This is a genomic window from Klebsiella scottii (genome assembly GCF_036561945.1).
GTDB lineage: Bacteria > Pseudomonadota > Gammaproteobacteria > Enterobacterales > Enterobacteriaceae > Klebsiella > Klebsiella scottii.
Genome location: NZ_JARXNI010000019.1, coordinates 684046 through 797101 on the forward strand (window position 1 = coordinate 684046; position 113056 = coordinate 797101).

The window sequence follows — 113056 nt, forward strand, 5'->3', positions numbered from 1 at the left end:
CGGTGGTTTGGTACGCCGTCAGCGCCGTGCTGGCGCTGCTCTTTAGCCTGAGAAAACCGCTAAGCGGCGCGATCGCCGGGATCGGCGGGGCGGTTGCCAGCGCGATGCTGATCGTCGCCGGGATGGCGACGCTGCTGATGCCGGGTAGGGTGAGCACCGGCGTGCTGCAGATGATCTCGCTGCCCGTGCGGGTTAGCGGGGTTAACGCCCTGTGGCTGCTGGCCATCGGCCTCTCGGCATTACCGATTTCGCTATTTAATATCTCCTGGCACCGCCATCCGCAGGTAAAAGCTAACGGCCTGCTGGTCAACCTGCTGCTGGCGGCCGCCACCTGCGCCGTCGTGACGACCAGCTTTGGCAGTCTGGTGGTGATGGCGGAAATTATGGCCCTGTGCGGAGCCTTCCTTACCGGCTACGCCCAGTCCGGCAAGCTGTGGTTTGCGCTGGGCCGCTTCGGCACGCTGCTGCTGGCGTGGAGCTGCTGGCTGGTGTGGTCGTTTTACGGCACGCTCGATCTGACGCAGATTAGCCTGCTGGCCGCCGGAGCCCCGCAGCAGATGCTGCTGTGGCTCCCGGCGCTGGTCGGTTTTGCGCTGCTGGCGGGGATTATTCCGCTGCACGGCTGGGCGCCGCAGGCCCATGCCGGCGCCGGCGCGCCGGCCGCCGCGCTGTTCTCTACGGTGGTGATGAAGGTTGGCCTGTTCGGCGTCCTGACGGTCTCCCTTGCCGGCGGCGTCCCGCCGCTGTGGTGGGGCGTACTGCTGCTGGTGCTGGGGATGATCACCGCGTTTATCGGCGGGCTCTACGCGCTGATGGAGCACAATATCCAGCGCCTGCTGGCGTACCACACTCTGGAAAATATCGGCATCATCCTGCTGGGCCTCGGCGCGTTTGTCACCGGCGTAGCCCTCGATAACGCCAGCCTGATGGTGCTGGGATTTATCGGCGGGATGTATCACCTGATCAACCACAGTCTGTTTAAAACCACGCTGTTCCTTGGCGCCGGGGCGGTGTGGTTCCGCACCGGCCATCGCGATATCGAAAAGCTGGGCGGTATCGGCAAAAGAATGCCGCTGATTTCGCTCTCTATGCTGGTTGGCCTGATGGCTATGGCGGCGCTGCCGCCGCTGAACGGCTTTGCCGGCGAGTGGGTTATCTATCAGTCGTTCTTTAGGCTCAGCACAGGCGAGGCGTTTATCGGCCGCCTGCTCGGGCCGCTGCTGGCGGTAGGCCTGGCGATTACCGGCGCCCTGGCGGTGATGTGCATGGCTAAAGTCTACGGCGTCACCTTCCTCGGCGCGCCGCGGAGCCAGCAGGCGGAAAACGCCACCAGCGCCCCGTGGCTGATGACCTTCAGCGTGGTGTTTTCCGCGTTCTGCTGCGTGATTGGCGGCGTGGCAGCGCCGTGGCTTCTGCCGCTGGTGAGCGGCGTGGTCCCGGCCCAGGCTCAGGTATCGAGCGTGGTGTCGCAGCCGCTGATTGCCATTCTGCTGATCGCCTGTCCGCTGCTGCCGCTGCTGCTGATGATTTTCTACAAAGGCGACCGCCTGCCCGCGCGCTCCCGCGGCGCGGCCTGGGTCTGCGGCTACGACCATGAAAAATCGATGGTAGTGACCGCCCACGGCTTCGCGATGCCGGTCAAAGAGGCCTTTGCTCCGCTGCTCAAGCTGCGCCACTGGCTGAACCCGGTACGCCTGATCCCCGGCTGGCAGAACGGCTCCGCGCCCGCGCTGCTGCGCAGCGTTGCACTGATTGAGCTGGCGGTGCTGGTCGTTATTGTCATTTCACGAGGAGCCTGAGAATGAGCGTATTCGTTGCATTGTTGCAGGCGCTGGCGCTGTTTGCCGCCGCGCCGCTGCTGTCCGGTATCACCCGCGTCGCCCGCGCCCGTCTGCATAACCGCCGCGGGCCGGGCGTGCTGCAGGAGTATCAGGACATTATCAAGCTGCTGGGGCGCCAGAGCATCGGTCCGGATGCCTCCGGCTGGGTATTCCGCCTGATGCCGTACGTGATGGTCGGCGTGATGCTGACCATCGCCACCGCGCTGCCGGTGGTTACCGTTGACTCCCCGATGGCGGGGCTGGGCGACCTGATTACGCTGATCTATCTCTTCGCCATCGCCCGCTTCTTCTTTGCGATCGCCGGTCTGGATACCGGCAGCCCGTTTACCGCCATCGGCGCCAGCCGCGAAGCGATGCTCGGCGTGCTGGTGGAGCCGATTCTGCTGCTGGGACTGTGGGTGGCGGCGCAGGTTGCCGGCTCGACCCATATCAGCAGCATCACCGACACCATCTACCACTGGCCCGCCGCGCGCAGCATTCCGCTGATCCTCGCGCTGGCCGCCTGCGCTTTTGCCACCTTTATCGAAATGGGCAAGCTGCCGTTCGACCTCGCCGAGGCGGAGCAGGAGCTGCAGGAAGGGCCGCTGACCGAATACAGCGGCAGCGGTTTCGCGGTGCTGAAGTGGGGGATTAGCCTCAAGCAGCTGGTGGTCCTGCAGATGTTTGTCGGCGTATTTATGCCGTGGGGGCAGATGACCAGCTTTAGCGTCGGTGGGCTGCTGCTGGCGCTGGTGGTCGCCGTCGTCAAGCTGGTGGCCGGCGTCCTGATTATTGCCCTGTTTGAAAACAGCATGGCGCGCCTGCGCTTTTGTGCCACGTCCCGCGTTACCTGGGCCGGTTTTGGCTTTGCCTTTTTAGCCTTCGTCTCCTTGCTGGCGGCGTGATTTAAGAGAGTTTTATATATGAACGAAGAAAAACCGGGTCAACGCTATCTCGCCGCGCTGCATCAGACCTTCCCGGGCGTGGTGCTGGACGAGGCCTGGCAGACCAACGATCAGCTCACCGTCACGGTGAAGATCAACTATCTCCCGGAAGTGGTGGAGTTTCTCTACTACCAGCAGGGCGGCTGGCTGTCGGTGCTGTTCGGTAACGACGAACGCAAGCTCAACGGCCACTATGCCGTTTACTACGTGCTGTCGATGGAGCAGGGGACGAAGTGCTGGATAACCGTGCGCGTGGAAGTGGACGCCAATAAGCCGGAATATCCGTCGGTGACGCCGCGGGTGCCCGCTGCGGTATGGGGCGAGCGCGAAGTGCGCGATATGTACGGCCTGCTGCCGGTTGGCCTGCCGGATGAGCGCCGTCTGGTGCTGCCGGACGACTGGCCGGACGAACTCTATCCGCTGCGCAAAGACAGCATGGATTACCGTCAGCGTCCGGCGCCGACCACCGATGCGGAAACCTACGAGTTCATTAACGAGCTGGGCAGTAAGAAAAACAACGTGGTGCCGATTGGCCCGCTGCACGTCACCTCCGATGAACCCGGCCATTTCCGCCTGTTCGTTGACGGGGAGAATATTATCGACGCCGACTACCGTCTGTTCTACGTCCATCGCGGGATGGAGAAACTGGCGGAAACCCGGATGGGCTACAACGAAGTGACCTTCCTCTCCGATCGGGTGTGCGGCATCTGCGGCTTTGCCCACAGCACCGCCTATACCACCTCCGTAGAAAACGCGATGGGCATCGTGGTGCCGGAACGCGCGCAGATGATCCGCGCCATTCTGCTGGAGGTGGAGCGTCTGCATTCGCATCTGCTCAACCTCGGCCTCGCCTGCCACTTTACCGGCTTTGACTCCGGCTTCATGCAGTTCTTCCGCGTGCGCGAGACGTCGATGAAGATGGCGGAGATCCTCACCGGGGCGCGTAAAACCTACGGCCTGAACCTGATTGGCGGCATCCGTCGCGACCTGCTGAAAGAGGATATGATCCAGACCCGCCAGCTGGCGCAGCAGATGCGCCGCGACGTGCAGGAGCTGGTGGAGATGCTGCTCAGCACGCCGAACATGGCGCAGCGTACCGTCGGCATTGGCCGTCTCGATCCGCAAATCGCCCGCGACTTCAGCAACGTTGGCCCGATGGTGCGCGCCAGCGGCCACGCGCGCGATACCCGCGCCGACCATCCGTTTGTCGGCTACGGCCTGCTGCCGATGGAAGTGCACAGCGAGCAGGGCTGCGACGTGATTTCGCGCCTGAAGGTGCGCATCAACGAGGTCTACACCGCGCTAAATATGATCGACTTCGGCCTCGACAATCTGCCGGGCGGCCCGCTGATGGTGGATGGCTTCACCTATATTCCTCATCGTTTTGCGCTGGGCTTCTCGGAAGCGCCGCGCGGGGATGATATCCACTGGAGCATGACCGGCGACAATCAGAAGCTCTACCGCTGGCGCTGCCGGGCGGCGACCTACGCCAACTGGCCGACCCTGCGCTATATGCTGCGCGGCAATACCGTTTCCGATGCGCCGCTGATTATCGGCAGCCTCGATCCCTGCTACTCCTGTACCGACCGAATGACCGTGGTCGACGTGCGGAAGAAGAAAAGCAAAGTGGTGCCGTACAAAGAGCTGGAGCGCTACAGCATCGAGCGTAAAAACTCGCCGCTGAAATAAGGAGCCGCCATGTTTACCTTTATTAAAAAAGTTATTAATACCGGCACCGCGACGCACGCCTATCCGCTGGAGCCGATGCCGGTGGATAAAAACTTCCGCGGCAAGCCGGAACACACTCCCCAGCAGTGCATCGGCTGCGCGGCCTGCGTTAACGCCTGCCCGTCGAATGCCCTGACGGTGGAGACCGACCTCGCCGCTAACCAGCTGGCGTGGCAGTTCAACCTCGGGCGCTGCATCTTTTGCGGCCGCTGCGAAGAGGTGTGCCCGACGGCGGCGATTAAGCTCTCGCAGGAGTACGAGCTGGCGGTGTGGAAGAAAGAGGATTTCCTCCAGCAGTCGCGCTTTGATATGTGCCACTGCCGGACGTGCGCGCGTCCCTTCGCCGTGCAGAAAGAGATCGATTACGCCATCGCGCTGCTGGAGCACAACGGCGATACCCGCGCCGGGATGCGCCGCGAAAGCTTCGAAACCTGCCCCGAGTGCAAGCGCCAGAAGTGCCTGGTGCCGTCCGATCGTATTGAACTGACTCGCCATATGAGAGAGGCCAGCTGATGAGTAATTTACTGGGCCCGCGCGATGAAAACGGTATTCCTGTGCCGATGACGGTAGACGAGTCTATCGCCAGCATGAAGGCATCGCTGCTGAAGAATATTAAGCGTTCCGCCTACGTGTATCGCGTGGACTGCGGCGGCTGCAACGGCTGCGAGATTGAGATTTTCGCCACGCTTTCGCCGCTGTTTGACGCCGAACGCTTTGGAATAAAGGTCGTTCCGTCTCCGCGTCATGCCGATATCCTGCTGTTCACCGGGGCGGTGACCCGCGCCATGCGCTCACCGGCGCTGCGCGCCTGGCACTCCGCGCCGGACCCGAAAATCTGTATCTCCTACGGCGCCTGCGGCAACAGCGGCGGTATCTTCCACGATCTGTACTGCGTATGGGGCGGCACCGATAAAATTGTGCCGGTCGATGTCTATATTCCCGGCTGCCCGCCGACGCCGGCGGCGACGCTGTACGGTTTTGCGATGGCGCTGGGCCTGCTGGAGCAGAAAATTCACGCCCGTCTGCCGGGCGAGCAGGATGACAAGGCGGCGGAAATTCTGCATCCGAATATGGTCCAGCCGCTGCGGGTGCGCATCGACCGCGAAGCGCGCCGCCTGGCGGGCTATCGCTACGGTCGGCAGATTGCCGATGACTATATGCGCCTGCTCGGCCAGGGCGACAGCCAGGTCGTGCGCTGGCTGGAGGCGGAAAAAGATCCGCGTCTGACCGAGATCGTTACCCATCTCAATCAGGTGGTTGAGGAGGCGCGCATCCGATGAGTGAAACGGTGGTGTTCAGCCAGCTGAGCCGTAAATTTATTGATGAGAACGACGCCACGCCTGACCAGGCGCAGCAGGTTGTCTATTACAGCCTGGCGATTGGTCACCATCTTGGGGTTATCGACTGTCTGGAAACGGCGCTGAGCTGTCCGTGGGACCAGTACCTGGCGTGGATTGCGACCCTTGAAGCGGGCAGCACCGCCCGGCGTAAAATGGAAGGCGTGCCGAAATATGGCGAAATCGTTATCGACAGCAATCACGTGACGATGCTGGCCAACGCCTTTGATAACGCGCAGGTTGCGCAGACGCCGCAGCAGCAGGCGTGGAGCAGGCTGATGCTCAGCATGCTGCATGATATTCACCAGGAAAGCGCCATCTATCTGATGGTGAGGAGACTCCGTGACTGACGTTTTACTCTGCGTGGGCAACAGCATGATGGGCGACGACGGCGCGGGTCCGCTGCTGGCGGAAACGTGCGCGGCAAACCCGACGGGCCGCTGGGTGGTCATTGACGGCGGCAGCGCCCCGGAAAACGACATCGTCGCGATCCGCGAGCTGCGCCCCGATCGCCTGCTGATCGTCGACGCGACCGACATGGGGCTCAGTCCCGGCGCGATCCGCATCGTCGATCCTGACGATATCGCCGAAATGTTTATGATGACCACCCACAATATGCCGCTCAACTATCTGATCGATCAGCTGAAAGAGGACGTCGGCGAGGTGATTTTCTTAGGCATTCAGCCGGATATCGTCGGCTTCTACTATCCGATGACCCAGCCGATTAAAGACGCGGTGGCCGAGGTTTACCGGCGGCTGAACGGCTGGCAGGGCCTCGGCGGGTTTGCTCCGCTGGAAGCGGTGGCGGAGTGAGGTTTCCCCGGAGAGGCGTCAGCGCCGCTATCCGGGGGATTGCCGCTACGCCAGGTCTTCGCCGTTGCTGGCAATGACCTTTTTATACCACCAGAACGACTTCTTGCGCTTACGGTCGAGAGTGCCGTTGCCGGCGTCATCGCGGTCAACGTAGACGAAGCCGTAGCGTTTGCTCATCTCGCCGGTGGAGGCGGCCACCAGGTCAATGCAGCCCCAGCTGGTATAGCCCATCACCGGAATACCGTCTTCGATAGCGTCGCCCATCGCTTTGATGTGCTCGCGCAGATAGCTGATGCGATAGTCGTCGTTAATCTCGCCGTTGGCGTCGATTTCGTCCCGCGCCCCGAGGCCGTTTTCCACGAGGAACAGCGGCTTCTGGTAGCGGTCATACATCATATTCATGGTGATGCGCAGGCCGAGGGGGTCGATTCCCCAGCCCCATTCGCTGGCCTGAATATGCGGATTTTTTAACGACTTCACAATATTGGCCGCGTTGGTATTGTTGGCGTTCATCTCCGCCGAGGCGCAGCGCGAGGCGTAGTAGCTGAAGGAGACAAAATCGACGGTGTTGCGCAGGATCTCGTCGTCGCCCGGCTGTTTGACAATCGTCACGCCCTTCTCGCGGAGCACCCGCGCCGCCCATACCGGCCAGGCGCCGCGCGCCTGCACGTCGATAAAGAGCAGGTTTTCGCGATCTTTTTCCAGCGCCATCCACACATCTTCCGGCTTGCAGGACCAGGGATAGAAGTTGCCGCCCGCCAGCATACAGCCAACCTGATTTTGCGCGTTCACCTCGTGGGCGATTTTGGTCACCTGGGCGCTGGCAATCAGCTCATGGTGCGCGGCCTGGTACTTCACCTGCTCCTGATTCTCGCCCTCTTCGAACGCCAGGCCGGCGCCGGAGTAGGGACTATGGAGCATGATGTTGATTTCGTTAAAGGTCAGCCAGTATTTCACCAGCCCGTCAAAGGCTTCAAAGCAGGTGCGGGCGTAGTGGGTAAAGAATCCCACCATTTTGCGATTGCGCCAGGAGCCGTATTCGGTCACCAGATGCATCGGCACGTCGAAGTGGCACAGGGTCACCAGCGGCTCGATATTGTGTTTTTTACACTCTTCAAACAGCGAACGGTAGAAGGCGATCCCCTGCGCATTCGGCTCCTGCTCGTCGCCGTTCGGGAACAGGCGGCTCCAGGCGATGGAAGTGCGAAATACGCTAAAGCCCATCTCCGCCATCAGGGCGATGTCTTCTTTATAGCGATGATAAAAGTCTATCGCTTCATGGCTTGGGTAGAACTCATCGTCACGCAGCTGAAAGCGCTTCTCCAGCCCCAGCTTAACCGGCAGGCGCCTGGCCCCGTGGGGAAGGGTATCGACGGTAGTCAGCCCTTTGCCGCCCTCCAGATATGCCCCTTCAGCCTGGTTGGCGGCCAGTGCGCCGCCCCATAAAAATCCGTGTGGAAAAGTCGCCATGCGTTACCTCTGTGTCAAAAATTATGTTCAGGCGTGCGATGCTTCGGCCGTCGCCTGGCGCTGTCGGGCATCGGCGGCGGCATCTTCCACCGGGATATCCTCAAAGCCGAGCAGCAGGGTCAGAACAAACGACAGCACCACCGCCAGCGCCATCACGCCGAAGACCCAGACGAGAGTCATTGGATTCGCCGGATCGAAGAACTGGACGCTGGTAAACAGGCCCGGCGCCGCCATTGAATGGCTGGCAAGCCCGGCGATGCCGGCTACCGCGCCGCAGATAAAGCCGCTGATCAGGCTGGCGATCAGCGGGCGCTTGAGCCGTATCGCAACCCCGTACAGCGCCGGTTCGGAGATCCCGGCGAGAATAGCCGACGCCGCCGCCGCCAGCGCCGTCTGGCGCAGCTCCGGGTTTTTCGTTTTCCACGCCACCGCCAGCGAAGAGCCGCCCAGCGACAGGTTGGCGCCGATTTCCGACGGCATCACCATGCCCTCTTTGCCGGTTTCGGCAATGGTCTGAATGATCGTCGGCGTAAAGACGCGGTGCATCCCGGTCATCACCAGCAGCGGCCACAGGGCGCCCATAATCGCCACCGACAGCCAGCCCAGATAGTGATGAATGGTGTACACCAGCGTCGAGATGGCGCTACCGATCCAGATCCCGAGCGGGCCGATCAGCAGAATGGCCAGCGGCGCGGCGATCAGCACGATCAGCATCGGCTTGAGGAAGTTTTTCGTCACCGCCGGAGTGATTCTGTCGACCCAGCGCTCGATATAAGAGAGGCACCAGGTCATCACCAGCGCCGGGATCACGGTGTAGGTATATTTCACCGCGGTGACCGGAATAAAGGCGAACTCGACGTGCTCGCCCTGAGCGGCTTTTGCCATTAGCTCAATAAAGCTCGGATGCACCAGCACCCCGGCGAGGGCAATCGCCAGCGACATATTGGTTTTGAATTTTACCGCCGCAGAGGCGGCGACCATCAGCGGCAGGAAGAAGAATGCGCCGTCGCCGATCGTTGTCAGAATGGTGAGCGTCGGCGCGCCTTTCGCCAGGACGCCGCTCATCTCGAGGATCATCGCCAGCAGCTTGACCATCGATCCGCCGATAATCGCCGGGATCAGCGGCGACATGGTGCCGATCAGCGCATCGAGGATCCCGGCGCCAACTCGCCTGAAGGTCAGCGGCGGTTTGCCCACTGGCTCCGCCGGGCGCATATCGCCCGGCAGCAGGCCAACGACTTCGCGGTAGGCCTGGGAGACGGTATTGCCGACGATCACCTGGCACTGGTTATCGCTCCGCACGACGCCAAGTACGCCTTTCAGCCCTTTTAGGGTCGCGCTATCCACCTGCTCGTTGTCTTTGACCACGAAACGAAGGCGGGTCATGCAGTGGGTGACGGCGGTGACGTTTTCAACGCCGCCAATCGCCGAGACGATCTGCTGTGCCAGGGCTGCATAATTTTTAGACATCGGATTTTATCCTGTTTATCAATGGGGTACTGGCTTTTCACCGCGCCGTAAAGCTGCGTGGCGTCGTGCATATGTAGGAAACCGGTTCCACAAAATCATGATGAGTTTCATCGATTCATACAAGATCTAAAAAAATCAGTTTTCAAATTTGTGATTTTGATCGCTTTGTCGCGAAGAGGGAAAACAGGCCGTCAACAACGTGAAGGCTGTAAAACGGCAGGGCGTGCAGTACACTGCGAGCATCTTTTGCAACAGGAAGAACAACATGGCAACGATGCTGGAGGTCGCTAAGCGCGCAGGGGTGTCGAAGGCGACGGTTTCGCGGGTGCTATCGGGCAACGGCTACGTCAGCCAGGAGACGAAAGATCGCGTGTTCCAGGCCGTTGCTGAAAGCGGCTACCGGCCGAATCTGCTGGCGCGCAACCTGGCCACCAAAAAGAGCCAGACCCTGGGGCTGGTGGTCACCAATACCCTCTATCACGGGGTTTACTTCAGCGAGCTGCTGTTTCAGGTGGCGCGGATGACCGAAGACAAGGGGCGTCAGCTGATTCTGGCCGACGGCAAGCACAGCGCCGACGAAGAGCGCGAGGCGATTCAGTACCTGCTAGACCTGCGCTGCGACGCGATTATTATTTACCCGCGCTTTCTTAGCGTCGATGAAATGGACGAGATCGTCGAGCAGCACGACCGGCCAATCATGGTGCTTAACCGCCGCCTGCGGCGCAACGCCAGCCACTGCGTCTGGTCCGATCAAAAAGCCTCGGCCTTTGCCGCGGTACAGCAGCTCATCGCCCGCGGCCACCGTGAGATTGCGTTTATCACCGGCTCGCTGGATTCACCTACCGGCATCGAGCGCCTCGCCGGCTACAAAGATGCGCTGGCTCAGCACGACATTCCGCTCAATGAAGGGCTAATCGTGAAGGGAAAATGGACGCCGGAAACCGGTGCGGCCGGGGTTGAGACGTTGCGCCAGCGCAACGCCGGCTACAGCGCGCTGGTGGCGAGCAACGACGATATGGCGATTGGCGCGATGAAGCAGCTGCATCTGCACGGCGTGAAGGTGCCGGAGCAGGTCTCGGTGATTGGCTTCGATGATATCGTGCTGGCGCCCTATATGATCCCGGCGCTTTCCAGCGTCAAAATTCCGGTGACGGAGATGATCAAAGAGAGCATTAACCGGCTGATTTTCATGCTCGACGGCGGTGATTTAAAATTCCAGCAAACGTTCCCTGGCGAGCTGATTGAGCGCGATTCTCTTGGCGCAGGCCCCGGCGCCTGAGATCGTCACCTGTCATCGTCAGATGTGACGATGACAGAAATCACCCGATTAATTACCTTTACTATCAATTAGATAATAATTGGAACGTATTATGCATACTCCGGCGCGTAACCTTCTTACTGCTGGAGAAATGGATGAACCGTTTCATTATTGCCGATGCGAGCAAATGCATCGGCTGTCGTACCTGCGAAGTGGCCTGCGTGGTCTCTCATCAGGCCAATCAGGACTGCGCCGCGCTGACGCCAAAATCCTTTTTACCGCGTATCCATGTCATCAAGGGTGTCAACGTGTCGACGGCCACCGCCTGTCGTCAGTGTGAAGATGCGCCCTGCGCTAACGTCTGCCCGAACGGGGCCATCAGCCGCGATAAGGGCTTTGTCCACGTGATGCAGGAGCGCTGCATCGGCTGCAAAACCTGCGTGGTGGCCTGCCCGTATGGGGCGATGGAGGTGGTGGTGCGTCCGGTGATCCGCCATAGCGGCGCGGGCCTGAACGTGACGGCGGAAAAGGCCGAAGCCAATAAATGCGACCTTTGCCATCATCGCGAAGAGGGGCCCGCCTGTATGGACGCCTGCCCGACGCACGCGCTTATCTGCGTTGACCGCAATAAGCTTGAGCAGATGAACATTGAAAAACGTCGCCGTACGGCGCTGGCCTGGTAGGGCGATAGCGGCATGAACGGGGTGGAAATCCGCATCCGCGGTAAGGTGCAGGGGGTGGGATTTCGCCCCTTTGTCTGGCAGCTGGCGCAGCGCTTAGGGCGCCTCGGCGACGTGTGCAACGACGGCGACGGCGTGCTGGTTCGCCTGCTGGGCGACGAGGCGGAGTTTGTCGCCGCGCTGGGCCGCCGCTGCCCGCCGCTGGCGCGTATCGACAGCGCGCAGGCCTCACCCTTTGCCTGGGAAGCCCTGCCGGAGGCGTTCACCATCTGCCGAAGCGGAGGCGGAACCATGCGCACGCAGATCGTTCCCGATGCCGCCACCTGTCCGGCGTGCCTGGCGGAAATGAACGATCCGCGGGAGCGCCGCTACCGCTATCCGTTTATCAACTGCACCCACTGCGGGCCGCGTTTTACCATTATTCGCGCCATGCCCTACGATCGTCCGTTTACCGCGATGGCGCCGTTCCCGCTGTGCCCGTCCTGCGAAGCCGAATACCGCAATCCGGCCGACAGGCGCTTTCATGCCCAGCCGGTGGCCTGCGAATCGTGCGGGCCGCGGCTTGAGTGGCGCAGCGGGGAGGAGAGCTGCTACGGCGAGGCGGCGCTGCGGGCGGCAACAGACCGGCTTGCTGCCGGACATATTGTGGCGATTAAAGGGCTTGGCGGCTTCCATCTCGCCTGCGACGCCGGGAACCCACGCGCCGTGGCGATCCTGCGCCAGCGTAAGCATCGCCCGGCTAAGCCGCTGGCGGTGATGCTGCCGACGGCGGAGGGATTGCCGGCCGAGGCGCTGGCGCTGCTGTCGTCGCCCGCCGCGCCGGTGGTGCTGGTGGATAAAACCCGGCTCAGCGGCTTATGTGACGATATCGCGCCGGGGCTGGCGGAGGCGGGCGTCATGCTGGCGTCGAACCCGCTGCAGCACCTGGTGCTGCAGGCGCTGGCGCGCCCGGTGGTGATGACTTCGGGCAATCTCAGCGGGCGCCCTCCGGCGCTGACTAACGAGCGGGCGCTGGCGGATTTGGCCGGGATTGCCGACGGATTTTTGCTGCATAACCGCGATATCGTGCAGCGGATGGATGATTCCGTGGTGCGGCAGAGCGGGGAGATGCTACGCCGTTCGCGCGGCTACGTGCCGGATGCGCTGCCGCTGCCGCCGGGGTTTCACGACGTCCCGCCGCTGCTGTGCCTCGGCGCGGATATGAAAAATACCTTCTGCCTGGCGCGCGGCGATGAAGCGGTGCTGAGCCAGCATTTTGGCGACCTCGGCGATGAGGGCGTGGAGGCGCAGTGGCGCGAGGCGCTGCGCCTGATGCAGGAGATTTACGCCTTTACCCCGCAGGGGATCGTGATCGATGCGCATCCGGGCTACCGTTCGGCGAAGTGGGCGGCGTCGATGCCGCTGCCGATCGAGCGGGTGCTGCATCACCACGCCCATGCCGCCGCCTGTCTGGCGGAGCACGGCTGGCCGCTGGACGGCGGGGACGTCATCGCCCTGGTGCTGGACGGCATCGGCATGGGGGAGGGCGGCGCGCTGTGGGGCGGCGAATGCCTGCGGGTCAACTACCGCCAGTGTGAACATCTGGCGGGCCTGCCGGCGGTGGCGCTCCCCGGCGGCGATCTGGCGGCTCGTCAGCCGTGGCGCAACCTGCTGGCCCACTGTCTGGCCTTTGTGCCGGACTGGCAAAACTATCCTGAAACCCAGGTTCTGCTCCGGCAGGCGTGGCCGCTGGTCGCCCGCGCCGTCGAGCGGGAAATTAACGCGCCGAAAGCCTCCTCCTGCGGGCGGCTGTTCGATGCCGTGGCCTGCGCGCTGGGCTGTGCGCCGACCACGCTGAGCTACGAAGGGGAAGCGGCCTGCCGGCTGGAGGCGCTGGCGGCGACCTGCGCCGGTATCGATCATCCGGTTAGCCTGCCGTGGCGCGACGGTCGGCTGGATCTCGCCACCTTCTGGCGCCGGTGGCTAGGCTGGCAGGCGCAGCCGGCGCACAAGGCCTGGGCCTTTCACGACGCGCTGGCCCGCGGGCTGGCGGCAATGGCGCGCGACCACGCCGACAGGCGCGGCATCTCTACGCTGGTCTGTAGCGGCGGGGTACTACACAACCGGCTGCTGGTTTCCCGATTGACGTTTTATCTGGCGGATTTTACTCTGCTGTTTCCGCATCAGCTGCCTGCCGGTGATGGAGCCATCGCGTTTGGTCAGGCGGCAGTCGCCGCCGCCCGCCGGCAGGCTCACAGGACACCATCATGATAGTGACGATTTTACGCCAGCAGCCGCGCGCCGCAGCGCTGGTGCTGGGGCTTATTGTGGCCAACCTGGTCGCCTGGGTCTGGGCGTGGCAGGCCTTTGGCGACAGCGGCGCGCTGATGGCCGCCAGCCTGCTGGCCTGGGGATACGGCCTGCGTCATGCGGTCGATGCCGATCATATTGCGGCGATTGATAGCGTGACGCGCAAGATGATGCAGCAGGGGCGGCGCCCGTTCGGCGTAGGCGCCTGGTTCTCGCTGGGGCATTCCTCGATTGTGGTGCTGGCCTCCGCCGCCATTGCCGCCACCGCGACGGCGTTCGGCCAGCAGATGAGCTGGTTTCACGATACCGGCAGCGCGATCGGCACCGCCGTTTCGGCGCTGTTTCTGCTGCTGATGGCTTTTATCAACCTGGTTATTCTGCGCAGCGTCTGGCGCAGCTTTCAGGCGTGGAAGCGCGGGGAGAAGGTGAGCGATGAGGTGGCGGCGGGCGGCGGGATGATGAGCTGGCTGTTCGGCAAAACCTTCCGCCTGATCAGCCGCAGCTGGCAGATGTACCTGGTCGGCTTTCTGTTTGGCCTCGGGTTTGATACCGCGACCGAGATCGGCGTGCTGGGCATCTCCGCCGCCAGCGCCTCAAGCGGCATGTCTATCTGGTCGATAATGGTCTTCCCGGCGCTGTTTGCCAGCGGCATGGCGCTGGTGGATACCCTCGATAACGTGCTGATGGTGGGCGCCTACGGCTGGGCGTTCAGCAAGCCGCAGCGCAAGCTCTATTACAATATGACCATTACCGGGACTTCGGTGGTGGTGGCGCTGTTTATCGGCGGCATGGAGGCGCTGGGCCTGCTGATGGATAAGTTTGCGCTCAGCGGCGGGCCGTGGCGCTGGGTGGGGGCGCTGAACGATAATCTTGGCAACGCCGGCTTCGTGGTTATCGGGCTGTTTGTCGCCTGCTGGGTGCTGTCGGTGATTAACTATCGCTGGCGCGGATACGATAATCTGGCGCAGTAGGTCGGGCCTTTTAATGGTTCGGGGTCCCGGGTCGCGCATTATTCACCAGAGCCGGGAAACGCAGCTATTTAGATGAGCGCAAAGCCCGTAAACCACCGCCTTCAGATCCTGAATGATCTTCGCATAAATCCCGGCGCCTGAGCCGGGATTTTACCTTAAGGGTCAGTCGCGGCTTCGTTTCAGGCAATCATAGCCGGGCTTCTCCCGCCGGATGACCGGCAGATCACCGGTATCGTTAAGCGCACCGGGGAACGTCTTGATCCACAAGTCCATTTTCTTCTTGCTGAAATGAGCCGCGCTTAACCCTTCGGCACAACCGAACAGCTCCCGGCTGTTCTGGGCGGTGATCACAATGCAATCTGGCATCACTCTGATTTTTACCGGCATACCCGGCGTAAATCCGGCCTGCGAAAGCCAGTCACCCTCGAGCGGGATATAGTCATGCCGCATACGGTCATAAAACTCCGTGCGGCTAAGCGGTTGCGGTGACTCCGCTGTGGATTTATTCTGCAAGTGCTTAACGGATTTTTTACGTAACAGCTCGCAATTTTTACCACTCGTCTCTGATTCATCAGAATCTATTTTGGCAATAGCACTTTCTGGCTTAAAATTCAGCTCAGCCATATTCAACTCCTGTTTAGTTGTCTGTGGTTAGCGGTGTGGAGGTGCTGGTAACACTTTCATACCGCGCTCTTTAAAAATCTTCCTGCTTATTCCATCCTTCCGTTATGACAGGTTAGGATTTTATCTGGCTTTATTTATTGTACTGTACTGAATAAAAACACAGTATATATTTCATGGGCAGTATTGATTATTGCGAAGGGGATTCAGGAAATAATATAAGATCATGTAACGTTGCATTATTAATAGGAGTACACGGTTCTTTTGCCACGGGTAGCGGCATTGAGGGTATCTATCCGCTGCCTTTCGTCAAGAATGGCGGGCTGTGGAATACCTCCTCTCATTCCCTGGATAATGTGGCGAGCCAGATGGCACGGGCAACAAGGTGAACGGTAACGCTAAAGGGCAGCTATGAGAGAAAACAGACCTTGATAGCGCTCACTTGCTCTAAGAATAAAATATGTAGAATGCTGGTTATGAAACTATAGCTGCCTGAGGGCAGTTAAGTTATGAGCACACAATTAACACAGGCTATTGACTGTCATTTGATTTTTTAATAACCTACTTAACAGGTTATGCGCAGACCTGTCAGCCTGTAGACAAATCCGCCAACGCGCTTTTTCCTCTTTCGTTTTCAGAGCATGTCCTTTTAACTTTGCTCTGTGTTTACAGGCCGCAGAGTATTTGTAAAAGGAATATGCAATGCTCCCACGTCTCAATGTTAACGATCGCCGTTATGTCCCATCACTCGATCAGCTTCGCAAACAGGCTCGTTTCCTTAGAGATCACTGCAATGTTCAATTGAACCATGCCTATGAAATGGTAGCGTATTTCTATCGATTTTCTAGCTGGGGAGATCTGCTAAATCACACCACTAGTGATATAGCTATCGAAAATCAGCGAATCGTTGCTCACATGCGAGAGGTACTCCAGACATACAGAAACAGTCTGCCAGCATCTGACCTACAACGATTATCCCAATTAGCAGCGCTGCAAGGAACCTTAACAGAGGCAGTGGTGAATGACCGCATAAAGACGTTAAACGATCTGGATATCGTTCAGATCTATAATTGCCTATATAACGAAGAATATTGGAGTGAACCAGTTCCGGTTTCCTGGTATGAAGTCCTCGATGAAACAGACAGATGCTTAGTGTTGCTTGCCAAGCGGACAGCATTGGAGGGGCGTACCAAAACAGTAAATCCTCATATTAGCTTTCCATGGTTTGGATTCAGAATGTATGGATATTTGCATATTGATGGAAACACATTGAACTACAAATGCAGAGAACTGGACAGCTACCTATGGCCCTCAGAAAAGAAATATAAAAAATTATTCAGTAGGCCGTGGTTTGCTGCGTATATCAGCGGTTTCATCAGTATGCAGCTTCATTCGCTATGTAGTTCAGGCTTCTCAGGAGAAATGTCGATTGAGAGAGTAAATAATGTCGATTTGGTTGCAGGGCAAGTAAGAGAACCATACTTTTATGATGAAATAATAAACTCATCAATGAACAAGGTTGTTGGAAATTTACTCGACATGGGAGGCGCGAGGGATACAAAAAAACAAAATATAACATTCAGTTTTGGCAACGGTGAGGTGTATTGATGGACAGCTCATTTTGGATTTTACTCAGTGAATTGCCATCTTCAACAACTGCGTTTATTTTACTTGCAGGTGTAATTTATACGCTAGCCAAAAAAGGTTGCTTTCCCTCACTTTCGCAACGTCAGTTCTTTTATCTGATAATGACATTTACAATGATAACTGGCTGTAAAATATTTTTTGGGTAGAATTAACTACGCTGATCTACTACTCAACGGCGCCCAACTGGACAGTAAAATGTGTCTGTCCAGCTGTACCTGCCTGTGGCATCTATCTCAGCAATACCTGAATCAGCTGAACGAAGATATACACCGTCGCTGCCGCTTGTACTGCCCGGAACCCCCATCTGAGATAGCGCCATTGATGGCGTTCCCTGGCATCAGCGGCTTCAATCGCGGGGTCAGAATTTTTTATTTTCCTGGCTCTGGTCCGGAATTCATCGATTACCCACAGGATGAGAATAACGATAATGAGGGTTTTCTGAAGAATGGGATTATCCACAAAGAGTGACTCCGGCCTGCTCGCTGATAAGGGCAGAATAGATGAACCTCCTTCACGTCGCCACCACTAAATGTAGGGGTAAAACTAATTCTCGTCCTGAAGGATTTTGCGGTGATTCTGTCCGTGGCAGGTTGCTCCCCTGCTGATGCATACTCTGTCGTGCGAAACATCTGATCGGCAACGATGAGCGGAAGTGCGCTTAGGGCTGTGTCCATATTACATGGGTAGGGTCAGGCCCGGCACTCACTCAAACTGACTGGTATTATTCACCAGCAGAATGGCGCCGACAGCAATGTTTTCCTTCCTGAATATCGGTCGTGACGAAATTATCTGTATGCGGAATAGTCGCATGGCAAAAGTGTAGCGGTACCTGGGCAGCTATTTAATCTTCCTCTCTATATAACTGAGTTTTGCATTGAGAGCATAGTACTCTCCTACGATTATCTACAGGATGAATTAAACCAACGTTTAGTAAATCATCTGAGCCACATTTATAACAAGTTGCTATGTTCATATTGTGTTTTTCCATATACTGCTCTTCAGTAGCGAGTTGCTTCCAATAGTATATTAGTCCACGCATATTCAATCCTTTTAAAAGTTAAGCTCTTCCGGAAATGAAAACCGTCTCATTGCGGCTTACGCTATCTAAATCTTCCCATTCAGTAAACGTACTTTATCTTTTTCAGAAAAATAAAATATGTAGAGAGAAAAACACAGGTTAAAAGTGTTTTGTATAAAAAAGACGTAAGAAAAGATCGTGCTCACATTTAAAAATACATGATTTTACATTTTTGAGATGCACTTCACATATATGGAATGAAGAGGGCGAATATATCAATGCTAACTCTCTTTATTTAATGGTGGTATTAATTTATGTCAAGAATGGGTTTTGGTTAGTAATTTAAAATGTAAATGATTTATATGTGAAAATCTCCATTTTTCCCACATTAACATTTGTATCGAACATTCTAAATAGCTTATCCCATTAGGGCTATTTTACTTGCCATTTTGAACCGGGTCAGTGCTTGAGAAAATACGAAAGCATTTTGAACGCTCTTTAGGCGGTCCGGAGTATGAGCGTAAGCCTGCAGGGCACTCTTCACCTTCCACACACGTCTTTTGGCGTTAGCCCATTCACTTTGCGAAACCGGGGAGCAATGGACGCAATTGGTTGAGCATTGTTACCAGATAAACATTTCTCATAACAGGCTGGCCTGGCTGAAGGCGCTCTGATAAACAAGCCGATAGCCCGAAGGGAAGCAGGGGCGCAGATAGCATGGTGGCCGTATACGATGGTGATGGTGTTGAGAGAGGGGCCGGATATACGAACGCAACTTACCCCCCGTTACACAACTGAAGAGATGGGTTGTATAACGGGGGGCATCCATACACGGGCAAGGCGTTGACGTCGCGATCCGGGAAAGCGCTTAGCTCACCAGCTGCTTGAGCAGCGCGAAGGCCTCTTTCATCCGGTCTTCGCTGACCACAAAGGCGCGCAGTCGGTTTTCCGCATCCACGCCTTTAGCCACCAGGCCATCGTTGGCGGCCACGATATTCCACGTCAGGTCTTCGCGCCGCGTATCTCCGGCCAGATGTAGCGGGAGATCCGGGGTTTTTACCTTCACCAGCATCGGCGGCAGCTTCAGCTCGCCCGGCTGCTCCAGTAGATTTTTGCTCAGGCACATGGCGCTGAGCAAAATAGGCTGCAGGAACGGCAGCACCATGCCGTTAATTTCGGCGCAGTCGCCGAGGGCGAAGATTGCCGGATGGCTGCTGCGCAGGCGGCTATCGACCACCACGCCTCGGTTAATCTCAAGGCCTGCGCGACGCGCCAGGGCGGTTTCCGGGCGCAGGCCGGCGGCGGCAACCACCGCGTCCACGGTCACGCTGCGCTGACGATCGACGCTTACGCGGATGCCGTCAGCGGTTTGCTCCAGCCCTTCGAGCTGGGTTTTCAGCATCAGGTGTACGCCCATGTCGGTTAACCGATGCTGCAGGCGGCTGCTGGCCTCCGGCGGCATCAGCGCCGACAGCACGCTGGCGGAATTGTCGACCACCGTCACCGCTTTGCCGGCGCGGCAGAAATCCATCGCCAGCTCGCAGCCGATCAGCCCGCCGCCGACGATCAGCACGCGCCGCGCGTCGTGGAGCCGGGTTTGGGCGGCGCCGTATTCCCGCTGGCTGTTGAGGGTGAGCATCAGCTCGCGGCCCGGCACCGGCGGAATAAACGGCGCGGCGCCGGTCGCCAGCACCAGCTTGTCGTAGCGCCACTCGCGATCCTGACTTTTGACCACTTTGCCCTCGGCGTCGATATCGCTCACCCGGACGTGGGGGAACAGGCGCAGGTTATACTGTTCGGCAAACTCCCCTGCAGTTTGCAGGGTCAGATCCTCGGCATTCTGACCGCGGCTGATGACGTGGCTGAGATCCGGTTTGTTGTACTCATCCATGCTGTCGGCGGCGATCAGCGTCAGCGGGATCTGCGGGTCCTGCTTACGAATATTTTTTACCAGCTGGCGGGCCGCGAAGCCCGAGCCGATGATGACGATACCATCACTCATTTTGCCTCCGTTGCCAGAACGTCAAAGACATCTTTGCCGAGAGAGCACTCAGGGCACAGGAAGTTATCCGGTACGTCGCTCCACGGGGTGCCAGGCTGGACGTCCTGGTTCGGTTCTCCTTTCGCCGGATCGTAGATCCACTGGCACACGCTGCACTGCATCGACGGGCCGAGGTCGGCCGCGGCGGCAGCGGCGCAGGCGCAATCGCTCTGCTCAGCCGACGCTTTTTTATCAGCGCTGGCCGGCAGCGGGGAGAGGGCCCACTGGCGGGCGATTTCGCGGCCGTGCTCGCGGCAAATTTCCAGCGCATCCAGATCCGGGCGCCATTTCGCCTTCAGGCTCAGGGACATTTCAAAGCCGGCGTCCTGCAGGCGGGTAGAGAGGCGGTCAACCGCGCCGCCGCTCCAGCCGTGGGAGCCGAAGGCGCTGGCGCGCTTGTTGCGAAAACGCAGGCCGGTCATCTCCTCCACCAGGCCGGCGATTTTCGGCATCATGACGTTGTTCATGGTCGAGGTGCCCACCAGCACGCCTTTTGAGCGGAAGACGTTGGTGAGAATTTCGTTTTTGTCGCTGCGGGCGACGTTAAAGATTTTCACCGCCACGCGCGGGTCGATGTCGGTGATGCCCTGGGCGATAGCGTCGGCCATCATGCGGGTGTTGTTGGACATGGTGTCGTAGAAAATGGTGATGCGGTCTTCCTGATAATCCGCCGCCCATTTCAGGTACAGCTCGACGATTTGCGTCGGGTTGTCGCGCCAGACCACGCCGTGGGAGGTAGCGATCATATCCACCGGCAGGTTGAATCCGAGGATCTCGGTAATTTTCGGCGTCACCAGGCGGCTGAACGGCGTCAGGATGTTGGCGTAGTAGCGCTGGCACTGCTCGAAGAGCTCGGTCTGATCCACTTCGTCGTTGAACAGGTGTTCGTCGCAGTAGTGCTGACCGAAGGCGTCGTTGCTGAACAGCACCGCGTCGCCGGTCATATAGGTCATCATGCTATCCGGCCAGTGCAGCATCGGGGTTTCCACGAAGATCAGCTGCTTACCGTTGCCGAGATCGAGGCTGTCGCCGGTTTTCACCACGTTGAAGTTCCACTCCGGGTGATGGTGGTGCCCGGTGATGGAGTCGATGGCGTTGGCGGTGCAGTAAATCGGGGTGTCCGGGATCGAGTTCATCAGCTCGGTCAGCGCGCCGGCGTGGTCCTCTTCCGCATGGTTAATCACGATGTAGTCGATATCGGCGAGGTCGATTTCGCTGCGCAGGTTCTGTACGAACTCGCGGCTGAATTTATGATCCACGGTATCAATCAGGACGTTCTTTTCTTCACGGATAAGATAGCTGTTGTAGCTGCTGCCGCGCAGCGTTTTATATTCAGTTCCGTGGAAATCACGCACTTCCCAGTCGCGTTGGCCAACCCAATGAATGTTATTTTTAACCAGAATAGACATAGCAACCTCAATTAATTCAGCGTTTTCAAAATAAGATGTTTTGCTTATATCAAGTTGCGTGCCAACTTTTCAGTTTGTTGATTTTATTGGTTTTATTATTTTTTGCTAAAAGCGTTGCTGTCAAAATGACAATGGTTAAAATAGTCGTTATGACTATTGTGATTGTCAAAATGACAGTGAGGCAGCGATGAGCTTTTCCGTAGAGGCGCTGGCGAAAATCGCCATTGATTTGCAAAGCGATATCGGCCATGCCGACCGCTTCCTGCGTCTGATTACCACCCTGCGGCAGATCCTCGGCTGCGATGCCTCGGCGCTGCTGCGCTATGAGGCGCATCAGTTTGTGCCGCTGGCCATCGACGGCCTCGCCCAGGACGTGCTGGGGCGGCGCTTTTCCCTCGAAGGGCATCCGCGCCTGGAGGCGATCGCCCGCGCCGGCGACGTGGTGCGCTTTCCGGCGGATAGCGACCTGCCGGACCCGTATGACGGGCTGATCCCCGGCCAGGAAAGCCTCAAGGTTCACGCCTGCGTGGGGCTGCCGCTGTTTGCCGGGCAGACGCTGATCGGCGCGCTGACCCTCGACGGCATGGACGCCGACCGCTTTGACAGCTTCAGCGATGAGGAGCTGCGGCTGATTGCCGCGCTGGTGGCGGGGGCGCTCAACAATGCGCTGCTGATCGCCCGCCTGGAGAACCAGAACGTGCTGCCGGAGCCGAGCGTGAGCTACCCGGCCGCCGAGCGCCAGGAGATTATTGGCCTTTCGGCGCCGATGCTGCAGCTGAAAAAGGAGATTGATATCGTCGCGGCATCGGATTTAAACGTGCTGATTGACGGTGAAACCGGCACCGGCAAGGAGCTGGTGGCGAAAGCGGTGCATCAGGGCTCGCCGCGCGCCGCCAATCCGCTGGTCTATCTTAACTGCGCGGCGCTGCCGGAAAGCGTGGCCGAGAGCGAGCTTTTTGGTCACGTAAAAGGGGCGTTTACCGGGGCTATCAGCAACCGCAGCGGCAAGTTTGAAATGGCCGATAACGGCACGCTGTTCCTCGATGAGATCGGCGAGCTGTCGCTGGCGCTGCAGGCGAAGCTGCTGCGCGTGCTGCAGTATGGCGACATTCAGCGCGTCGGGGACGATCGCAGTCTGCGGGTGGACGTGCGGGTGCTGGCGGCCACCAACCGCGACCTGCGCCAGGAGGTAGTCGAAGGGCGCTTTCGCGCCGATCTCTATCACCGGCTGAGCGTCTTTCCGCTGTCGGTGCCGGCACTGCGCGAGCGGGATCAGGACGTGGTGCTGCTGGCGGGCTATTTCTGCGAGCAGTGCCGCCTGCGGATGGGGCTGGGGCAGGTGGTGTTAAGCAACGCCGCGCGGGCAAGGCTGAGCGCCTGGCCGTGGCCCGGCAACGTTCGCGAGCTGGAGCATGCGATTCATCGCGCGGTGGTGCTGGCGCGGGCGACCCAGGCGGGGGATGAAATCGTGCTGGAACCGCAGCACTTTCAGTTTGCCGGTGAAGCGCCGAATCTGCCGAGCGCCGCGCCGCCGGCGCCGACGCAGGCGCTAAACCTGCGTGAGGCGACGGAGTCATTCCAGCGCGAGGCGATCGCCCGGGCGCTGGCGGAGAATAACCGCAGCTGGGCGGCAGCGGCCCGGGCGCTGGCGCTGGACGTCGCCAACCTGCATCGGCTGGCGAAGCGTCTGGGGCTTAAAGAATCCCGGCCTGATAAAAGTTCTGCAGGTTAATCGCGCCGACCAGCTGGTCACGCTCATCCACCACCGGGGCGGCGCTGATTTTGTGCTTCATCAGGCGCTCTTTGGCTTCAACCGCGCGGCTCTCGGCCTGCAGCGTCACGCCGCTGCGGGTCATCGCCCGGCTGACGGTATCCTCAAGGGTGCCGCCGCCCACCAGCCAGCGGCGCAGGTCGCCGTCGGTGAATACGCCCTCGACGCGGTTTTGCGCATCGCATACCGCTACCAGGCCGAGCCCGGTGCGGCTGAGTTCAAGCATGGCGGCCATCACGCTGGCGGTGACGTCAACGCGCGGCACCTCCTCGTCGCGACGCATCAGATGGTGGACTTTATTCAGCAGCCGCGCGCCGAGCGCGCCGGCCGGATGCGAGCGGGCAAAATCTTCTTCATTGAAGCCGCGGGCCTGCATCACCGCCATCGCCAGCGCGTCGCCGAGCATCAGGGTGTTGACGGTGCTGGAGGTCGGGGCGAGGTGCATCGGACAGGCTTCGCGCTCTACGGCAATATCCAGCACCGCCCTGGACGCCAGCGCCAGCGGGGATTTCGATTTACCGGTCATCGCCAGCAGAGGAATCGATTTTTCTTCCAGCCGGGGCACGATCAGATCGAGCTCCTTCGCCCCGCCGGAATAAGAGATAAAGAGCATCACGTCGCGACCGTCGAGCATCCCCAGATCGCCGTGCAGCGCCTCCGCCGGGTGGACAAAAAACGCCGGCGTGCCGGTGCTGGCAAAGGTGGCGGCCAGCTTTTTGCCGATATGGCCTGATTTACCGATGCCGGAAACAATCAGTTTACCCTCGCAGTGGATGATGGTTTCCGCCGCGCGGATGAAGTCGTCGCCCAGGCGTTCAGGCAGGCGGCTCGCCTCCTGGAGCTCCAGCAGCAGGGTCTGGCGTCCGGCTTCTAACAGAAAGTTACTCATGATCTTCTCCAGTAATAATCACTTTGATGCCTTGCTCTTCCAGCGCCCGCTGGAACGTCGGGTCGATACCGGCATCGGTAATCAGCATATCCACGCTTTCAAGGCCGCAGACGATGTTTGGGCTCTTACGGCCAAACTTCGATGAGTCGGCCATCAGGATCACTTCCCTGGCGGCATTGCACATCGCTTTGCTGACGGTATAAACCTCGTTGAAGGTGGTAACGCCGGCGTTCAGATCGATGCCGTCGGTACCCATAAACAGCTTATCGAAGCTGAACTGCTCGAAGGCATTCTCCGCCAGCTGCCCGTGAAAGGAAGCTGATTTTTTGCGAAAGGTGCCGCCGGGCATCAGAATCGTTTGTTCATTGTCGAGCTCAGAGAGGGCGTTAACGATATGCAGGCTGTTGGTCATTACCGTGATGTTATTGAAGCGGCTGAGCAGGGGCACCATCTGTAGCACCGTACTGCCGGCATCGAGGATGATCGAGTCGCCATCGTGAATAAAGCGCACGGCGGCTTCGGCGATGCGCGCTTTCTTCGCGGTATTGATCAGCGTCTTATGATCGATAGGCGGGTCGCTTTCGTCTTTATTCAACACCACTCCGCCGTAGGTGCGAATGACGGTTCCGGCATGTTCGAGGGTCACCAGATCCTTGCGGATTGTCGTACCGGTGGTATCGAAGTGTTGCGCCAGCTCTTCGACCGAGCATTTACCCTGCGACTGCAGATGCTCAAGAATAGCGGCCTGTCGCTGACGTGGTTTCATAGCGGTTACATCCTGCGTTTAAAGTTTCGATATGATAATTTCGCAAGATATTTACTTTTACAACGAAATTATACATGTTTCGGTTTAAGCGCTAATGATAGTGCATTCCGACAGAGCGGATCATGGGGAAAGATCATATCCGGCTGCAATTCCTGCAAAAGTTTGCCGTCAAGCGCCGGGATTTTTTGCGGACGCGCGAAGACGGTCAGGCCCTTCATCAGCAGCGTGCCGCTGATGCGGCCGTGTTCATCAACCGCAATGGCGACGATGGCCCGCGGCTTGAAGCGGCCCGCTGAGCGTCCCACGCCGACGCGGCCCTGCTGACAGAGTTTATCGAACTCGCGGTTAAAGCGGCGGATCTGCCAGCCGCCGAAGGCGAGCTGGGCGATCCAGGCGATGGCGGCGACGGTGATTAATGCGCTAACCATAAAATCTCCTTAAGGCGTGGCGTCGGGAAGAACCCGGATCGCGGCGCGACCCGGGAACCGGCGGTTAAAACATCACCTGCCCGCCGGTGACGTTGATGGACTGCCCGGTGCAGTAAGAGGCCTGCGGGCTGGCGTAAAACATCAGTACGTTGAGCACGTCCTGATAATCGCAGCCGCGCTTCAGCGGAACCTTGTCGACGTAGTACTGCTCGACCTGATCTTCGGCAATACCCAGCTTGTGGGCATACTGCGGCAGCAGAGACTGGAACATCGGCGACTTCAGCAGGTTGCCGAGCATCAGCGCGTGCACGGTAATACCGTACTCCGCCAGATCCAGCGCCAGCGACTGGGTCAGCCCCACGCCGCCAAACTTCGCCGCGCTGTAGCCGGAATTATGCTTGCTGCCCACTTTGCCGGATTTGGAGTTGATCTGAATGATGCGTCCCTGAATGCCGTCGCGGATCATCAGCCGTGAAAACTCGCGGGCGCAGAGGAAGTAGCCCACCAGATTGACCTGCAGCGAGCGGTCGAAGTCGCCCAGCGCAAAATCGCTGATAAAGGCCGCTTTGGCGATCCCGGCGCTGTAAACCAGAAGGTCCACGCGGGCGAATATCTCGTCCACGCCGCGGGCGAGCGCGACGACGCTGGCCTCGCTGGTCGCATCGGCGCCAAAACCGTACGCCGTCCCTTCGCCATACTCGGCGTTAATCGCCTGCGCCACGCGGGTGGCCTTATCGCTTTGAATATCAACCACCGCCACGCGATATCCTTGCGCGGCGAGGCCACGACACAGAAACTCACCTAAGGTTTGTCCTCCGCCGATGACAACAGCAACCTGACTCATAGTTCTCTCCTTACAGCTTAAGCAAAAAATTTCAGTACACAGCCGGGGGCGATTGCCTCCGGTACCGGGCCGGCCACGTGAACCGTCCCCGGAAACTCCGCCACGCGGTGGCCGTCGAAACGCAGCGTGATATGGCCCAGTTCGCGCAGATTCTGTTCCGCCACGTCGCCCACCGCGGTGACCGGGTAGCGCCGATCGCCCAGCTGGAGCTCCGCCCCCGGCGCCAGCGAGCCGACGAGCTCGCCGTGGTTGTGAATAAAGCAGTACTCTTCGATATCCGCCGGCGCGCCCTCGCGGAAGGTAATCAGCATCCGATCCTCAAGCGCCATCTTCGCGCTGGCGCCGATATGCGTAATGGTGGTCTGGTAAATCACGGTCATCTTCAGGAACCTCTTATTGGTAAATAAATCCGGAAACGAACCAGGCTATTAGCACCGTTGGCGCGCCGGTCAGGAAGCGGCTGACCAGCACCGAAGGCACCCCGACGCGCACCGTCTCCTGACGGGCTTCGGCGAGCGACAGGCCGACCGGGATAAAGTCGCAGGCCGCCTGGGCGTTAATCGCAAACAGGGCGGGGAGGGCGAGATGCGGCGGAATATTACCGAGGCCAATCTGCACGCCGATCAGCACGCCGATAACCTGGGCGATAACCGCGCCAGGGCCGAGGAACGGCGACAGCAGCGGGAAGGAGCAGATCAGCGCCAGCGTCACCAGCCCCAGCGGATGGCTGGCGAGCGGCGCCAGGCCGTGGGCAATCCAGTCGCCAATGCCCGAGGCCATGATGATGCCGATCAGCGCCGAGACGAAGGCCATAAACGGCAGGATCGTTTTCAGCACCGTGTCGATGGTGTCGCGCCCGGCCTGGAACAGCACCGCCACCACGGAGCCCATTCCCATACCGACCCTGGCCAGCAGGCCGTCGCTCTGCTCGGTGATTTTTTTACTGGCATCGTAATCGCGACCCGCGGGCTGAAGCGGGGCCGGTTCGTCGGCGCCGGCATCGGCGACGGAGTGGATATTCTCTTCCTTAACGCCTGAGACGTAGATGTCCTCAAGGATATATTGCGCCAGCGGCCCGGACTTGCCGGTGGCGTGGATATTGATGGTCGGAATACGCCGCTTCGGGTAGATGCCGCAGCGCAGGGTGCCGCCGCAGTCAATAATCGCCACGCCGATCTCAGCTTCCGGCGGTTCCCCCTCTTTAAAGCCGTCCACGGCCTGCCAGCCGGTGAGCCGGGCGATCTTGTCGACGATGGCCGGGCGGGTTCCGGCGGTGATATAGACTATTTTTTTGCCTTCGACGGCGTCCAGCTCAAGCGGGCCGCCCCAGCCGCTGGCCCCTTTTTCAATACGAATACGCGTCATGATGCAGCTCCGGACAGATGCACTTTTTGTGCAAGCTGGATGGCCATTTTTTTCTCAAAAATGGAGGTTGTCAGGTCGGTCACCCAGCCGCGGAAGAAGTTGGTTACCAGACCGACCAGCAGATAGCTCACCGCCAGCGGCCCCAGCGGCAGGCCTAGGGTGGTTAAGCCGTTGGCGATCCCGAGATAGACAAACAGCTCGCCGGGGTTGATATGGGGAAACAGGCCGTTCATGGAGTGGCAGCTGTAGGAGGCCGCCGCGTAGTAGCTGGGCTTGTACTTCTCGGGCATAAAGCGCCCCAGGCTCAGGGTCATCGGGTTACAGAAAACGAACGTTCCGATACAGGGCAGCAGCAGGTAGCGGGAGACGGGATTCCCGGCGCAGCGCTGCGCCAGCTTTTCGATCCGCTGCTGGCCGATAAAGTTGATCAGCGCGTTCATGATAACCAGCAGACTGATCAGCAGAGGGAGGATCCCGGTAACCATACCGGTAAAGACCTCGCCCCCCTTCTGAAACAGGCCGATAAACCATTCGGCGCCGTGGGTAATAACTTCAATCATCATTCTCTCCTTTGTAGCGTTATTTTTCTTGCTAACTGGCAGCTGATTTTAATCATTTTGAAAGGTTTAAAAGTGTTAAATTGATCGCAAAATGAAAGATAAATATTTTAATTTGAAAGTTTATTGCCGATGGGATGAAAATTTCACCCTGCAAATTGGCCGGGAAGAGGATCTTCGGGCGGGGAGAGAGGGGGCGGGCAGGACTATTTTGTCCGCGAATACATTGCCGCTTCCTTGTTGACGGCCGCATGCTTTACCATAATTACCCTTTGCCGAATTTGTTAAATGGAAGCCCCATGTTGAAGCGTCGCTATCTGGCATTACTCCCGCTGTGCGTACTCCTCGCTGCCTGTAGCAGCAAACCTAAAGCCACCGCAGTAACGGAGACCACGGGAGGATCCGGTGGCTTCCTGCTGGAGCCGCAGCATAACGTTATGAATATGGGGGGAGATTTCGCCAACAATCCTGCTGCGGAGCAGTTCATCGACAAAATGGTGAGCAAGCACGGATTTGACCGGCAGCAGCTGCACGAAATTCTCTCCCAGGCTAAGCGTCTGGATTACGTCCTGCGCCTGATGGACCGCCAGGCGCCGAGCGGACTGCCGCCGTCCGGGCCGAACGGCGCGTGGCTGCGCTACAAAAAGCAGTTCATCACCCCGGATAATGTGCAAAACGGCGTGGCGTTCTGGAATCAGTATCAGGATGCGCTGAACCGCGCCTGGCAGGTCTACGGCGTACCGCCGGAAATCATTGTCGGTATTATCGGCGTGGAAACCCGCTGGGGGCGCGTGATGGGGAAAACCCGCATTCTTGACGCCCTGGCGACGCTCTCCTTCAGCTATCCGCGACGCGCCGAGTACTTTTCCGGCGAGCTGGAAACCTTCCTGCTGATGGCGCGTAGCGAAAGCGACGATCCGCTGAACCTTAAAGGCTCCTTCGCCGGCGCAATGGGCTACGGTCAGTTTATGCCCTCCTCGTATCGCCAGTACGCGGTGGATTTCAACGGCGACGGGCATATCAACCTGTGGGACCCGGTGGATGCGATCGGCAGCGTTGCCAACTACTTCAAGCAGCACGGCTGGGTGAGCGGCGATCTGGTCGCGGTACCGGCAATGGGTCAGGCCCCGGGTCTGGAGAACGGCTTTAAGACCAATTACAGCGTATCGCAGCTGACGTCGGCCGGCCTGACGCCAACGCAGCCGCTGGGTAACCATCAGCAGGCTAGCCTGCTGCGCCTCGATATTGGTACCGGCTACCAGTACTGGTACGGGCTGCCGAACTTCTACACCATCACCCGCTATAACCACAGCACCCACTACGCGATGGCCGTCTGGCAGCTCGGCCTGGCCGTTTCTCAGGCCCGCGGACAGTAAGCTTTCCCCGAGACTTCCCTCTGCCCGGAGGGGAGTCTGTTACATTTTGCAGCATTTCCCTTCGTTGACGCTGATTTACATTATTCCGCCGATCCAATAGTGTTATGTTATAACATATTGACTGAGGCAAAGATGTTCACTTCTCTTTTTTCAAGCTCCGCCGCGCTGCGCGTAGGTTTCGCCTGCGTCCTGCTGGCGCTGCTGTGGCTGGCGACATGGTGGGCGGTAACCTTGCCATGATTGAACTGGAAAACCTGGTTGCCGGGTATGACGAGCTGGCGATTACCCCGGCGCTGAGCGGCGTTATCGCCGCGGGCAGCCTGATGGCTATTGTCGGTCTGAACGGCTGCGGTAAATCGACTTTATTAAAAACGCTGGCCGGGTTTATTCCCCCGGTGAGCGGCCGCCTGCACTGGCGCGCGTCGCGCCCGGTTATCGGCTGGCTGGCGCAGCGGCATTCGCTGGAATCACAGTTTCCCCTCGTGGTTCGGGACGTGGTGAGCCAGGGCGCGTGGCCGCAGGTCTCGCTTCTGAGCGGACTGCGCGGTGAGCTTCGCCGGCGCATTGACGCGGCGCTGGATCGCGTCGGCCTGGCGTCAATGGCGAAAACGCCGATTGAAGCGCTTTCCGGCGGGCAGTTTCAACGCATGCTGTTTGCCAGGGTGATGGTCCAGCAGGCTCCGCTGGTGATGCTCGATGAACCCTTTACCGGGATCGATGAGTCCACCAGCCGCGAGCTGATGACGCTGATCCTTGAGATGCACCGGCAGGGACAGACCGTGCTGGCGGTGCTGCACGATAATCAGCGCGTCGCCGAATATTTCCCGGAAACCCTGCTGCTGGAGCCGAGGAATGCCCGCTGGGGCGAGACCGGCGACGTGCTTCCCGCCTTCGATTCCGCGAGGCTGGCATGATCTGGCACACCTTCTTTCAACCTTTTATCGAATTCGGCTTTATGCGCCGGGCGCTGGTGGTGTGCCTGGCGCTCTCGCTGAGCACCACCATGCTCGGGGTTTTCCTGCTGCTGCGACGCATGAGCCTGATGGGCGATGCCCTGTCGCATGCGATTTTGCCCGGCGTCGCGGTGGGCTATCTGCTTAACGGCATGTCGCTGCTGGCGATGTCGGTCGGCGGCTTTATCGCCGGCATTGCGGTAGCGCTGGTGGCGGGGTGGGTCAGCCGCCGCACGCCGCTTAAAGAAGACGCCAGCTTCGCCGGGTTTTATCTGGGCTCGCTGGCGCTGGGGGTGACGCTGGTTTCGCTGCGTGGCTCCAGCGTCGATCTGCTGCATTTGCTGTTTGGTTCGATTCTGGCGGTGGATAACGACGCGGCGCTGTTCGTCGCCGGGGTTGCCAGCCTGACGCTGATTTGCATCGCGCTGCTCTATCGCGGGCTGGTGAGCGAGGCCTTTGACAGCGCGTGGCTGCAGGTGAATAACCGCCGGCTGCCTGCGCTACTGCACGGCCTGTTTCTGGCGCTGCTGGTGCTGAACCTGGTGGCGGGTTTTCAGGTACTGGGCACCCTGATGGCGGTGGGCGTGATGATGCTCCCGGCGGTGGCCGCCTGCTGCTGGGCGCGAACGCTGCCCGCCATCCTGCTGCTGGCGGCGCTGATCGGCAGCGCCTGCGCCTGGATGGGGCTCAGCCTGTCGTGGGCGGCGAATTTGCCCGCCGGCCCCGCCATCGTGCTGACCGCCAGCGGGATCTTTTTTATTTCGGTGTTTTTTGGCACGCGCAGCCGGCTGGTGGTCGGCTGGCGCAAATTAATGGGGTAAGGAAAATATGATGAAACGTACCGGGGTAGTTTTAGCGCTGGCGCTGGGCCTGGCGGCGCAGGGGGCGATGGCGAAAACGCTCAACGTGGTCAGCAGCTTTTCGGTGCTGGGCGATATCGTGCAGCAGGTTGGCGGCGAGCATGTTCATGTCGATACGCTGGTGGGCCCCGACGGCGACCCGCACACCTTTGAGCCATCGCCGCAGGACAGCGCTTTACTCAGCAAGGCCGACGTGGTGGTGGTTAATGGCCTCGGGCTGGAGGGGTGGGTCGATCGGCTGATTAAAGCATCGGGATTCAAAGGCGAGCTGGTGGTGGCATCGACGGGCGTAAAAACGCATACCCTCGATGAGGACGGGAAAACGGTGACCGATCCGCACGCCTGGAACAGCGCTGCCAACGGCGCGCTTTACGCGCAAAATATCCTCAGCGGGCTGGTCAAAGCCGACCCTGAGGATAAAGCGGCGCTTGAGGTCTCCGGCAAGCGCTATATCGGCCAGCTCAACGAGATTCACGGCTGGGCGAAGAACCAGTTCAGCGCCATTCCGCAGGCGAAACGTAAGGTTTTGACCAGCCATGACGCGTTTGGCTACTTTGGCCGCGCCTACGGCGTGACCTTCCTTGCGCCGCAGGGGCTGTCATCGGAAAGCGAAGCCAGCGCCGCGCAGGTTGCGGCGCTGATTAAACAGATTAAAGCCGATAACGTGCACACCTGGTTTATGGAAAACCAGCTCGATCCGCGGCTGGTGAAGCAGATTGCCAACGCGACGGGCGCGCAGCCGGGCGGCGAGCTCTATCCGGAGGCGTTGTCAAAACCGGGCGGCGTGGCGGACAGCTACGTGAAAATGATGCGTCATAACGTCGAACTGATTTCCGGCAGCATGAAGTAAAGCGCTATTTTACGGTCCCGGCCCGTCGGGACCGTCCATTTTCACAAGCCCCCTCGTAAATTCATCTCCCGATCCCCATATCTGTGCTGAAAGTGCTATCTTTGATGGCCTCTTTATCTGGCTTAAACGAGGCGACGATGACTGATTCGGAATTAATGCAGCTGAGTGAGCGGGTTGGGCAGGCGCTGAAGGCGCAGGGCGCGACGGTGAGCACGGCTGAATCCTGTACCGGCGGCTGGATTGCTAAAGTGCTTACCGATATCGCCGGCAGCTCGGCGTGGTTTGAGCGCGGTTTTGTCACCTACAGCAACGAAGCTAAATCCCAGATGATTGGCGTCAGCGAAGCGACGTTAGCTGAGTACGGCGCGGTGAGCGAACCGGTGGTGGTGGAGATGGCTGTTGGCGCACTGCGCGCCGCGCGCGCCACCTACGCGATCTCGGTGAGCGGCGTGGCCGGGCCGGATGGCGGCAGCGTGGAAAAGCCCGTCGGAACGGTGTGGTTTGGCGTCGCCTGCGCCAACGGGCAGGGGATCACGCAGCGCGAATGTTTCGCCGGAGACCGTGAGTCGGTGCGCCGTCAGGCCACGGCCTACGCCCTGCAGCTCCTCTGGCAACAATTTCTACAAAACACTTGATACTGTATGAGCATACAGTATAATTGCCTCAACAGAACAGAATTAACTACCCGGTTCCACCCGGCATGACAGGAGTAATAATGGCTATCGACGAAAACAAACAGAAAGCGTTGGCGGCAGCACTGGGCCAGATCGAAAAACAGTTCGGTAAAGGCTCCATCATGCGCCTGGGTGAAGACCGTTCCATGGACGTGGAAACTATCTCCACCGGTTCGCTTTCGCTGGATATCGCCCTGGGCGCCGGCGGTCTACCAATGGGCCGTATCGTCGAGATCTACGGGCCAGAATCTTCCGGTAAAACGACGCTGACTCTGCAGGTTATCGCCGCCGCGCAGCGTGAAGGTAAAACCTGTGCCTTTATCGATGCAGAACACGCGCTGGATCCGGTGTATGCCCGCAAGCTGGGCGTAGATATCGACAACCTACTGTGTTCTCAGCCGGATACCGGCGAACAGGCGCTTGAGATCTGTGACGCGCTGGCGCGCTCTGGCGCGGTAGACGTGCTGGTGGTCGACTCCGTTGCGGCGCTGACGCCGAAAGCGGAAATCGAAGGCGAGATCGGCGACTCTCACATGGGCCTCGCGGCGCGTATGATGAGCCAGGCAATGCGTAAGCTGGCCGGTAACCTGAAGCAGTCCAACACGCTGCTGATCTTCATCAACCAGATCCGTATGAAAATCGGCGTGATGTTCGGTAACCCGGAAACCACCACCGGCGGTAACGCGCTGAAATTCTACGCCTCCGTGCGTCTGGATATCCGCCGTATCGGTGCGGTAAAAGATGGCGATAACGTCATTGGCAGCGAAACCCGCGTGAAGGTGGTCAAGAACAAAATCGCCGCGCCGTTCAAGCAGGCGGAGTTCCAGATCCTTTACGGCGAAGGCATCAACTTCTTCGGCGAGCTGGTCGATCTGGGCGTGAAAGAGAAGCTGATTGAAAAAGCGGGCGCCTGGTACAGCTATAACGGCGACAAAATTGGTCAGGGTAAAGCGAACGCTATCTCCTGGCTGAAAGAGAACCCGGCTGCGGCGAAAGAGATCGAGAAGAAAGTTCGTGAACTGCTGCTGAACAACCAGGACTCCACGCCGGACTTCGCGGTTGACGGTAAAAGCGAAGAAGCAAGCGAACAGGATTTCTGATACCTTCAGGTAATGGTCTCCTGAATAGTTCAGGTTGCAGGGCTGGCAGGGCCAGCGTGCATGCGATTTGAAATAAGACGGGAAAACAAGGGGCTGCTTATGCGGCCCTTTTGCTTTTTGATTATCGAGGTGCTCGTGACTGAATCTTCATCCCGCCGTTCCGGCTACGCCCGCCTGCTGGATCGCGCGATTCGTATTCTGGCAATGCGCGACCATAGCGAACAGGAGCTGCGGCGCAAGATGGCCGCGCCGGTCATGGGGAAAAATGGCCCCGAGGCGCTGGACGTTACGCCGGAAGAGGTCGATCGCGTTGTGGGCTGGTGCATCGAAAACCGCTACCTCGATGACCAGCGCTTTGTCCGCCAGTTTATTGCCAGCCGCAGCCGCAAAGGCTACGGTCCGGCGCGCATCCGCCAGGAGCTGAACCAGAAAGGTATCGCCCGCGAAGAGAGCGAGCGCGCAATGCGCGAGTGCGAAATCGACTGGGCGCTGCTGGCGAAAGAGCAGGCGCAGAGAAAGTATGGCGATCCCCTCCCCACCGTATTTGCAGAAAAAGTTAAAATACAGCGCTTTTTGCTGTACCGCGGCTACTTAATGGAAGATATCCAGGAAATCTGGCGAAATTTTGCAGATTGACCCATCGGGGATTTTACTTCCCCGTAAAGAAAACTTATCTTATTCCCACTTTATTCCGTCCGGCCGCTGGCTGTTTAAAAGGCAATCAGCGCCCAGGACGATTATTCCTTATACACAAAATCATTCACGCCGCATCACGGCGGCAACGGAGTGAGTCCCTGGGGCGTACAAAGGTACGTGACGGAGGTGAACGAGCGCAGCCAGCGTCGAGGCGGCGTGAAGGATGAAGTGTATAGCTTGATTTCAGGATAATTATGAGCAAGAGCACTGCTGAGATCCGTCAGGCGTTTCTCGATTTTTTCCATAGTAAGGGACATCAGGTAGTTGCCAGCAGCTCCCTGGTGCCGCACAACGACCCGACCCTGCTGTTTACCAACGCCGGGATGAACCAGTTCAAGGATGTGTTCCTTGGCCTCGACAAGCGTAATTATTCCCGTGCGACCACCTCGCAGCGCTGCGTTCGTGCGGGTGGCAAACACAACGATCTGGAAAACGTCGGCTATACCGCGCGCCACCACACCTTCTTTGAAATGCTGGGCAACTTCAGCTTCGGCGACTACTTCAAGCAGGATGCCATCAAGTACGCATGGGAGCTGTTAACCGGCGAAAGCTGGTTCGCTCTGCCGAAAGAAAAGCTGTGGGTAACCGTTTACGAAACCGATGACGAAGCTTTCGACATCTGGGCCAACGAGGTTGGCGTTCCGCGTGAGCGCATTATTCGCATTGGCGATAATAAAGGCGGCGCGTTTGCCTCCGATAACTTCTGGCAAATGGGCGATACCGGTCCTTGCGGCCCGTGCACCGAAATCTTCTTTGACCACGGCGACCACATCTGGGGCGGCCCTCCGGGAAGCGCGGAAGAGGACGGCGATCGCTACATTGAGATCTGGAACATCGTCTTCATGCAGTTTAACCGCCAGGCCGACGGTACCATGGAGCCGCTGCCGAAGCCGTCCGTTGATACCGGTATGGGCCTTGAGCGTATCGCCGCCGTTCTGCAGCACGTGAACTCCAACTATGATATCGATCTGTTCCGTCAACTGATCGAGAGCGTGGCAAAAGTGACCGGCGCCACCGATCTGACCAACAAGTCGCTGCGCGTGATTGCCGATCATATTCGCTCCTGTGCGTTCCTGATCGCTGATGGCGTGATCCCGTCGAATGAGAACCGCGGCTACGTGCTGCGTCGTATCATTCGTCGTGCCGTCCGCCACGGCAATATGGTCGGTGCAAAGGATACCTTCTTCTGGAAGCTGGTTGCGCCGCTGATTGAGGTCATGGGCTCCGCTGGCGAAGAGCTGAAGCAGCAGCAGGCTCAGGTTGAGCATGTTCTGAAAACGGAAGAAGAGCAGTTTGCCCGCACTCTGGAACGCGGCCTGGCGCTGCTGGACGAAGAGCTGGCTAAGCTGAAAGGCGACACCCTGGACGGCGAAACGGCCTTCCGCCTGTACGATACCTACGGCTTCCCGGTTGACCTGACTGCGGACGTGTGCCGCGAGCGCAATATCAAAGTTGACGAAGCAGGCTTCGAAGCGGCAATGGAAGAGCAGCGCCGTCGCGCGCGTGAGTCCAGCGGTTTCGGCGCCGACTACAACGCGATGATTCGCGTTGAGGGGGCTTCAGAGTTTAAAGGCTACGATAGCCTGGAGCTGAACGGCAAGGTCACCGCGCTGTTCATCGACGGCAAAGCGGTTGATACCGTCAGCGCCGGTCAGGAAGCGGTTGTTATTCTGGATCAGACGCCGTTCTATGCCGAGTCCGGCGGCCAGGTCGGCGATAAGGGCGAGCTGAAAGGCGCGGGCTTCTCGTTCTTCGTCAGCGATGCGCAGAAGTACGGCCAGGCTATTGGTCATATCGGCAAAGTGGCTGGCGGTACCCTGAAAGTGGGCGACGCGGTGCAGGCCGATGTCGATCGCGCTCGCCGCCAGCGTATCCGTCTGAACCACTCCGCGACCCACCTGATGCATGCCGCGCTGCGCCAGGTTCTCGGTACGCACGTGGCTCAGAAGGGCTCTCTGGTAAATGACAAAGCGCTGCGCTTTGACTTCTCGCATTTTGAAGCGATGAAGCCGGAAGAGATCCGCGCGGTTGAAGATTTAGTCAATGCGCAAATTCGCCGCAACCTGGCTATCGAAACCAACATTATGGATATCGATGCGGCTCGCGAATCTGGCGCCATGGCGCTGTTCGGCGAGAAGTATGATGACCGCGTTCGCGTCCTGAAAATGGGTGATTTCTCCACCGAGCTGTGCGGCGGTACTCACGCTTCACGTACCGGCGATATCGGCCTGTTCCGCATCACCTCCGAATCCGGGACAGCTGCGGGCGTGCGCCGTATTGAGGCGGTGACCGGTGAGGGCGCGATTGCGAGCCTGCATTCCCAAAGCGATCTGCTGGGCGACATCGCACAGCTGCTGAAGGGCGATAGCCATAACCTCGGTGACAAGGTACGCTCCGCGCTGGAACGTACTCGCCAGCTGGAAAAAGAGCTGCAGCAGCTGAAAGAGCAGGCGGCAGCGCAGGAGAGCGCAAACCTCTCCAGCAAAGCGGAAGAGATTAACGGCGTTAAGCTGCTGGTCAGCGAGCTGGTCGGCGTTGAGCCAAAAATGCTGCGTACTATGGTTGACGATCTGAAGAACCAGCTGGGTTCAACGGTTGTAGTGTTAGCCACGGTTGCGGATGGTAAGGTTTCTCTGATTGCCGGTGTGTCTAAGGATGTGACAGATCGCGTGAAGGCAGGGGAGCTGGTTGGTATGGTCGCTCAGCAGGTGGGCGGCAAAGGGGGCGGTCGTCCGGATATGGCTCAGGCCGGTGGTACCGATGCGTCTGCTCTCCCTGCTGCGTTAGCCAGTGTGAAAGGCTGGGTAAGCGCAAAACTGTAATAACTATAAACGCATAGGTGCCGTGATCTTCGGATTACGGTATCTTGCAAGAGAAGCACTGATAACGATAAAGTCGGGTTGAAGTTGTGTATATCGGCTAAACTTAGGTTTAACAGAATGTGATGCCATGACTGCGTTACGCCGTGAGGCGTTTGTCATCGCTTACTTTTTGGCGTTATATGATGGATAATGCCGGGATACGAGAGACCCGACTCTTTTAATCTTTCAAGGAGCAAAGAATGCTGATTCTGACTCGTCGAGTTGGTGAGACCCTCATGATTGGAGATGAGGTCACTGTGACAGTTTTAGGGGTTAAGGGTAACCAGGTACGTATTGGCGTTAATGCCCCTAAAGAAGTCTCCGTGCATCGTGAAGAGATCTACCAGCGTATCCAGGCTGAAAAATCCCAGCAGTCCAGTTACTAAGGCTTTCGCGCCTCGCGATTTCGTGAGGCGCATCCCACAGCCAGTCGATTTCTCTCTATTTTCTACTTCAGACGCCTCTCTTTTCCGTTACTTGCCCATCGTCGGCTATCTTTATTTTTTGCCCGTAGCAGGCCGTAAACCCTGAATTTCTGTTGATTAAACGCTCTTTTTGCCGTTTTTGCAGGCTGATTGCGCGGTAAGTGTGCAAACGGAAAAAAGGTCTCGAAAAATTGTTTGACTTATAAGTACCAGAAAGTAATATGTGCGCCATCGCAGCGACGAAGAGCAGAAACAAGTTCTTCGAAGCACTCGAAAGAGGCGTGTGGTGAGGTGGCCGAGAGGCTGAAGGCGCTCCCCTGCTAAGGGAGTATGCGGTCAAAAGCTGCATCCGGGGTTCGAATCCCCGCCTCACCGCCATTTTGCATCCGTAGCTCAGCTGGATAGAGTACTCGGCTACGAACCGAGCGGTCGGAGGTTCGAATCCTCCCGGATGCACCATCTTCTCTGAGATAACAGCCATTCTGTTGTTTCATGGTCTGCGAGATAATCGCCAGTACCCGGGAGGATAACGTCGCATAAGCGACGGCCCGTAGGGCAAGCACAGTGAGTCATCCTGCCGGATGCACCATCTTGTGAAGTGTGGCAATGGTTAATTTGCGGCGCTTGCTGGTAGTAAAGAAGTTCTCCCTGATGCATCCGTAGCTCAGCTGGATAGAGTACTCGGCTACGAACCGAGCGGTCGGAGGTTCGAATCCTCCCGGATGCACCATCTTCTTCGAGATAACAGCACTCTTGTTGTTTCATGGTCTGCGAGATAATCGCCAGCGCCAGAGAAGTTAACGTAGTAAAGAATTTCCCCCTGATGCATCCGTAGCTCAGCTGGATAGAGTACTCGGCTACGAACCGAGCGGTCGGAGGTTCGAATCCTCCCGGATGCACCATCTTCTTCGAGATAACAGCTATTCTGTTGTTTCAAGGTCTGCGAGATAATCGCCAGTACCAGGGAGGATAACGTCGCATAAGCGACGGCCCGTAGGGCGAACCCAGTGAGTCATCCTCCCGGATGCACCATCTTCTTCGAGATAACAGCAATACTGTTGTTTCATGGTCTGCGAGATAATCGCCAGCACCAGGGAAGATAGCGTAGTAAAGAAGTTCCCCCTGATGCATCCGTAGCTCAGCTGGATAGAGTACTCGGCTACGAACCGAGCGGTCGGAGGTTCGAATCCTCCCGGATGCACCATCTTCTCCTGAACTAACCCCAACATTATTGCTTCATGGTCTGCGAAAAAACCGCCAGCACCAGGGAGGATAACGTCGCATAAGCGACGGCCCGTAGGGCGAACCCAGTGAGTCATCCTCCCGGATGCACCATCTTCTCCTGAAATAACCCCAACATTATTGCCTCATGGTCTGCGAGACAATCGGCAGCATCATCTCCTCCCGGTTAGCCAATTTTCTTACCCAAAAAACCTCTTAGCCGCTGTCTTTTAGCCGTTTCTGCACGCTCTTGCGCACTTTTTAATATTGGCAAGTTGCTCTTTCCACTATAATTTATCCCTGTATATCGACCTGATTCGGGTGAGATGAGTGCAAGGAGAGAAATCCATGAAATGGTTCAAAGCAATACCTGCCTTTTGCGCGACGCTTCTGGTTGCCGTATCTCTGGCTGGCTGTGCCGGATCGGCCACGAAGGAAAGTACCGGCGGCTATATCGACGACACCGTCGTGACCACCAAAGTCAAAACCGCGCTGTTTAACGAAAAAGAGATTAAATCCACTGAAATTAGTGTGCAGACCTTCAAAGGCCGCGTTCAGCTGAGCGGTTTTGTTTCGTCACAGAAGGATGCTAATCGCGCCGTAGAGGTGACCCGCAGAGTGCAGGGCGTTCGTTTGGTTGAGAATGATTTGAAAATCAAATAAGCCGATGCATTGATATAATAAAGGCGCCCAGTGGCGCCTTTGCTGCTTCTGCCTCCACCCGCGACAATATGCGCCTTTTGCGATAAAGTAACCTTTCCTTATCCGGTTTGTGAGAACACGATGTACGAACGTTACGCAGGACTTATCTTTGATATGGATGGCACTATTCTTGATACCGAGCCGACGCATCGTAAGGCCTGGCGCGAGGTTCTGGGCCGTTACGGAATGCGTTTCGACGAACAGGCGATGGTCGCGCTCAATGGTTCTCCGACCTGGCGTATTGCCCAGGTGATTATCGAAATGAACCAGGCGGATTTAGACCCTCATCGCCTGGCTTTGGAAAAAACCAACGCCGTCAAGGCGATGCTGCTGGATAGCGTGCGCCCCTTACCGCTGATTGAGGTGGTAAAAGAGTGGCACGGCCGTCGCCCGATGTCGGTTGGCACCGGCAGCGAAAGCGCCGTTGCGGAAGCTCTGCTGGCCCATCTCGGCCTGCGTCACTATTTCTCCGCGGTCATTGCCGCCGATCACGTAACAAACCACAAGCCTGCTCCTGATACCTTCCTGCTGTGCGCCGAGCGCATGGGCGTTGCGCCGGAAAAATGCGTGGTGTTTGAAGACGCTGACTTTGGTCTGCAGGCCGCACAGCGCGCGGGGATGGATGCTGTCGACGTTCGGCTGCTGTGAGCGACGCGCTATCGCTGATATCGCTGTTTGCCAGTAGCTTTCTCAGCGCCACGCTGCTTCCCGGTAACTCGGAAGTTGTGCTGGTTGCTATGCTGCTTACGGGAGCGAGCCAACCGTGGATGCTGGTATTAATAGCAACAATCGGCAATAGCCTTGGAGGGGTAACTAACGTTATTCTGGGGCGCCTGTTTCCGCTGCGCAAAACGTCGCGCTGGCAGGAGAAGGCTTCCGGCTGGTTAAAGCGCTACGGTGCGGTCACATTATTATTAAGCTGGACGCCGGTGATAGGCGATTTGCTGTGTTTACTGGCGGGATGGATGCGCATTTCCTGGGGACCAGTGCTCTTTTTTTTATGCCTTGGTAAAGCGCTGCGCTATATCGTCATTGCGCTGGTTACGCTTCAGGGCATGATGTGGTGGCACTAATTGTGGAACTGAGGCTCTCCGGACAGGCTGTAACAATAACGTCTGCTGGAATAACCTGTATGGTCACCATTACAATTATGCTTATTCAAATGATTTCGACAGGCGGGAGGTCAAATTGATCCCGGACGTATCACAGGCGCTGGCCTGGCTGGAAAAAAATCCGCAGGCGCTAAAGGGCATTCATCGCGGCCTTGAGCGCGAAACGCTGCGCGTTAACGCCGATGGCTCGCTGGCCACTACCGGCCATCCTCAGGCATTGGGTTCGGCGCTGACCCATAAATGGATTACCACCGATTTTGCTGAAGCTTTGCTGGAGTTTATTACGCCGGTTGATGGCGATATTCAGCACATGCTGACTTTTATGCGCGATGTTCATCGCTATACCGCCCGCCATATCGGCGATGAGCGGATGTGGCCGCTGAGCATGCCCTGCTATATTGCTCCGGGCCAGGACATCGAGCTGGCGCAGTACGGCACATCGAATATCGGCCGTCTGAAAACGCTGTATCGTGAAGGGCTGAAAAACCGTTACGGCGCGCTGATGCAAACCATCTCCGGCGTGCACTATAACTTCTCTCTGCCGATGGCGTTCTGGCAGGCGAAGTGCGGCGTTGAGGACGAGGAAAGCGGGAAAGAGGCCATTTCGGCGGGCTATTTCCGCTCAATCCGCAACTACTACCGCTTTGGCTGGGTGATCCCGTATCTGTTCGGCGCTTCCCCGGCGATTTGCTCCTCTTTCCTGCAGGGGAAACCGACCACGCTGCCGTTTGAGAAAGCGGAAAACGGCATGTATTACCTGCCGTACGCGACCTCCTTGCGCCTGAGCGACCTCGGCTATACCAATAAGTCGCAAAGCAATCTCGGAATTACGTTTAACGATCTGCAGGAGTATGTGGCAGGATTGAAGCGGGCGATTAAAACTCCGTCGCAGGAGTATGCGGAAATTGGCCTCAAGAAAGACGGTAAGTACCTGCAAATTAACAGTAATATTCTGCAGATTGAAAACGAGCTCTATGCGCCAATCCGCCCGAAACGCGTGACCCGCAGCGGTGAGACGCCGTCTGACGCGCTGCTGCGCGGCGGAATCGAATATATCGAAGTTCGTTCACTGGATATCAACCCGTTCTCGCCGATTGGCGTTGACGAGCAGCAGGTGCGCTTCCTCGATCTGTTTATGGTCTGGTGCGTGCTGGCCGATGCGCCGGAAATGAGCAGCGACGAACTGCTGTGTACGCGCACTAACTGGAATCGGGTGATTCTTGAAGGGCGTAAGCCTGGCCTGACGTTGGGGATCGGCTGCGAAAGCGCGCAGTTCCCGCTGGCTGAGGTAGGTAAAGATCTGTTCCGCGATTTGCGCCGCGTTGCGCAGATTCTGGACGGCATTCACGGCGGCGACGCCTATCAGCAGGTGTGCGATGAGCTGGTTGCCAGCTTCGACGATCCGGAATTAACTTTCTCGGCGCGCATTCTGCGTTCTATGCTTGAAGAAGGGATTGGCGGCACCGGTAAGGAGCTGGCCGATCGGTATCGTACGATGCTGCGGGAAGAGCCGCTGGAGATTTTACGCGAAGAGGATTTCATTACCGAGCGTGAAGCGTCAGCCGTGCGTCAGCAGAAGGTAGAAGCGGAAGATAGCGAACCGTTTAGCGCTCTGTTAGCGAGACACGCGTAGCAAAAAGCGGTACAAAAGAAAAAGGCCACATCAATGTGGCCAAACTTTCATCTCTGATTCAGGGATGATGATGATAATAAATGCGCGTCTTTCACATACTCAGACTAGCGGGTGTAAAAAGAGTTCATTTTATTTTAAAAAAAATCACTATCGGAGGTGAAGAATGCCGTTGTTAGATAGTTTCACAGTCGACCATACCCGAATGGAAGCCCCTGCGGTGCGCGTCGCGAAGAAAATGAACACGCCGCACGGCGATGAAATTACCGTTTTCGATCTGCGTTTTTGCATACCGAATCAGGAAGTGATGCCGGAAAGAGGCATTCACACGCTTGAGCACCTGTTCGCGGGCTTTATGCGCGACCATCTCAACGGTAAGGGTGTGGAAATTATCGATATCTCTCCGATGGGTTGCCGCACGGGCTTCTATATGAGCCTGATCGGTACGCCGGACGAGCAGCGCGTAGCGGATGCCTGGAAAGCGGCAATGGCCGACGTGCTGAAGGTAAAAGAGCAGAGCCAGATCCCTGAGCTCAACGTTTACCAGTGCGGTACCTACACCATGCACTCGCTGGAAGAAGCTCAGGACATCGCGCGTCATATTCTTGAGCGCGACGTACGCATCAACAGCAATGACGAGCTGGCGCTGCCGAAAGAAACGCTGCAAGAACTGCATATCTAGTTCTTCTGCCACGGCCCGGCGATAGCGTCGGGCCGATATCCTCACGCCGCGATGTCGACGACTTCCCGCTTCTCCTTTCAGCATCGCTCCCTGGTGCCCTTTGCCCATGATTACGCCCATGGCGATAGCGAGCCGTGGCATCAGCATGACTGCGTCCAGCTGCTGCATATCCTGAGCGGCGTGGTGCGGGTTGAGACGCCGGCTGGCTACTGGGTTGTCCCGCCGGGGCGCGGCGTTTGGCTGCCGGCGGGTACGCCCCACGCGCTGCGGATCACCGGCGCAGTCGCGGCGCGCACGCTGTTTATCGATCCCCTTGCCCGCGCCGATCTGCCGTCATCGTGCCAGATCGTGCAGATCTCGCCGCTGCTGCGCGAGCTGATCGTCACCTCGCTGACGCTGGCGGAACGCTACGATCCCGGCAGCCGCGACGAGCGCGTCTATGAGTTAATTCTTGATGAGATCCGCGGCATGACCGTGCTGCCCTTTGGCCTGATCGAGCCGCAAAGCGAGGCGCTGCGCCGGCTGTGCCAAAAGGTCCGCGAAGCGCCTGGCGAGGCCTGGAGCAGCCTCCAGGCGGCAAAAGAGAGCAATATGAGCGAGCGGACGCTCAACCGCCACTTCCAGCAGCAGACCACGCTGACCTGGAGCGAATGGGTGCGCCGGGCGAAACTAATGGAAGCGCTGGTGCGCCTGGCGCAGGGGCAGTCGGTCCTGCGGGTGGCGCTGGACCTTGGCTACGGCAGCCACAGCGCCTTCAGCGCCATGTTCCGCCGGGTGATGGGGATGGCTCCCAGCGATTACTTCCGCTCGCCGGAGGAGTGATCGCCGCCGCTGAGCGCATTGCATAGCGCCTGGAGCGAGGCGCGGGCGACATCGTTATCGATCCCGACCCCCCAGCGGCTGTCGCCATTCGGCAAGACGCAGCGGATATAGGCCACCGAACGGCTGTCGCTGCGCTCGCCGAGGGTATGCTCGTGATAATCCTTAATCGCAAACTGTTGCTTAAGCAGCGCGCTAAGCCCGCTCGCCGCGGCGGAAAGCAGCCCGTTGCCGTTCCCCTGCAGCCTGCGGGTCTCGCCGTAGACCCTGAGCGTCGCCTGCAGCGAGAGCTGGCCGTCCTGCTGACCGTCGCTTTGGTAATCCAGCAGCGCCAGCGGCGGCTGCGCCACCAGGCCGTAGCGCTCGCGAAACAGCTGCCACAGGGCGTTTTGCGTCATCTCCTTGCCGTGGCTATCGGTTGCGCGCTGCACGTGCAGGCTGAAATCCTGCTGCAGCATGCGGGGCAGCTTTAAGCCGTGATTCTGCTCAATCAGCCATGCGCTGCCGCTCTTACCCGACTGGCTGTTGACGCGGATAACCGCCTCATAGCTGCAGCCAATATCCTGCGGGTCGACGGGCAGGTAGGGCATCTGCCAAACTTCACCGGGCCGACGGGCGTCGAAACCTTTCTTAATCGCATCCTGATGCGAGCCGGAAAATGCGGTATAGGCGAGGCTTCCCGCCCACGGATGGCGCGGGTGAACCGGCAGCTGGTTACAGCTCTCGACGATCTCCACGACCCGCTTCATCTCCGGGAAGGTGAGCTGAGGATCGACGCCCTGGCTGTAGAGGTTCATGGCGAGGGTGACCAGACAGACGTTGCCGGTGCGTTCGCCGTTGCCAAACAGGCAGCCTTCAACGCGATCGGCGCCGGCCATCACCGCCAGCTCGGCGCTGGCAACGCCGGTTCCGCGGTCGTTATGCGGGTGGACGCTGATGCAGACGTCGGCGCGTCGCGAGAAATGACGGCAAAAATACTCGATTTGATCGGCATAGACGTTGGGGGTGTTGACCTCCACGGTGGCGGGCAGGTTGATGATCATCGGGCGTTCGGCGCAGGGCTGCCAGATGTCCGCCACCGCTTCGCAGATCTCCAGCGCAAACTCAGGTTCGGTAAAGCAGAAGGTTTCCGGCGAATACTCATACTGCCAGCGCGTTTGCGGCTGCTGTTCGCACTGCTGGCGGATCAGTCGGGTGGCGCGGGTCGCCAGCTCAACCACCTGCGCTTTTTCCATACCGAAGACCAGCCGGCGAAACAGAGGCGCGGTGGCGTTATACAGATGCACGGTGGCGCTGTGGGCGTCGCACAGCGATTCGAAGGTGCGCAGGATTAAATCTTCCCGCGCCTGGGTCAGCACCTGAATGGTGACGTCCTGGGGGATACGCTGCTCCTCAATCAGCTGGCGAACGAAGTTGAAATCAGTCTGCGATGCGGACGGGAAAGCGACTTCAATCTCTTTGAATCCACACTCCAGCAGCAGGTTCCAGAACTGCAGCTTGCGCGCGCCGTCCATCGGTTCCGCCAGCGCCTGGTTGCCGTCGCGCAGGTCGGTAGAGAGCCAGCGCGGCGCGTGGGCGATCTGCCGGTCCGGCCAGCGGCGGTCGGGCAGGGATACGATCGGCGAGGGGCGATACTTTTCGTGAGGATTTTTCAGCATGATTATCTCCTTATGTCGGATCTTTATCCTGCACGATAAGAAGAACGGGGCGCTTTAGCGAAGTGGACAGAAGCTAGCGCGAACTGGACAGGCGGGCGTTTTTATCCGCCAATAAAAAAGGGATCCGCAGATCCCTTGGTGTTAACGCTAGTGAGCTCCGCCTCCGCCGCCGCCCGCGCTGAACGGCGGCCGGGCAAACCACACCAGGCCTAACAGCAGGATAAAGATCCCCGCCGAGACCCAGAATATTTCGTTAGCGGAAATAATCAGCCCCTGGTTGGTTATCTGCTGGGCTATCCAGCCGGATGCCTGCTGCTGGGTCATCCCCAGTCCCTCCAGCTGGTCGTATATTTGCTGGGCGTTAGGGTTATACGGCGTGACCGACTCGGTGAGCTGCGCATGGTGCAGCGCCTCGCGGTTGGTCCACATGGTGGTGGTTATCGAGGTCCCGATAGAGCCCGCCAGCGTACGGGTGAAGTTCGACAGGCTTGAGGCCGCCGCCAGCCGCTCCGCCGGCAGGCCGGACAGGGTGATGGTGGTCAGCGGCATAAAGAAGCAGGCCACCGCGAAGCCCTGGATAAACTGCGGCCAGGCCGATGCGCCGAAGTCCATCCCCGGTTCGAAGGTCCATGCGCGCCAGTAGAAGCACACCGCATACATGATAAAGCTGAAGGTCACCAGCCGACGCATATCGAGCTTATGGGCAAAGCGGCCGATGATCGGCGAGAGAATGACAGGGATCACCCCCACCGGCGCCGACGCCAGACCCGCCCAGGTCGCGGTGTAGCCATAGACCTCCTGCAGCAGCTGCGGCAGCAGAACGATAGCGCCGAAGTAGAGCATATAGGCGAGGCTGATGCACAGGCAGCCGATGGTGAAGTTTCGCGACTTAAATAGCGAAAGGTCGACTATCGGGTTGTCGTCGGTAAGCTCCCAGACGATAAGGAAGCTGATGGCCACCACGGCCACCACCGTCAGGACGATAATCTCCGTGGAGGCGAACCAGTCCAGCTCCTTACCGCGATCGAGCATCACCTGCAGGCTGCCGATGCCAACCACCAGCAGCGCCAGCCCGACGCCGTCGATGCGCCGCTGCTCGGTGCGGGTTTCCCGGCTGCGCAGGGTTTGCAGCGTCATGATCACCACCGCAACGCCGATTGGCACGTTGATAAAGAATATCCAGCCCCAGTGGTAGTTGTCGCTGATATAGCCGCCGAGGATCGGCCCGCAGATTGGCGCCACGATAACCGTCATCGACCACAGCGCCAGGGCGATGGAGCGTTTTGCCGGCGGGTAGTTGTTGAGCAGCAGACTTTGCGACAGCGGGATCAGCGGACCGGCGACGATCCCCTGAATCACGCGGAAGAAAATCAGCATCGTCAGGCTGTTGGACATGCCGCAGGCCCAGGAGGCGATGGCAAACGCCACCGTTGACCACAGGAACAGCTTCACTTCCCCCACGCGTTTTGCCAGCCAACCGGTTATCGGAATGGAGATGGCGTTGGCCACCCCAAACGAGGTAATCACCCAGGTACCCTGGCTCAGGGACGAGCCAAGGTTACCGGCGATGGTTGGGATAGCCACGTTGGCGATAGTGGAGTCCAGCACCTGCATGAAGGTCGCAAGCGACAGCGCAATGGTCATGATGACCAGCTGCGCGCCCTCCAGCGGTTTTTGCTGTTGCATTACGCTCACCCCGAATTATCCGGCGTTAGCCTGGATGATGCCGTTGATCAGTTTGTCTACCGGGTCGAGAGCGATTTCACGGGCATTACTTTCATACGCCGGAGACTTACGCGTCTCGTTCGCCAGTATCTCGCCGTCGCGGTTGGAGGTATCCACTTCAACCAGCGTAGAGAGGCCAATACGCAGCGGGTGCGCCGCCAGCTGCTTCTCATCGAGCTCAATACGCACCGGCAGACGCTGGACGACTTTAATCCAGTTCCCGGTGGCGTTCTGCGCCGGCAGCAGGGAGAAGGCGCTACCGGTCCCCATATCCAGCCCTACGACCTTACCGGTGTATTTCACATCGTCGCCGTAGATATCGCTGATTACGGTGGCCGGTTGGCCGATGCGCATATGCGCCAGCTGGGTCTCTTTAAAGTTGGCGTCGACCCACAGATTCGTCGCCGGAACGACCGCCATTAGCGGGGTGGTCTGGCTTATCTGCGCGCCGGGCTGAACCGAACGACGGGAAACGTAGCCGCTAATCGGGCTGACGATCTGCGTACGCTGCAGGGCCAGCCAGGCGTTACGGACGTCGGTGGCCGCCTGCAGAACGGCAGGCTGCTGCTCAAGGCGGGTCCCCAGAACGATGGCCTGGTTGGCGTTAAACTGCTGCACCGCCACGTCGAGCTCGGCCTGGGCGCTGGCGACGGTATCGCGAGCGTGCTGCAGCTCCTCGCGGCCAATCAGGTTAGCGGCTCCCAGGGGGATACGGCGGTTGAGGTCGGTTTGCGCCTGCGAGAGCGCGGTTTTTTTGACGTCGATATTGGCCTGCAGCTGCTTGCTGTTGATCATCGACTGACGGGTTTGACGCACGCTGGCGGCCAGCTGGGTTTGCGCTTTCTCAAACGCCTGCTGGGCATCGGTCTGGTCGAGGGTGACCAAAGGATCGCCTTTCTGCACAAAATCGGTGTTGTCGGCCCAGACTTTCGTCACGCTGCCGGACACCTGCGCCATAATCTGTACCTGATTCCCTGCCACATATGCGTCATCGGTCTCTTCATAATGACGCAGTACCAAAAACCAATAAATCCCATATGCCACGGCAACAATAATAAAGAGCAATGTCAGCAACAGAAGGGCACCTTTGCGCTTCCCTTTCTTGCTGCCCGGTTGCTGCGGGGTTTGGCTCTCCGCATTTGCGCTCATGTTATTCTCCACGATCTTATTATTTCACATCGGCTGGGCCGACCTGTTTATCAGAAAGGCCAGCAGAAGATCTGCTGGCCTGGTCTGTTTTTCCTTGTCAATTCAGAAAGATTTCTAGCGGTTCCGTGCTTAGCGCAGAGACTCCGCAAGCACACCGTCCTCTTCCATCTGGTCAAGACGACCAAGCAGTTTACGGGTGATGTGCTCGAGCTGATCTTTTTCGCTGGTGCTTAAAGAAGACCAGAGCTGATGCAGGCAGTTGTGCTGCGGAGGCAGAACCTCACGCAAAAACTGATGACCTTTGTCGGTAAGCTGCAGATGCAGACAGCGGCGATCGTTATCGCTTTCACGGCGTTCAATCCAGCCGCGTTTTTCCAGCTCGTCGGCAATGCGCGTGGCGTTGGTGCGTGACGACCCCAGGGCGCAGCTCAGCTCGGAGGGCTGAATGCTGTGGTTTTCCTGAGATTCCAGGGTGATCAGCGCCATAAATAATGTCTCGTTAATTCCCTGCGCTTTCAGCATTTTATTGCGATTTTCCAGTAGCTTACCTTGCATGTGCATGCAGAGGCGAGTTAACAGAATCTCCTGGAAAGGGAAATCTTCGTGACGGCTGGCGCGGAATTTGAGCATTTGCTCAATGGGAGTAAACGAACTATCCATTTGGGTATGACCTCATTAATTACAGCCGATATAATAACTATTGTGACAAATAAATCAAATGAATTATTGACTACAATTGATACGTTAAACCTATATCCAGGAATAAAATCTCTTTGCCGGTTCGTAGGTTAGCGCACATTAGCGACGGGAGATACTGAAGCGGAAGGAGCGGAGGTGGTTTTGTGGAATAGCGAAAGAGAAGCGGTGCCCGGGCAGGGCGCAGAAGGCGAAACCCGGGAACCTCCGGCGGCATAACGCACGCCGGAGCGACATGGCATTCTGACGAGGGAGGATTATTTCTGCGCCGCCAGCGCCTCTTTCAGCCAGCCGTCAAACTGCTGCTGGTGGGCTTTGATCCAGCCGTCAACGTGGCCCTGGATATCCGCTTCCGAAGCGTGGCCTGCATGCATCATGGCGTTTTCGGCGTTAATGTCGGCAATCGGCAGCTTCATGATACTGAACAGCTTCGCCGCCGCCGGGTTTTTCTCGGCCCAGGCTTTGTTGGCCACAATATGCATGGTGCTGACCGGGAAGCCGTAGTTCGCGCCGTTAGCCAGTTTGGTGTCGATGTTCTTCTGTACGCCTGGCAGGGAGGAGAACGGCACCTGCAGCCAGACCACATCTTTACCCGGTTTCAGCACGTCGCTGACCCAGTACGGCGTCCAGGTGTAGTAAATCACCGGCTTGCCTTCTTTATAGCGAGCGATGGTATCGGCCATCATCGCGGCATAGTTGCCCTGGTTGTGCACCACGGTGTTGCTCAGGCCATAGGCATCAATCTGGTGGTTAATCACCGCTTCACAGCCCCAGCCCGGCGTACAGCCGGTGAGATCGGCCTTACCATCGCCGTTAGTATCAAACAGTTTGGCGATTTTCGGGTCTTTCAGCTGATCGATAGATTTAATGTGATACTGCTCGGCGGTTTTCTTATCAATCAGATAGCCCTGCGCGGCGCCGTTAACAAAAACGCCTTCGCGGTAGAAGCTCTTGTCCCCGCCGGCGGCGGCGTACATGTCGTCATGCAGCGGCTGCCAGTTAACGGCGGTAAAGGTGGCGTCGCCGGAGGCGAGCGAGGTGTAGCCGACGTTATAGTCAACTTCACTCGGCTTATCGACGGTGTAGCCCAGCTTCTCCAGCGCGCGGCTGACCAGCAGGGTCTGGAAGGTCTCTTCGGTGATGGTGCTCTGAATCGGTTTTACGGTGATGCCTTTACCCGGCAGATCGGCGGCAAAGGCGCCGGTGGCAATGAGTGCGGTGAACGCTGTGGCAAGAATCGCTGTATGTCGCATCGTTGTTCCTCATAAATATGAAAGGATGACTGCTGGCCCGGCAGGCGCAATGCCGCCGGGCAATGAGAAGGTTATTTACTGAAAGGACGAGTGATCAGCCCCAGAGGCCCGGTGGTGTACCAGCGGCGGCTGCCGCGGCTGCGGGAGTCGCGCCCAACGGCCTGGGTCAGGCGGTCAAGAATGATGGCGAGGATAACAATCCCGACGCCGCCCACGCTGGCCAGGCCCATATCAAGACGGCCGATCCCGCGCAGTACCATCTGGCCGAGACCGCCGACGGCGATCATCGAGGCGATAACCACCATCGAGAGCGCCAGCATCAGCGTCTGGTTGACCCCGGCCATAATGGTCGGCATCGCCAGCGGCAGCTGAACTTTAAACAGCAGCTGGCGCGGGCTGGCGCCGAAGGAGCGCGATGCCTCAATCAGATCGGCCGGCACCTGGTTAATCCCCAGAATGGTCAGACGCACGATGGGCGGCAGGGCAAAGATAATAGTCACGACCACGCCTGGAACGTTACCGATCCCGAACAGCATGACGATTGGCACCAGGTAGACGAACGCCGGAGTGGTCTGCATGGCGTCGAGCAGCGGACGGATAATTTTTGCCGCGCGCGGGCTGCGCGCCAGCCAAATCCCCAGCGGCAGGCCGATCAGCATACAGAACAGCAGGGCGGTCAGAACCAGCGCCAGGGTGACCATCGCCTGCGACCAGGCGCCGATAGCGCCGATAGCCACCAGCGAGATCAGCGTGGCGACGCCCATTCCGACGCTGGAGATCTGCCAGGCGATCAGGGCGAATATCACAATCGCCACCGGAGCGGGCATCCCTAACAGCAGCTGCTGGAAGGCGCTGAGTATGTAGTCCACCGGCACGCGGATCCCCTGGAACAGCGGGCGGAAGTGGATCACTATCCAGTCGATACCGTGCGTCACCCAGCTATCCAGCGGGATCAGCGTCTTATGGAACGGGTCCATGATGTTGAAATGTTCCGGCTGCGCCTGCGGCGCGCTGGTCAGCCAGTCGGCACCGCCGCCGTCGGCCGGCGCGGCGGCCGGAGTGCCCCAGGCATCGGCAGATTGGGCGGCGCTATCCGCCGCCGGTGCGGTATCCCACGGGTTAGATTGATCAGCCATTGTTTGTCCCCTCGCGATCTAAAGCCTGCAGCAACATTCGTTTAGAAATGATGCCGATATACTGATGCCCTTCATCCACAACCGGCACCGCGCACGGTGCCTGGCCTACGTGGGAGAGCAGGTCGCTAAGCGACGTTTGCGCATCCACCGCCTGCGGGGAGTCGAGTAACGCCGCATCAATTCCTTGACCTTCGCTCAGCGCGGATTTCAGTGAATCAATGGAGACAATGCCGACAAACTTATTACCGCGTTCAATCACATAACCATATTCGCGGTCTTCATCCTGCAACAATTTCAGCGCCGAACGGGGGCCAAATCCCGGCGTTTTACGAATTAAGCCTACCGGGCTACGGCGGGCAATATCCTTGGCGCTGAATACCTGGCTAATATCGACGCCGCGGAAGAAGGTTTTCACGTAATCATTGGCCGGATTATTCAGGATTTCATCCGGAGTACCGACCTGAATAACTTCGCCATTTTGCATGATGGCAATCCGGTCACCGATGCGCATGGCTTCATCAAGATCGTGGGAAATAAAGACCACGGTGCGCTGGTGTTTGGCCTGTAATTTTGTCAGCTCATCCTGCATTTCGGTACGAATTAAGGGATCGAGGGCCGAGAAGGCTTCATCCATTAATAAGATATCGGGGTTAATCGCCAGCGCGCGGGCGAGCCCGACGCGTTGGCGCATCCCGCCGGAGAGTTCATCCGGCCAGGCATGAGCGTAGTTTTCCAGACCGACCTGGCGCAGCGCCTCCAGCGCTTTCTCCTGGCGTTGCTGGGTGGAGAGGCCCGCCAGCTCCATGCCAAAGGCGGCATTGTCCAGCACGGTCATATGCGGCATCAGCGCAAATGATTGAAAAACCATTGCGATCTTTTTTCTGCGCACCTCGCGCAGCTCGGATTCTGAAATTTTGGCGATATCGACGCCATCAATCAGCACCTGCCCGCGGGTGGGTTCAATCAGGCGATTGAGAAGGCGAACCATGGTGGATTTTCCCGATCCGGAAAGCCCCATGATGACGAATATCTCGCCTTCTTCAATGGTCAGACTGGCGTCTTTTACGCCAAGTGAAAGCCCCGTTTTTTCCAGCAGTTGTTCTTTAGTAAATCCTTTTTCAATATATTTGAACGCTCGCTGCGGATGCTCGCCAAATATCTTATAGAGATTCTTTATTTCTAATTTAATTGCCATGCAATAGAGAGTTTCCCGTTATTTGTATTATGTCGATATAGTACCTGGTGGAGATATTTACCTGTTTACACCCTAACATACTCAGATTCTGTGACAACCCTCAATGTCCGCGGCGGGAGGATATGGCGCGGCAGCAATGCCGCGCATTCCCCGTGATATAAGGGCTGAGCGTTGATTACGCCGTAGTGATATTTTTTAATGCTTACCGGAGAATTATTGTCAAAATCACGGGATTTCTACTAAATATTACGAGAGGATTTCCTGAAAATGTCAGAACAGATAATGGTGTGATGAATGGAAATAATGTGAAATAGATCACCAGGAATCAAGTGAATATATTCCTGGTGAAAGTAAGGTTAAAAGTCCCAATCGGCGTCGGCGGTTTCTTCCGTTTTACCCATCACGTAGGACGATCCTGAGCCAGAGAAAAAGTCGTGGTTTTCATCGGCGTTTGGCGAGAGCGCGGCGAGGATCGCCGGATTGACCGCGGCCATTTCCGCCGGGAATAGCGCCTCATAGCCCAGGTTCATCAGCGCCTTGTTGGCGTTGTAGCACAGGAAGGCGGTGACCTCCTCAGCCCAGCCGCTGTCGGCGTACAGTTCATGGGTATAGGCCAGCTCGTTATCGTAGAGATCCATCAACAGATCGAGGGCGAAATTCTTCAACTCCTCCCGCTTTTCGGCGCTGACTTTTTCCAGCCCTTTTTGATATTTGTAGCCGATGTAATATCCGTGCACCGCCTCGTCGCGGATGATCAGGCGAATCAGGTCGGCGGTATTGGTCAGCTTACCGCGGCTGGAGAAGTACATCGGCAGCCAGAATCCGGAATAGAAGAGGAAGGATTCGAGGAATACGCTGGCGATTTTCTTCTTCAGCGGCTCATCCGTGTGATAATACTCCAGCATCAGCTCGGCTTTGCGCTGGAGCGGGGCGTTCTCTTCACTCCAGGCGTAGGCGGCGTCGACGTCTTTGGTCTGGCACAGGGTGGAGAAAATCGAGCTGTAGGAGCGGGCGTGCACCGCCTCCATAAAGCTGATATTCGACATCACCGCCTCCTCATGCGGGGTGAGGGCGTCGTTCATCAGCGCCGGCGCGCCGGCGGTGTTCTGAATGGTATCGAGCAGCGTCAGGCCGGTGAAAACGCGGATGGTCAGCTGCTGCTCCGTCGGGCTGAGGGTCTGCCACGCGGGGATATCGTTGGACAGCGGCACCTTCTCCGGTAGCCAGAAGTTGCTGGTCAGGCGGTTCCACACCTCCAGATCCTTGTCGTCCTGAATCTTGTTCCAGTTAATGGCGCTAATGCGCGATAGATGGGTCATCGGGTTCTCCTTACAGCGCGCAGGACACGCAGCCCTCAATTTCAGTACCTTCCAGCGCCAGCTGGCGCAGGCGGATGTAGTACAGCGTCTTAATGCCTTTTTTCCACGCGTAAATTTGCGCCCTGTTGATATCGCGGGTGGTGGCGGTATCGGGGAAAAACAGCGTTAAAGAGAGCCCCTGATCGACATGCCGCGTGGCCTCGGCGTAGGTGTCGATAATTTTTTGCGGGCCGATTTCATACGCGTCCTGGTACAGTTCCAGGTTGTCATTGGTCATAAACGGAGCCGGATAGTAAACCCGACCGGTTTTGCCCTCTTTGCGGATCTCGATCTTCGAGACGATCGGATGGATGCTCGACGTCGCATGGTTGATATAGGAGATAGAACCGGTGGGCGGCACCGCCTGCAGGTTGCGGTTATAGATACCGTAACGCATCACGTCATCGCGCAGCTGCTGCCACATTTGACGGTCGGGCAGGGCAATACCGGCGCGGGCGAACAGCTCGCGCACCTTCGCCGTTTTCGGCTGCCAGTCGCCCTGCAGATACTGCTGGAAATACTCGCCGCTGGCGTAGCGCGAACGGGCGAAACCGGCGAAGCGCTGGTCGCGCTCGCGCGCCATCAGCATTGAGGTATGCAGCGCATGCCAGGTCACGGTGTAAAAATAGAGGTTGGTGAAATCCAGCCCCTCCGGGCTGCCGTAGGCGATACCTTCCCGCGCCAGATAGCCGTGCAGGTTCATCTGCCCCAGCCCGATGGCGTGAGAGGCCGCGTTACCCGCCGCCACCGAAGGCACCGAGCGAATATCGCTCATATCGGATACCGCCGTCAGGCCGCGAATGGCGACTTCAACCGTGCGGGCAAAGTCGGGCGAATCCATAGTATGGGCGATATTCAACGAGCCGAGATTGCAGGAGATATCCTCGCCGACGCTGGCGTAATCGAGATTTTCGTCAAAGGTCGACGGGGTGTTGACCTGCAAAATTTCCGAGCACAGGTTGCTCATGTTGACCCGTCCGGCAATCGGGTTGGCGCGGTTCACGGTATCTTCAAACATGATGTACGGATAGCCGGACTCAAACTGAATCTCCGCCAGCCGCTGGAACAGATCGCGGGCGCGGATCCAGCGCTTGCTGACCCTCTCGTCGGCGACCAGCTGCGGGTACATCTCGCTGACGGCGATATCGCCGAACGGTTTACCGTACAGCCGCTCGACGTCATAGGGTGAGAACAGCGCCATCTGCGCGTCGTCTTTCGCCAGCTGGAAGGTCACGTCCGGGATAACGACGCCGAGTGACAGGGTTTTGATGCGGATTTTCTCATCGGCGTTTTCGCGCTTGGTGTCGAGGAAGCGCAGGATATCCGGATGATGGGCGTGCAGGTAGACCGCTCCGGCCCCCTGGCGGGCGCCGAGCTGGTTGGCGTAGGAGAAGGCGTCTTCCAGCATTTTCATCACCGGCACCACCCCCGACGACTGGTTTTCGATACGCTTAATCGGCGCCCCGGACTCGCGCAGGTTCGACAGCAAAAACGCCACGCCGCCGCCGCGTTTTGAGAGCTGCAGCGCCGAGTTCACCGCCCGGCCAATCGACTCCATATTGTCTTCGATGCGCAGCAGGAAGCAGGAAACCAGCTCCCCGCGCTGCTGCTTGCCGGCGTTAAGGAAGGTGGGGGTCGCCGGCTGGAAGCGCCCGCTCAGGATCTCATCGGTCAGCTGGCGGGCCAGGGTTTCGTCGCCCTGCGCCAGGCTCAGCGCCACCATGCAGGTGCGATCGGCGAAATGTTCAAGGTAGCGTTTGCCGTCGAAGGTTTTCAGCGTATAGCTGGTGTAGAACTTCCAGGCGCCGAGAAAGGTCTGGAAGCGGAAACGGTAGCCGTGGGCCTGCTCAAACAGCGCGAGGACGAAACGGCGGTCGTAGCGGGCCAGCACGCCGGCGTCGTAGTAACCTTCGGCCATCAGCCACTCCAGCTTATCGTTCTGGCTGGCGAAGGGGACGGTGTTGGCGTCGACATGCGTCGCCATAAAGGCGTCCACCGCCTGGCGGTCCTTTTCAAACGGAATGCGGCCGTTGCTGTCGTACAAATTCAGCATGGCGTTCAGGGCGTGGAAATCCGGCGCCTCTGCGGTTAGACGTTCTGCGGTTGTTGTTGCCAAAATTCGCTTACTCCTTTGCGTACGTTAGCGACATCTTGTGGGGTACCCATCAGCTCAAAGCGATAGAGGTACGGCACGCTGCATTTCTGCGCGATAACGTCGCCGGCCCGGCCGTAGGCGTCGCCAAAGTTGCGGTTGCCTGCGGCGATGACGCCACGAATTAACTGACGATTGTGGGGATCGTTTAAAAAGCGGATCGCCTGGCGCGGCACCGCGCCCGCGGTACCGCCGCCGCCGTAGCTGGGGACGATGAGAATATAGGGTTCGTCTACCTGGATACGCTCCCGCTCGTTAAGCGGAATGCGCACCGCGGGCAGCCCCAGACGCAGGACGAACCGATGCGTATTTTCGGAGCTGCTGGAGAAGTAGACGATGAGGCTCATGCGCTGGCCGCCGTGACGGGATGCAGGCGATTAATCATATCCGGACGGAAGCCGGACCAGCGGGTCTCGCCGGCAATCACCACCGGCAGCTGGCGAAAGCCCTGCTCGCGCAGCATCTCTGCGGCATCGGGATGATGCTCGACGTTGACCATCTCGAAGGCAAAGCCGCGGCTCTCCATAGCGCGCTTAGTAGCATGGCACTGAACGCAGTCATTTTTAGTGTAAATAGTAATGCGCATGATTCGTATTTCCATTTAAGATAACAGGACGGCGCAAAAAGGCGCAGCGGTTGGTATCGATTAACTGTTCAGGAAATACTAGATGTAGTTGTAGAAAAGTTCAACCACGCAATATATAGCGTTTTAAAATAAGAAAAACCCCCAAGGAGCGATCCTGTGAGGGCGGGGGCGGTCGGGCGTAAAACTACAGACGCATGCTGACGGCAAGACGGTTAAAGGCGTTCATCAGGCTGATGGCGAAGGTTAAATCGCTGATCTGACGGGGGCTAAAATGCTCCAGCAGCGGCAGATAAACGTCATCTTCCGCATGGCTGCTGGCGATGTGGGTCACCGACTCCGTCCACGCCAGCGCTGCGCGCTCCGCGGCGTCAAAGTGGGCGCTTACCCGCCAGCCGGCCAGCGCGTCCAGACGGCCCTGGGCGACGCCGGATTTGCGCAGCGCTTTACTGTGCATCTCCAGGCAAAAGGCGCAACCGTTAATCTGCGACACGCGCAGGTAGACCAGTTCCAGCAGCGTGCCGTCGAGCGCGCTTTTTTCCAGCGCAACTTTCGCCTGTACCAGCGCGTTATAGACTTCCGGACTCAGTTCATTGTAGGGCTGACGCAGTGTGTTCATTTTTCTCTCCACATTAAGAGCTATCCCTTTGGCTACAGGGCCCTGCAGCGGGCCCCAAACGGACATCAACGGTGACGTCGGATGAGATAGTCTCTAAGACGGCAGTCAAAATAGCACTATAATGGACTGCAAAAGATAGCCATATTTTGATGAAAAAAGCAGACCATGATGGAAGCCAAAAAAGCGCCGCACTACCAGCGTATCGCCCGCCAGCTCAAATCCGCCATTGAGCGCGGCGAGCTGCCGCCGGGCAGCCGCCTGCCCGCCAGCCGGGTATATGCTCAGGAGCTTGGCGTATCCCGGGCGACGGTGGAAAATGCCTGGGGTGAGCTGGTGGCCCAGGGATGGCTCGAACGGCGCGGCCAGGCGGGAACCTTCGTCAGCGAGCGTCTCAGCCCGCAGCAGGAGGCGCCGACGCGTTTGGCGACGGGCAGCGAGCCGACAGCGCCCCTGCCGTTTAAAATGGGCCTGCCGGCGCTGGATCTTTTCCCGCGCGGCCTGTGGGCGCGGGTGATGGGCCGCCGCCTGCGCACGCAAACCCGCTTCGATCTGGCGCCGGGTGAGCCCTGCGGCGAACCGATCCTTCGTCGGGCGATTGTCGATTATCTCCGCCTCTCGCGCAGCATTGAGTGCCAGCCGGAGCAGGTGCTGGTGACCGGCAGCTATGCCGCATCAATGACGCTGATCCTGCGCACCCTGGCGCGGCCCGCACAGGCAATGTGGATGGAAGACCCCGGTTTTCCGCTTATCCGCCCGACGATCGCGGGGCAAAATATCATCATTAATCCGGTCCCCGTGGATGATGAAGGAATGGATGTGGAGCACGCGCTGCGTCACTTTCCGGACGCGCACTTCGCGCTGCTGACCCCCGCTCACCAAAGCCCGACCGGCGTTGCGCTCTCGCTTGCGAGACGCAGGCAGCTGCTGGCATGGGCGGCGAAAAATGATGGCTGGATTATCGAAGATGATTACGATAGCGAGTTTCGCTATCGGGGCAAGCCGCTGCCGCCGTTGAAAAGCCTCGATGCCCCGCAGCGCGTGATCTACTGCGGGACGTTCAGCAAATCACTATTCCCCGCGCTGCGCACAGCGTGGCTGGTGGTTCCGCCGCCGCAGGTGCCCGCATTCCGGCGCCAGGCGGAGCTGATGAGCTGCAGCGTTCCGACGCTGTGGCAGCAGACGCTGGCTGATTTTATTCAGGAAGGCCATTTCTGGCGCCATCTGAAAAAAATGCGCGCCAGCTACGCCCTGCGCCGTCAGTGGCTGGAGTCGGCGCTTTCGGCCGCCGGCTTTGCGGTGGTTCCGCAGCTGGGCGGCATTCAGCTGGTTATTGCGACGCGCGGCGACGATCGGCTGCTGGCGCGGCGGGCAAGGGAGGCCGGGCTGGACGTTCAGGCGCTGAGCGACTGGCGGATGCAAAGCCGCGGGGAGGGAGGGCTGCTGGTCAGTTTTACCAACCTGACGTCACCAGAGATGGCCGCTGACCTCGTGGGTCAGCTCAGGCTGGCTATCGGCGAGAAATAAAAAACCCCTGCATACCGACGGCATACAGGGGTTGACGCGTATTTGTTATCTTCGTCTTACATTTATATTATCGGCGTAAATTCAGCAATACGCCAATAAATAGCCCAACTGCGGCGGCGGCGCCGACGCTTTGCCAGGGTTTGTCGCGCACGTAGGTGTCGGCACAGCCGACGGCATCACGCGCGGCCTGCTGCACGCGGTTGTTGCCGTTGATGCGCGCGCGGGTTTCTTTCAGCAATGCCTGCGCCTTTTTCCGCGCAGCCTCCGCTTCGTCTTTTGCATCGCTGCCCCACGATTTCAGCACTTCTTCCAGCGTATCCGCTAATTGGCTGACATCGTTATGAATATCCTCAGCGCTTTCATCTACATTGTTGCGATTCACACGGTTGGCCATTGATTTCTCCCTTAATTTCATCGATACCCGCCATACTTCAGGTTGCACTCACGTTGCTGTCGCTTTGCAATCTGCATTATTTAGGGTAGAGCGATTAAGTGTAGGACAAGATTTTGAATTATGCTTTTAAACCGTGGTTTCTGGAATTTTCCGAAAGCCCTGCCAATCATGAATAAGGTAAGGTAAATGTGCGGTAAAAGATAACGAGGAATGAGTATGTATTTAAGACCCGATGAGGTGGCGCGTGTTCTTGAAAAAGCCGGCTTCACCATGGATGTTGTGACGCAAAAAGCGTACGGCTATCGCCGTGGCGATAATTATGTTTATGTGAACCGCGAAGCGCGCATGGGGCGTACCGCTTTAATTATTCATCCGGCGCTCAAAGAGCGCAGCAATACGCTGGCGGACCCCGCTTCGGATATCAAGACCTGCGATCATTACGAGCAGTTCCCGCTCTATTTAGCCGGTGATGCGCAGCAGCATTATGGTATTCCACACGGATTCAGTTCACGTATTGCGCTTGAGCGCTTTCTGAGTGGCTTATTCGGCGAAGCGCAGCCGACGATGTCCCATAATTAACTAGCGGATTTCCGCATCGATGTGCGAACCGATCGCAGCTGAGGGATGATAACAAGGATGTGAATGCAGAAAGCGACTGGCGCTTGCCAGTCGCTGGTTGGCTATGGGCTCAGGCTTTCGCCTGGCGGTAGGCGCTGACGCGGAACAGGCGGCGGCAGTAATCAAGAAAGTAGCCATACGCCGCGCCCATCATCATCGAAATGACGATATTCGAACTCACCGCGGCGGCAATCTGATGCCAGTCGGCACCCACCACAAACAGAATCGCGACGTACACCGGCGACTGGAAGGTTACATAGGCGACGACGTCGGCAATGTTCTTCATCCAGCCTGTCGGACTGATATGGCGCGCCAGGCGCATCGCGCGGTCGCGGTAAAAACCGTAGGGTACGGCAATAATAATGTTTACCGGAATAGCGACCAGACGTGAAGATAACGACTGCTCAAAAGTCATTCCGGAGAGGAAAATCTCGATCATCATGTTCACGACGGTGCAGTACACGACCATCGCAAAGGTGTCTGCTACCGCATGACGCAAGCGGGACTGCGCAGAGAACATCGGTATGCTCCTCGAAAATAAAGTCTGTTACGCCAAAAAATTCGCGCTGTTATAGCGTTTTTGGGCTGTATGTTTTGATGTGAGTAGGTTATATCTCTGGCTTGAAGGTGGCAACTAGCTGTAAATTTTTATTTAATGGCTTTTTGTCTATAAAATACTCTGCGGAAGAGTGTTCGCTGAGCGTTTCGCTAGTTTTATGCTGATTTTTATTTTTATCATTAATTATCAGTAAGTTATTGTTGTTATAAGTGTGTTGCGTAAAAGATAACCCCGATGGGTAAGTCCTTGTCCAGCGCATTTTTCTGGCAGTGGTGTGATATTTATCACTTTTAGATTTATTATGCACATTATGCCGATTAATCCAGCGTAATATGCTGTTGCGGACTCCTTTTTGCCATTCGATTTTAATGCATGCTTATGCAGAAGCTGGCGGGCGCGGCGCGCTTCACCATTGGCGATATTATGCAAAGGCTCTCCGCATCCTCGCCATATCCGCATGACGGAGCACGCGCGCTCCTTCTGGTTATTTTCCATTTCGCGACGCGGCCCTCAGGGTAATTTCAGCGAGCAGATTGCCGTTGCGCTAATCTGAATAATTCGCAACGCCCGGCGCTATAACAGATCCTATCCGCGCAGGCCTGCCGTCCAGCTTGTGTATAAAATAATTCACACTGGAATTATCTTTATATATTTATGCGGGAATGTTAAGGGTGGTAATAAATAACCTCGGCCATTAAAATGGCGGCGTAATTTTGTTTCGTTTTTTAGCCGGAGTCTTTTGGAAATTTATGTCTTTAATATTACGCAAACTGAATAATATCCGCTCGCTGCGTGTCATGACGCGTGAATTCTCCATTGACGTTCTTGACGATATGCTGGAAAAGCTCAGGACCGTCACTGAAGAAAAGCGCGCCCGGCAGCAGGCTGCTCGCGAGCAGAAAGCTGAATATCAGGAAAAAATGAGTGCCTGGCTGGAGCTGATGATGGCCGATGGCATTACGCCGGATGAGCTGCTCGGCCAGCAGACGTCGCCGGGAACGAAGAAAGCGCGCCGGCCGCGCCCGGCAAAATATCGTTTTATCGATTTTAACGGCCTGGAAAAAACCTGGACGGGCCAGGGCCGTATGCCGAAGCCAATCGCCCGCGCGATCTCCGCGGGTAAAACGCTGGAGAGTTTCCTGATTTAATATTTATCCCCGCAGCTGCAGGCTCGCTGCGGGAGAGATTAATCACGGTGGGGCTACCCACCGTGAATATCAGCAAACGCCGAAATCGCCGTCTTCGGTATAGGGCGTAACGTCGGCCGATTTGAAGGTAAATTTCTCGCCCTGCTCATTGCTGGCCTGCACGGCGACAATTTGATCGCCCTCGACGGCCACCACTTTAAGCTTTGGACCGCCCGTTCGCGGCTGTACCAGATCGCCCGGTGAATACATTATCTCTCTCCTCTGCATGAATAATCCGACGCTTCATCCTGCTACCTGCCGTGACCCTGCGTCGCGATTGCGGATATTAACCATAGCTCAGCCAAACGGCAGGAGACAACTGACCTGAAGGAGTAGGTCTCAGCGTCGGTTCCACGGCATCACGGCCAGCAGCCGCGCCATGCCGCAAAAGCCGGTGATACCGGCGAAGGTCAGCCCGACGCCGACGAAGGCGCTCAGCAGGAAAAAGCCGCTGCCGAAGCCGTATCCCAGCACCACGCCGAGGAGTATCAGCCCGCCGGCGGCGATCTGTACCTGACGCATCAGCGGTAGCGGCTGGGATTTATCCTCTTTGACCGGCAGGCCCGCCGCTTTCCAGGCCTGAATACCGCCGGCCAGCAGCCTGACCTGCGCCGGAGCGGCGGCGGCCAGCAGGCGAATGGCGTTATTTTGCGTCCGCGATCCCGCCTGGCAGTGGAAAATAATCGTCTGATCGGCGGTGGCTTGCAGCGTGGCTCCGCCGTTCAGGGCGCTGAGCGGGACCAGCTCGGCGTCGGGAATGTGCTCGCGGGCATACTCATCGGCGTCGCGGATATCAATTAATCTGGCGCCCCGGGCGATTTGCGTCCGGGCTTCTTCAGGAGAAAGGGTGGCGATAGTCATGGCGGCTCCTTAAGGGCAATAGATGGCCTTCAGCGTGGCGATAATCTGCTGGACGGCAGGATCGGTGATGAAGTAATGGATGCGCTGCGCCTCGCGCCTGCTGTCGATGAGGCCTTCGTCGCGCATACGCGCCAGATGCTGTGAGGTTGCGGAAGGGCTCAGACCGGTAATCTGCGCCAGCTCGCCGGCGCTGGCGTTCGGCGCGTCGCAAAGCATGCACAGAATCATCAGCCTGTTTGGGTTACTCATTGCTTTTAACAGGGCCGCGGCTTCCCCGGCGCTGACCTGCAGCTGCTGTGGTGTATTCATCTCTTTATTTTAGCATTGTCTAAATTTAGATTATTCTAAAATAAAGCGGCGGATTACGCCAGCGCTAAGGGCGGCGTGTTGACGTCGTCGCTGCGATCGCGGGGCGCGATGCCCCGCAGAGGGCTAATTGCGTCCCGATCGCGCGGCCCGGCGATAGAGCGTGCTGCGCGCCACGCCCAGCGCCTGCGCCGCTTTACTGATATTACCGTTGTAGGTGGTCAGCGTATCGGCAATCAGCTGGCTATCATGCTGCTGCAGTCCGCGCGGCGCGGCGGATACTGGAGCCGCCCGGTACTCTGCGGGTAAATCGTCGACCTCGAGGCGGGCACCGTCGTCGGCCAGCGCCAGCAGAACTTTCATCAGGCTTTGCAGCTGCCGCACGTTGCCCGGCCAGGGCTGACGGGAGAGATTCTCCAGCAGGCCCGGCGACAGCAGCACCCGGCGCTGGCCCGCTCCGAGCGCCTGCCATAGCCGCTGGATAAATGCCGGGAGCGCCGGCCAGTCGCGCAGCGGCGGAATGGTTAAGGCAAATTCCCGCAGGCGATAGAACAGATCCTCGCGAAACTCTCCGTCGGCGACGCGCTGCGCCAGGTTACGGTGGGTCGCACAGATCACCGCGAAGTTGACCGGGGAGCTTTGGCTGGCGCCGAGCGGAGTGACCTCTTTTTCCTGCAGCACCCGCAGCAGCCGCGTCTGCAGCAGCATCGGCATATCGCCAATCTCATCCAGGAACAGCACGCCGCCATCGGCCTCGCGAATTTTACCGATATAACCGTTTTTGCTGGCGCCGGTGAAGGCGCCCGGCTGATAGCCAAAGAGCTCTGACTCAATCAGCGATTCGGGAATAGCGGCGCAGTTGATGGCGATAAACTTACCGCTGCGCCAGCGGCTATGCTGATGCAGCGTACGGCTGACATACTCTTTTCCGCATCCCGTTTCTCCTTCAATACACAGCGCGATACCGGCATTGAGCAGACGCACCATTTTTTCCCCTTCGCGCGGGCTGGCGAAGGGGAGGTCGACGCCCGGAGGGGCCGGCACCGCCACGGCGCTGCGGGTGGGAGCGCGTAACCGATAATAGTAGCTTTGTCGCCGGACGGTAAGCGGCAGCGGAACGGCGACCGCGGTTTGCGTCAGCAGCGGAAAGAGCTGCTGGAAGGTGATGTGGCCTAGCTGCTCGCTGCTCAGCCCCAGCTCGCGCATCGCCAGCCGGTTGCCGGCGGTGAGCACGTTATCGGAAAAGACCAGCAGGAGCTCTTCGACGCTGTCGAGCTTTTGCGGCTGAGAGTGCAGGCTCATCAGCCACTGCTGCGGGTGCAAACTCTGTTTTACCCACAGATACTCTATCTGTTTGGCCGCCTCTTTCACCCATCCCAGGGTATGCGGATGGGGGAAATGAGCCGGCCCGGAAATATCCAGCACGCCGGCAATTTGCCCGTCAGGACTCTGAATGGGGATGGCCGCGCAGTAGAGATCCTGGTTACTGGTGAGAAAATGCTGGCGGCCGTCAATTTCACAGCTGTCATCAATCGCCAGCGCGGTACCGATAGCGTTGGTCCCGCGGCCGCTCTCGCTCCATAAATTTCCCGGCGCGAGAGCAAAGCTCTGCGCCTTGCGCATGGCGTGCATGTTGCCGAAGGTTTGCAGCACCAGGCCGCTGGCATCGGAGAGGATCACCACCGACTGCAGGTCGGCGACTTTACGCGACAGGGCGCTAATCACCGGCTGCGCGAGCTGCTGCAGCCCGCTATGGCTGGCCAGCAGATCCGCCAGCTCGCCGGATCGCAGGCGCGGGAAGTCATCCGTCGTGGGCTGCAGGCCATACAGCTGGCTGCGAAACCACGAATCGCTGAGCAACGGATTAGCTGTTACCTCCGGGGCGAGGGTAAACGGGTTTCCTTGCACGGAGCACCTCATGGTCGGCTGAGTTATGTTGCAACATTGTAGCTTTGCGGTTTCTTATGTGTTGCGATTTGCGACACAGAAGCAGAAATCAATGCGGCAGCAGGCGCCATGCAGACGAGAATTCGCTATTAATTATCTGATTTTATTTATTATTTTAAAGGAGGGTAAAACTGGCACAACCCCTGCAATAGCGTTGATGCAGCAGGCAAGAGCAAAAAACCAATACGCCGCTGCGCCTCAACCCTACAAGAAGGAGATTGCAATGCGTTATGCTCATCCTGGCACCCCGGGCGCGTTAGTTTCACTCAAATCCGCCTACGGCAACTATATTGACGGTAAGTTTGTCGAGCCGCTCGGCGGCGAATTCTTTATGAATACCTCCCCCGTGGACGGTAGCGACATTGCGCAATTTCCCCGCTCCGATGCCAAAGATATTGATTTTGCCCTTGATGCCGCGCACCGCGCCGCGGACGCATGGGGAAAAACGTCGGTCCAGCAGCGCTCCAATCTGCTGCTGGAAGTTGCCGATCGCATCCAGAAAAACCTCGAGTACCTGGCGGTGGCGGAAAGCTGGGATAACGGGAAGCCGATTCGCGAAACGCTGAACGCCGATCTGCCGCTGGCGGTCGATCACTTCCGCTATTTTGCCGGCTGCCTGCGCGCGCAGGAGGGGAGCACCGCCGAGATCGACGAAACCACCGTGGCCTATCACTTCCACGAGCCGCTGGGCGTGGTGGGGCAGATCATCCCGTGGAACTTCCCGCTGCTGATGGCGGCGTGGAAGCTGGCGCCGGCGCTGGCGGCGGGCAACTGCGTGGTGCTCAAGCCGGCAGAGCAGACGCCGCTCAGCATTACGCTGCTGCTGGAAATTATCGGCGATATCTTCCCGCCGGGCGTGCTGAACGTCGTGCAAGGCTTCGGTAAAGAGGCCGGGGAAGCGCTGGCGACCAGCAAACGGATCGCGAAAATCGCCTTTACCGGCTCCACGCCGGTCGGCCGGCATATTATGGCCTGCGCCGCGGAGAATATTATTCCCTGTACCGTTGAGCTCGGCGGCAAGTCGCCAAACATCTATTTTGCCGACGTGATGGAGGGTGAAGACGAGTTCATTGAGAAGGCGGTGGAAGGGCTGGTGCTCGGCTTCTTCAACCAGGGCGAGGTTTGCACCTGCCCGTCGCGGGCGCTGATCCATGAATCCATCTACGAGCCGTTTATGGAGCGGGTGATGGCGAAAGTCGCGCAGATTCGCCGCGGCGACCCGTTTGATACCGATACGATGATCGGCGCCCAGGCCTCGCGTCAGCAGTTCGATAAGATCCTGTCGTACATTAAAATTGCTCGCGAAGAAGGCGGTCAGATCCTCACCGGCGGCGAGCGCGCCAGCATTACGGCGGAGCTGGATAACGGTTACTATATTCAGCCGACCCTGATCAAGGGGCGCAACGATATGCGCAGCTTCCAGGAGGAGATTTTTGGCCCGGTAATCGGCGTGACCACCTTTAAGGATGAAGCGGAAGCGCTGGCGATCGCCAATGAGACCCAGTTTGGCCTCGGGGCCGGCGTCTGGACGCGCGACACGAACCTGGCCTATCGCATGGGGCGCGGGATTAAAGCGGGCCGCGTGTGGACAAACTGCTACCACGTCTATCCGGCCCACGCGGCGTTTGGCGGCTATAAGCAGTCCGGCGTCGGGCGCGAAACCCACAAAATGGCGCTGAACGCCTACCAGCAGACGAAAAACCTGCTGGTGAGCTACGGCACCGCGCCGCTCGGTCTGTTTTGATTGAAACTCCGCCGCGTCACTCCGTGACCGGCAGATAAAACCCGCCACCTTATGCTCAGGTGGCGGGTTTTTTTAGTTTACGCCGCCGCGGGCAAGGGCCTCCGCCTGCCAGCAGCGGGCCGAGGTGCCGTTAGCCAGCGGGCGCAGCGGCTGCGGCTTTTCACAGCCTGCGCTGGCGAAGGGGCAACGATCGCGAAAATAGCAGCCCTCCGGCAGATGCCGGTTGCCGGGCAGCTCGGTGTTGCGCGGCGCGTCGCCCAGCGGCATGCCAATGCGCGGCACCGAATCCATCAGCAGCCGGGTATAGGGATGAGCCGGGGCGTCGAGGACCTGACGCGCCTCACCCATTTCCACGATTTGCCCGAGATACATCACCGCCACGCGGTCGCTCATATGGCGCACCACCGAGACGTTATGCGAGATCAGCACGAAGGTCAGGTTCTGCTGTTTTTGCAGCTCAACCAGCAGATTGAGGATCTGCGCCTGCACCGAAATATCCAGCGCCGAGGTGGGCTCATCCAGCACGATAATATCCGGCTTCGCCGACAGCGCGCGGGCGATCGCAATGCGCTGCCGCTGGCCGCCGGAAAAGGCGTGCGGCAGGCGGTCGAGGTACTCCGGGCGCAGCCCAACCTGTAGCGCCAGCCGTTCGGCGAGCTCGCGCCGCGCCTTCTCGCTGGGCCGGGACTGGATCCACACCGGCTCGGTAATGGTCCGCCAGACGGGCAGGCGCGGATCCAGAGAGGAGAGCGGGTCCTGAAAGACCATCTGCATGCTGCCGGCGGAGCGCCCGGCAGCGGAGTCTCCGCCGCGTTCGAACTGGCCGGAAGAGGGTTTGAGCATGCCCATCAGCAGCCTGGCGAGGGTGCTTTTCCCGCAGCCCGATTCGCCGACGATGCCCAGGGTTTCGCCGCGATATGCCGTCATATCCAGGCCGTTTAGCGCATAGACGCGCTCGACGACCTTACCGCGCCAGTTCTTGCGCGCCGGGAAGTTAAGATGAACATCGTTCAGCGTTAATAGCCGGTCAGACATGGGCGTTCTCCCGTTGCGGATACCAGCAGGCCGCCTGCTGTTCGGTGGGTTCGATTAGCCGCAGCATCGGGGCGATCCCGCAGCCCTCGCCGGCGGCGAAGCAGCGTTCGCGGAAGGCGCAGCCGCCCGGCAGGCGCGCGAGATTTGGCACCGTGCCGGGAATCGATTGCAGCGGCGATCGCGGTTCGCCGTTATCCGGGGCGCTGTTCAGCAGGCCGACGGAGTAGGGATGCAGCGGATGGTGCAGCACCTGCGGGGTCGAACCGCTTTCGATAACCGCCCCGGCGTACATAACGTACAGCCGATCGCAGACCTGGGAAACCACCGCCATGTCGTGGCTGATAAACAGCACCGCCGTTCCCGTGGCCTGCGCTTTCTGTTTTAACAGACGCAGGACCTGGCGCTGGACGGTGACGTCCAGCGCGGTGGTGGGTTCGTCGGCAATCAGCAGGTCGGGCTCGCAGGAGAAGGCGATGGCGATCATCACCCGCTGGCGCATCCCGCCGGAGAGTTCGAAGGGGTAGCGCTCCATCACCCGCTGCGGGTCGGCGATCTGCATATCCGCCAGCAGCGCGGCCGCCCTGGCGCGCGCCTCGCGGGCGGAGAGCGGACGGTGCTGGCGGATAACGTCCACCATCTGTTTGCCAATCCGCCGCGTCGGGTTCAGGGCGGTCATCGGCTCCTGGAAAATCATCGCCACCTTGCGGCCGCGAATATCGCGCATCTCTTTTTCAGTTGCGCCGAGGATATCGTCGCCCATCAGGGTTACCTGGCCGCTGTGAATCCGGTAGCTGCCCGGCGGCAGCAGACGCATCGCCAGCATCGCGGTAACGGATTTCCCCGACCCCGACTCGCCCACCACGCCAACAATTTCACCGCGGTCGATATGCAGGGAGACGGCGTTCAGGACATGCACCGCGCCCTGGTAGACAGGGAAGCTTAAACGGACGTTATCGATAGTCAGAACCCGGTTATTCATTAGCTGCGTCCTCCGGACTTCGGATCCAGTAAATCCTGAATCCCATCACCAAACAGATTAAAACCGACTGCGGTAATCAGGATGGCGGCGCCGGGGAAGGCGCAGTACCACCACTGATCGAGAACATAGTTGCGGCCGTTGGCCACCATCGCCCCCCATTCGGCGGTGGGCTGCTGGGCGCCGAGGCCGATAAAGCCTAACGTCGCCGCCATCAGAATGGCGCTGCCGATATCCAGCGAAGCCTGCACCACCAGCGGCGGCAGCGCATTGCGCAGGATATGCCAGCTGATCAGATGCCAGCGGGAGGCGCCGAAGGTCACGGAGGCTTCCACGAAGCTGTGCTGGCGCACCACCAGCGTCTGCCCGCGCGCCAGGCGGACGTAAAAGGGGATCCGCACGATAGCGATCGCCAGCATGGCGTTGAACAAACTCGGGCCCAGCGCCGCGGCCAGCGCCATCGTCAGCACCAGCGAGGGGATCGACAGCATGATATCCATCAGCCGCATGATCAGCGCATCGCTGCGCCCGCCGAGGACCCCGGAGAGGCAGCCCAGCAGCGAGCCGCCGATCCCGGCGATCAGCACCACCGCCAGCCCGGCGGCGATCGATTGCTGGCTGCCGATCAGCACCCGGCTAAACAGATCCCGGCCCACTTCGTCGGTGCCAAACCAGTGGCTCAGCGACGGCGCCTGCAGGCGGGCGGTCAGATCGATGGCGTTGGGATCGTGCGGCACCAGCCAGGGGGAGAAGATCATCAGGAACAGCATGATCAGCATAATGCCGCCGCCGATCAGCGTCAGCGGGCTTTTACGTATCAGCCACAGGCGGCGTTTCCACGCGTGGCTGCGGCTGATTTTCACGCCGACGCCGGGGCGTTCCTGGGTCATCATCACTTAGCTTTCTCCCCGACCCATACGCGGGTCTATCCATAAATAGAGCAGGTCAACGAGCAGGTTGACCAGCACGTAGGCAAATGACACCACCACGGCGAACCCCATCACCGCCGGGAAATCGAGCGCCTGAATCGAGGAGACCACGTAGGCGCCCATCCCGGGCCAGGCGAAGACGGTTTCGGTTAGCACCGCGCCGTACAGCAGATCGCCCAGCGCCAGCCCGAGCACGGTGACCGAGGGGATCAGCGCATTGGGCAGCGCGTAGCGCATCACGATGGTCCACTTCGGCAGGCCGCTGGCCAGCGCGGTGCGGATATAATCTTCGCTGAGCTGCTCCAGCATCGCCGAGCGAATCTGGCGGGCAACAATTCCCAGGTGGACGAAGGCCAGGGTGGTGGCCGGTAGAATCAGGTGCTGAAGCGCGTTAAAGAACACCTCCAGGTTGCCTTCCAGCAGCGAGTCGATCAGATAGAAACCGGTCACGTGGGTCGGCGGGTCAAACCAGTCGTCAAGACGTCCGCTGCCCGGCAGCCAGTTCAGCTTGCCGTAAAACAGGACAATCACCCCCAGCCCCAGCCAGAACGCCGGGGTGGAAATCCCGGTCAGCGCCATCAGGCGCACCAGATGATCGGTCCAGCGGTTGCGGTACACCGCCGAGAGCACGCCGAGCGGAATGCCGACCACCAGGGCGATAAACAGCGCGCATATCGCCAGCTCCAGCGTCGCGGGGAAGAAGGTTTTCAGATCCTCCAGCACCGGGCGACCGGTACGGATAGAGGTGCCGAGGTCGCCGTGCAGCAGCGCGTTGACGTAGTGCAAAAACTGCTGCCAGAGCGGTAAATCCAGCCCCAGCTGCTGGCGAATATGGCGCACGATCTCATCGCTCGCGCGATCGCCCGCGAGCAGCCGCGCAGGGTCGCCGGGAATAAGGTGCGAAATAATAAACGTGATTGCGCATACGCCGGCGACGACGAGGATCAGTCCCCAGCTGCGTTGTCGTAATAAACCCCAGAAACTCATCATGACGTCCTCTGCCGGGCCGATGGCTGCCCGGCATCACAAGGTTAAGGTGCGGCCCGCTATTTGTGCATCTCGGCAATATTGAAGATCTGTTCGAGCATCGGGTTAAAGACGAAGCCTTTGACCTCTTTGTTCATCGCCACCTGATAGTTTTTCTGGAACAGATAGACGTAGGCGGCCTCATCGATAACCGTTTTCTGCGCCGCCTGATAATCCGCGGTTCTCTGCGCCTGATCGGCGGTGGAGACCGCCTTCTTGAGCAGGGCGTCAACCTGAGGATTCTCATAGAATGAACGGTTGCCCGGCAGCCCTTTTTTATCCGACTCAAACCAGTAGTTCATGAACATATAGGGGTCGGCGAAATCCGGGCTCCAGTTGCCGATGGCGATGTCGTAATCCCCTTTGCCAATCCGCTCGCGCATGGTGGCGTTAGCCAGCTTTTCGAGCTTCACCTGGATACCCAGCGCCTGCAGATTCGCCTGGGTGGAGAGGGCGATAGGCTCCCAGTTAGGGTCATTATCGGAGTAGAGGAACGACAGGGTTTTCGGCTTATCCGCCACTTTCTCCAGCGCGGCTTTGGCCTTATCCATATCGAGGGAGTACTGCATAGCGCTGGCGTCATAGCCCCACATGCCGTCCGGGATCGGGCCGCGCATCTGCTTGCCGTTGCCGCCGAGGATCCCGCTGACCATCCCTTTATAGTCGGTGGCCCAGGAGACGGCGCGGCGTAAATCGACCTGATTCATCGGCGCCTTGCCGTTGTTAAGGTACAGGTAGGTGACGCGCAGCGCCGGATAGTCATATACCGCGACGCTATCCTCTTTTTTCAGCGCCGCGAACTGATCTACCGGCAGCGCGTCGGCAATATCCAGATCGCCCTTGGTTAGCTGCAGGCGGCGGGCGGAGCTTTCGCCGATAATCTTCACCGTTACCCGCTTAAAGACGGGTTTAATGCCGCTGTAGTGCGGATTGGGCACCAGCACCAGCTGCTGGCCTTTCTGCCAGCGCTGCAGCATGTAGGCGCCGGAGCCGGCGGTGTGCTCCGCCAGCCAGGCGCGGGCGTCGTCGCCGGCGTTGGCCTTCAGCACCGCCGGATTGACGATCGACGCGCCGTCGTTGGCGAGGGTATGCAGGAACGGGGCGAAAGGCTCCGGCAGAGTGAAGCGGACCGTGGTGGGATCGACGGCATCAATTTTCAGCCCGCTCGGGAAGGCTTCCGAAGGACCTTGCTTAATGCGCATCAGGCGTTCGAAGGAGAGCTTGACCGCCTCGGCGGTGACCGGCGAGCCGTCATCAAACTGCATGCTTTTGTGCAGCGTAAAGGTCCAGGTTTTACCGTCATCGGAGACCTGCCAGCTCTCCGCCAGCTCGCCCTCGACGTCCGTCGAACCTTTCCCGTCCTCGGTTTTATATTTTACCAGCCGCTGGTAGGCCGGGTAGGTGACCGTCCAGTCGTTGTTATCGATGGTCACGGCCGGATCGAGGGTCTGCGGATCGGCGGCTTTGCCGATGACCAGCATATCTTTGGGGACCGCGGCATAGGCCGGCGCGACGGCGGCGGCCAGCGCGACGGCCAGCAGCAGTGGGCGAAAAGCGGTTAAGGGGGTGCGAATCATTTTCATGGCGTAACTCCGTCAGTCCTGGCCGGGGCCAGGCAGGCAAAAACATCATCAAGGAGCGGATAACCGGCCGCGTCCGGTAGTTCGAAGTGCCACCATTCCGTGGAAATACCCTTAAAGCCGCCGCCAAACATAATGGCGTTCAGCAGCAGGCGGTTACGCTGAGCGGCCTCGGGAAGCGCCGGGTGGTAAGGGTGGGACAGGTCATCCATCTCATCGAAGGCGGTGCCCATATCCAGCGGCTGGCCGTTTTCGTCGAGTAACGTCACATCGATGGCGGTACCGCGGCTGTGGTTCGAACCCAGCGCAATCGGCACCACGTAGTCCTGATTCGGACAGGCGTTCCACAGCAGCTGCTGAGCCTGCTGCGGACGATAGGCATCGAGAACCAGCAGCGTCAGGCCGGCCAGCCGGGCGATGCGCAGAGACTTCTCCAGCGCCGCCGCCGCATCCGGGTGCAGCAGGCAGCGGGCTTCGGCATAAATGGGCTGGCCGGTAATGTTATCGGCGCTGGCGTACTTGAGGTCGACGGGGAGCGCCGGAAACCGCGCGCGGATATCGACCAGAGAGACTTGCTGATTCATCTGTTATTTCCTGTCCTGGAGCCTGGCGAGCAGGCGCTTATTCACGTTCAAATTGACCAAATTCCTGCTGCAGCGCGCGGTTCTCAGCCAGGCGCTGCGACAGCGACGGGCCGAGCCGTTCGACCACCGCCGAGAGCAGCAGGTTGAAAAGACAGCTGATTGGCGCGGGCGAATCCCAAAAGTGGCCGGTATCGGTTTTGACCTGCAGCAGATCGAGCGGATAGTCGCGGGCCCACGGGCACCAGATGTCGGTCACCAGCGCGGTGGCAATGCGCCGGTCGGCGGCCACCCGGCAAAACTGGCGGGCGGTGCTGGAGTAGGCGCGGGTATCGGTGATCACCACATAAGGATGCTCATATTCGGAGTTCAGCGCCTCCAGCCAGCTGCCGGAGCTGCCGTCGGCGTAGGTCACCCGCGGGCGCAGGTATTCAAGATGGCTAAAAAAGGCGTTGGCAAGACCGCGCGTTGACTGAATGCCGATCACAATCACCGTGTCGGCCTGCGCAATCCGTTCGCTGATGCGGGCAAAGGTCTCTTCCTGCGCCAGCTGGTAGACGTAGCGGATAGCGTCAAGCTCCATCTGCAGCGACAGGCTGGCGCGGTCGGGCTGCGCCTGCTGCTGCTCCCAGGAGTCGAGGCGATCGATGACGCCCCAGTGCTTATAGGGCACCGGCGCGCGATCCTTCAGGCTGTTTTTGACGTCGTCGAGGTTGCGGTAGCCCAGCTTGCGCAGATAGCGTCCGACGGTGATCCCGCTGGTACCGGTCGCCTGGGCAATGCTGTCAGCGGTCTCAAAGGGGATATGCTGGCGATGGCTCAGCAGCCAGCTGCCGATGCGCTTTTCGCTAGGCGTCAGCTGGCTAAAGGTCGCCTCAATGGTGCGAAACAGCCCATCGCTATTATCGTTCATCCTTACCCCCGGTGATATTTGGCTCTCATAAACCATTCCGCTGTTACTCAGCTAACAAAGCACGATGCATGCCATCTATTACGGAACACCGTCGTTTGCGGTATTACGGGGAAAAGAGTGGAGGCAGGCGAACTATGAGCGTAGATTTTCGCCAAAATATGCACAAAGAAGGTGCAACATTTCCTGGTTGTGCATCACAAAAAGAAAACATATGGTTAACAAAATTATCATTAATGCCCGTTAACGAAAAAAGAAAACCGGCGGACATCAGGCGTGAAGAATTAACATAACTGACTAATTAATAAGGATGATTGTATGAAGATTAAGGTTTGTATTGCCCTGGCGCTGGCGAGCATTGCCTGCAGCAGCCTGGCACGTGATATGCAAACAATTCAGCAAAGCGGCGAGCTGAAGGTCGGCGTGCCGGGAGATTACGCCCCGCTGGCGTTTCATAATGGCGTCGGCGAGCTGCTCGGTTATGACGTTGATATGGCAAAAGATCTTGGCGAGAAGCTGGGCCTTAAGGTGACGTTCGTGCAGACCAGCTGGCCGACTCTGTCGGGCGATCTGCAGGCCGATAAGTTTGATATCGCCATGGGGGGCGTCACCGAAACGCCGGAGCGGGCCAAAGATTTCGCCCTCAGCCATCCGGTGGTCGTCAACGGCAAAATTGCCCTCGCCAGCTGCATGGCCGCGCCGGCGCTGGGGAGCCTCGAAAAAATCGATCGGCCGAACGTGAAGGTGATTGTGAACCCCGGCGGTACCAACCAAAGCTATGTTGATGCGCATATTAAACATGCGCAGATTATCCGGGTGAAAAACAACGTTGATAACCTCGAAGCGCTGCGGCAGAAAACCGCCGATATGATGGTGACCGACCTGATTGAGGGCATCTATTACCAGAATAAAGAGCCCGGCGTCTTTTGCGTCGCCAACGAACGGCCCTTCCCGGGAACCGCCAGTTTTAAGGTGTACATGATGAAAAAGGATAATCAGCCGCTGCTGGAGAAGGTCAACCGCTGGCTGGATAGCCAGGATAAAAATGTGCTCAAGCAGAAGTGGAAAATTCACGAATAGGCGCTGGCGATTGTCTCGTTGCCGGGTAAAGTGACTGTTTTACCCGCCGCGCAGGCGCGCTGCGGCCGCATCGAAACCGGATAACGAAAATTTATGAACGCTGAGATAACCCTGCCCGTCAGGCAGCAAAACAACAATATTATCCGTCTGGCTACCGCCCAGGCGCTGGCGGGGGCCAACTCGGTGGTCTTTTACGCCACCGGGGCGATTGTCGGCAACGCCATTGCCCCCGATAGCACCCTTGCCACGCTGCCGATCGCCATTTTTGTCCTCGGGATGGCGGCCTGCATTTTACCCTTTGGCTTTCTTGCCAGAAAGCGCGGGCGCCAGGCGGTCTTTATGCTGGGAACCGGCGCCGGGGTCCTGACCGGCCTGCTGGCCGCTCTGGCGGTGGTGCTCGGCGCATTCTGGCTCTTCTGCGTGGCGGCATTTTTGGGCGGCGCCTACGCGGCGGTGGCGGTCTCGTTTCGTTTTGCCGCCACGGACGGCGTCGGCGTTGAGCGCCGCGCCCGGGCGCTGTCGCTGGTAATGGGCGGCGGCGTGGCCGCCGGGGTGATCGGCCCGATGCTGGTGACCGGCACGATGAACCTGTGGCCGGCGCATACCTTCGCCATGACCTTTATTGCCCAGGGCGCGGTGGCGGCGGTTTCAGCGCTGGTGCTGCTGGGGGTCAAGTCCGCAGAGCCGGTGGCCCAGGCGCGGAGCGGCGGCCGCCCGCTCGGGGAGATCGTGCGCCAGCCGGGTTTCGCCCGCACGGTATTCAGCGGGGCGGTGGCCTACATGGTGATGAACTTCCTGATGACCGCCGCGCCGCTCTCCATGCACCTGCACGGGATTTCTCAGCAGGCGTCGAACCTCGGCATTCAGTGGCACGTGGTGGCGATGTACGGCCCCGGCTTTTTTACCGGCAGGCTGATCGCCCGCTTTGGCGCCGGGCGAATTAATGAGGCGGGGCTGGCTCTTCTCGCGCTGTCGGTGCTGGTTGGGCTGGCCGGGACCGAGGTGATGCACTACTGGATATCGCTCATTCTGCTGGGCATCGGCTGGAACTTCGGTTTCACCGGCGCCTCGACGCAGATTATGGATTTCCATCGTCCGGAAGAGAAAACCCAGGTGCAGTCGCTGAACGACTTTATCGTCTTCGGCGTGATGATGGTGGGGGCCTTCGCCTCCGGCGCGCTGATGAATCTCTTCGGCTGGAACGCCGTACTTTGGGGCTCGCTGGTTCCGGTGATGGCGGCGCTGGCGGCGCTGCTTATCGGCGCGCGTGCTAAGCGCCAACCCTGAGGCACCTATACGATCCGCCCCGACTCCAGCTTGATAATGCGATCCGCGAGGTGGAAGTAGCGATCGTCGTGGGTGATGGCGACGATGGTTTTGCCCTCGGCCTTCAGCATCGGCAGGAGCTCAAGATAAAACACCGCCTTAAACTCCGGGTCCTGATCGGCCGCCCACTCGTCGAACAGGTACAGCGGGCGCTCCTCAAGCCACGCCTGGAGTAGCGCCAGCCGCTTGCGCTGTCCCTGCGACAGGGCTGTGGTTGAGAACCGTCCCTCGGTAAAACGGACCTTGTGCTGCAGCTTCAGGAGCTGCAGCAGATGGTTAACCTGCTCCGCCGTGCGCTCGTGGACAAATGCCACGTCGTCGAAAAGGAAAAAGTCGTTAAATACCGCCGAGAATAGCTGGCGATAGCCCTCCTGCTGGTCGCCGGCGACGGCGCGGCCGTTAAGCACAATCGCGCCGCTATCCGGCGGATAGAGTCCCACCAGCAGGTTAGCGAGGGTGGTTTTACCGCTGCCGTTGCCGCCGACGATAAACACCAGCTCGCCCGGGGAGAAGCGCATATCGAGCGGGCCGAGGGTGAAGCGCTCCCCATCTTCGCCCTGGTACCGATAGCGGATCTCTTCCAGCGCCAGGGAGCGAAAGGGTTCCGCAGGCAAGGGGCGCTGCGGCTGCTCCGGCGGCAGATCGTCGCGCAGCTGCTGCACCCGCTGCAGCGCGACCCTGGCGCTGGCGAGGGTCGGCAACGACGACAGCACACCTTCCACCGGCACAATCATATACAGAAATATCATGACGTAGCCGGTGATGGTCGCCGGCTCCAGCAGCAGCAGATCGCGCAGGCCGAACAGCACCAGGCCGATAAAGGCAAAGAACAAAATGCTGCCCCAGCTGGTGGCGAGTCCGTACAGCACGTAGCCGCGGGTACGCTGCCGGCGCACGGCCTCGATATTATCGGCCAGCTCGCCGGAGACAAACCGACGGCGACGGTCGGCGTTAAGCCGATATTCGCGTCCGCCGTCGAACAGCTTTTTGCACTGCTGAATCAGGGTATCTTCCCGCTGCCGCGACTGGCGCAGCAGCCCCATCGCCCGACCGTGCGCGGCGCGATAGCCGAGGCTGCCGAGGGCGATTGCCGCCAGCGCCAGCCCGAGGACGCTGGCGGAGAGCGTGGCGAGATAAACCAGGCAGCCGGCGATCACCGCGCCGTAGATGAACAGGTTGGGCAGGCTGACGAAAAACACCACCAGGGTGTCGAGGTCCTGGGTGAGAACCGATATCGTTTTGCTCATCCCGGACTTCTCCAGCTGCAGCCAGCGGGTTTCGCTGACCTGCCGGGTCAGCTCGCCGCGCAGGCGGGCTTTCACCTTCTGGCCGAGATACATAAAGGTAGTCTGCGAGATCACGCGGGCTGCCAGCATCAGCAGCGCCAGCAGCGCAAACTGGAAGCCGGGCCCGAGCCAGCGCTCGGTCTGCGGCAGCGTCAGGCTGTGGTTAATCATCGCCAGCAGCGAGGCGTTGCTAAAACCGCTAATCAGCCCGGCGACCACCGCCAGCAGCAGCCAGCCGCCGACCATTCGAAATAAAATCAACAACACCGACATGCGAAATTCCTTATTCATTGCTCACAACGCGTTATGCGGATTGACGATGGGCCCTGGAGCGGATCAGCGGCCAGACCAGCAGCGGAACGCCGATAAGCGATGCCACCAGCCCAACCGGCAGCTGGCGCGGATAGAGCGCATTGCGCCCTAGCCAGTCGGCGACCGTCATAATGCCCGCCGACAGCAGCGCCGCGGCGTACAGCTGAGCCAGCGGCCCCTTGACCCCGAGCCGGCGCGCCAGATGCGGCCCCAGCAGGCCAATAAACGACACCGGGCCCACCAGCAGGGTAGCCAGTCCGGTCATGACTGCCGCCAGCGCCAGCACGCCCAGGCGGGCACGGGGCAGGGAAACGCCCAGCGAGCCGGCGACGCTGCCCAGCGGTAGCAGCACCAGCCAGCGGCGAAACAGCGGCGTCAGAGCCAGCAGGATCAGGGTGGCGATAAATAAAACCTGAGCCAGCGGGGCGCTGATGTAGTAGGTGCTGCCGGTCATCAGCGGCAGCAGTATCGAGCTGGCGGCAAGGTTGTTGAGCATCACGATGCTCACCGCCGCCTGACAAAGGGCGTTCAGCGCCAGACCGTTGAGCAATACCCGCTGCGGATTAAAGGCGCTGCGGCGGCTATTCCACATCGTCAGCAGCAGGCTGATGAGCGCCCCGGCCAGGCTGCTGAGCAGCAGAAAACCGCTTCCCTGAGCGGGGAACAGCAGAATATAGACCGTTACTCCCATCGCCGCGCCGCCGCCGATGCCCAGCACTTCCGGGCTGGCCAGCGGGTTGCCGCTGACCCGCTGCATCAGGACTCCCGCTGCGGCCAGCAGGGCGCCGGCGCTGATGGCCGCCAGCAGCCGGGGGATCCGCAGCGGCAGCAGCTACGCCAGCTCGCCGCGGGTCGCCCAGTGCCAGTGGCTTATTCCGTGGCCGAGGAACAGCGAAATCACGACGGCCGCCGCCAGGGCCAGGGCCGCCGCCCACGGGATCCAGCGCCCGGCGGGCTGCGCCGGAGCCAGCGGCGGCGGGGAGGTATCAATCCCGTGCTGGCGGGCGTGGCGCGCCAGCAGGATCAGCAGCGGCCCGCCGGTTAGCGCGGTCAGCATCCCCACCGGCAGCAGCTGGCCGTTGAACAGCGAGACCTTTGATACGCAGAGGTCGGTAAACCACAGCAGGCCGGCGCCGGTCAGCGCGCTGTGCAGCATCAGCTGGCGCGAGGTGCGGGCGCCGCCAAAGCGCGCAAGGTGCGGCGCGGCGAGGCCGAGAAAGCCAATCACCCCGACGGCGTTGATAATCAGCGCGCTCATCGCCAGCGCCAGCGCGACCGCGGCGCCGCGAATGCGCAGCGGCGAGGCGCCGAGGCCGCTGACCATCGTTTCCGGCAGCTGCAGCAGCTCCAGCGGACGCAGCAGCAGGGCCAGCAGGAGCGCGCAGAGCGCCAGCCACGGCAGCAGCGCCAGCAGCAGATGACCATCTTCCTGCGCCAGCGAGCCGCCGCCCCACATCAGGACGGTCAGCAGAAAGCGGTCGTTGACGATCGCGATCAGCATCGTCAGCGCCCCGCACCACAGGTTGATCATCATGCCGGCCTGAATCATCACCAGCGGGGAGAGACGCTGGCGCCAGCTCAGGAGCAGCACCAGCAGCAGCGCCGCCAGCTCGCCGCCGATAATCACCGCCATTCGCGGCCCGCCGGTCAGTGCCGGCAGCCACAGCGACGCCAGCCCCATCGCCAGGGTTGCGCCCGAGGTCAGGCCGAGGGTCATCGGCTCCGCCAGCGGGTTACGCAGCGCGCGCTGCATCAGCCAGCCGCACAGCCCGAGCGTTGCGCCGCTGACGATGGCCATTCCCTGACGCGGGAGCCACATGCCGTGCAGGATAATCGCCGTCGGCTGCGCGTTTTGCGCGCTGAACAGCGCATGAAATCCGCCCTGATGCAGTACGTCGCTGACCGCCAGCAGCAGGGAAATCAGCCACAGGATGGCGATAACGCCCCACGACAGGCGGCGGGAAAAGGATTCAGGCATGGTGCCACCCCGCCATCAGCTGGCTGAAAATATCGGCAAAACGCCCGGCGGTGATCAGCGCCCCGGCGTCGCTGATGGGCTGCTCAATCAGCCCGATGGGATAGCGCGACGTCAGCGGCAGGCGCTGCCAAAGTGGGCTTTGCCGCCAGCGGGCGAGCGCTTCACGCCGCTCTTCGGCCACCAGCAGGATCAGCCGCGCGTCGAGAGTCGCGATGCGGGTCAGCTCCATCAGCACGTTCCCCTCCGCCCCGCCGCCGCCGGGCCAGCCGTTGCGCATGCCGCAGGCCGCCAGCACGTCGCCCGGCAGGCTGCCGCTGGTATAGAGCTGCAGGTGCAGGGCATCGACCGGGGCGGCGAATATCACCGGCTGGCGCAGGGTTTGCGCGTAGCCGCGGGCGCGGGCGATTTGCTGATGCAGGCGGGCGAGCAGGCTCTCCGCCTGCGCCTGGCGCTGCAGCGTGGCGCCGAGCCGGCGCGTGGATTCGATAAACGCGCCCAGCCCGTGGGCGGGAAGCGTCAGGATCGGGGCTATCTTTTCGAGGGCTGGCTTGAGCAGGACGTGCTGGGGAGTGACCACAATGCGGTCAGGACGCAGCGCGTAGAGGGTTTCGAGGTTCGGCTGAAACAGCAGCCCCAGGTCCTGCACCGTCTGCGGCAGGGCGGGGGTAGGGATCAGTTTGCGATACCACGCCGGCGCCGAAACGCCGACCGGCGTCACGCCGAGGGCAAGGATCGTCTCCGCCAGCCCCCAGTCCAGCACCGCCAGCCGTTGCGGCACCGGCGTACCGCTGGCCCACGACAGGGCGGGGGCCAGCAGGGCGGCAGTTAACAACCTGCGTCGTGAAAGCATGGTTACCACTTGTAGTTCAGGGTGGCGACCAGCTGACGTTTCATCGCATATTCGCAGCCGTTATCCTGGCAGGAGGCGAGATAGGTTTTGTTGGTCAGGTTGGCGGCGTTAAGCGCCACGCCCCACTCGCGCCACTGATAGCCCAATCGCGCATCGTACACCGTGGCGGCCGGGACCTTCAGGCTGTTATCGGTGGTGGCGTAGCTGCTGCCGACGTAGCGCACGCCGCCGCCGATTGAGAAGCCGTCCAGCGGGCCGCTGAGCGCATATTGCGTCCACAGTTTGGCGCTGTTGCGGGCAATCCCTACCGGATGCTTGCCTTCGCTGCCGTCGTTGGCGCTGGTGACCTGCGGATCGGTTAAGGCCCAGGATGCCAGCACCGACCAGGCCGGGGTGATGTTGATTTTCCCGTCCAGCTCGATCCCCCGGGAGCGGATCTCGCCGGTCTGCACGCTGAAGTTGGCGTGATCGGGATCGGGCGTAGCGACGTTGGTTTCGCGCAGGTTAAACAGCGCGAGGGTAAACAGGGCGTCGAGGCCGACCGGATCGTACTTCAGGCCAATCTCCGACTGCTTACCTTCGGTGGGCTTAAAGGCGCGTCCGTAGAAATCGCTGCTGCTGCTCGGCACGAACGACGTGGAGTAGCTGACGTAGGGCGCGAGGCCGTTATCGAAGTGGTAGAGCAGCCCGGCGCGGCCGGTGGTGGCGTAGTCGTTACGCTCGCTGCGGGCGTCGGTAAGCAGGTCGGTACTTTTGGTTTTCGCCGCGTCGTAGCGCCCGGCAAGGCTCATGATCCAGCTGTTCCACTCCAGCTGATCCTGCAAATAGAGGCCGGTCTGATCCATCGTCGAGTGGGTGCTGCTGTCGAAAGGCGGCTTTTCCACCGGGGTGCTGTAGTCCGGATCGCGATAGTTGATCGGGCTGGCGTCGCCGTAGCCGGACTGGCTGCGCACCGAGCTGTGCATCCGGTCAATACCGGCCAGCAGGGTGTGCTTCAGCGGGCCGGTTTGCAGATGGAATTCCGCCTGGTTATCCACCGCGAAGTTGACCATCGTCTCTTTCAGGTTCATCGAATAGCGGTCAATCAGCGGCGCGTCGGCGTGCGCGCCCCACGGATAGACCATCAGGTAGCCGCCGGTGCTGCTGATATAGCGCAGGTTCTGGCGGAAGGTGACCGTATCGTTGAAGTCGTGGCGGAACTGGTAGCCGATGCTGCCCTGCTTGCGCTCGTATTTATCGAAGCCGGGCTGTCCGCCGTAGAAGCTGGAGGAGATCTGGCCGTTCGGGTTGTGCGTCAGCGTGCCGGAGACCGGCATCTGGTTGTAGAAGCCGCTGTCCGGGTCCTTGCGCAGCTGCGCCAGGAGCGTCAGGCTGGTGCGATCGCTCGGCTGCCAGGTTAACGACGGGGCGATATCATAGTGCTGATAGCGGGTGTGATCGACCTGGGTTTCGGTATCGAAAAAGGTGCCGGCAACGCGGCCCAGCAGGGTTTTATCATCGTTCAGCGGCCCGGTCGCATCGAAGCCGGTACCAAACAGGTTATTGTTGCCGGCGGTGACGTACACCTGGCCGCCGGGCTCGGCCTGCGGGGTCTTGCTGACCATGTTGACGATCCCGCCGGGGTTAGCCTGGCCGTAGAGCACCGAGGCCGGACCTTTGACGACTTCGATGCGCGATAGCAGGAACGGGTCCCACGCCGGCCGGCTCCACCAGGCTTCGCGCGGCAGGCGCAGGCCGTCGAGATACTCGTCGGCTTCAAATCCGCGCACCAGAATGGTGTCAAAGCGGGTATCCGGCCCGGAGCTTTCCGACGAGACGCCGGAGACGTAGCGCAGCGCTTCCGGGATCGTTTTCGCCGCCTGGGCGGCAATTTGCGCCTGGGTGACGACCGCAATACTTTGCGCGGTGCGGCTAATCAGCTGGCTGGATTTGCTGGCCGCCGTCGCGCTATGGGGGACGATATTGCTTTCGTCATCCTGCCCCTGGACGTCGGGAGCGGCGGTGACCACCATCGTCTGTTCTTTTGTGCTATCCTGCCCGTTATCCGCAGTGAAGGCCTGCCCGCTGTATCCTGCGATGATCGTACATGCCAGTACTTTCAACGGTTTATCCCTGAAAAGCTTGCCAATCTGTCTCATAGCATTTCCGACTGTTATTAGAATTGGATGGAAATGATAATTATTCACCTTTAAAAGAGAAGACCGTCCGTGGCAGAATGGCGCCACTGGTCACCTGGATGTCGCCATTCGGACAAAAGTTGTCTCTAAACGCAGCAGTAAGCACAAATGGTGAGAATCAGACAAAGGGCAGGTGAAGATGACAACCCAGCACTCGATTGAAGGGCTGCGCCAGCTGAAGTACACCCCGGGCAGCGAAGAGCCGGTTCATCAGCATGAACAGGGGCAGCTGATCTACCCGCTGCGCGGGGTGGCGAAAATTGTTACCCCGCAGCATATCTGGCTGCTGTCGCCGGGGCGCGCCATCTGGCTGCCTGGCGGCCTGCCGCACGGCCTGCAGGCGGTTGACCACGTGGTAACGCAAAATCTCTATTTAACGCCTCCGGCGTCCCGACAGTTCGGCGACCGCTGCCGCGGCCTGTCCGCTACGCCGCTGCTGCAAGCGCTTATCGCCGCCGGCTTCGAAGAGGGGCTGACGGCGGAGCGGCAGGCGTTGGTTTACGCCCTGCTGAGCGACGAGCTTGCGCGTTTGCCTGCCTGCGCCCTGTGCCACGTGACGCTGCCCAGCGACCGCCGGGTGCGTCAGGTGTGCGATACGCTTTGTCGCGAGCTGGATCACGCGGCGACCCTTGCCTGGTGGGGGCAAAAGGTAGGGGCCAGCGAGCGGACCCTGGCGCGGCTGTTTCGCGAAGAGACGCATTTGAGTTTTTCCGAATGGCGTCAGCAGATCCGCCTGCTGGAGGCGGTGTGTAATCTGGCCCGCGGCGTGGCGGTGAGCACCCTGGCAAACGATCTGGGCTACGCCAGCGCCAGCGCGTTTATCGCCATGTTTCGCAAAAAGCTGGGCGTTTCGCCCCAGCGCTATATCCAGGCCACCGGCGTGAAGGGGTAGAAGAGACGCTTTAAATAAATATTAATTACTATCAATGTGTTATGTGTTTAATCTCATTCTATGTGTACTCAGTGTGTAAAATTACACACTGATCACAATTCTTAACCCGCCGTCATGATTTAATCCTCTCAACCAAAACGGAGAGGAATACTCATGAAACACATGATGATTTGTTGTGGCGCTGGCGTAGCAACCAGCACCGTTGCATTAAACAAGCTGCAGGAGTTCCTGAAAAAAGAAAATCTCCTCGCTAAGGTGCGTATTTCACAAGGCACCGTGGCGGAAGCTAAAACGCGTGATGATATTGATTTTATTGTCTCGACTTCACCCGTTGCGCTTTCCGTTCCGGTTATTAACGCTCTGCCGCTGTTGACCGGCATGGGCACCGATAAAGTTTTCAGCAGCGTGAAAGAATTAATTCTCGCCGAGGGTTAAGCCATGTTTATTGTTGATTATATTGTGGGCCTGGGCGCTTCAGTGATGATGCCGCTAATATTTATGATCCTCGGACTGATATTACGTCTGTCGCTCAGCAAAGCCCTTAAAGCTGGTTTAATGGTGGGGATTGGTTTTATCGGCTTAAGCATTACCGTTAATCTGATGATCGACTCCCTGACGCCGGTCAGCCATGCGCTGGTGGAACGCTTTGGCCTGAACCTCACCGTGCTGGACGTGGGCTGGCCCGCTGCGGCGGCGGTGGCAATGGGGACGCGGGTCGGCGCCTTGGTCATTCCGGTGTGCGTGGCTATTAACGTGCTGATGCTGTACAGCAAAACCACCCGGGTGCTGAACGTCGATATCTGGAACCTGTGGCATCACGCGTTTACCGGTTCGCTGGTCACGATTATTACCGATAGCCTCTGGCTGGGTATTTTCGCAGCTGCGATTAACTGTATTATCACGATGGTTATTGCCGACCGTACCAGCGGCGATGTCGAAAAATACCTGAACCTGCCGTCTATTTCCGTGCCGCACGGTTTCTCCGCATCATTTGTTCCGGCGGCATGGCTGGTCAATGCGATTGTCGATCGTATTCCGGTGATTCGCGATATTAAAATTGATACCGAGGTTATTCAGAAAAGGCTATCTATTCTCGGCGATCCGGCATCGCTTGGCGCAATTATCGGGGCGCTGCTGGGAATTATTGCCGGTATTGAAGTGAAGGCCATTTTACAAACGGCGATTACTATGGCGGCGGTGATGACCATTATTCCGCGAATGGCTAAAATGCTGATGGAAGGGGTCTATCCGATCAGCGAGCGTATTCAGGAAATTGCCCAGTCGCGCGCCGGTTCCTTTGGTAAAATTGCCATCGGCCTCGACTCGGCGGTCAGCGTTGGCCATCCGGTGACGCTGTCGGTATCGATGCTGATGATCCCCATTATGCTGGTGCTGGCGGCGATTATTCCGGGCAACCAGTTCCTGCCCTTCGCCTCGTTAACCGGTCTGCCGTTTGCCTTTGTGCTGGTTACCGCGGTGTGCCGTGGCGATATGTTCCGCACGCTGCTTACCGGTCTGCTGACGCTCAGCCTGGCGCTGCTGATCGGCACCAACCTGGCGCCGATCGTCACCAGCACGGCGGTGAGTACCGGCTTCTCTCTGCCGCAGGGCACCACCAGCATCAGCAGCGTGGATTACGCCGGAGCGATGCTGCCGTGGGCTATCATCCAGAGCTTCCATTTAAAAGAGATTGGCGTGGGGATCCTGACCCTGTGCACCATCGCCCTGGTGCTGTGGAACCGCCGCAAGCTGGCGCAGGAAAACGGGCAGATAGCTGAAGCGAACGCAGAGGTGGGCAAATGATGTTTAGCGCACAGCGCGTGGTGAAGTTCACCGAGGCGGTCAGCCGGACGGCGTTGCTGACCCGCCTGGCGGCAAGCCTGCAGGCCGATGGTTTGGTCAAGCCGAGCTTTAGCGAAGGGGTGCTGGAGCGGGAAAAGGTCTATCCGACGGGGATTTTTATGGAGACCCACAGCGTCGCCATCCCGCATACCGAGTTTGAGCACGTCAACCGCACCGGTTTTGCCATTGGCATTAACCTCGCGGGCGTTGAGTTCCAGCGTACCGATGAGCCTGAGGAGGCGGTAGTTCCGCAGATCGTGGTGATGATGGCAATTGATAAAACTTGCGAAAAGGTGGCAATTATTCAATCCTTGTTCGCCTTACTGGCCGATAGCGATCGCGTTAACGAAATCGTTAAAATGACGCCAGAGGAGATTGCAAAAGTGTTCACCGATGCCATCGTCACGCAGTAAGATAAATTGATGAGCTCAATACGGTGATGCCGGAAGCGAAGAGGGACAAGATGTTACGAATCAGCGACGTCATAGAGTTAGCGATGGTGAGTCGTAAAACTATCTATAACGCGATCAACAGCGGCCGGCTGAAGTACCAGCTGGTCAACGTTGATAATCGTCAGGTTCGTATGTTTTTCGAAGAGGACGTCTTCGAAGCGTTCCCCAAAACCAGCCGGGGTACCACTCAGGAACAGGAAGTGCAGGCGCTGCGAGAGGAGGTTGCCTCCCTCAAGTTTGCGCTGGCGGAGCTGCAAAAAGCGGTCAACGCGATGGATCCTGAGGGTAAGTACGAAATGACCACCGTAAAAGAGTCGTCAAAAACGCCCGACCGCTAGCCGGCGGACGGGCGTCGCGTCATCAGACGATATCGTCCACCACGCCGCCGTCAACGCGCAGCGCCGCACCCGAGGTCGCCGAGGCCTGGGTCGAGCAGACGTACACCACCATATTCGCCACCTCTTCCACCGATGCCGCGCGCTGAATCACCGACGCGGGGCGATGGGCCATGACAAACTCTTTCGCCAGCTGCTCCAGCGGTTTCCCGGTCCTGGCGACTTCTTCTTTCATCATTTCGGCAAAGCCGTCGGAAAGGGTGGGGCCCGGCAGCACGCTGTTGACGGTGACGCCGCTGCCGGCGACGTATTTCGCCAGCCCGCGCGCCAGCGACAGCTGGGCGGTTTTGGTCACCCCGTAGTGAATCATGTCCGCCGGAATGTTGCGCGCCGATTCCGAAGAGATAAACACCACCCGGCCCCAGCCTTTTTGCACCATCGCCGGCAGCAGGGCGCGCGCCAGGCGCACGCCGGACATCACGTTGGTCTGCCAGTAGTTTTCCCAGGTCTCGTCATCGGTTTCATAAAAATCCTGCGGGCCATAGATGCCGGCGTTGTTGACCAGAATATCGATGCCGACCAGCGCCTGCAGCAGCTGATTCACGCCCTGCACGCCGCTCAGATCGGCGACCGCCGGACGCGTTCTGGCGCCAGGAACTTCGTTTTGTAAGCGGGAGATGGCCGCGTTAACGCTGCGTTCGCTGCGCCCGTTAATCACCACCTCCGCGCCGCTGGCCGCCAGCCCTTTGGCGATAGCAAAACCAATGCCCGCCGTGGAGGCGGTGACCAGCGCGACTTTCCCCGATAAATCAATCTTCATAACCTTGGCCTTATTGTGTGAGCAACAGACCATTAAGCGTAGCAGCTGACGCCCGCGCCGGGCGGAGACAGAGGTTGCAAGGTGTTAATAGCCCATCTGTTTATTGACCAGATTTTTCAGCGGCAGCGCCTGCTGCAGGCGCTGAATATTTTCCAGCAGCTGGCGAGCGATCACCTGCGCCGGGGCGATGGAGGCGATATGCGGAGTGATGACCACCCGCGGATGCGACCACAGCGGATCGGCGTCCGGCAGCGGTTCGACGGGGAAGACGTCCAGCACCGCGCCCGCCAGCCGGCCGCTGTCCAGCGCCTGCAGCACATCGTGATTCACCATATGCTCGCCGCGTCCGCAGTTGATCAGCACCGCTCCGGCCGGGAGCTGGTCGAGCAGAGGCTGCGCGAGGATGCCGCGGGTCTGCTCGGTGAGCGGCAGCACGTTGATCAGCGCGTCCAGTTCGCCCAGGAAATCAGCGGCCTGCGCATCGCCGTGGTAGCAGCGCACGCCCGCCAGGCGCTTTTCGCTTCGCGCCCAGCCGGAGACGCAGTACCCCAGCCCGGCAAGGCGAGCGGCGATGTAGCCGCCGATTTCACCGAGCCCCATCACCCCGACGTGAAAATCGCCGGCGGCCCGCTGCGGGTAGGCCTGCCACACCCGCTCGCGCTGATGCGCCAGCGCGCGGTCAAAGTGGCGCTGAAACCACAGCACGCCCCACAGCGCATATTCGAACATCCCGTGACGAAAATCTTCATCCACCACCCGGCATAGCGGAACCTGGCTGGCGAACACCTCTTCGGGAAGATGGTCGACCCCGGCCGAAGCGGCCTGGATGAGTTTTAGCTCCGGCGAGCGGGCCAGCAGCTGAGGGTCGGGAAACCAGCAGCTGGCATACTCCGCGCGACCTGCCGCCGGATGGTCGGGCAGGACCGCCGTCACGTGGGGAAAAAGGTGCAGCGCGTCGCAAATCTCGCGGGCGTAGTTTGGGTCGTTGCAGTCGACAACGATAGTCAGGTTCGGCATAGGCGTTAGTCTTTATAAGAGGTGTCGAGGCGGTTAAGGCGGCGCAGCCACGCCTGCCAGACCTGCTGGCGCTCGTGCTCCACGCCCATCAGCTGTTCGCAAGCGTGCTGGCTCAGGTGCGCCGGGATGAGGTGAATCGGGCTGAGCTGGGCGAGCTGGGCGGCGGCCATCTGAATTTCGCAGGCGCGGTTGAGGTAGTACATGATGCAAAACGCATCGGCGACGCTGCGCCCGACCGACAGCAGCCCGTGGCTCTGCAAAATCATGGCGATATTATCCCCGAGCGAGCGCTGAATACGCTCGCGTTCGTCGAGGTCAAACGCCACGCCTTCATACGGGTGATAGCCGACGCGCTGATAAAACTCGGTGCTGATCTGGTTAAGCTGCAGCAGGCCATCCTGACAGGCGGCGACCGCCATCCCCGGCAGCGTATGGGTGTGGATCACGCAGTGGGCATCCTCCCGCGCCATATGCACCGCGCTGTGGATGGTAAAACCGGCCGAGTTAGCCGGGGCGTGGCCTTCCACCACCTTGCCCTGCATATCGACGACAATCAGATTGCTGGCGGTCACTTCATCGAACATCATGCCGAACGGGTTAATCAGAAACCGCGGTTCGCCGTCGCCCGGCAGGCGCACCGAAAAGTGGGTATAGAGCGTATCTTCCCAGCCAAACAGCGCCGCCAGGCGGTAGGCGGCGGCCAGATCCTGGCGCAGTTCACGTTCAGTAGCCATTTATTGTACTCCCATAAATTCACGGATGCGGGTCAGTGTCGGATCGCTGGCGCCGTCGCGAATGCGCCGGGGAGGCACATCGCTCACCACTACGCCGTTTTCCATCATCACCACCCGGTCGGAAATGGATAACGCGAAGTCCATCTCATGGGTCACGATCAGCATCGTCATCCCTTCGCGGGCGAGAGACTGAATCACCTTCAGCACCTCACCAACCAGCTCCGGGTCCAGCGCCGAGGTGGGTTCGTCAAACAGCATGATGTCCGGTTTTAAGGCCAGCGCCCTGGCGATGGCAACGCGCTGCTGCTGGCCGCCGGAGAGCTGCCAGGGGTATTTTTCGGCGTGGGCCAGCAGCCCGACGCGATCCAGCAGATAGAGGGCCTGCTCTTTTGCCACGCGGCGATCGACCAGCTTGTGATACAGCGGGGCGAGCATGACGTTGTCGAGCACCGACCGGTGAGGAAACAGGTTGAAGCCCTGGAAAACCATGCCGATACGGCGCACGCCGGCGCGCATCTGCGGCTTATCGACGATCGCCGCGCCTTTCAGGTAATCTTCGCCGTAGAGAATAATTTCCCCGCCATCGATGCTTTCCAGGGCGTTGATGGTGCGGATCAGGGTGGTTTTGCCCGACCCGGATGGCCCGATGATGCTGATGACCTCGCCGTTATCGACCTTCAGATCGATGCCTTTCAGCACCTGATGCTGGCCCCAGGATTTTTCGATCGCCCGCAGATCGAGAGCCGGCGGGTTGCCGCTGGCGGGTTCGGCTTTCGCCGCCTGCGGCGGCGCTTTCAGGCTCTGGCGCAGGGTCTCGCATTCGGCGTCGTTGAAGGTTTGCGGGCGCTTTTGCTGAATATCGAGCCGGTTTTCCAGCGCCCGGAACAGCCAGGTAAATACCGTCACCACCATTACGTAGTACACCGCCACCGCCAGCAGCGTCTCCATCACGAGGAAGTTCTGCGCGTACAGCCGCTGGCCGGTGAGCAGCAGTTCCGGTAAAGAGATCACCGACAAAATCGAGCTGAGTTTAATGATGGTGATGTATTCATTAATCATCGTGGGCAGCGAGATGCGAAACGCCTGCGGGATAATAATCAGGCGCTGAATGCCGATAAAGCTGAAGCTTAAGGCGTGGCCGGCTTCGCTTTGTCCTTTCGCCACTGAAATTAAACCGCCGCGATGAATTTCCGCCATATAGGCCGCCTCGGTGACGGTCATCGAGACCAGGCCGGCAATAAACGGAATGCCGAGCAGCGGCTGGGTGGCCGGAAACAGCTGCGGCAGGTTATAGACAAACACCAGCAGCACCATTAGCGGCACGCTGCGGAAAAACCAAATATAGAGTTCGACGGGAACCTTCAGCCAGCGCGGGCCGGAGAGCTTCGCGCAGGCTAAAAGAAAACCTAATACCAGGCCAATAAACCACGACAATGAACTGACGACGATGACGGTAACGCACGCCTGCCAGAATGCCCCAATGCTAAATAACGAGAAAAAGTATCCCCAATCGAACTCCATACCGACTCCTGTTGCGCATTGGCTTGATCGTATTTAATCGATGCGTTCTAAATTGTATTTTTTGATGATGGCGTCATATTTGCCGTTGGCTTTTAAGGTGGCTAACGTCGATTTAATCGCCTCCACCAGTTCGCTATTGCCTTTGCTGACATAAATCCCCAGCGGCAGGGGATAGACCAGCCGCGTGGAGCTAATCGCCAGCCGCCCGCGGCTCTTATCGACAAGAATTTGCGCCGCCGGAGCGATCTCTAACTGCGCGCTAATATTTTTTGATATCAGGGCCTGGGAGACTTCCGGGGCGGTCGGGAACTCCTGAATGCTAATCGCCGGCTTACCGTTTTTCAGACAGTACTCGTCGGAGTGATTTTTCAGGCTGGCGACCCAGCTGGTGCCCTGCTGTAGCCCGACCTTGACGCCGCATAGTTCGTCTTCCGTTTTCGGCTGAATCTCGCCGCTCTTCAGGGCGATAATTGACGCGCCGGATAAGGCGTAAGGCACCGCGTCGGCCTGTTTAAGGCGCTCCGGCGTGATGTACATTCCGGAGATCACCGCGTCGTATTTCTTGCCAATCCCTAAGATCAGGCTGGTGAATTTGGTATCGATCAGCTGCGGTTTGGCCTTCAGCTGCTCGGCAATCAGCGCGGCGAATTCCGGGTCGAGGCCGACGATGTTGTTATTGCTGTCGTAAGATTCAAACGGCGGATAGGTCACCTCCATCCCGACTTTAAATACGCCATCCGTCAGCAGTTCTGCCGCCTGGGTCAGCGGTGAAAAGCAGGCGGCGACGGCGATGCCCAAAGCCACACGGCGCGAGAGCTTATGGAGCGTTTTTTTCATCATGTATCCTCACGGGTTAGTTACGGTTTTTTGCTGGGCTTGTTTTTTCAGATGACCAAAGGTGTTGGTGCCTCGGGCGCGTTCCGGGAGCTGCAGCTCGCCTTTGTTGACCTTCTCGCGCAGGTAGCGATAGGTCTGCAACGCCTGGCTCCACATATGCTCGCCAATGCTCAGTTCCTGATAGTCGCTGGCCTCTCCGGCGGTTAAAAAGTTGGGCAGCGGGCGGATCAGGGTGTGGTAATCGCAGGCGAAGAACAGCGGGAAGGAGTAGCGCTCCTGCGGCACCTTGCGGACACGGTGGGCTGTAGCAACAAATGTGCCAGCGCTTAGCACTTCCAGCATGTCGCCGATATTGATCACGAAAGCCTCTTCTCCGGCGGCGCTCTTCGCCGGCGGGGCGTCGATCCAGGCGCTATCTTCATTCAGCACCTCAAGGCCCGGCTGGTCGGCGAGCAGCAGGGTGAAGCACTCGTAATCGGTGTGTGCACCAATACCGGGAACGTCTTCGGCGCTGGCGTCAAAGGGGTAGTGGATCAGGCGCAGCTTCGACGGCGGGCAGGTCACCATCGCCTTGAAATACCCTTCCGGCAGGCCAAGGGCGAGGGCGAAGGCGTCAAACAGGCGATGGCCGAGGGCAAATACGGCTTCATAGTAGGCCAGCACCCGGGACTGAAACTCGGGCAGCTGCGGCCACTCGTTGGCGCCAATCAGCGGCGTGCCGGCCAGCACAAACGGGTGGTCATCCGCGGCCTGAAAGCCAATATCAAACGCTTCTTTGTGGTCCGGTTTACCGGAGCCGTAGATCTCTTCCCCTTCCGGGACGTAGCCTTTGTGGCTGCGGGAGTGGCCGATGTAGTACTGCATCTTTTGATCCATCGGCAGGGCGAAGAGCCGTTTGGCCGCCGTGCGGATCCCGGCGATCAGCTCAGGGGCAATGCCGTGGCCGGTGATGTAGAAAAAGCCGACTTCCCGCGCCGCTTTGCCGATGGTGTCGGCGACGGCCTGGCGTTTTGCCAGACTGTCGCTGGCCAGATCGCTGATATCGATGGTCGGTAACTCAGTGAAAGAACTTTTTGCGACGCTCATTACGACAGATCCTTTTCGGTTAGCGATAAAAACTCGGCGAAATGCTGCTGTTCATGTTTCGCCATCCATGCATTCAGCGACCACAGATCGGCCACCGGGACGTTGGTGAACGGCAGGTGGTGCAGATAGCCGTCAGGGCCAAACTCAGGCGTCAACGTGGTTTGCTGATACCCGCGCCGGCGCTGCGACTGCCAGACCTGCTGCCAGAAGCGCTGCTGAAACTGCAGCGCGGCCTGATATTCCGGCGCCGCCGGGTGCGGCACCTGCGGCCCCTGGTCGTAGCCGGCGCGGGCCTGGACGTGGTGCACGCGGTCGATAAAGGCGCTGAAATCATCGCAGGGGTCATCCAGCAGACGCTCGCTCACCACCAGCCAGTGGCTGATATCGGCGGTAAAGCGCAGCTGCGGCAGCTGCTGGATAATTTCCAGAGTCAGCCACGGGCTATACAGCGAGGTGGCGCGATGGGTTTCAAAGCTGCAGATCAGTTCGCTGGCGGCGGCCAGCTCGTGGGCCCGGCCGAGAAAATCCACCTGCTGCGCCAGCGGCCAGCGGTCGTTGCCGGCCAGCAGATTGACAAAGCGCGGATTCAGCGTCTTTGCCTCTGCAAAGCGGCTTTTTAAGCGCTCCAGATGCTGGAGCGGCGTTTCGGCCTGCGCCGGGATCACGCCGCCGCCGCTGAAGAGGATGGCGATATACTCCAGTTCGGACTCCTGCAGGCGCCGGGCCAGCGTCTGCCGCTCATCGGCGCTCAGCGGGACCCGCGCCTCGATGCCGCAGCAGCCGACGCTTTTTAGCTCGCTGAGGGTTTGTTGCCACGGGGTCGTCACGCCCCAGAGGGTGCGAAAAACCTTGAGCTGCATGGTTGGCTGCATTCTGAATCCCCTATGGATATTTCACGCCCGGCAGGACGCAGAGCATTTCATACAGCAGGTTGGCCGCCAGCTGGGAGGTGTTGCCGCTGATATCGTAAGGCGGGGAGACCTCAACCAGGTCGCAGCCAATCAGGTTCAGGCCGCGGCAGCCGCGGACGATCTCCAGCGCCTGAATGGAGGTCAGGCCGCCGACTTCCGGGGTGCCGGTGCCGGGCGCCCAGATGGGGTCGAGGCTGTCGATATCGAAGCTGAGATAGACCGGGCCTGCGCCCATCTGCTGGCGAACCTCCGCCATTAGCGGCGCCAGCGACCGGTGCCAGCACTGCTCCGCCTGCACCAGACGAAAGCCCTGGTCGACGCCCCACTGGAAGTCGCCGGCGGCGTAACCCTGGGCGCGCTGGCCAATCTGCACCACCCGTTTAAGATCCAGCAGCCCCTCTTCGACGGCGCGGCGGAAGGTGGTGCCGTGGGCGATTTTCTCGCCGAACATGTCATCGTTGGTGTCGGTGTGGGCATCCACATGAATCAGCCCGACCGGGCCATGTTTTTTGGTCAGGGCGCGGAGAATCGGCAGGGTGATGGTGTGGTCTCCCCCGAGGGTCAGCGGGATGAGCGGAAAACTATTTAAACCGGTGTAGTAATCCTCGATGATCTGCACCGATTTGAGCAGGCTGTAGGTATTTATCGGTACGTCACCGATATCGGCCACCGATAGCGATTCAAAAGGCGCCGCGCCGGTTGCCATGTTGTAGGGACGAATCATCACCGATTCGGCGCGGATATAGCGCGGTCCGTAGCGGGTGCCGGACCGCTGCGACGTGCCGATATCCAGCGGGATGCCAACGAAAGCCGCATCAAGCCCCTGTAAATCTTCGATAAAAGGCAGTCGCATCATCGTTGCGCGGCCGCCGAAACGCGGCATCTCGTTGCCACCCTGCGGTTGATGAAAGACGTTATCCATTTCAGCTCCTGAATCTGACACACAAATGCTCGATAAGGTGATAGTGCGAAAGATGTGCTGGACTTTAAATCGTCTGCTGTAAATACTTAGTTCATTTAATGGTGAACTAATCATGCTCAACGACGGCAGCCTTAACATTCGCCAACTGCAGATTTTTGAGGCGGTGGCCCGCCTTGAAAGCTACGGCAGAGCCCAGCAGGAGCTGGGGATTTCCGTGTCGGCGATCAGCAACGCGATGTCTCAGCTGGAAGGCCAGCTGGGGTTTAGCCTGTGCCAGCGCGGGCGCGGCGGCTTTGCGCTGACCGAGAAAGGGCAGCAGTTTTTACAGCAGGCGATTCGGGTGCTAAGCGAGCTGAACGAGCTGGAACGCCAGTCGGCGCTGCTGAAGGGCGAGCACAGCGGCACGATTTGCATCTCGACGCTCGACTCGATTGAAACCGAAACCGCGCTGTCGCTGCCGGTGGTGCTGCGCAGCTTCAGCGATAAGTTTCCCCACGTGCATATCAAACTGATTATCCGCACTCCGGCGGAGCAGCTGAACGGCGTGCTCAACAACCATATCGATCTGGCTATCGGCAGCTACAACTCCCAGGTGCATAACATCATCAGCGAGCCGCTCTATCGCGAGCAGCACTGGCTCTACTGCAGCGACCTGCACCCGATGTTCTTCAGCCGCCAGCTTGATAAAGAGCACATCAGCCAGTGCCCGCTGGTGACCCGCAGCTACTGGAATACCAGCGATCTGCGGCGGCGCGGTTTCAGTAAAGGCAGCGCCACCGTGGAGACGGTCGATGCGCAGCTGCTGCTGATCCTGTCGGGGAAATATATCGGCTATCTCCCGGAACACTACGCCTGGCCGTGGATCAAGGAGAACCGGCTGCGGGTGCTGCTGCCCAACGAGTTCGGCTTCCAGTCGCCGTTCTCGGCGATTTGCAAACGCGGGCGCAGCAACGAGCCCTATCTGAAAGAGTTTCGTAATTTACTGAAGAAGAATACCGTCGCCAGGCCGAAGTGGAACTATTAAGGGCCGCCGGGGCATTGCGGCGTTGCCCCGGGGACGCGCGCGATCAGGCGCTGGCCGTTGCCGAAGTGCGGGCGAGATAGCGAAAATAGCAGTAGTAGCCGATTGATGCCGTCAGGCACAGCATATAGCCAAACGACTCGCTGCCCTCTTCGACGGCGTTTTTCACGGCCCGGGCGTAATCCTCGGCAAGGATGGCGAACCACAGGCCGTGCATGCCGAACAGACGCGAGAAGACCAGCACCGCCAGCAGGCCGCTGAGCATCATCCCGTACCAGGGCGTGCGGGTATATTGCGCCAGCTGCGCGAGGGTCTGACGGAAATGGATTAGCGGATAAATAAGCGTACAGAGCGTGGAGAACAGGGCAAACCAGACCCAGCTACCGTGGGAAATAAGATCGAAGGCCGCATCCAGTTCACGAATCAGCATCGCGAGGAAAAAGCCGCCGACGAGAATATTACAGTAGCGCAGAAGCGTATATCTCTTCGCCAGCCAGAAGTGAATCAGCACGATCGTCATCAGCACCAGTTCCTGCACTATTTCGGTGAGCGATATTTCCGCAATATTGTTATCAAAGACCCGCACGTCCATCCACAGGCAGAGCACCGCGACGGCGGAGGCGAAGGCCGCGCCGAGGAAGAAGAGAAAGCTTCTGAGTACAGACATTAGCACCACGTTATATATTGAAAAACAATATGGTAAGTGCCGTATTTATAACTTCCTCTTCACTTCGTGCTCCTTTTCCGCTGTTTTTTAACCTATCGAGCTTTTTTCCGCTCAGGGCGGGCGGTGATGACGGTCGTCACTGGCCTAACAGCGCCTGGTAGCGGGCGGTAAACTGCGGGGCGTTCCACGAGCCGTCAAAAAGGGTATAGGTGATATAGCCCTTGTTGAGCCAGCCGGAGTCGGTGTCGTCCAGGGTTGGAGCGAGCGCCGCCGGGTTTAGGGTCTGTTTCGCCTTGCCATCGGCCGTTAGCTCATAGCCGATCTGCGGCGTCGGGAACGCTTCGTTATCGATGTAGCGCACGCCTTTGATATCGGCTTTTGCCAGCGGCGGATAGTTAATACTCAGCCCGGACCCTTTGGGTAAGACGGGAGCGTCCGGGGTACGTTTGGCGCTGAGGGTATCGACCACGCCGACGACGTAATCGACCGACTCCGGCCAGTATTTATGCGTGGCCGGCCAGCCGTTTTTCATCTCCTCTGCGCTAAAGATGTAGCCGATGCTGGCGGCGATCGCCGGGATGCCGTAGCGCACGGCGCGGGCGGCGGCGCTGACGGTACCGGAATTCACCTGCGCCATGCCGGTGTTGGGGCCGTCGTTAACTCCGGAGATAACCAGGTCCGGCGGAGCGTCCTTCAGCAGGCCGCGAAGCCCAAAGTCAACGGCGTCCGCCGGGGTGCCGGGGAAGCAGTAGCGCCTGTCGGCGACCTTTTGTAAGTCGAAGATCTTGCCGGTTTTAAAGGTGATGGCGGAACCTATGCCGCTTTGGTTGGTGGCGGGGGCGACCATCCAGACGTCGTAGCCTTTGGCTGCCAGTTTGTCCTGCAGCGAGGTGCTGCCCGGCGATTCGCAGCCGTCGTCGTTGACGATCAGTATTTTCAGCGCGGGCCGGGCCGCTTCGGCGGCGAAGGCGACGGTGGAGAGCAGAGCGGCGGTGAGGATTATTGTTTTCACTTTGTATCCTTGCATTTGATGGAAGGGCCTGAATCGGGCGCAAAAAAAAACCTAAGACTCCTGCCCGCAGCGCTGCTGCGACAAGTATCTTAGGTTTTGCCTGCGTTCAGTAACAATCCCGGATAGCCACGAAAATACGCCAGGATGCGGCCATCGTCCAGGGAAAGACTATTTTTTGTGAGCGGCTTCAATAAATAAAGCTGTTATTAACGATGTTCGCCACAGGGGATTTTCTGCGGCAGGTTATGTTTCTGTATGGGGCTTATTAGTCGATGTATGAATATTGGATTAAATATATTGCGCTAAGCCTGCTGGATATGCGTGCGATCACATTTATTAATTTGCCCCATAAAAGAGAGTGGCGTTACTCCGCATTGATGATATTGTCGCCATAATTGGATTGTTACTGTGTATACAGGCAAAACCTACGTCAGATAGCGGAAGCGGTGATCATCACTTTCGCTATTGAACGTAGGTTTTTTTGTTTTCATTACAGGTATGGATAACGAAGGGATATAACATGAAAAGATGGCTGTTAGCTTTAATAGTGGTTGCCAGTAGCGTCACCTCGGCTGCGGAAAATAAAACACCGGTCGCTGAGGATGATACGGTAAATATCTATTTTGCCCGTCATGGGAAAACGCTGCTTAATACCTTTGACCGCGTTCAGGGATGGGCCGACTCCCCGCTAACCGAGGACGGATTGCGGGTGGCGCGTTATTTAGGCGAAGGGCTCAGGGGGATTCAATTCGACAGTTTCTACACCAGCGATGCCGGGCGGCAGCGCGAAACGATGGCGGTTATTTTGACGCAGGCGGGGATCGCCAACTATCGACCGACCGAGCTGGTGGGGCTTCGCGAAGCGTTCTTCGGCGGGTTCGAGGGCGGCCTGAATCGGGATATGGCCGCGGCGGGAGCCCGTCAGCTGGGGCTGGCCGACGCTGCGGCGCTGTACCGGGAGATGAAGGCCGGTACGCTGTCGGTGCGCGATAGCCAGAACGCTCTCGCCAGCGCCGATCCCAAGGGGATGGCGGAGAACTACGACCAGGTGAAGAGTCGCGTCCAGGCGGCGCTGGCGACCATTCTTGCGAAGGCGAAAGCCAGCGGTGATAAAAATATTCTGGCGATTTCATCCGGAACGGCGATGCAGATAATGATCTCCGACCTGACTGACGATCCGGCAAAAAATAAGCCTTTAGCCAACGCGGCGGTAGTCAAAATTACCTATCAGAACGGCCGCTATCGGGTAGCTGACATCGGTTCGTTAAAATACGTTGAGGCCGGAAAAAAGGCGCTCGACGAAAAATAAAATAACGCTTACGGCACGCTTTTTTGGCCGCCCACTTATTATTACCCTGAATCGGTAAGGACGGGGTGCGGCCCTACTCTGGGATATCATATGAATCTGACTCGCGTTACCGCAGCGCTTATCGCGCTTAGCGCTTCAGCTACCGCCTGGGGCGTCGATAATAATGAAGAGACGCAGCATTTCAAGGCAATAAACGACCTTATTAACGAACCGTTTTTTCGTGATTCACAAATGACGTTATCGTTAAAAAACTACTGGAAATATCTTAAGGAAGAGAACTCAAATCCTAAGCACGTACATAATGCGTGGGGGCAGGGAGTCGCCGTCGATTATCAGTCGGGTTATTTTTACGATACGCTTGGGGCCGATGTTGTCTATTATAGCGCCGTCAAGCTGGGAGCCAGCGATTACTTTAACTCGCGCGGCGTGCTTTACAATAACGGTACCGGTAATAATAAAGGTAATGCCGAAGGCTTCTCCAAATTTGGCCAGCGCAACCTGAAGCTGAAGTATAGCATCGCAGATATGCGGCTTAACGCCCGCTGGGGCTGGCAGGTGCTGAAAAACTATGGCGTCATCTCGACCTCGACGCGGCTGTCGCCGACCACCTACTCCGGCTGGAGCGGCTCTCTGAGCTATGACGGCCTGACGCTGCGCGGCGCGTACGTGGAAAACTCGATGGATCGCAACTCGCCTGACAAGAAGCATTTCCAGACCAACGCCGGGCGCGAGATTAACCACCTGGCCAGCGGCGAGCTGCTGTGGAAAAGCCGCTATCTGGATCTGCAGTATGGCTATGGCGAAAGCGATAACTATCTGCGCCGCCACCTGCTGTTTGCCAATCTCAGGCCGATAGCGCCTCTGAATATCGGTACGCAGATATACGCGACCCATGCTCTTGATGAATATCGCGCGATGCCCGCGAACAGGCGTGACTTCGATAATAACGCCCGCCATTTTGCCCTTGACGCCACGTGGAAAGCGGAGCGCTGGAGCAGCAAATGGGGCATCGGCTATACCGACGCTAAAAAAGCGAACGAGGTGGGTTTTTACCCGCGGCATATGAGCAAAAACTCCCGCGGCACGTTTATCTCAATGGCCTACGCGGGCGACGACTACATGCGCGACGGAGAGCTGGTGCTGGCGAATATCTCAGACTACCAGCTGACTCCGCAGCTGGCGATCGGCCTGGCCGGCAACATTGCCCGGTTTAACTACCGGGGCAATCACGTGCGCAGCGGTGAAATTAACGCCTTCAGCCGCTGGGTTCCTTCCGACCCGCTGTTTAAGAACCTGACGGTATGGGTGATGTTTGGTCCGGGCTGGTCGTACAAAAGCAGCGGAAAAACGCCGGTGCTGACCGACGGCCGCTACACCCGAACCCACACGCTGGCTTCAGAAGCGATCGTTGAATACCGCTTCCGCCTGTTCTGATGACCCGGAAGCGTAATATGTCGGGCTAGCGGGCAGCCCGACGGATTACTGGCTCATGCTTAAAATCGTGCGAATGTTGCGGGCGCTGGTGGCGATGATATCGATTGCCCCGGTGCGCAGCGCGCCCATAATCGCCATCGCTTTGGTATTTTCAGACGCAATCGCAATCACGCAGGGGATCTGCTTGAGCTCTTCAACGCTCAGGCCAATCACGCGGTTGTCCATCACCGTGTTGACGTGCTCGCCGCGGGAGTTGAAGAAGTCGTAACCGGCTACGTCGCCGATGACGCCCTGGTTAATACTGGCGTCGTTGATCTCCTGCGGCGTGAACCAGCCCAGCTTCACCATGTAGCTTTCTTCGTTCATATCGCCGATGCCAACCAGGGCAATATCGGCCTTGCGGGCGCGATCGAGCGTCTCTTTAATGGTGCCGTTCTGCAGCAGCAGCTCTTTTAACTGCATGTTTTCGACATAGGCCGGCGCGTACAGAGACTCGCTGCTGCCGCCAAATTTCTTCGCCAGCAGGCGGCTGATATGATCGGCGTTGATGATATCGCCCGGCCGATGGGTGCCGCCGATGCCGCAAATAAAGCGACAGTCGCGCGCCTGGATGGTGCCGGAGAATTCCGCGACCGCCGCCACGTTGCGACCCTGACCCACCGCCACCACCACGTTATCTTTCAGCATATTGTTGAGGTGGCTGGAGACCAGGGTGGCAACCTGGCGACGCTGCTCCTCTTCATCGTTATGGTCGAGGGCGATAAGCGCGCGGCTGATGGGGAAACGATCTTTGAGCTGCTTTTCAAGCTGGGTACTGAAGATCGGGTGGTAGCGGACGTTGATCTCGACGATCCCTTCTTCTTTTGCTCGTTTTAGCAGACGTCCGACCTTAATACGCGAGAAGCCAAATTTGTTGGCAATCTCTTCCTGCGTTATCTCATCACAGTAATAGGCTACGGCAATCTCGGTCAGTAGCTCATATTCCTGGGACGCGCTCGATTTTTCCATTCGGCTGCTTTCTCCACGCGATAGATTAATGTTTAGGGGGTGAACATTTGCTGAAAGTATATCAGAAACGTTTTTAGCTCAAGCAGGGTAAGCGCGACGGTCCTCCGTGAGTCCCGTCGCGCTTCAGAAAGGGCGGCTAGCTCTCCGGGCGGTCGGCCGCTATCTTCTGTGCTTCGGCAAGAATTGACGCAAAGGCTTCAGGCTGGTGGGCAAAACGGCCGAGGAAAATTCCGTCAACGTCGGGCCACAGGCGGCTGAGCAGGCCGGGGCCCGCGCTTCCGCCGTAGATAACCTGAAACTGTGGGCCGTAATTTTGCCGCAAATGCGTACGCAGCTCGCGGCAGACGTGGCGGATATAGTCGTCGCTGGCAGGCTTTGGCGCACCAATGGCCCACTGCGGCTCCCAGGCGAAAATCGTCGGCGGCAGCGCGCCGTCTCCGCGGTGCGCCAGCAGCTCCTGCACCTGGCCGATAGCGTAAGCGGCGGCATCTTCGGCGCTCATTTGCTGGTCTTCGCCAATACAAATGACCGGGGTGAGATGACTTGCATAGGCCATATCGATCTTCTGGTTGATGATGCCGGTGGTTTCGCCGAAGTGGCGGCGCCGTTCGGCATGGCCGAGCTCGACGTAGCGGCAGCCCATCTCCTGCAGCATGGCGGCGCTGCTTTCGCCGGTCCAGGCGCCGGGCGGGGCGGCGCAGATATTCTGCGCTCCCGTGGCCATCGCCGTTCCCTCAAAGCAGCGCAGCGCCGCCGCGACCGCCGGCATCGCCGGAAAGGTGAACAGCTGCAGCCGCGCCGTCTGCTCTGCCGGCTGCCGGCGCAGCAGCTCGGCAACCTGCTGGCACCATTCCTGGGTTTGGCCATAGCCAAAATAGGTTTTATGGCTGGTGCCGACGATGGGGCTTAGGGGCATACGTTCTCCCGGGGTTCTTCAGTTTCAGTATTATCGCTCATGCAGGCGCCCACCGCGGCGATGATCATCGCCAGCGATACCGCGCCGGCGTCCGGCGTGCCGAGGCTGCGCTCCGCAAGCGGGCGGGCGCGGCCGATTTTCGGCAACAGCTGGGCGGTATCCTGCGCGCTCTGGCGGGCGACGCGCTCGGCTTTGTCCCAGGCCTGCGCGAGAGAGAGTCCTTCTTCCGTTGCCGCGCTCAGCGCCTGGCTAAACGGCAGCAGCACGTCGACCAGGGTTTTATCGCCGGGTTTGGCTTTGCCAAAATGCATCACCCCGGCGTTGGCCTGGGAGATGGCCAGCGCCACTCGCGCGGCGTCAGGTTTTTCATGATTGCCGATGGTGATACCCAGCGTATTGAGAATCACGCCCCAGATGGCGCCAGAGGTGCCGCCGGCCTCATCTGCCCAGGCGTCAGCGGCGAATTGTAGCAGGGCACCGGCTCCGGCACCCCGTTCCAGCACCTTTTTCGCCGCGCTGCGGGCGGCAACGACGCCGCGTTCCATACCGATGCCGTGGTCGCCATCGCCGGCGATCGCATCGATACGGCCAAACTCTTCGGCGTTATCAATCACCGTTTGCGCGACGGCGTCAATTATCCGCATCACCTTGACGGCCACTTCTTTCGATTCCGCGCTGCCCTGGGGGATATTGACCTCGCCGCTCTGCACCAGCTGCTGCGGATCGAGAGGTCTGTGCGGCAGGACGGAGCCGCGGCTAAAGGCGGGAGTGGTGGCAGGGGCAAGCCACAGGGCTTCCAGCTCTTCATCAAACCAGACGAAAGTCATCGACATTCCGGCCATATCAAAGCTGGTGACAAACTCGCCGATCTGGATATCGGTCACTTCTACGCCTGCATCCTGCAGCAGCGGCTGCACGTCATGCCAGAACACGAACAGCTCTTCATACTTCACCGAGCCAAGACCGTTAATGATAACGCCCAAACGCGCGCCTTTGGTTTGCGCGATAGCCTGCGGACGCTCTTCCAGCAGAGTGCCGGTAAGCATTTTCGCCAGCTCGTTCGACGAAACGGTATCCAGTTCGCTAATGCCCGGTTCGCCGTGGATCCCCATGCCAAAGCCCATTTTCCCTTCCGGAATGGTAAAGAGCGGATGCTCCGCGCCGGGGAAGGTACAGCCGCTAAAGGCCAGGCCTAGCGAGCGCGTTTGCTCGTTGGCGCGGCGGGAAATAGCCAGCACTTCGGCCAGCGAGTCGCCGCGCTCTGCGGCGGCGGCGGCGGCTTTAAACACCACCAGATCGCCGGCTACGCCGCGGCGCTTCTCTTTTTCAGCCAGCGGCGCGCTGGAGATATCGTCGGTGATGGCCATGGTTTCACAGGGGATCCCCTCGGCGCGCAGCCGTTCGCAGGCGAGACCGAAATGAAGCACGTCGCCGGCGTAGTTGCCGAACATCAGCAGCACGCCGCCGCCGTTATTGGCCGCCCGCGCGACGGAGCAGATTTGCTGCGCGGAAGGGGAGGCGAAAAGATTGCCCATTGCCGCGCCGTGAGCCAGGCCCTGGCCTACCAGCCCGGCAAAGGCGGGGTAGTGTCCGGATCCGCCGCCAACGACGATAGCCACGCCGCCCGGCCGACTTTGCGTATTACGCACGACCCCGCCGGGGACCTGGCGCACCATTGACGCGTGCGCGCTGACGAAGCCCGCCACCATTTCTTTTGCGAAGTCTGACGGTCGGTTAAAAATCCAGCTCATTTTGTCTTCTCCAGATGATTTGTATTTAGTTTCCCAGCCGCCAGTTTCTGGCCATTTGTACCATCACAAATGAACGCTATCAGATCACATGATTCAATCAAATGTTCAGTGGGTGGATATGTGATCGCGGTCGTGATTTGCTTAATAAAGCTATTTTTTGTGCAATATCCCCTTTTTAAGCCGTCATTTTCTTGCTAAACATTATTACATACGAACAACTAGTGAACTTTAGTTCAGTTAAGCGGCCGGGAATTCCAGCCTGAATCCATCACACGAGCGGCTTCTGAACATAAGTTTGATACTAACGCTGTCATTTATGAGGTAAGAGAAATGTTGAAAGTCGCAATCGGTGCGGATGATGCTGCGACCGGACTTAAAAATCTGGTAAAGGAACATCTTCAGCAGCGGGACATCGAGGTCGTTGATTTTAGCCACGACGTGGCGGGAAATGAGCAGATGTATCCGGATATCGCCTTTAACCTGGCTTCGGCTATCCGCGAAGGCACCTTTGAGCGCGGGCTCCTGTTTTGCGGTACCGGCATCGGGATGGCGATTGTAGCGAATAAGGTGCCCGGCATTCGCGCCGCGCAGTGTCATGACGTTTACTCCGCCGATCGCGCCCGCAAAAGTAACAATGCGCAAATTATGACCCTCGGGGCGCGGGTGGTGGGCAGCGAGCTGGCGCTGATGCTGGTCGATACCTGGCTTGCTGCCGAGTTTGAAGCCGGGCGCTCCGGGCCGAAGGTGCAGCGTATCGATTATTACGAAACGCTGGTTCACCCGGACGGTGCGACCCGCGCAGATGAATAAAGGAGTCATCACGATGACCATTCTGGAAAAACTGAAAGAAGTGACCACCGTCGTTGCGGACAGCGGTGATATCACCGCTATCCGTGAATACCATCCGCAGGATGCAACGACCAATCCGTCGCTGATACTGAAAGCCGCCGCGCAGCCGCTTTACCGCCCGCTGATCGAGCAGGCCATCGCCTGGGCCTGCGAACAGGGCGGCACGGCGCAAACGCGGCTGATTAACGCCGGCGATAAGCTGGCGGTGAATATTGGCCTCGAGCTGCTGAGCCAGGTACCGGGAAAAGTGTCGACGGAGGTTGATGCCCGCCTCTCTTACGATCGCGGGCTGTGCGTGGCGAAAGCGCGCAAGCTGATTCGTTTGTATGAGCAGGCCGGAATCGACCGCTCCCGCGTGCTGATCAAGCTGGCCTCGACGTGGCAGGGGATTAAGGCGGCGGAAGAGCTGGAGCGCGAAGGCATTCACTGCAACCTGACGCTGCTCTTTTCATTTGCCCAGGCGCGCGCCTGCGCCGAAGCGGGAGTATGGCTGATTTCGCCGTTTGTCGGGCGAATTTACGACTGGTATCGCGAACGTAATCTGCTGGAAGACGACGCGGCGGAGAACGATCCGGGCGTCGTCTCGGTGCGCAATATTTACGATTACTATAAGAAGCACCGCTACCCGACGGTGATCATGGGCGCAAGCTTCCGTAAAACGGCGCAGGTGATTGCGCTGGCCGGCTGCGATCGCCTGACGATTGCCCCCGCGCTGCTGGAGGAGCTCAGCCGAATGGAGGGCGATCTTACCGTCGCGCTGGTTCCTCCGCAGGCCGGCGAGGTGCCGCCATCGCCGCTGACTGAGTCCGAGTTTTACTGGCTACACAATCAGGACCCGATGGCGGTCGATAAGCTGGCGGAAGGCATTCGCCTGTTTGCTCAGGACCAGCAAAAGCTGGAGGTGATGCTCAGCGAGCTGCTGGAAAAACAGGAGGCTGACAATGCCATCGCGTAAAGAGCTGGCGAACGCTATTCGTGCGCTGAGCATGGACGCGGTACAGAAAGCCAAATCCGGCCACCCGGGTGCCCCGATGGGTATGGCTGACATTGCCGAAGTCCTGTGGCGTGATTTCCTGAATCATAACCCGAACAACCCGACCTGGGCTGACCGCGACCGCTTCGTGCTGTCCAACGGCCACGGCTCGATGCTGATTTACAGCCTGCTGCATCTCACCGGTTATGACCTGCCGATTGAAGAACTGAAAAACTTCCGTCAGCTGCACTCCAGAACCCCGGGCCACCCGGAAGTCGGCTACACCGCCGGCGTTGAAACCACCACCGGCCCGCTGGGCCAGGGGATTGCCAACGCCGTCGGGATGGCGATTGCCGAAAAAAACCTGGCGGCGCAGTTCAACCGTCCGGGCCACGATATCGTTGACCACTTCACCTACGCCTTCATGGGCGACGGCTGCATGATGGAAGGCATTTCTCACGAAGTGTGCTCCCTGGCCGGTACCCTGAAGCTGGGCAAGCTGGTGGCGTTCTATGACGACAACGGCATCTCCATCGACGGTCACGTTGAAGGCTGGTTTACCGACGATACCGCTAAACGTTTCGAAGCCTACGGCTGGCACGTGGTGCGCGGCGTGGACGGCCATGACGCCGACGCCATCAAACGCGCGGTGGAAGAAGCGCGCGCGGTGACCGACAAACCGTCCCTGCTGATGTGCAAAACCATCATCGGCTTCGGTTCGCCGAACAAAGCCGGTACCCACGACTCCCACGGCGCGCCGCTGGGCGACGCGGAAATCGCGCTGACCCGCGAGGCGCTGGGCTGGCATCACCCGGCGTTTGAAATCCCGTCTGACATCTACGCGCAGTGGGATGCAAAAGAAGCCGGTCAGGCGAAAGAAGCGTCCTGGAACGAGAAGTTCGCGGCCTACGCCAGCGCCTTCCCGCAGGAAGCGGCTGAATTCACCCGTCGTATGAAAGGCGAGATGCCGGCAGACTTCGGCGCGAAAGCGAACGAGTTCATCGCGAAGCTGCAGGCTAACCCGGCGAAAATCGCCAGCCGTAAAGCGTCGCAGAATGCGATTGAAGCCTTCGGCCCGCTGCTGCCTGAATTCCTCGGCGGCTCAGCTGACCTGGCGCCGTCGAACCTGACTATCTGGTCCGGCTCGAAAGCCATCAACGCAAACACCGCCGGGAACTACATCCACTACGGCGTGCGTGAGTTCGGGATGACCGCGATTGCCAACGGTATCTCCCTGCACGGCGGTTTCCTGCCGTACACCTCCACCTTCCTGATGTTCGTGGAATATGCCCGTAACGCGGTGCGTATGGCGGCGCTGATGAAACAGCGTCAGGTGATGGTCTACACCCACGACTCCATCGGTCTGGGCGAAGACGGCCCGACGCACCAGCCGGTCGAGCAGGTGGCTTCGCTGCGCGTGACGCCGAACATGAGCACATGGCGTCCGTGTGACCAGGTGGAATCGGCGATTGCGTGGAAATACGGGGTTGAGCGTCACGACGGCCCGACGGCGCTGATCCTGTCGCGTCAGAACCTGGCGCAGCAGGAGCGTACGGCAGAGCAGCTGGCGAACGTTGCCCGCGGCGGCTACGTGCTGAAAGATTGTGCCGGCCAGCCGGAGCTGATCTTCATCGCCACCGGTTCAGAAGTTGAGCTGGCGGTTGCCGCGTGGGACCAGCTGTCTGCGGAAGGGGTGAAGGCGCGGGTAGTTTCCATGCCGTCCACCGATGCTTTCGACAAGCAGGATGCGGCGTACCGTGAATCGGTGCTGCCGAAAGCGGTTTCGGCTCGCGTGGCGGTGGAAGCGGGTATCGCCGACTACTGGTTCAAATACGTGGGCCTGAACGGCGCTATCGTCGGCATGACGAGCTTCGGCGAGTCTGCGCCGGCCGAGCTGCTGTTCGAAGAGTTCGGCTTCACCGTTGAGAACGTTGTCGCTAAGGCGAAAGCGCTGCTGGCGTAGGTTCGGGTCTGATAAACGCGAGCTGGCTTATCGGCTATTCTGACAAGAATAGCGCTGGCAGCTCTGTTACATAAAGGAAGGGATCGGCCATGAGTAAACTTGTGATTGGCGTAAATACCGCGATGTTCGACGGTCTTGATACCGACGTCGCCTTTAGCACAATAAAAAAAGCCGGGTTTCATTACGTTGAGCTGGCCTATAACCAGGGCTACGTGGGCGATATGCCGCCCGAGCTCTTTGGTGCAGAAAACGCGCAGCATATTCGTGAGCTGCTGGAAAAACACCAGCTGGGCACGCATTCGCTGGGGGCGACGATGAATATGGGCGCCGTGGATGCCGTGGAGCAGTTCAGCCAGCGCATCCGCTTTGCCAGTATGATTGGCGCAAAATGGATCAACGTCTGCGTCGGCAGAAGCGCCGATCGTGCGCGTATCATCGATAATCTGCGCGAGCTGGCGGCGGTTGCCGATGAACACGGCTGCACGATCTGTCTGGAAAACGGCGGCGATCCGAATTATGACGTCTTCCGCCTGGCCGACGACGGCTTTGCGCTGCTGGACGCTATCGATAGTCCGGCGGTGGCCTTCAACGTTGATGCCGGCAATATTGTTTCGCTGTGCCCGGACGTCGATCCGGTTGAGGCGGCGATCGCCATGCTGCCGGGGGCTCAGCATTGCCATCTGAAGGATCTGCAGGTCCGCGACGGGGAAGTGCACTTCACGCCGATGGGCTATGGCCAGCTGAACTATGTGCCAATGCTAAAAGAGCTGGAGGCGCGCGCTATTCCCTGTAGCCTGGAAATTCCTTTACGCATGCATCGCCAGCGCGATAGCTATCCGGTGCGCGGAGCTTCACCCGTCGATCCGGCGTATAGCCTGGAGGTGCTGATCCAGTCCCGGCAGATGCTGGAAAAATGGTTGGGTTACCCTGTCGACGCTTGATAAATAAAAATGCGTCGCCGCTGAAATTCAAGATAAAGAGTATGAGCTGCTGGCGCAATTTATTTTATTTTTAACTTCAAGGTTTGTTCTTATTTATCGTTAAGAATGAACTAAATATCATTTTCGATATTTTTTTGTGGGGATTATAAAAATGATTATAAGCATATTTCCATGTTATGTGATTAAGGTCGCACACGCTTTCTGACGTATATGTTGTTATGTATGTAACATAAGTTCATCAGCCGCTCTTTTGTTCATTGTAATCAGAAAGCGTAACTAATGTTCACCGGGTACTTAACGCTCATAGATTAATTTCGTTTTATTTTTTTAACGACTTTTAAAATCGAAGGTTAATTATGTCTGACTCTACACTCACTCCATTACCAAATACAAAGAAACCCACCAACTACCGTTGGGTTATCTTTGCCACGATGTTCTTCTTATTAGCCGTTAACCTGATGGATCGTATTACCTTATCGATCGGGATGCCGTATATAAAAGAAGAGTTTGATCTTTCACCGACAACTCAAGGTTTGATTCTTAGCAGCTTCTTCTGGTCCTATGCCCTGCTGCAGGTGCCGGGGGGTTGGTTACTCGACCGCTACGGCCCGCGTAAAGTGATCACCGGCGCGCTGTTTGGCTGGGGGTTCTTCCAGGCCATTATCGGTCTGGCGAGCGGCGGGATTAGCCTGATTCTTTCCCGTATCGGTTTAGGGGTCATGGAAGCGCCGGTTTCACCCAGCGGCGCGAAGCTGAGCTCGACCTGGCTGACTCAATCTGAAAGGGGCCGCGGGGCGGTTATCATGGACTCCGGCAGCCCGTTGGGCGTGGCGATTGGCGGGATCATCGTGGCGCATTTAATCGTGCTGCTGGACTCATGGCGCGTCACCTTCGTGGTGGTGGGCCTCTTTACGATGCTGCTGGGATTTGTGGCATGGCGAATTCTGCGCGACCGCCCGTCTGAACACCCGAAAGTGGATCCGCAGGAGGTGGCGTATATTGCCGCCGGCAACGTCAACGGCGCGACCGACGCCGATGACGCCGCGCCGACCAAGGGCCTGGGGATCAGCTGGTTTACTATGGCGGCGATCATGATTGGCCGCGCCTCCTGGGGCATGGTGTACTGGGGGCTGCTGACCTGGGGGCCGAGTTATCTGGCGCAGGCGCAGGGTCTGCAGCTGGCCTCTATCGGCAACTCGACGTTTATCATCTTTATTATGGGTACGCTGGGATGCCTGTTTAGCGGCTTCTTCGTCGACTTCCTGGTGAAGAGAGGCGTCAGCCATAACGTATCGCTGAAAAGCCTGCTGTCTATCTCCGGCATCGTCGGGCTGAGCGTGCTGTACGCGCTGTCGACGGTTACCGATCCGGACCTGGCGGTTGGCCTGCTCTCCGTCGCCGCCTTCTTTATGATGTTTGGCAGCCTGTACTGGAGCTTCCCGGCCATTCTGGCGCCGAAAGACCGCGTGGGTCTGGTTGGCGGGCTGATGAATATGGCTAACAGCTGCGCGGGGATACTGGTACCGATTCTGGTGGGCGTTATTTTACAAGCCACCGGTAGCTTTGAAAGCGTGCTGGTCTATTTCGCCGTCTGCGCCGGGTTCTACACCGTCGGGACGCTGTGCATTAACTTCAATAAATTACCGCTGAAAAACGGCCAGCTGTCATACCAGAAATAAATAGCCGCTTAGTACTGTGGTTGAATTACTATTAAATACAGGATGCTGATATGTCAGTTATATTACGAGTGGATAAAGTACCGCAGGTGTTAGCGGATGAGTTAGCGCTCGCCCACACGTTGTATGAATACAGTAAATTGTCTGCTGAACAATTGCATGCCATCGCCGGGGAAGTCCAGGTAATATTAGCCAGTGGGGAGTCGAAGGTTGAAGCCGCATTGATTAATCAATTGCCGCAATTAAAATTAATCGCCGTATTTGGTGTGGGTTATGACGGCGTGGATATTCGCGCCGCCGCCGCAAGAGGTGTCCAGGTGACCAATACGCCGGATATTTTAACCGATGACGTTGCCGACCTTGGGATCGCTCTGATGCTGAACGTATCAAGGCGCATTAACGGCGCGCAGAAGTTTATTGAGCGCGGCGGCTGGCAATCCGGCACCTACCCGCAGTCAACCAAAGTCAGCGGCGGGCGTCTGGGCATTGTTGGCTTTGGCCGCATTGGCCGGGCCGTCGCTAAAAGGGCGCAGGGCTTTGCGATGTGCATTGCCTGCTTCGATCGCAATCCCGTGGAAAGCAGCGAGGTGACGTACTATCCCGATTTGCTGGAGCTGGCGAAAAATAGCGATGTGCTGATGGTATGCGCCAGCGCGGGGAAGGAGAGCCAGAAGCTGATTAATCACGACGTGCTCGCCGCCCTTGGGCCGCAGGGGATTTTGATTAATATTGCTCGCGGCAGCGTCGTGGATGAGGAGGCGCTGGCGGAAGCTCTCACCCTCGGCACAATTGGCGGTGCGGGTCTGGACGTTTTTGCTAACGAGCCCCACGTTCCGCAGGCGCTGTTGAACCGCGATGACGTGGTGGTGACGCCGCATATTGGCAGCGCCACCCGCGCAACCCGTGCGGCAATGGCGAAGCTGGTTATCGATAATATCGCGGCGTTTTATGCCGGTAAGCCGCTGCTGACGCCGGTACCAGCGGCGTAATGTCAGCGTATTGCCTGCTGGCGTTATGCCGAACGTACGGCATCGGCGCCAGATGACCGGGTTAAGGGGGAGATAACCGTCTCCCCCTTAACAATCCTCGCTCTCCCGCAGGGAACCTCTTCCTGCCTTCAGCCTGCGGTCGGCCCATCTCCGGGGCTTGCTCCTGTCTCTATTCGCCTCTCGCCGCCATCTCTCTGGCGGTCAGCCCCTTCGGTACGCCGATTTCAGCGGGCGTGAAGGCCCCGCCTTACGCCTGTTTATCACCGCTCGTGGGTCATTGCGGCAGCGCCGGCCTTTATTGCGGATGAGACAAAAAAATGCCCGCCGGTTGTTTAACCCGCGGGCATTAGTCCTGTGCTATTCGGGCCTCGCGATTAGCTTTGCGCTTCGCGCCAGGCACTCTGCAGAAATTCACGGCACTGGCGTTCGTTATCCCACAGATCGTCCTGCTCGGTGGTGCGCATTTCGACGGCAAGGGAGATTGGGCCGAGCTCTTTCGGCAGCTCAAGGCTCATTGCGGTTCGGATAATATGCGCCGCTGACTCCGTGGTGAGGAACCCTGGTTCGCCAAATTTCATATGATAATCACCGTAACCCTGAGCCTGCGGGTCAAGGATGGCGTTAGCCAGATGCAGCTGCGAAATCAGCGGCGCGGCGAGCGCCAGCGATTCCGCGAGATCTTCCTGATTCAGCGAGACGTGAGCGCTATCCCAGGCGAGATAGAGTTTAGGGCAGTCCGGCCGCAGCGCTTTCATCCACTCCACGGTCTCGTCCGTCGGGCCAATCAGCTGACATTTATGCGCGAAGCGGTCGAGAGGCTCGACCTGTAAAAGCATATTCTCATACTGGCCAACGACTTCGCCAATACGTACCAGCGCTTCGCCAAACCCCTTTTTTGCCTCTTCACGGCGCGCGTCGCCGGGATCGCCGCCGCTCACCAGCGACAGTTTACTGGTGCCGCATTCGGCCGCCAGGTGGACCAGCTCGCAGGCGCGACGGATGGATTTCTCCCGCAGCTCGGGGTCGAGGCTGCTGAGGTTGAGATGGTCTTTAAGCAATTCGAAGGTTAGCCACTGGGTGACATTCAGGCGCTGCTGTTCAGCGAGATTGCGGATATTCGCCGCGATTTCCGGCCGATGGATAATGCCGGTTTCAAATCCCCGGTAATAGCCGATGCCGGCGATTTCGTGGATGACCTGTAGAACGGCGTTTTCATCGCCGGCTAGCGGGAAAAAAAGCTCGGCGATGTGTGCTGAAGGATACAATTCGGTCGTTACTGTCATATCACTGCCTCCTCAAAGAGCGGGGTTAAGGTATGGGCTATGTGGTTACGCCAGGTGCAGGAAGCGCTTCATTGGCCGTGAACATTTTAATGATATCTGAACATATGAACAAACATAGAACGTTCGTAATGTCATAACCTTGACGCCGATCGCACTTTGCTCTAAACGGCGACTCTGCGCATGTCGCTGTTGATTTTATTTAAGATAATTTTTCTTTACCGTTTGGCGGGCGGGAGAGGTGGGGCCGTGATGCGGCGTGATAATGAGCATTCAAGCGTTAACTTGATGTTCAAAAGTATGCATTGAGCGGGGGAGGGAAGGGATCTCTTCGGGCCTGGGGATGAAGCTGAGGGTTGCTGTCGGCGGATCTTGCTCCGGGGAGATTGCCGCAGCCCGGGGTTGTTCGGGCTGCAGGCCCTTCTGCGGGCTCTTCTGCTGCGGGATGAGCGGGGTTTCTCGCGGTTAAGCGCTTTCTGCCCCTCAGCCTACGCTACCGTACGGCCGCTCAAAGGCGTAAATCTACTCATCGTCGCGTTCTTTGGCGGCGCGCTGGCGTTCGTAAAATTCATCTTCCGCGGCGATGATCTCATCCATCAGCGAGTCCATATCGACGTCATGGACCTCTTCGACAAAGAGGCCGGTTAGCGGCGTTTCCGGGGTTAATTTTCCGTCTTCATACAGCATCCATATCTCTTTCGCGTAGCGCGTCTTTAATAGCTGCGGAGCGAACTGGCCGTAGTAGGAGGTGATGTTATTCACGTCACGCTCGAACATGGATTTTGCATGGTTGTTTGCCGCGGCATCTACCGCCTGCGGCAGGTCGATAATCACCGGCCCCTGCGCATCAAGCAGGACGTTGAACTCCGATAAATCACCGTGTACCAGACCAGCGCAGAGCATGCGCACGATATTGCGGATCATGGTAGCGAAATCAGCAACGGCTTCCTCTTCCGTCAAGGCCACATCGCTAAGGCGCGGGGCGACCGCGCCCTCTGCGTCAGTGACAAGCTCCATCAATAACACGCCGTCAATGCAGATATAGGGTTGAGGTACGCGAACCCCGGCGTTAGCCAGGCGGAACAGCGCAT

General features: G+C 58.8%; 107 protein-coding genes and 5 tRNA genes (2 of these 112 running past the window's edge). 54 read left to right on the forward strand and 58 right to left on the reverse strand.

The window, feature by feature from the left end; translation table 11 throughout:
- The 7 genes in view from hycC to hycI are tightly spaced (at most 18 nt apart) and all read left to right on the forward strand, a layout consistent with a single transcriptional unit that may run on beyond the window.
- Positions 1 to 1799 carry the 3' portion of a formate hydrogenlyase subunit 3 gene (gene hycC / locus QFI97_RS07005; RefSeq protein ID WP_346430801.1) on the forward strand. The gene continues 28 nt to the left of window position 1, outside the view, so 1799 of the gene's 1827 nt are visible here — the last part of the coding sequence; its start codon lies beyond the left edge, outside the window; the stop codon is at positions 1797 to 1799.
- 2 nt (positions 1800 to 1801) lie between these two features.
- Positions 1802 to 2725 carry a respiratory chain complex I subunit 1 family protein gene (locus QFI97_RS07010; RefSeq protein WP_346430802.1) on the forward strand — a complete coding sequence of 308 codons (924 nt, stop codon included), beginning with the start codon at positions 1802 to 1804 and terminating at the stop codon, positions 2723 to 2725.
- Positions 2726 to 2743: 18 nt separating this feature from the next.
- Complete coding sequence (gene hycE, locus QFI97_RS07015) at positions 2744 to 4453, forward strand: formate hydrogenlyase subunit HycE (protein WP_133600358.1); 1710 nt, start codon at positions 2744 to 2746, stop codon at positions 4451 to 4453.
- Positions 4454 to 4462: 9 nt separating this feature from the next.
- On the forward strand, positions 4463 to 5005 hold the full coding sequence (locus QFI97_RS07020) for a formate hydrogenlyase complex iron-sulfur subunit (RefSeq protein WP_095098463.1): 543 nt from the start codon (positions 4463 to 4465) through the stop codon (positions 5003 to 5005).
- Entirely contained in the window at positions 5005 to 5772 is a 768-nt protein-coding gene (locus QFI97_RS07025) for an NADH-quinone oxidoreductase subunit B family protein (RefSeq protein ID WP_095098457.1), read from the forward strand. Before QFI97_RS07020 ends, QFI97_RS07025 begins: the two co-directional genes overlap by 1 nt.
- The gene (locus QFI97_RS07030; protein ID WP_133600356.1) at positions 5769 to 6179 is read left to right on the forward strand and encodes a formate hydrogenlyase maturation HycH family protein; all 411 of its coding nucleotides are present in this window, start codon (positions 5769 to 5771) and stop codon (positions 6177 to 6179) included. The genes QFI97_RS07025 and QFI97_RS07030 overlap by 4 nt, the downstream gene beginning before the upstream one ends.
- On the forward strand, positions 6172 to 6642 hold the full coding sequence (hycI, locus tag QFI97_RS07035; protein WP_095098452.1) for a hydrogenase maturation peptidase HycI: 471 nt from the start codon (positions 6172 to 6174) through the stop codon (positions 6640 to 6642). Before QFI97_RS07030 ends, hycI begins: the two co-directional genes overlap by 8 nt.
- A 45-nt stretch (positions 6643 to 6687) precedes the next feature.
- Here the strand turns inward: hycI and QFI97_RS07040 are convergent, their stop codons facing one another.
- Positions 6688 to 8112 (reverse strand): 6-phospho-beta-glucosidase, encoded by a 1425-nt coding sequence (locus QFI97_RS07040; RefSeq protein ID WP_346430803.1) that lies wholly within the window; start codon positions 8110 to 8112, stop codon positions 6688 to 6690.
- A gap of 27 nt (positions 8113 to 8139) precedes the next feature.
- Positions 8140 to 9582 (reverse strand): PTS cellobiose/arbutin/salicin transporter subunit IIBC, encoded by a 1443-nt coding sequence (ascF, locus tag QFI97_RS07045; RefSeq protein WP_133600354.1) that lies wholly within the window; start codon positions 9580 to 9582, stop codon positions 8140 to 8142.
- A 265-nt stretch (positions 9583 to 9847) separates the two neighbouring features.
- On the opposite strand from ascF, the gene QFI97_RS07050 reads away from it, so the two are divergent.
- The 4 genes from QFI97_RS07050 (at position 9848) to QFI97_RS07065 (ending at position 14780) form a co-directional block, all read left to right on the forward strand.
- Positions 9848 to 10861: a LacI family DNA-binding transcriptional regulator gene (locus tag QFI97_RS07050; protein ID WP_095098445.1), complete on the forward strand. Its 1014-nt coding sequence runs from the start codon at positions 9848 to 9850 to the stop codon at positions 10859 to 10861.
- 134 nt (positions 10862 to 10995) lie between these two features.
- A complete protein-coding gene (gene hydN / locus QFI97_RS07055; protein ID WP_095098443.1) occupies positions 10996 to 11523 on the forward strand; it encodes an electron transport protein HydN in 528 nt (175 codons plus the stop codon).
- 12 nt (positions 11524 to 11535) lie between these two features.
- The gene (gene hypF, locus QFI97_RS07060) at positions 11536 to 13770 is read left to right on the forward strand and encodes a carbamoyltransferase HypF (RefSeq protein ID WP_346430804.1); all 2235 of its coding nucleotides are present in this window, start codon (positions 11536 to 11538) and stop codon (positions 13768 to 13770) included.
- Complete coding sequence (locus QFI97_RS07065; protein WP_123708566.1) at positions 13767 to 14780, forward strand: HoxN/HupN/NixA family nickel/cobalt transporter; 1014 nt, start codon at positions 13767 to 13769, stop codon at positions 14778 to 14780. The genes hypF and QFI97_RS07065 overlap by 4 nt, the downstream gene beginning before the upstream one ends.
- Before the next feature lie 162 nt (positions 14781 to 14942).
- Here QFI97_RS07065 and QFI97_RS07070 read toward each other — a convergent pair whose 3' ends face one another.
- A complete protein-coding gene (locus QFI97_RS07070) occupies positions 14943 to 15404 on the reverse strand; it encodes a SymE family type I addiction module toxin (RefSeq protein ID WP_346430805.1) in 462 nt (153 codons plus the stop codon).
- Between the two features lie 699 nt (positions 15405 to 16103).
- On the opposite strand from QFI97_RS07070, the gene QFI97_RS07075 reads away from it, so the two are divergent.
- Positions 16104 to 17009 carry a hypothetical protein gene (locus QFI97_RS07075; protein WP_241784412.1) on the forward strand — a complete coding sequence of 302 codons (906 nt, stop codon included), beginning with the start codon at positions 16104 to 16106 and terminating at the stop codon, positions 17007 to 17009.
- Positions 17010 to 17276: 267 nt separating this feature from the next.
- Here the strand turns inward: QFI97_RS07075 and QFI97_RS07080 are convergent, their stop codons facing one another.
- From QFI97_RS07080 to norV, 3 genes are all read right to left on the reverse strand, one after another.
- Positions 17277 to 17507: a hypothetical protein gene (locus QFI97_RS07080; protein ID WP_346430806.1), complete on the reverse strand. Its 231-nt coding sequence runs from the start codon at positions 17505 to 17507 to the stop codon at positions 17277 to 17279.
- A gap of 1427 nt (positions 17508 to 18934) precedes the next feature.
- Positions 18935 to 20068, reverse strand: coding sequence for an NADH:flavorubredoxin reductase NorW (gene norW, locus QFI97_RS07085; RefSeq protein ID WP_346430807.1), 1134 nt, complete (start codon positions 20066 to 20068; stop codon positions 18935 to 18937).
- Positions 20065 to 21516, reverse strand: coding sequence for an anaerobic nitric oxide reductase flavorubredoxin (norV, locus tag QFI97_RS07090; RefSeq protein WP_241784415.1), 1452 nt, complete (start codon positions 21514 to 21516; stop codon positions 20065 to 20067). Before norV ends, norW begins: the two co-directional genes overlap by 4 nt.
- A 187-nt stretch (positions 21517 to 21703) precedes the next feature.
- Between norV and norR the strand changes: the two genes are divergently transcribed.
- Positions 21704 to 23248, forward strand: coding sequence for a nitric oxide reductase transcriptional regulator NorR (norR, locus tag QFI97_RS07095; RefSeq protein WP_346430808.1), 1545 nt, complete (start codon positions 21704 to 21706; stop codon positions 23246 to 23248).
- Here the strand turns inward: norR and gutQ are convergent.
- From gutQ to srlA, 7 genes are all read right to left on the reverse strand, one after another.
- Positions 23211 to 24176 (reverse strand): arabinose-5-phosphate isomerase GutQ, encoded by a 966-nt coding sequence (gene gutQ / locus QFI97_RS07100; protein WP_346430809.1) that lies wholly within the window; start codon positions 24174 to 24176, stop codon positions 23211 to 23213. The genes norR and gutQ overlap by 38 nt on opposite strands.
- Positions 24169 to 24942 (reverse strand): glucitol operon DNA-binding transcriptional repressor SrlR, encoded by a 774-nt coding sequence (gene srlR / locus QFI97_RS07105; RefSeq protein ID WP_095098414.1) that lies wholly within the window; start codon positions 24940 to 24942, stop codon positions 24169 to 24171. The genes gutQ and srlR overlap by 8 nt, the downstream gene beginning before the upstream one ends.
- 68 nt (positions 24943 to 25010) lie before the next feature.
- On the reverse strand, positions 25011 to 25370 hold the full coding sequence (gutM, locus tag QFI97_RS07110; RefSeq protein ID WP_346430810.1) for a transcriptional regulator GutM: 360 nt from the start codon (positions 25368 to 25370) through the stop codon (positions 25011 to 25013).
- 64 nt (positions 25371 to 25434) lie between these two features.
- A complete protein-coding gene (srlD, locus tag QFI97_RS07115; RefSeq protein ID WP_095098409.1) occupies positions 25435 to 26214 on the reverse strand; it encodes a sorbitol-6-phosphate dehydrogenase in 780 nt (259 codons plus the stop codon).
- 17 nt (positions 26215 to 26231) lie between these two features.
- Entirely contained in the window at positions 26232 to 26594 is a 363-nt protein-coding gene (gene srlB / locus QFI97_RS07120) for a PTS glucitol/sorbitol transporter subunit IIA (protein ID WP_346430811.1), read from the reverse strand.
- Positions 26595 to 26607: 13 nt separating this feature from the next.
- Complete coding sequence (srlE, locus tag QFI97_RS07125) at positions 26608 to 27579, reverse strand: PTS glucitol/sorbitol transporter subunit IIB (RefSeq protein WP_346430812.1); 972 nt, start codon at positions 27577 to 27579, stop codon at positions 26608 to 26610.
- Entirely contained in the window at positions 27576 to 28139 is a 564-nt protein-coding gene (srlA, locus tag QFI97_RS07130; RefSeq protein ID WP_076946057.1) for a PTS glucitol/sorbitol transporter subunit IIC, read from the reverse strand. The genes srlE and srlA overlap by 4 nt, the downstream gene beginning before the upstream one ends.
- Positions 28140 to 28435: 296 nt before the next feature.
- Between srlA and mltB the strand changes: the two genes are divergently transcribed.
- The 20 genes from mltB (at position 28436) to QFI97_RS07230 (ending at position 44100) form a co-directional block, all read left to right on the forward strand.
- Positions 28436 to 29512 (forward strand): lytic murein transglycosylase B, encoded by a 1077-nt coding sequence (gene mltB, locus QFI97_RS07135; protein ID WP_346430813.1) that lies wholly within the window; start codon positions 28436 to 28438, stop codon positions 29510 to 29512.
- Between the two features lie 215 nt (positions 29513 to 29727).
- The gene (locus QFI97_RS07140; protein ID WP_370525550.1) at positions 29728 to 30426 is read left to right on the forward strand and encodes a metal ABC transporter ATP-binding protein; all 699 of its coding nucleotides are present in this window, start codon (positions 29728 to 29730) and stop codon (positions 30424 to 30426) included.
- On the forward strand, positions 30423 to 31286 hold the full coding sequence (locus tag QFI97_RS07145) for a metal ABC transporter permease (RefSeq protein ID WP_095098396.1): 864 nt from the start codon (positions 30423 to 30425) through the stop codon (positions 31284 to 31286). The genes QFI97_RS07140 and QFI97_RS07145 overlap by 4 nt, the downstream gene beginning before the upstream one ends.
- 10 nt (positions 31287 to 31296) lie before the next feature.
- Positions 31297 to 32175, forward strand: a complete 879-nt coding sequence (locus QFI97_RS07150) for a metal ABC transporter substrate-binding protein (RefSeq protein ID WP_159236297.1) — start codon at positions 31297 to 31299, stop codon at positions 32173 to 32175.
- Positions 32176 to 32312: 137 nt separating this feature from the next.
- Complete coding sequence (gene pncC / locus QFI97_RS07155) at positions 32313 to 32810, forward strand: nicotinamide-nucleotide amidase (protein ID WP_331833993.1); 498 nt, start codon at positions 32313 to 32315, stop codon at positions 32808 to 32810.
- A gap of 80 nt (positions 32811 to 32890) precedes the next feature.
- A complete protein-coding gene (recA, locus tag QFI97_RS07160; protein ID WP_095098387.1) occupies positions 32891 to 33949 on the forward strand; it encodes a recombinase RecA in 1059 nt (352 codons plus the stop codon).
- 135 nt (positions 33950 to 34084) lie between these two features.
- Positions 34085 to 34585 (forward strand): recombination regulator RecX, encoded by a 501-nt coding sequence (gene recX / locus QFI97_RS07165; RefSeq protein ID WP_331833990.1) that lies wholly within the window; start codon positions 34085 to 34087, stop codon positions 34583 to 34585.
- A gap of 254 nt (positions 34586 to 34839) precedes the next feature.
- Positions 34840 to 37467 (forward strand): alanine--tRNA ligase, encoded by a 2628-nt coding sequence (gene alaS, locus QFI97_RS07170; protein ID WP_346430814.1) that lies wholly within the window; start codon positions 34840 to 34842, stop codon positions 37465 to 37467.
- Between the two features lie 239 nt (positions 37468 to 37706).
- Complete coding sequence (csrA, locus tag QFI97_RS07175; RefSeq protein ID WP_000906486.1) at positions 37707 to 37892, forward strand: carbon storage regulator CsrA; 186 nt, start codon at positions 37707 to 37709, stop codon at positions 37890 to 37892.
- A gap of 324 nt (positions 37893 to 38216) precedes the next feature.
- Positions 38217 to 38309 (forward strand) — tRNA-Ser (locus QFI97_RS07180).
- A 4-nt stretch (positions 38310 to 38313) separates the two neighbouring features.
- Positions 38314 to 38390, forward strand: a tRNA-Arg gene (locus QFI97_RS07185).
- A gap of 194 nt (positions 38391 to 38584) precedes the next feature.
- Positions 38585 to 38661: transfer RNA gene (locus QFI97_RS07190), tRNA-Arg, on the forward strand.
- A gap of 95 nt (positions 38662 to 38756) precedes the next feature.
- Positions 38757 to 38833, forward strand: a tRNA-Arg gene (locus tag QFI97_RS07195).
- A 225-nt stretch (positions 38834 to 39058) separates the two neighbouring features.
- A tRNA-Arg gene (locus QFI97_RS07200) sits at positions 39059 to 39135 on the forward strand.
- Positions 39136 to 39500: 365 nt separating this feature from the next.
- Positions 39501 to 39815 carry a BON domain-containing protein gene (locus tag QFI97_RS07205; protein ID WP_095098381.1) on the forward strand — a complete coding sequence of 105 codons (315 nt, stop codon included), beginning with the start codon at positions 39501 to 39503 and terminating at the stop codon, positions 39813 to 39815.
- Between the two features lie 120 nt (positions 39816 to 39935).
- Complete coding sequence (gene yqaB / locus QFI97_RS07210) at positions 39936 to 40502, forward strand: fructose-1-phosphate/6-phosphogluconate phosphatase (RefSeq protein ID WP_095098378.1); 567 nt, start codon at positions 39936 to 39938, stop codon at positions 40500 to 40502.
- Entirely contained in the window at positions 40499 to 40927 is a 429-nt protein-coding gene (locus tag QFI97_RS07215; protein WP_095098373.1) for a YqaA family protein, read from the forward strand. The genes yqaB and QFI97_RS07215 overlap by 4 nt, the downstream gene beginning before the upstream one ends.
- Positions 40928 to 41042: 115 nt before the next feature.
- The gene (gene gshA / locus QFI97_RS07220) at positions 41043 to 42599 is read left to right on the forward strand and encodes a glutamate--cysteine ligase (protein ID WP_346430815.1); all 1557 of its coding nucleotides are present in this window, start codon (positions 41043 to 41045) and stop codon (positions 42597 to 42599) included.
- 163 nt (positions 42600 to 42762) lie between these two features.
- Positions 42763 to 43278, forward strand: a complete 516-nt coding sequence (luxS, locus tag QFI97_RS07225) for an S-ribosylhomocysteine lyase (RefSeq protein WP_072051859.1) — start codon at positions 42763 to 42765, stop codon at positions 43276 to 43278.
- Positions 43279 to 43329: 51 nt separating this feature from the next.
- Positions 43330 to 44100, forward strand: a complete 771-nt coding sequence (locus QFI97_RS07230; RefSeq protein WP_346430816.1) for an AraC family transcriptional regulator — start codon at positions 43330 to 43332, stop codon at positions 44098 to 44100.
- Here QFI97_RS07230 and leuA read toward each other — a convergent pair.
- From leuA to QFI97_RS07290, 12 genes are all read right to left on the reverse strand, one after another.
- Positions 44076 to 45755, reverse strand: a complete 1680-nt coding sequence (gene leuA / locus QFI97_RS07235; RefSeq protein WP_346430817.1) for a 2-isopropylmalate synthase — start codon at positions 45753 to 45755, stop codon at positions 44076 to 44078. The two genes, QFI97_RS07230 and leuA, sit on opposite strands and share 25 nt — an antisense overlap.
- Positions 45756 to 45902: 147 nt before the next feature.
- A complete protein-coding gene (gene emrB / locus QFI97_RS07240; RefSeq protein WP_095098364.1) occupies positions 45903 to 47441 on the reverse strand; it encodes a multidrug efflux MFS transporter permease subunit EmrB in 1539 nt (512 codons plus the stop codon).
- A gap of 15 nt (positions 47442 to 47456) precedes the next feature.
- Positions 47457 to 48629, reverse strand: a complete 1173-nt coding sequence (emrA, locus tag QFI97_RS07245; protein WP_346430818.1) for a multidrug efflux MFS transporter periplasmic adaptor subunit EmrA — start codon at positions 48627 to 48629, stop codon at positions 47457 to 47459.
- Between the two features lie 129 nt (positions 48630 to 48758).
- On the reverse strand, positions 48759 to 49289 hold the full coding sequence (gene mprA, locus QFI97_RS07250; RefSeq protein WP_041146855.1) for a transcriptional repressor MprA: 531 nt from the start codon (positions 49287 to 49289) through the stop codon (positions 48759 to 48761).
- Between the two features lie 293 nt (positions 49290 to 49582).
- Entirely contained in the window at positions 49583 to 50578 is a 996-nt protein-coding gene (gene proX / locus QFI97_RS07255) for a glycine betaine/L-proline ABC transporter substrate-binding protein ProX (protein WP_346430819.1), read from the reverse strand.
- A gap of 71 nt (positions 50579 to 50649) precedes the next feature.
- Positions 50650 to 51714 (reverse strand): glycine betaine/L-proline ABC transporter permease ProW, encoded by a 1065-nt coding sequence (gene proW, locus QFI97_RS07260; RefSeq protein WP_095098358.1) that lies wholly within the window; start codon positions 51712 to 51714, stop codon positions 50650 to 50652.
- Positions 51707 to 52909 (reverse strand): glycine betaine/L-proline ABC transporter ATP-binding protein ProV, encoded by a 1203-nt coding sequence (gene proV, locus QFI97_RS07265; RefSeq protein ID WP_095098356.1) that lies wholly within the window; start codon positions 52907 to 52909, stop codon positions 51707 to 51709. Before proV ends, proW begins: the two co-directional genes overlap by 8 nt.
- A 356-nt stretch (positions 52910 to 53265) precedes the next feature.
- On the reverse strand, positions 53266 to 54228 hold the full coding sequence (gene nrdF, locus QFI97_RS07270; RefSeq protein WP_346430820.1) for a class 1b ribonucleoside-diphosphate reductase subunit beta: 963 nt from the start codon (positions 54226 to 54228) through the stop codon (positions 53266 to 53268).
- A gap of 10 nt (positions 54229 to 54238) precedes the next feature.
- Positions 54239 to 56383 (reverse strand): class 1b ribonucleoside-diphosphate reductase subunit alpha, encoded by a 2145-nt coding sequence (nrdE, locus tag QFI97_RS07275; protein WP_095098350.1) that lies wholly within the window; start codon positions 56381 to 56383, stop codon positions 54239 to 54241.
- Complete coding sequence (gene nrdI / locus QFI97_RS07280) at positions 56356 to 56766, reverse strand: class Ib ribonucleoside-diphosphate reductase assembly flavoprotein NrdI (protein ID WP_095098347.1); 411 nt, start codon at positions 56764 to 56766, stop codon at positions 56356 to 56358. The genes nrdE and nrdI overlap by 28 nt, the downstream gene beginning before the upstream one ends.
- Positions 56763 to 57005: a glutaredoxin-like protein NrdH gene (gene nrdH / locus QFI97_RS07285; protein ID WP_095098344.1), complete on the reverse strand. Its 243-nt coding sequence runs from the start codon at positions 57003 to 57005 to the stop codon at positions 56763 to 56765. Before nrdH ends, nrdI begins: the two co-directional genes overlap by 4 nt.
- Positions 57006 to 57189: 184 nt before the next feature.
- Positions 57190 to 57621 carry a carboxymuconolactone decarboxylase family protein gene (locus tag QFI97_RS07290; protein WP_346430821.1) on the reverse strand — a complete coding sequence of 144 codons (432 nt, stop codon included), beginning with the start codon at positions 57619 to 57621 and terminating at the stop codon, positions 57190 to 57192.
- A 168-nt stretch (positions 57622 to 57789) separates the two neighbouring features.
- On the opposite strand from QFI97_RS07290, the gene pdxR reads away from it, so the two are divergent.
- Positions 57790 to 59145, forward strand: a complete 1356-nt coding sequence (gene pdxR / locus QFI97_RS07295) for a MocR-like pyridoxine biosynthesis transcription factor PdxR (RefSeq protein WP_346430864.1) — start codon at positions 57790 to 57792, stop codon at positions 59143 to 59145.
- 67 nt (positions 59146 to 59212) lie between these two features.
- Here pdxR and QFI97_RS07300 read toward each other — a convergent pair whose 3' ends face one another.
- Positions 59213 to 59539: a DUF883 family protein gene (locus tag QFI97_RS07300; protein WP_095098335.1), complete on the reverse strand. Its 327-nt coding sequence runs from the start codon at positions 59537 to 59539 to the stop codon at positions 59213 to 59215.
- Positions 59540 to 59755: 216 nt separating this feature from the next.
- Here QFI97_RS07300 and QFI97_RS07305 point away from each other — a divergent pair, with 216 nt between their 5' ends.
- On the forward strand, positions 59756 to 60118 hold the full coding sequence (locus QFI97_RS07305) for a DUF2002 family protein (RefSeq protein ID WP_331833947.1): 363 nt from the start codon (positions 59756 to 59758) through the stop codon (positions 60116 to 60118).
- 109 nt (positions 60119 to 60227) lie between these two features.
- Here the strand turns inward: QFI97_RS07305 and alaE are convergent, their stop codons facing one another.
- A complete protein-coding gene (alaE, locus tag QFI97_RS07310; RefSeq protein WP_095098329.1) occupies positions 60228 to 60677 on the reverse strand; it encodes an L-alanine exporter AlaE in 450 nt (149 codons plus the stop codon).
- Positions 60678 to 61465: 788 nt separating this feature from the next.
- On the opposite strand from alaE, the gene stpA reads away from it, so the two are divergent.
- A complete protein-coding gene (stpA, locus tag QFI97_RS07315) occupies positions 61466 to 61864 on the forward strand; it encodes a DNA-binding protein StpA (RefSeq protein ID WP_095098327.1) in 399 nt (132 codons plus the stop codon).
- A gap of 69 nt (positions 61865 to 61933) precedes the next feature.
- Here stpA and QFI97_RS07320 read toward each other — a convergent pair whose 3' ends face one another.
- The 4 genes from QFI97_RS07320 to QFI97_RS07335 form a co-directional block, all read right to left on the reverse strand.
- Positions 61934 to 62113 carry a GDFGVC terminal motif YodC-like protein gene (locus tag QFI97_RS07320; RefSeq protein ID WP_331833944.1) on the reverse strand — a complete coding sequence of 60 codons (180 nt, stop codon included), beginning with the start codon at positions 62111 to 62113 and terminating at the stop codon, positions 61934 to 61936.
- 129 nt (positions 62114 to 62242) lie between these two features.
- Positions 62243 to 62764 carry a rhodanese family protein gene (locus QFI97_RS07325; RefSeq protein WP_095098322.1) on the reverse strand — a complete coding sequence of 174 codons (522 nt, stop codon included), beginning with the start codon at positions 62762 to 62764 and terminating at the stop codon, positions 62243 to 62245.
- A 9-nt stretch (positions 62765 to 62773) separates the two neighbouring features.
- Entirely contained in the window at positions 62774 to 63073 is a 300-nt protein-coding gene (locus tag QFI97_RS07330; protein WP_346430822.1) for an ArsR/SmtB family transcription factor, read from the reverse strand.
- 123 nt (positions 63074 to 63196) lie between these two features.
- The gene (locus QFI97_RS07335) at positions 63197 to 64978 is read right to left on the reverse strand and encodes a sigma-54-dependent Fis family transcriptional regulator (protein WP_331833939.1); all 1782 of its coding nucleotides are present in this window, start codon (positions 64976 to 64978) and stop codon (positions 63197 to 63199) included.
- 262 nt (positions 64979 to 65240) lie between these two features.
- Between QFI97_RS07335 and exaC the strand changes: the two genes are divergently transcribed.
- A complete protein-coding gene (gene exaC / locus QFI97_RS07340; protein WP_095098313.1) occupies positions 65241 to 66761 on the forward strand; it encodes an acetaldehyde dehydrogenase ExaC in 1521 nt (506 codons plus the stop codon).
- 72 nt (positions 66762 to 66833) lie between these two features.
- Here exaC and QFI97_RS07345 read toward each other — a convergent pair whose 3' ends face one another.
- Genes QFI97_RS07345 through QFI97_RS07375 form a run of 7 tightly spaced genes read right to left on the reverse strand, consistent with a single transcriptional unit; the run spans position 66834 to position 73801 of the window.
- Positions 66834 to 67796, reverse strand: coding sequence for an oligopeptide/dipeptide ABC transporter ATP-binding protein (locus QFI97_RS07345; RefSeq protein WP_331833937.1), 963 nt, complete (start codon positions 67794 to 67796; stop codon positions 66834 to 66836).
- Positions 67789 to 68775: an ABC transporter ATP-binding protein gene (locus tag QFI97_RS07350; protein ID WP_346430823.1), complete on the reverse strand. Its 987-nt coding sequence runs from the start codon at positions 68773 to 68775 to the stop codon at positions 67789 to 67791. Before QFI97_RS07350 ends, QFI97_RS07345 begins: the two co-directional genes overlap by 8 nt.
- Positions 68775 to 69668 carry a D,D-dipeptide ABC transporter permease gene (gene ddpC / locus QFI97_RS07355; RefSeq protein ID WP_095098305.1) on the reverse strand — a complete coding sequence of 298 codons (894 nt, stop codon included), beginning with the start codon at positions 69666 to 69668 and terminating at the stop codon, positions 68775 to 68777. The genes QFI97_RS07350 and ddpC overlap by 1 nt, the downstream gene beginning before the upstream one ends.
- Positions 69669 to 70688, reverse strand: coding sequence for an ABC transporter permease (locus QFI97_RS07360; protein WP_045857765.1), 1020 nt, complete (start codon positions 70686 to 70688; stop codon positions 69669 to 69671).
- Between the two features lie 59 nt (positions 70689 to 70747).
- Positions 70748 to 72304, reverse strand: a complete 1557-nt coding sequence (locus QFI97_RS07365; RefSeq protein WP_346430865.1) for an ABC transporter substrate-binding protein — start codon at positions 72302 to 72304, stop codon at positions 70748 to 70750.
- A gap of 2 nt (positions 72305 to 72306) precedes the next feature.
- Complete coding sequence (ddpX, locus tag QFI97_RS07370) at positions 72307 to 72891, reverse strand: D-alanyl-D-alanine dipeptidase (RefSeq protein ID WP_095098302.1); 585 nt, start codon at positions 72889 to 72891, stop codon at positions 72307 to 72309.
- A gap of 37 nt (positions 72892 to 72928) precedes the next feature.
- Positions 72929 to 73801, reverse strand: a complete 873-nt coding sequence (locus QFI97_RS07375; protein ID WP_331833931.1) for a MurR/RpiR family transcriptional regulator — start codon at positions 73799 to 73801, stop codon at positions 72929 to 72931.
- Positions 73802 to 73935: 134 nt separating this feature from the next.
- On the opposite strand from QFI97_RS07375, the gene QFI97_RS07380 reads away from it, so the two are divergent.
- The 3 genes from QFI97_RS07380 to QFI97_RS07390 all read left to right on the forward strand — a co-directional run bounded on the left by QFI97_RS07380 (position 73936) and on the right by QFI97_RS07390 (position 76165).
- Positions 73936 to 74091, forward strand: coding sequence for a hypothetical protein (locus QFI97_RS07380; protein ID WP_157349161.1), 156 nt, complete (start codon positions 73936 to 73938; stop codon positions 74089 to 74091).
- 25 nt (positions 74092 to 74116) lie between these two features.
- Positions 74117 to 74878, forward strand: a complete 762-nt coding sequence (locus tag QFI97_RS07385; RefSeq protein ID WP_346430824.1) for a transporter substrate-binding domain-containing protein — start codon at positions 74117 to 74119, stop codon at positions 74876 to 74878.
- 93 nt (positions 74879 to 74971) lie between these two features.
- Complete coding sequence (locus QFI97_RS07390; RefSeq protein ID WP_346430825.1) at positions 74972 to 76165, forward strand: MFS transporter; 1194 nt, start codon at positions 74972 to 74974, stop codon at positions 76163 to 76165.
- A 5-nt stretch (positions 76166 to 76170) separates the two neighbouring features.
- On the opposite strand, the gene QFI97_RS07395 is transcribed toward QFI97_RS07390, so the two are convergent.
- The 5 genes from QFI97_RS07395 to QFI97_RS07415 are packed head-to-tail and all read right to left on the reverse strand — an operon-like array spanning position 76171 to position 82732.
- Positions 76171 to 77763 (reverse strand): cyclic peptide export ABC transporter, encoded by a 1593-nt coding sequence (locus QFI97_RS07395; RefSeq protein ID WP_346430826.1) that lies wholly within the window; start codon positions 77761 to 77763, stop codon positions 76171 to 76173.
- A 31-nt stretch (positions 77764 to 77794) separates the two neighbouring features.
- Positions 77795 to 78634, reverse strand: a complete 840-nt coding sequence (locus QFI97_RS07400; protein WP_346430866.1) for an iron chelate uptake ABC transporter family permease subunit — start codon at positions 78632 to 78634, stop codon at positions 77795 to 77797.
- Positions 78635 to 79780, reverse strand: a complete 1146-nt coding sequence (locus QFI97_RS07405) for an iron chelate uptake ABC transporter family permease subunit (protein ID WP_346430827.1) — start codon at positions 79778 to 79780, stop codon at positions 78635 to 78637. It lies immediately after the preceding gene.
- Entirely contained in the window at positions 79773 to 80630 is an 858-nt protein-coding gene (locus QFI97_RS07410) for an iron-siderophore ABC transporter substrate-binding protein (protein ID WP_346430828.1), read from the reverse strand. Before QFI97_RS07410 ends, QFI97_RS07405 begins: the two co-directional genes overlap by 8 nt.
- 2 nt (positions 80631 to 80632) lie before the next feature.
- Positions 80633 to 82732 (reverse strand): TonB-dependent siderophore receptor, encoded by a 2100-nt coding sequence (locus QFI97_RS07415; RefSeq protein ID WP_346430829.1) that lies wholly within the window; start codon positions 82730 to 82732, stop codon positions 80633 to 80635.
- Between the two features lie 214 nt (positions 82733 to 82946).
- On the opposite strand from QFI97_RS07415, the gene QFI97_RS07420 reads away from it, so the two are divergent.
- The 5 genes from QFI97_RS07420 to QFI97_RS07440 all read left to right on the forward strand — a co-directional run bounded on the left by QFI97_RS07420 (position 82947) and on the right by QFI97_RS07440 (position 86331).
- Entirely contained in the window at positions 82947 to 83699 is a 753-nt protein-coding gene (locus QFI97_RS07420; protein ID WP_346430830.1) for an AraC family transcriptional regulator, read from the forward strand.
- 153 nt (positions 83700 to 83852) lie between these two features.
- A complete protein-coding gene (locus tag QFI97_RS07425) occupies positions 83853 to 84134 on the forward strand; it encodes a PTS sugar transporter subunit IIB (protein ID WP_045857786.1) in 282 nt (93 codons plus the stop codon).
- Between the two features lie 3 nt (positions 84135 to 84137).
- Complete coding sequence (locus tag QFI97_RS07430) at positions 84138 to 85502, forward strand: PTS galactitol transporter subunit IIC (protein WP_095098272.1); 1365 nt, start codon at positions 84138 to 84140, stop codon at positions 85500 to 85502.
- A complete protein-coding gene (locus QFI97_RS07435; RefSeq protein WP_132513201.1) occupies positions 85499 to 85954 on the forward strand; it encodes a PTS sugar transporter subunit IIA in 456 nt (151 codons plus the stop codon). The genes QFI97_RS07430 and QFI97_RS07435 overlap by 4 nt, the downstream gene beginning before the upstream one ends.
- Before the next feature lie 50 nt (positions 85955 to 86004).
- Complete coding sequence (locus tag QFI97_RS07440) at positions 86005 to 86331, forward strand: helix-turn-helix domain-containing protein (RefSeq protein WP_095098266.1); 327 nt, start codon at positions 86005 to 86007, stop codon at positions 86329 to 86331.
- A gap of 22 nt (positions 86332 to 86353) precedes the next feature.
- Here QFI97_RS07440 and QFI97_RS07445 read toward each other — a convergent pair whose 3' ends face one another.
- The 8 genes from QFI97_RS07445 to speB form a co-directional block, all read right to left on the reverse strand.
- Positions 86354 to 87148 (reverse strand): SDR family NAD(P)-dependent oxidoreductase, encoded by a 795-nt coding sequence (locus QFI97_RS07445; RefSeq protein ID WP_346430831.1) that lies wholly within the window; start codon positions 87146 to 87148, stop codon positions 86354 to 86356.
- 84 nt (positions 87149 to 87232) lie between these two features.
- The gene (locus QFI97_RS07450) at positions 87233 to 88165 is read right to left on the reverse strand and encodes a 2-hydroxyacid dehydrogenase (protein WP_346430832.1); all 933 of its coding nucleotides are present in this window, start codon (positions 88163 to 88165) and stop codon (positions 87233 to 87235) included.
- A gap of 5 nt (positions 88166 to 88170) precedes the next feature.
- Positions 88171 to 88899: a class II aldolase/adducin family protein gene (locus QFI97_RS07455; RefSeq protein ID WP_325940696.1), complete on the reverse strand. Its 729-nt coding sequence runs from the start codon at positions 88897 to 88899 to the stop codon at positions 88171 to 88173.
- Positions 88900 to 90420: an amino acid ABC transporter permease/ATP-binding protein gene (locus QFI97_RS07460; RefSeq protein ID WP_346430833.1), complete on the reverse strand. Its 1521-nt coding sequence runs from the start codon at positions 90418 to 90420 to the stop codon at positions 88900 to 88902. It lies immediately after the preceding gene.
- A gap of 33 nt (positions 90421 to 90453) precedes the next feature.
- Complete coding sequence (locus tag QFI97_RS07465) at positions 90454 to 91257, reverse strand: ABC transporter substrate-binding protein (RefSeq protein ID WP_095098251.1); 804 nt, start codon at positions 91255 to 91257, stop codon at positions 90454 to 90456.
- A 9-nt stretch (positions 91258 to 91266) separates the two neighbouring features.
- Positions 91267 to 92343 (reverse strand): isopenicillin N synthase family dioxygenase, encoded by a 1077-nt coding sequence (locus QFI97_RS07470; protein ID WP_095098249.1) that lies wholly within the window; start codon positions 92341 to 92343, stop codon positions 91267 to 91269.
- The gene (locus tag QFI97_RS07475; protein ID WP_095098247.1) at positions 92343 to 93203 is read right to left on the reverse strand and encodes a sugar phosphate isomerase/epimerase family protein; all 861 of its coding nucleotides are present in this window, start codon (positions 93201 to 93203) and stop codon (positions 92343 to 92345) included. The genes QFI97_RS07470 and QFI97_RS07475 overlap by 1 nt, the downstream gene beginning before the upstream one ends.
- Positions 93204 to 93225: 22 nt before the next feature.
- Complete coding sequence (gene speB, locus QFI97_RS07480) at positions 93226 to 94176, reverse strand: agmatinase (protein ID WP_095098244.1); 951 nt, start codon at positions 94174 to 94176, stop codon at positions 93226 to 93228.
- 112 nt (positions 94177 to 94288) lie between these two features.
- On the opposite strand from speB, the gene QFI97_RS07485 reads away from it, so the two are divergent.
- Positions 94289 to 95200, forward strand: coding sequence for a LysR family transcriptional regulator (locus QFI97_RS07485; protein WP_095098241.1), 912 nt, complete (start codon positions 94289 to 94291; stop codon positions 95198 to 95200).
- A gap of 43 nt (positions 95201 to 95243) precedes the next feature.
- Here QFI97_RS07485 and QFI97_RS07490 read toward each other — a convergent pair whose 3' ends face one another.
- Together QFI97_RS07490 and surE are read right to left on the reverse strand one after the other, a co-directional pair.
- A complete protein-coding gene (locus QFI97_RS07490) occupies positions 95244 to 95864 on the reverse strand; it encodes a transporter (protein WP_095098238.1) in 621 nt (206 codons plus the stop codon).
- 136 nt (positions 95865 to 96000) lie between these two features.
- A complete protein-coding gene (gene surE / locus QFI97_RS07495) occupies positions 96001 to 96876 on the reverse strand; it encodes a 5'/3'-nucleotidase SurE (protein ID WP_346430834.1) in 876 nt (291 codons plus the stop codon).
- A gap of 520 nt (positions 96877 to 97396) precedes the next feature.
- On the opposite strand from surE, the gene QFI97_RS07500 reads away from it, so the two are divergent.
- Both QFI97_RS07500 and QFI97_RS07505 read left to right on the forward strand, forming a co-directional pair.
- A complete protein-coding gene (locus tag QFI97_RS07500) occupies positions 97397 to 98185 on the forward strand; it encodes a histidine phosphatase family protein (protein ID WP_095098232.1) in 789 nt (262 codons plus the stop codon).
- 90 nt (positions 98186 to 98275) lie between these two features.
- Positions 98276 to 99619 carry an OprD family outer membrane porin gene (locus QFI97_RS07505; protein ID WP_095098229.1) on the forward strand — a complete coding sequence of 448 codons (1344 nt, stop codon included), beginning with the start codon at positions 98276 to 98278 and terminating at the stop codon, positions 99617 to 99619.
- A 45-nt stretch (positions 99620 to 99664) separates the two neighbouring features.
- Here QFI97_RS07505 and QFI97_RS07510 read toward each other — a convergent pair whose 3' ends face one another.
- From QFI97_RS07510 to QFI97_RS07520, 3 genes are all read right to left on the reverse strand, one after another.
- On the reverse strand, positions 99665 to 100627 hold the full coding sequence (locus QFI97_RS07510; protein ID WP_095098226.1) for a sugar-binding transcriptional regulator: 963 nt from the start codon (positions 100625 to 100627) through the stop codon (positions 99665 to 99667).
- A gap of 136 nt (positions 100628 to 100763) precedes the next feature.
- The gene (locus tag QFI97_RS07515) at positions 100764 to 101543 is read right to left on the reverse strand and encodes a triose-phosphate isomerase family protein (RefSeq protein ID WP_346430835.1); all 780 of its coding nucleotides are present in this window, start codon (positions 101541 to 101543) and stop codon (positions 100764 to 100766) included.
- Positions 101534 to 103294: a dihydroxyacetone kinase family protein gene (locus QFI97_RS07520; RefSeq protein WP_346430836.1), complete on the reverse strand. Its 1761-nt coding sequence runs from the start codon at positions 103292 to 103294 to the stop codon at positions 101534 to 101536. Before QFI97_RS07520 ends, QFI97_RS07515 begins: the two co-directional genes overlap by 10 nt.
- Positions 103295 to 103624: 330 nt before the next feature.
- On the opposite strand from QFI97_RS07520, the gene QFI97_RS07525 reads away from it, so the two are divergent.
- The 6 genes from QFI97_RS07525 to QFI97_RS07550 all read left to right on the forward strand — a co-directional run bounded on the left by QFI97_RS07525 (position 103625) and on the right by QFI97_RS07550 (position 110685).
- Positions 103625 to 104104, forward strand: coding sequence for an RpiB/LacA/LacB family sugar-phosphate isomerase (locus tag QFI97_RS07525; RefSeq protein ID WP_095098217.1), 480 nt, complete (start codon positions 103625 to 103627; stop codon positions 104102 to 104104).
- A 13-nt stretch (positions 104105 to 104117) separates the two neighbouring features.
- Positions 104118 to 105098 (forward strand): transaldolase, encoded by a 981-nt coding sequence (gene tal / locus QFI97_RS07530; protein ID WP_346430837.1) that lies wholly within the window; start codon positions 104118 to 104120, stop codon positions 105096 to 105098.
- Positions 105085 to 107079, forward strand: a complete 1995-nt coding sequence (gene tkt, locus QFI97_RS07535) for a transketolase (RefSeq protein WP_346430838.1) — start codon at positions 105085 to 105087, stop codon at positions 107077 to 107079. Before tal ends, tkt begins: the two co-directional genes overlap by 14 nt.
- A gap of 89 nt (positions 107080 to 107168) precedes the next feature.
- Positions 107169 to 108020 (forward strand): sugar phosphate isomerase/epimerase family protein, encoded by an 852-nt coding sequence (locus QFI97_RS07540; protein ID WP_095098208.1) that lies wholly within the window; start codon positions 107169 to 107171, stop codon positions 108018 to 108020.
- Positions 108021 to 108376: 356 nt separating this feature from the next.
- Positions 108377 to 109699 carry an MFS transporter gene (locus QFI97_RS07545; protein ID WP_095098205.1) on the forward strand — a complete coding sequence of 441 codons (1323 nt, stop codon included), beginning with the start codon at positions 108377 to 108379 and terminating at the stop codon, positions 109697 to 109699.
- A 50-nt stretch (positions 109700 to 109749) separates the two neighbouring features.
- Positions 109750 to 110685, forward strand: a complete 936-nt coding sequence (locus tag QFI97_RS07550) for a 2-hydroxyacid dehydrogenase (protein WP_346430839.1) — start codon at positions 109750 to 109752, stop codon at positions 110683 to 110685.
- A gap of 374 nt (positions 110686 to 111059) precedes the next feature.
- Here QFI97_RS07550 and QFI97_RS07555 read toward each other — a convergent pair whose 3' ends face one another.
- Entirely contained in the window at positions 111060 to 111968 is a 909-nt protein-coding gene (locus tag QFI97_RS07555) for a sugar phosphate isomerase/epimerase family protein (protein WP_095098199.1), read from the reverse strand.
- A 519-nt stretch (positions 111969 to 112487) separates the two neighbouring features.
- Positions 112488 to 113056: the 3' portion of a PA4780 family RIO1-like protein kinase gene (locus tag QFI97_RS07560; RefSeq protein WP_331833899.1), read on the reverse strand. 286 nt of this gene lie beyond the right edge of the window; the window shows 569 of its 855 coding nt (coding positions 287-855); its start codon lies off the right edge, out of view; it ends in the stop codon at positions 112488 to 112490.

Excerpts from the sequence above, each read along its gene's own strand:
- QFI97_RS07010 (WP_346430802.1), top strand. The coding sequence starts at position 1,802 with ATGAGCGTATTCGTTGCATTGTTGCAGGCGCTGGCGCTGTTTGCCGCC.
- hycE (WP_133600358.1), top strand. The coding sequence starts at position 2,744 with ATGAACGAAGAAAAACCGGGTCAACGCTATCTCGCCGCGCTGCATCAG.
- QFI97_RS07020 (WP_095098463.1), top strand. The coding sequence starts at position 4,463 with ATGTTTACCTTTATTAAAAAAGTTATTAATACCGGCACCGCGACGCAC.
- QFI97_RS07025 (WP_095098457.1), top strand. The coding sequence starts at position 5,005 with ATGAGTAATTTACTGGGCCCGCGCGATGAAAACGGTATTCCTGTGCCG.
- QFI97_RS07030 (WP_133600356.1), top strand. The coding sequence starts at position 5,769 with ATGAGTGAAACGGTGGTGTTCAGCCAGCTGAGCCGTAAATTTATTGAT.
- QFI97_RS07040 (WP_346430803.1), bottom strand. The coding sequence starts at position 8,112 with ATGGCGACTTTTCCACACGGATTTTTATGGGGCGGCGCACTGGCCGCC.
- ascF (WP_133600354.1), bottom strand. The coding sequence starts at position 9,582 with ATGTCTAAAAATTATGCAGCCCTGGCACAGCAGATCGTCTCGGCGATT.
- QFI97_RS07050 (WP_095098445.1), top strand. The coding sequence starts at position 9,848 with ATGGCAACGATGCTGGAGGTCGCTAAGCGCGCAGGGGTGTCGAAGGCG.
- hydN (WP_095098443.1), top strand. The coding sequence starts at position 10,996 with ATGAACCGTTTCATTATTGCCGATGCGAGCAAATGCATCGGCTGTCGT.
- hypF (WP_346430804.1), top strand. The coding sequence starts at position 11,536 with ATGAACGGGGTGGAAATCCGCATCCGCGGTAAGGTGCAGGGGGTGGGA.
- QFI97_RS07065 (WP_123708566.1), top strand. The coding sequence starts at position 13,767 with ATGATAGTGACGATTTTACGCCAGCAGCCGCGCGCCGCAGCGCTGGTG.
- QFI97_RS07070 (WP_346430805.1), bottom strand. The coding sequence starts at position 15,404 with ATGGCTGAGCTGAATTTTAAGCCAGAAAGTGCTATTGCCAAAATAGAT.
- QFI97_RS07075 (WP_241784412.1), top strand. The coding sequence starts at position 16,104 with ATGCTCCCACGTCTCAATGTTAACGATCGCCGTTATGTCCCATCACTC.
- norW (WP_346430807.1), bottom strand. The coding sequence starts at position 20,068 with ATGAGTGATGGTATCGTCATCATCGGCTCGGGCTTCGCGGCCCGCCAG.
- norV (WP_241784415.1), bottom strand. The coding sequence starts at position 21,516 with ATGTCTATTCTGGTTAAAAATAACATTCATTGGGTTGGCCAACGCGAC.
- norR (WP_346430808.1), top strand. The coding sequence starts at position 21,704 with ATGAGCTTTTCCGTAGAGGCGCTGGCGAAAATCGCCATTGATTTGCAA.
- gutQ (WP_346430809.1), bottom strand. The coding sequence starts at position 24,176 with ATGAGTAACTTTCTGTTAGAAGCCGGACGCCAGACCCTGCTGCTGGAG.
- srlR (WP_095098414.1), bottom strand. The coding sequence starts at position 24,942 with ATGAAACCACGTCAGCGACAGGCCGCTATTCTTGAGCATCTGCAGTCG.
- gutM (WP_346430810.1), bottom strand. The coding sequence starts at position 25,370 with ATGGTTAGCGCATTAATCACCGTCGCCGCCATCGCCTGGATCGCCCAG.
- srlD (WP_095098409.1), bottom strand. The coding sequence starts at position 26,214 with ATGAGTCAGGTTGCTGTTGTCATCGGCGGAGGACAAACCTTAGGTGAG.
- srlB (WP_346430811.1), bottom strand. The coding sequence starts at position 26,594 with ATGACCGTGATTTACCAGACCACCATTACGCATATCGGCGCCAGCGCG.
- srlE (WP_346430812.1), bottom strand. The coding sequence starts at position 27,579 with ATGACGCGTATTCGTATTGAAAAAGGGGCCAGCGGCTGGGGCGGCCCG.
- srlA (WP_076946057.1), bottom strand. The coding sequence starts at position 28,139 with ATGATTGAAGTTATTACCCACGGCGCCGAATGGTTTATCGGCCTGTTT.
- mltB (WP_346430813.1), top strand. The coding sequence starts at position 28,436 with ATGTTGAAGCGTCGCTATCTGGCATTACTCCCGCTGTGCGTACTCCTC.
- QFI97_RS07140 (WP_370525550.1), top strand. The coding sequence starts at position 29,728 with ATGGTGGGCGGTAACCTTGCCATGATTGAACTGGAAAACCTGGTTGCC.
- QFI97_RS07145 (WP_095098396.1), top strand. The coding sequence starts at position 30,423 with ATGATCTGGCACACCTTCTTTCAACCTTTTATCGAATTCGGCTTTATG.
- QFI97_RS07150 (WP_159236297.1), top strand. The coding sequence starts at position 31,297 with ATGAAACGTACCGGGGTAGTTTTAGCGCTGGCGCTGGGCCTGGCGGCG.
- pncC (WP_331833993.1), top strand. The coding sequence starts at position 32,313 with ATGACTGATTCGGAATTAATGCAGCTGAGTGAGCGGGTTGGGCAGGCG.
- recA (WP_095098387.1), top strand. The coding sequence starts at position 32,891 with ATGGCTATCGACGAAAACAAACAGAAAGCGTTGGCGGCAGCACTGGGC.
- alaS (WP_346430814.1), top strand. The coding sequence starts at position 34,840 with ATGAGCAAGAGCACTGCTGAGATCCGTCAGGCGTTTCTCGATTTTTTC.
- csrA (WP_000906486.1), top strand. The coding sequence starts at position 37,707 with ATGCTGATTCTGACTCGTCGAGTTGGTGAGACCCTCATGATTGGAGAT.
- QFI97_RS07205 (WP_095098381.1), top strand. The coding sequence starts at position 39,501 with ATGAAATGGTTCAAAGCAATACCTGCCTTTTGCGCGACGCTTCTGGTT.
- yqaB (WP_095098378.1), top strand. The coding sequence starts at position 39,936 with ATGTACGAACGTTACGCAGGACTTATCTTTGATATGGATGGCACTATT.
- luxS (WP_072051859.1), top strand. The coding sequence starts at position 42,763 with ATGCCGTTGTTAGATAGTTTCACAGTCGACCATACCCGAATGGAAGCC.
- QFI97_RS07230 (WP_346430816.1), top strand. The coding sequence starts at position 43,330 with ATGTCGACGACTTCCCGCTTCTCCTTTCAGCATCGCTCCCTGGTGCCC.
- leuA (WP_346430817.1), bottom strand. The coding sequence starts at position 45,755 with ATGCTGAAAAATCCTCACGAAAAGTATCGCCCCTCGCCGATCGTATCC.
- emrB (WP_095098364.1), bottom strand. The coding sequence starts at position 47,441 with ATGCAACAGCAAAAACCGCTGGAGGGCGCGCAGCTGGTCATCATGACC.
- emrA (WP_346430818.1), bottom strand. The coding sequence starts at position 48,629 with ATGAGCGCAAATGCGGAGAGCCAAACCCCGCAGCAACCGGGCAGCAAG.
- mprA (WP_041146855.1), bottom strand. The coding sequence starts at position 49,289 with ATGGATAGTTCGTTTACTCCCATTGAGCAAATGCTCAAATTCCGCGCC.
- proX (WP_346430819.1), bottom strand. The coding sequence starts at position 50,578 with ATGCGACATACAGCGATTCTTGCCACAGCGTTCACCGCACTCATTGCC.
- proW (WP_095098358.1), bottom strand. The coding sequence starts at position 51,714 with ATGGCTGATCAATCTAACCCGTGGGATACCGCACCGGCGGCGGATAGC.
- proV (WP_095098356.1), bottom strand. The coding sequence starts at position 52,909 with ATGGCAATTAAATTAGAAATAAAGAATCTCTATAAGATATTTGGCGAG.
- nrdF (WP_346430820.1), bottom strand. The coding sequence starts at position 54,228 with ATGACCCATCTATCGCGCATTAGCGCCATTAACTGGAACAAGATTCAG.
- nrdI (WP_095098347.1), bottom strand. The coding sequence starts at position 56,766 with ATGAGCCTCATCGTCTACTTCTCCAGCAGCTCCGAAAATACGCATCGG.
- nrdH (WP_095098344.1), bottom strand. The coding sequence starts at position 57,005 with ATGCGCATTACTATTTACACTAAAAATGACTGCGTTCAGTGCCATGCT.
- QFI97_RS07290 (WP_346430821.1), bottom strand. The coding sequence starts at position 57,621 with ATGAACACACTGCGTCAGCCCTACAATGAACTGAGTCCGGAAGTCTAT.
- pdxR (WP_346430864.1), top strand. The coding sequence starts at position 57,790 with ATGGAAGCCAAAAAAGCGCCGCACTACCAGCGTATCGCCCGCCAGCTC.
- QFI97_RS07300 (WP_095098335.1), bottom strand. The coding sequence starts at position 59,539 with ATGGCCAACCGTGTGAATCGCAACAATGTAGATGAAAGCGCTGAGGAT.
- QFI97_RS07305 (WP_331833947.1), top strand. The coding sequence starts at position 59,756 with ATGTATTTAAGACCCGATGAGGTGGCGCGTGTTCTTGAAAAAGCCGGC.
- alaE (WP_095098329.1), bottom strand. The coding sequence starts at position 60,677 with ATGTTCTCTGCGCAGTCCCGCTTGCGTCATGCGGTAGCAGACACCTTT.
- stpA (WP_095098327.1), top strand. The coding sequence starts at position 61,466 with ATGTCTTTAATATTACGCAAACTGAATAATATCCGCTCGCTGCGTGTC.
- QFI97_RS07320 (WP_331833944.1), bottom strand. The coding sequence starts at position 62,113 with ATGTATTCACCGGGCGATCTGGTACAGCCGCGAACGGGCGGTCCAAAG.
- QFI97_RS07325 (WP_095098322.1), bottom strand. The coding sequence starts at position 62,764 with ATGACTATCGCCACCCTTTCTCCTGAAGAAGCCCGGACGCAAATCGCC.
- QFI97_RS07330 (WP_346430822.1), bottom strand. The coding sequence starts at position 63,073 with ATGAATACACCACAGCAGCTGCAGGTCAGCGCCGGGGAAGCCGCGGCC.
- exaC (WP_095098313.1), top strand. The coding sequence starts at position 65,241 with ATGCGTTATGCTCATCCTGGCACCCCGGGCGCGTTAGTTTCACTCAAA.
- QFI97_RS07345 (WP_331833937.1), bottom strand. The coding sequence starts at position 67,796 with ATGTCTGACCGGCTATTAACGCTGAACGATGTTCATCTTAACTTCCCG.
- QFI97_RS07350 (WP_346430823.1), bottom strand. The coding sequence starts at position 68,775 with ATGAATAACCGGGTTCTGACTATCGATAACGTCCGTTTAAGCTTCCCT.
- QFI97_RS07360 (WP_045857765.1), bottom strand. The coding sequence starts at position 70,688 with ATGAGTTTCTGGGGTTTATTACGACAACGCAGCTGGGGACTGATCCTC.
- QFI97_RS07365 (WP_346430865.1), bottom strand. The coding sequence starts at position 72,304 with ATGATTCGCACCCCCTTAACCGCTTTTCGCCCACTGCTGCTGGCCGTC.
- ddpX (WP_095098302.1), bottom strand. The coding sequence starts at position 72,891 with ATGAATCAGCAAGTCTCTCTGGTCGATATCCGCGCGCGGTTTCCGGCG.
- QFI97_RS07375 (WP_331833931.1), bottom strand. The coding sequence starts at position 73,801 with ATGAACGATAATAGCGATGGGCTGTTTCGCACCATTGAGGCGACCTTT.
- QFI97_RS07380 (WP_157349161.1), top strand. The coding sequence starts at position 73,936 with ATGAGCGTAGATTTTCGCCAAAATATGCACAAAGAAGGTGCAACATTT.
- QFI97_RS07385 (WP_346430824.1), top strand. The coding sequence starts at position 74,117 with ATGAAGATTAAGGTTTGTATTGCCCTGGCGCTGGCGAGCATTGCCTGC.
- QFI97_RS07390 (WP_346430825.1), top strand. The coding sequence starts at position 74,972 with ATGAACGCTGAGATAACCCTGCCCGTCAGGCAGCAAAACAACAATATT.
- QFI97_RS07395 (WP_346430826.1), bottom strand. The coding sequence starts at position 77,763 with ATGTCGGTGTTGTTGATTTTATTTCGAATGGTCGGCGGCTGGCTGCTG.
- QFI97_RS07405 (WP_346430827.1), bottom strand. The coding sequence starts at position 79,780 with ATGCCTGAATCCTTTTCCCGCCGCCTGTCGTGGGGCGTTATCGCCATC.
- QFI97_RS07410 (WP_346430828.1), bottom strand. The coding sequence starts at position 80,630 with ATGCTTTCACGACGCAGGTTGTTAACTGCCGCCCTGCTGGCCCCCGCC.
- QFI97_RS07420 (WP_346430830.1), top strand. The coding sequence starts at position 82,947 with ATGACAACCCAGCACTCGATTGAAGGGCTGCGCCAGCTGAAGTACACC.
- QFI97_RS07425 (WP_045857786.1), top strand. The coding sequence starts at position 83,853 with ATGAAACACATGATGATTTGTTGTGGCGCTGGCGTAGCAACCAGCACC.
- QFI97_RS07430 (WP_095098272.1), top strand. The coding sequence starts at position 84,138 with ATGTTTATTGTTGATTATATTGTGGGCCTGGGCGCTTCAGTGATGATG.
- QFI97_RS07435 (WP_132513201.1), top strand. The coding sequence starts at position 85,499 with ATGATGTTTAGCGCACAGCGCGTGGTGAAGTTCACCGAGGCGGTCAGC.
- QFI97_RS07440 (WP_095098266.1), top strand. The coding sequence starts at position 86,005 with ATGTTACGAATCAGCGACGTCATAGAGTTAGCGATGGTGAGTCGTAAA.
- QFI97_RS07445 (WP_346430831.1), bottom strand. The coding sequence starts at position 87,148 with ATGAAGATTGATTTATCGGGGAAAGTCGCGCTGGTCACCGCCTCCACG.
- QFI97_RS07450 (WP_346430832.1), bottom strand. The coding sequence starts at position 88,165 with ATGCCGAACCTGACTATCGTTGTCGACTGCAACGACCCAAACTACGCC.
- QFI97_RS07455 (WP_325940696.1), bottom strand. The coding sequence starts at position 88,899 with ATGGCTACTGAACGTGAACTGCGCCAGGATCTGGCCGCCGCCTACCGC.
- QFI97_RS07460 (WP_346430833.1), bottom strand. The coding sequence starts at position 90,420 with ATGGAGTTCGATTGGGGATACTTTTTCTCGTTATTTAGCATTGGGGCA.
- QFI97_RS07465 (WP_095098251.1), bottom strand. The coding sequence starts at position 91,257 with ATGAAAAAAACGCTCCATAAGCTCTCGCGCCGTGTGGCTTTGGGCATC.
- QFI97_RS07470 (WP_095098249.1), bottom strand. The coding sequence starts at position 92,343 with ATGAGCGTCGCAAAAAGTTCTTTCACTGAGTTACCGACCATCGATATC.
- QFI97_RS07475 (WP_095098247.1), bottom strand. The coding sequence starts at position 93,203 with ATGCAGCTCAAGGTTTTTCGCACCCTCTGGGGCGTGACGACCCCGTGG.
- speB (WP_095098244.1), bottom strand. The coding sequence starts at position 94,176 with ATGGATAACGTCTTTCATCAACCGCAGGGTGGCAACGAGATGCCGCGT.
- QFI97_RS07485 (WP_095098241.1), top strand. The coding sequence starts at position 94,289 with ATGCTCAACGACGGCAGCCTTAACATTCGCCAACTGCAGATTTTTGAG.
- QFI97_RS07490 (WP_095098238.1), bottom strand. The coding sequence starts at position 95,864 with ATGTCTGTACTCAGAAGCTTTCTCTTCTTCCTCGGCGCGGCCTTCGCC.
- QFI97_RS07500 (WP_095098232.1), top strand. The coding sequence starts at position 97,397 with ATGAAAAGATGGCTGTTAGCTTTAATAGTGGTTGCCAGTAGCGTCACC.
- QFI97_RS07505 (WP_095098229.1), top strand. The coding sequence starts at position 98,276 with ATGAATCTGACTCGCGTTACCGCAGCGCTTATCGCGCTTAGCGCTTCA.
- QFI97_RS07510 (WP_095098226.1), bottom strand. The coding sequence starts at position 100,627 with ATGGAAAAATCGAGCGCGTCCCAGGAATATGAGCTACTGACCGAGATT.
- QFI97_RS07515 (WP_346430835.1), bottom strand. The coding sequence starts at position 101,543 with ATGCCCCTAAGCCCCATCGTCGGCACCAGCCATAAAACCTATTTTGGC.
- QFI97_RS07520 (WP_346430836.1), bottom strand. The coding sequence starts at position 103,294 with ATGAGCTGGATTTTTAACCGACCGTCAGACTTCGCAAAAGAAATGGTG.
- QFI97_RS07525 (WP_095098217.1), top strand. The coding sequence starts at position 103,625 with ATGTTGAAAGTCGCAATCGGTGCGGATGATGCTGCGACCGGACTTAAA.
- tal (WP_346430837.1), top strand. The coding sequence starts at position 104,118 with ATGACCATTCTGGAAAAACTGAAAGAAGTGACCACCGTCGTTGCGGAC.
- tkt (WP_346430838.1), top strand. The coding sequence starts at position 105,085 with ATGCCATCGCGTAAAGAGCTGGCGAACGCTATTCGTGCGCTGAGCATG.
- QFI97_RS07540 (WP_095098208.1), top strand. The coding sequence starts at position 107,169 with ATGAGTAAACTTGTGATTGGCGTAAATACCGCGATGTTCGACGGTCTT.
- QFI97_RS07545 (WP_095098205.1), top strand. The coding sequence starts at position 108,377 with ATGTCTGACTCTACACTCACTCCATTACCAAATACAAAGAAACCCACC.
- QFI97_RS07550 (WP_346430839.1), top strand. The coding sequence starts at position 109,750 with ATGTCAGTTATATTACGAGTGGATAAAGTACCGCAGGTGTTAGCGGAT.
- QFI97_RS07555 (WP_095098199.1), bottom strand. The coding sequence starts at position 111,968 with ATGACAGTAACGACCGAATTGTATCCTTCAGCACACATCGCCGAGCTT.